Here is a 113438-nt window from a genome sequence, read left to right as displayed (position 1 = left end):
AATCATCGCTCCTTCGAAGTGATTGAGTAGCTGCTCGCGACCGATATGAAAGTCGCTTGTGTTATTTGATAGCCTCGGGTTGCTACTGTTCGCGGCGGTAACGCTCCGCATCCCAAACCACGTAAACGTGTCCCAGCGCCCAACAAGATCATCCACCCTATAGTGCATCTGCAGTCGTGCGAACAGGCTGCCGTTTGCTTGACCAACATAGACCGGGCGGTAGTCTGCGAACAGGATGTAGATGCCAGTCTGGTGCGCGAAGTTTGCCGGCGTTGAAGATACCCGCTTCGCGTTCACTCCGAGCAGGCGCGCGTTCGCCGGGGCGCCTTTCCAGTAGATGTCTGAGGCTTTCCATTGAGGACCCATGCAGAGGATTGGGGCTGCGGGCATTCGCTCTCCTTGTGATTCCTAACGTTTGAGCCAAAAGCCTTGTCGATACACCTTCGCTCGACCGAAGCGGCTGATCTCTGCCACAGGCAGATTCTATGGTCCAAACTTGATAGCGGACTTTTCCACTTTTACATGAGTGCAGCCCATCATCATGATCTTTCGCCGCAGCCTACCAATCATTCCAGAGCTTGACAGCCGCTTCCACGAAGGCGTCGCAGTTCGCCTGCGGCCAGCACGTATGAAAGCCGTCCCGCAGCAGGTAGTACTGCTCGTTAGCGCACACAAGATCGACCTTCTTCGCCTCCTGCTGATACCAATTCAGCGTATTAACGACGCAGTCTTGGTAGCTCGATATGAGCTTCTCATTCGGGACGTTATAGAGCAGACCTTCGATGTAGTACGAAGGGGCGACGCCAGCCTTGATCAGGCCATCGGCGACCATCCGGCTTCGCATATTCTTGAATACGCGTGCCATCGGCTTCATCCACTTGGACGAGGCCTGATGTTTGGCTGTCAGATTGGCTGAATGCTGTTTCGGGTAGTTCGCGATCCTTTCTCCATTGCCATTCCAGAAGCAGATGCCTTCGACATAGCTCGAATCGTTTGAGGTTCGGAACTTGAAGTACCGGCGAAACTGAATGGCTACGATCACGTCGGCCTTTCGGCGCGAACCGTTCGCGTCAATGGCGATGGCTTTGTCGCCAGCCTTGACTGCGTCTCCATACTCGTTCGTGAGCACGGAGAGCACATCCTGCTTGAAGTCGACATGCGTGTATGTGGCGTCGCGAAATGCCGACTTGTACGCCGCCCTCTCGTCTTCGGTCAGGCCTGTCAGATCGCTCTGAAAGCAGTCGTCAAGTCGAATGACGAGGTCCACGTCGCTCTCCGCGTAGATGTTCGTATCGTTGCCGTACGAGCCTTGCAGGAATACCTTGAAGTTCTTTCCGGTGTAAGGCGCGGTACTGGCCTCTAGGACATCCTTGATCGAGTTGTATGTGCTGCTCGACTGCATGATCGAACCTTGGTGCGACCACGTTTCGAGCTGCGATTCTGGTATGGGCATCCTCCCTCCCTAGCTACATCAAAAATTCGCGAAGCTGCTTTTCGCGCGAGGCGAACGATTCTCTGCCGCGCTGGAACAAGATGCCCAGCTTCTTAAGGTCGTGCTCCAACAAATCGGTCGCCATCTCGGGCGTGACGTAGGAGTCACTGATCCTGATAGTTGGTACGTCATGAAAAAGGATCTGACGCAACTGGTCCATCGACTGCGTGTTGATCTCCAAGGTCTTCTGCAGGAGCTGGACGCTGACGACGTACTTCTTCGCCAACCACATCAGCAAACCCGGCTTTGGATCTGGATAAATGCCCACGCCGACGCTGACCAGCCGGATGTCTTTGCGATCACGCTTGAGTGCCTGCACGGCGTCTGCAATCGCGTACAGCGTCGGATTGTTCGCGCAGTAGCCACCATCGATGAGTTCAATGTCTTCGCCCATCGAGGTTCGAACGGTCGTGCGCAAAAAAAACGGGTATGCAGAGCACGATGCCTTGACGGCGTCGGCAATGCTTACGCCGAAGCCTGGGGCGAATGTGCCGACTCGACCATGGGCCTGGGTAACGCTGCCTTTGAAGATCATCGGGCGTTCGGTAAGCCATTTTGCGGTAACCACACCGATACCAGTCTTCACATTAGCGAATGTCTCGTCACCGAAGACCTCATTCGCTAACGCCTTCAATGCCGCAGATCTGGCTGGAGCTGTCTTTTGCGACATCACCATTGGCACGTGCTTTCGGTACAGTTCCAAGATGCCGTCTACGCTATGCCCTAGCGCTATTAGCGATGCGATGATGGCGCCAGTGCTCGTGCCGAAGACTAGACCGAACTTCTGATGCAACGGACACCCGATCATGGCCTCAATTTCCTTCAATACTCCCAAGGTGTAGAAGCCTTTCGCGCCACCTCCATCCAGGGTCAACACCCGCAAAGGCGCAGACGCGGTTTGGCCTTCTTGAACATTCGACATCCTGTTTGCCCCTCCTCTTTCATGTTCTGGTCGTACTCTGCGGAAGCAGCATATTTTCCCACTCCGATTCCAATCAGATTGGTCTTCTCATGCGAGATGCGTTGAATTGAAGAAATTGATGCTCGTCCCCCTAACCATAGACTGCATTATCGGCACGCCTCAGCCGGCTTATGTTTGCTAGCCGTCGCTCATGAAGCACTAGATGAGAGACTGCCCACAGTCTGAAGCCGAATCTCGGGGTGAGCAATGACGCCACAGAAGCGCCACCTGATAGCGAGAGACAGCGCAACTTCCAACGCCTGCCAACCGATCTTCAGTGGCAGTGATACGGCTTCGAGCCGGCGTGACAACCGTTCTTGTCGGTGCCGCCTGAATGCGCATGCGCAAACGAGATCGTCGCCAATGCCACCAAGAGCAAAACAATTCCCTTCCTCATGTCCGGTCTCCTCTTCAGGTTGAAATCAATCGAACGCTTCTCGTGCCACGGGTTCAGCTGAAGCAGCGGACCGAGACGCCACGCACACGCAGTGTGCTATTTCCAATCTAAAGAGATCGACACGCCGGCGACATCCTCAACATGTGGAGTGCATAACCGCTAGCGTGAGAAAGTTGCAGTTTCTGGAAATGAATGAATGCGGCCGCCAAGCTGACTCGGGGTTCGGAACGGCTCGAACCACCTGGTTGCCATCGCTACGACGGTCCGCAGCGAATCAAGGGGCACATGTTCGTTGCAGCAGATCGGCCCGCAGCCCCCAGTCTGGAACTGTCCCCACCAAGCCGGCAGGGCCGCCCTCACCCGGCCATCGCGGGCGAAGGACAGAAAAGTGGCTCCAGATGATCCAAATCAAGCCCGGCACCCAGGGTCAGGTCCACACTGATTCTCAATAGCCAATAAGGCCACCCTGCTCCAGGTGGCGCTCAGCCGGAGCGGTCGAATCCATCCACCGGTGATGGCCTTCTGGGCGATGAAAAGAAGATGAACGCGCCATTCGGCCCGCATGCGCGAATGCGTTTCCAGACGGCGGGTATGTCTCGCGCCGACCCGCCTTGAAAGAACCTCCCATGAAACGCCACCCCGCTTTGCGCCATGGCCTGCTGGCGCTGGCGCTGTGCCTGACGGCGCTGCCCGTTCTGGCCGACGATGACTGCGATGCGCCGCTGAATCGCTGGCAGTCACGCGACGCCGTGCGGCAGATGGCGCTCGCTCAGGGCTGGCAGATACAGCGGCTGAAGATCGATGACGGCTGCTACGAAGTGCGGGGGACCGATGCCCAGGGCCGCAACTTCAAGGCGCGGATCGACCCGGAAACCCTGAAGGTCTTGAAGTTCAAGCAGGACAACCACCAACGAGACCGCGACCGCGACCGTGAGCGCGACCGCGATCGCTCCGCCGAATAGCCACCCTCCCCACAGGAACATCACCATGTCCAGACCTCTTTCAAGCCTTCTGGCCACCGCTTGCGCGTTGGCCGTTCCCGCGCTGGCCCACAGCCGCCCGCTCACGCTGACCGCCCAGCTCAAGAACTACGGCGGCGACGGCGCCTACATCGCCGCGTACCTCACCGATGCCAAGGGTGCCTATGTGAAAACGCTGTGGGTCGCCGGCGGCAAGGCCAAGTACCACAAGCACCTGTCCGACTGGAGCCGCCTTTCGGCCGGTGACGCCAAGCGCCTGGACGGCGTCACCGGCGCCAGCGTGGGCGCGGGGCGCACGCTCAAGGTGACCGCCGAGCTGGCCGATGCGCTGATCGACGCGGGCTACGAGATACGCCTGGACGCGGCCGCAGAAGACATGCGCGACAGCCCGTCGGAAGTCCGCCTGCCGCTGTCCACCGCCAACGCCGGCAAGCCGCAGCCCGGCAAGCAGTACATCCAGTCCGTGACCTTCGAGTTCAAGTGAAGGGTCTCGGGTCTCGCTTGACCTGGAAGGCCATCCACCGCTGGCTGGGCCTGACGGTGGGCAGCCTGGCCGTGGTGCTGGGCGTCACCGGCGCCGTGCTGGCGATCGATCCGGTGCAGCAGGCGTGGCAGGCACCCGCCGCACCGGGCGATCTGCCGGTGGCGACGCTGGTGGACCGCGTGTTGCGCACGGTGCCCGACGCGGAGGAAATCCGGCACCTGCCCTCGGGCGCCATCGTGGTGTTCAGCTTTGTTGGCGACCAGCCGCAGGCGTCTTACGTGGACCCGGCCGATGGCCGGGTGCTGGGTGCGTGGCAGGCCTCGGCGCTGCCGCGCTGGGTGAAGAACCTGCACCGCTCGCTGCTGCTGGGCGACGCGGGGCGCTGGGGCGCGGCGGGCATTGCGCTGGCCATGGGCCTGGTGTGCGCCTCTGCCCTGGTGCTGCTGCTGCGCCGCATGGGGGGCTGGCGGCGCCTGACGGCGCGGGTGCGTGGCTCGCTGGCGCAACGCATTCATGTGGTCACGGGCCGGGTGGTGCTCGTTGTCCTGAGCCTCACGTCGCTCACGGCGCTGACCATGAGCGCGTCCACCCTGGGGTGGGTCGCGCTGGACGCGGGGACAGAGCCCGACGCGCTGTCGGTGGTCACCGGCCAACCGGCGCTGCCCGCCGCGCAGTTGGCCGCGCTTCGAGGCATGGCTGTGCGGGATCTGCGCAAGCTGAATGTTCCCGGCACCACCGACCCAGAGGACACCTGGACAGTCGCCACGGCCCAAGGTCAAGGCTGGATCGACCGGTATTCGGGGCAACTGCTGGCCTGGCAGCAAGCCACCGTGGCGCAGCGCGTGTACGACCTGGCCGTGGTGCTGCACACGGGCGAATCGGCCTGGCCCTGGGCCTTGGTGCTCGGCCTCGTGGGCGCCAGCGTGCTGCTGTTCTGGCTGTCGGGCGTTGTCATCTGGTGGCAGGCCCGCCGCCAGGCGCCCAAGATCACGGGCAACAGCCCGCTGGCACAGGCCGACGTGTTGATCTACGTGGCCAGCGAAGGCGGCAGCACCTGGGGCTTTGCACAAACGCTGCAGGACGCGCTGCGCCCGCTGGGCCTGCGCGTGCACACCAGCGCGCTGGAGAACTTTCAAACCACCGCCGCCACGCGGCAGGTGTTCGTGCTGGCGGCCACCTATGGCGAAGGCCAGGCCCCGGCCCACGCCAGCCATGCCCTGGCGCGCATCGCCAAGCTCAAGGCCGGCGCCGTGCCGGTGACGGTGCTGGGCTTTGGCGACCGGCAGTTCCCGGCCTTCTGCGGCTTTGCGAAAGTGCTGGACCAGACGCTGCGCGCGCGGGGCTGGCCCTCGCTGCTGCCGCTGGAATGCATTCACCAGCAATCGAGCCAACAGTTCGCCCGCTGGGGCCTTGCCTTGGCACAGGCACTGGGCAAGCCGCTGGTGCTGGAGCATGTGCCGCGCGTTCCGTCCACCACAACCCTCACGCTGATCGAGCGCCGGGACTACAACGGCGGTGCCGGGCCGGCCACGGCGATCCTGCGCTTCGCGTGGCCGGCACAGCGCCTGGGCGAGCGCCTGCGCGGGCAGGGCCTGGCGCGGTTCGCGGCGGGCGACCTCGTGGGCATTCTGCCGCCGGGTTCGGCCGTGCCGCGCTACTACTCGCTGGCCTCGGGCCAGCAAGACGGCTTTCTGGAGATCTGCGTGCGTCAGATGGCCGGCGGTCTGTGCTCCACGCATTTGCTGGGCCTGAAGCTGGGCGACAGCGTCACCGCTTTCATTCGGGCCAACCCGGGTTTTGCCTTGCCGCGAACGCGTCGGCCCGTGCTGCTGATCGGTGCGGGCACGGGCGTGGCACCGCTGGCCGGGTTCATCCGCCGCAACGACAGGCACCGCCCCATGCACCTGTACTTTGGCGGGCGCGACCCGGCGCGGGACTTCTACTTCGGCCCCGACATCCAGCGCTGGCTCGCGCAGGGGCGCCTGACCACCTTGCACACGGCCTTCTCCCGGGTGCCCGACGGTGGGGGTTATGTGCAGGATGCCCTGCGACGCGACGCCGAACAGCTGCGCGAGCAGGTTGCACGGGGCGCCATCGTGCGTGTCTGCGGCGGCCGCGCCATGGCGCAGGGCGTCACCGAGGCGCTGGACGCGGTGCTGGCGCCCCTGCAACTGAGCGTGGCCCAACTCAAGGCCAGCGAGCGCTATGCCGAAGACATCTTCTGAAGCGGCTGCGATGGGCAGGCACAGCACCCTGCACGGCCCGACCATGGGCACGCGCTGGTCGGCCACGGTCGACACCGACAGCCGCCTGGACCTGGCGGCCTTGCGCGTGGACCTCGCCGCGGCGGTGGCGCAGGTCGACGAACAGATGTCGCCCTGGAAGCCGGACAGCGACCTCATGCGCCTGAACCGCGCGCCCGTGGGCACCTGGGTGGACCTGCCCGCCGAAACGCTGGAGGTGCTGGACAGCGCGCTCGATGTCCAAGGCCTGAGTGCGGGGGCGTTCGACCCCTGCGTGGGGGACCTGGTCGACGCCTGGGGCTTCGGCGCGGTGCGCGACGCACCCGACGCGGCCGCCATCCGCGCCGCGCGCCAGCCCAGGCCGCCCGCGGGGCACGGCGGCCTTGAGCTGGAACGGTCCGCAGGCCGAGCCCGCAAACGCGCGCCCCTGCAGCTCGACCTGTGCGGCATTGCCAAAGGCTACGCGGTGGACCGCATGGTCGCGGTGCTGCAACGGCACGGTGTGCGGCACGCACTGGCCGCGCTGGACGGAGAGCTGCGCGCCGTGGGTCGCCAGGCCAGCGGCGCGCCCTGGGCCGTGGCGCTGGAACGCCCCGAGGCGGGTCTGCGCGCGGTGCACGGTGTCATCGAGCTGGACGACCTGGCCGTGGCCACCTCGGGCGACTACCGGCGCTTCCTGCGGGTGGGCGATGCGCGCCTGGCCCACACCATGGACCCGCGCCGCCGCGCGCCGGTGAACAACGCGGTGGCGTCGGTCACCGTGCTGGCGCGCACCTGCATGCACGCAGACGCCTGGGCCACGGCCTTGCTGGTGGCGGGTCCCGACGAAGGTCTGGCCATGGCACAACGCATGGGACTGGATGCGCTGTTCCTGCTGCGCAGAGCAGAGGGATTGGTGGAACTGGGGCTGGGTCGGTTGGGCGAATCCGCAGAGCCGGCCAACGGATGACCGTCGACCGCGCCCCGCGGGGGTGACGGCAGGGCCCGGTGCCGCCAGAATGCCCCTTCACCCGAACCCACCCAGGAGGCTTCCCGCATGGCAACCCAGCAACTGCACCGTGGCCGGCTCATCGACCACATCCAGCTCGTGGTGCGCGACCTTGCGGCCTCGCGGCGCTTCTACACCGCCGTCCTCGACAGCCTGGGCATTCCCATCGGCGGCAGCGACGACAGCTACTTCTGGGCCGATGAGCTCTTCGTCTCCACCGCCGACAGCATCGCCGCGCAAGGCCATCTCACCGGCCGCCACCACCTGGCCTTCCAGGCCGCCAGCCGCGCGGCGGTGGACGCCTTTCACAAGGCCGCCCTGGCCCATGGCGGGCGCGACAACGGCGGCCCTGGCGAGCGCCCCTACCACCCGGGCTACTACGCGGCTTTCGTGCTCGACCCGGACGGCAACAACATCGAGGCCGTGTACCACGGCGAGGCCGAGCGCAGCGCGCCCTCGGTCAGCATCCGCTTCTGAAGCGGGCCCGCTCGCCGGGTCTCAGCGCGCCGGGCGGGCCTCACCGCGCCAGGCCTTCTCGATCGCCGCCACGTCGATCTTGCGCATGGTCATCATCGCGTCGAAGGCGCGCTTGGCCGCCGCGCGGTCGGGGTCGTTGACGGCCTCGGTGAGCACGCGTGGCGTGATCTGCCAGGACACGCCCCACTTGTCCTTGCACCAGCCGCATTCGCTTTCCTGGCCGCCGTTGTTCACGATGGCGTTCCACAGGCGGTCGGTCTCGGCCTGGTCGTCGGTGGCCACCTGAAAGGAAAAGGCCTCGCTCTGCTGGAAGGCGGGGCCGCCGTTGAGGCCCAGGCAGGGCAGGCCCAGCACGGTGAACTCGACGGTGAGGACATCGCCCTCCTGGCCCGAGGGGTAGTCGCCGGGCGCGCGCATCACGCGGCCCACCGCGCTGTCGGGAAAGGTCTGGGCGTAGAAGCGCGCGGCGTCGAGCGCGTCGCGCTCGTACCAGAGGCAGATGGTGTTTTTGGCCAGCATTCAGCGTCTCCTGATCCAGTGAGCGGGCACGCCCCGCACGGCGTCGTGAGGCCCAGCTTACAGGGCCGGCGACTTGATGCACATCCATCCGCCTCGACGATCCCCATCGGCGCGCGCCAGGCGGTGCGGTTGGTTGACGCGCGTCAGACTGGCGGGCGCGCGCCAACCTAGAGTGGCACACGGCAGGAAAGACATCCCGGCCACCCCCAGGCAGCCTGGGCAACTTCGACGGCACGGTGGTGTGGACCCATGCGCCGGCCACCTGGCAGGGCCAACCGGTGGTGGCCTTCGGCTCGCCGCAGGCGGGGGCGGGCTTGTACGGCCCGCGAAGTGATCGCGACACCCCCATGAAAAAACCGGCCCTCGGGCCGGCTTCTTCTGTGGCAGCGGGCTTACTTGCCGCCGCGCGCCTTGGCCACCGCCGCCTGGGTTTCCTTCCACAGGTCTTCACCCACGTTGCTGGCGATGCCGGCGTTCACCGCGCTGAGCTTGTCGCGCATGCGGTTGGCCTCGGCGGGGCTGAGCTGGTTGATCTGCATGCCCTTGCCCTTGAGTTCGGCCAGCGCCTTGTCGGCCTCGGCGCGCGTGTCCTTGCGCTCGAAGTCGCGGCTCACTTTCGCGGCGTCCGCCAGCACCTTGCGCTCGGCCGCGCTCAGCTGGTCCCACCACTTCTTGCTCACGGTCACGATCCAGGGGCTGTAGACGTGGTTGGTGACGGTGAGGTACTTCTGCACCTCGTAGAACTTGCTGGAGAGGATGGTGTTGTACGGGTTCTCCTGGCCGTCCACGGTCTTGGTTTCGAGCGCGGTGAACAGCTCGGAGAACGGCAGCGGCACGGCGTTGGCGCCCAGGGTCTTGAAGCTGTCGATGAAGACGTTGTTCTGCATCACGCGCAGCTTGATGCCGTCCAGGTCTTCCAGCTTGGCCACGGCGTGCTTGTTGTTGGTGAGGTTGCGAAAGCCGTTCTCCCAGTAGGCCAGGCCCACCAGGCCTTTCTCCTGCAGCTTGTCCATCACCTTCTGGCCCACGGGGCCGTCGAGCACGGCGTCGGCTTCCTGCGCATTGTTGAACAGGAAGGGCGTGTCCCAGATCGCCATCTCCTTGGTGATGCCCACCAGCGTGGCGGTGGAGCCCACCATCATTTCCTGCGCGCCGCCGATGAGGGCCTGCTGCATCTGCACGTCCGAGCCCAGCGCGGCGGCACCGATGGCGCGCACGCGCATCTTGCCGCCCGAGGCTTTCTCCACCTCCTGCGCGAACAGCTTGACCGCGCGGCCCTGGTTGGAGTCTTCGTTGAGGCCGTAGCCGAAACGGATGATGCGCGGCTTGAAGTCCTGCGCATGGGCCAGGCCGCCGGCCACGGTGGCCAGGGCCACCGACAGCGTGATGGCGAGTTGCTTGAATTTCATGGTCATCTCCTGGGTTGTTGGCGGCGTGCGCCGTCGGGTGAAAACGGGAAGGGGTTCAGAACATCCACTTGAGCGGCTGCAACACGATCGCGGGGAAGCCGATCAGCAAGGCCAGCATGGCGACATAGACCAGCAGGAAGGGCATCACCCCGCGGATCACCGGCTCCATGCGCAGGCCGCCCACGCCGGCCACCACGTTGAGCACCGTGCCCACGGGCGGCGTGAGCAGGCCCAGGCAGCCGATGAAGATAAAGACGAAGCCGAAGTACACCGGGTCGATGCCGGCCTTGGCGGCGAGCGGCGCGAGCACCGGCGCCAGGATGAGGATGGTGGGCGTGAGGTCCATCACCATGCCCACGGCGAGCAGGAACACGGCCACCACCACCATGAAGAGGTAGGGGTTCTGCAGCAGGGGGCCCATCACGCCGGCCAGTTCGTTGGGCAGGTCGGCCAGGGTGATCATGTAGCTGGCCGCCGTGGCGGCGCCGCACAGGAACATCACCACGCCGGTGGTGCGGGCGGCGTCCACGAACACGCGGTACAGGCCCGCCACGCTGAGCTCGCGGTACACGAACATGGCCACGATCAGCGCGTACACCGCCGCCACCACCGCCGCCTCGGTGGGTGTGAACAGGCCCAGCCGGAGCCCGCCGATGATGATGACCGGCATGAACAGCGCCCAGATGCTGGAGCTGAGCACCGCGCGGCGCTGCGCCCAGCTGGTCTTGTCGGCCACGGGCAGCTGTTCCTTGCGCGAGATGCGGCGCCACACCAGGACCAGGCTCACCGCCATCAGCAGGCCGGGCACGATGCCCGCGAGGAAGAGCTTGCTGATCGAGGTGTTGGTGGTCACGCCGTAGATCACCATGGGCATGGACGGCGGGATGATGGGCGCGATGATGCCGCCCGAGGCGATGAGGCCGGCGCTGGTGCCCTCGGGGTAGCGCTGCTGGCGCATCATGGGCAGCAGCAGCGTGGCCAGCGCGGCGGTGTCGGCGATGGCCGAGCCGCTCATCGAGGCCAGCATGACCGAGGCCGCGATCGCCACGTAGCCCAGGCCGCCCGGGATGTGGCCCACGAAGGCGCGCGCCAGGTCGATGATGCGCCGGCTCAGGCCACCGGCGTTCATGAGCTCGCCGGCCAGGATGAAGAAGGGCACGGCCAGCAGGGGGAAGCTGTCGAAGCCGGCCTGCACGTTCTGCGCCAGCAGCTGGGCGTCGAAGAAGTCGAGATGCACCATCAGCGCCAGCGCGGTGAGCATGAGCGCGAAGGCGATCGGCACGCCCACCGTCATGGCGGCGAACAGCACCAGCAGGAAGAGCGCGATGGTCATGCGGCACCTCCCTCGCGCCCGCCACGCAGCTCGTTGGCGGCCTGCAGCACCAGCAGCAGGGCCATGCACACGCCCATCACGAAGATGGCGCCCGCCGCCAGCGCCAGCGGGTAGTTCATCACCGGGCTGCGGCTGTTCATGCCCACCACCACCTGGGCCCAGGCGCCGGTGATGAGGTAGTAGAGCGACAGGCCGATGAGCGCGCGCGTGAGCCAGCGCAGGGCCGCGGCGGGCTTGCCGCTCAGGCGCGTGGTCACCAGATCGAAGCCCAGGTGCTTGCCCTCGGCGAAGGTCAGCGTGGCCGCGACGGAGACCAGCCAGACGAACAGCAGGCGGGACAGTTCTTCCGACACCACCCAGCCCGTGCCCCACACGTAGCGCAGCACCACGTTGCCGAACACCGCCACCACCATGCCCAGCAGGCACAGGGCCAGCAGGCCCTCGGCCAGGTGCTTGATCGCGTTCAAGGCCTTCATGCGCGCACCTCCTCGCCCGGCGCGGGCACCGAGCGCACCCAGTCGGCCACGGCGTCCACGAGCTCGGGCAGCGGGCGCATGGCATCCAGCGCCAGCACGCCGGGCTCCAGCGAAGGATCTTCCAGCGCCTCGAACTGGCTGTCGACCAGGCTCACCGGGAACAGGTGGCCGGGGCGCGTGGCCACGCGATCGCGCGCCTGCTCGCGGCTCAGTTGCAGGAACACGAAGCGCAGGCCCGGCGCGGCGGCGCGCAGGCGCTCGCGGTAGCGGCGCTTGAGCGAGGAGCAGGTGAGCACGGCGCCGTCGGCGCGCGCGGCGAGCTGGGCCGCCAGGGTGTCGAGCCAGGCGGCGCGGTCGTCGTCGCTGAGGGCGATGCCGCCGCGCATCTTGGCCAGGTTGGCCGGCGGGTGGAAATCGTCGCCCTCCAGCAGCGGCAGGCCCAGCGCGGCAGCGCTCTGCTGGCCGAGGCTGGATTTGCCGCAACCGGCCACGCCCATGACGACGAGGCGGGTAGGAACAGGGTTCAAAGCCATTTGGTAGCGCTGTCCAATGAATCCGAAAGAAACGGCCCTGGGAACAGGACCGTCTGCGGGTGTCGCGTTCACTCGGGGATCGCTCTGAACTGTGTGATGATCAGGGCGAATCCGGATGCGAAGCCCGCTATGGTAGCGCTATCCTATTGCCGATCCGCACCACCCATCGACAGGGAAAACCCTTGCCCCCCACCCCGCCGCCGACCGAACGCCGCCGCCGCCCCAGCGGGCGCATCACCCTGCAGGACGTGGCCCGCGAGGCCGAGGTCAGCCCCATCACCGCCTCGCGCGCGCTGCGCGGCGAGCGCGGCGTGGCCGCCGAATTGGTGGAGCGCGTGAAGACCGCCGCCGATCGCCTGGGCTACGTGCCCGACCCGGCGGCGCGCGCCCTCGCCTCGGCGCGCGGCACCCAGGTGCCGGTGCTGGTGCCACTGCTGTCCAACGCCCTGTTCGTGGACGTGATCGAGGCCGTGCACCGCGTGCTGCTGCCGCACGGCTACCAGCCATTGATCGGCGTCACGCACTACGACCCGATGGAAGAAGAGCAGCTGCTGCGCAGCTACCTCGCGCAGCGCCCGGCGGGCGTGCTGCTCACCGGCTTCGACCGCACCGAGGCCGCGCGCCAGATGGTGGCGGCCAGCGGCATGCCCTGCGTGTACCTGATGGAGCTGACCGAGGCGCCCGGCGTGCACTGCGTGGGCTTCTCGCAGCAGGACGCGGGCCACGCCATCACCCAGCACCTGCTGGACCGGGGACGCCGGCGCATCGCCTTCGTGGCCGCGCAGCTGGACCCGCGCGTGCTGCAGCGCGCCGAGGGCTACCGCCGCTGCCTGCGCGCGGCCGGCCTGTACGACGCCCGGCTCGAACTGCTGAGCCCGCAGCCCTCGTCCATGCGCCTGGGCGGCGAGCTGCTGGAGGACCTGCTGCGCACCCGGCCCGAGGTGGACGCGGTCTTCTTCTGCAACGACGACCTGGCGCAGGGCGGCCTGCTCGCGGCCTTGCGCCTGGGCGTGAGCGTGCCGCAGCGGCTGGCGGTCGCGGGCTTCAACGACCTGTCGGGCAGCGACCAGATGCTGCCGCCGCTGACCACCGTGCGCACGCCGCGCCGCGCCATCGGCGAGACGGGCGCGCGCATGCTGTTGTCGCTGCTGCGCGGGGAGGCGGTGCCCACCAACAGCGCCGACCTGGGCTTCGAGCTGGTGGTGCGCGGCAGCAGCTGAGCCGCGGTGCCGGCCGGGCGGCCCTGTTACAGATGGCAACCAGCGCCGCCCGCTGCCTTAACCCGGCTTAACTTGGGCGTTGGACAATCCCCGCCCATGTTTTCGAACCTCCCCCGCCGGGCGACGCTTGCCCTGGCGCTCGCCGCCGCCGTTGCCGCCGCGCTGCCAGCCAGCGCCCCCGCCTTCGAACTCCCCTCGCTCGACCCCATCGTCCACTACCAGCCCAAGCTGCCCCTGCAGGTGCTGACGGCCGATGGCGAAGAGATCGCGCAGTTCGGCGCCGAGCGGCGCGAGTACGTGCCGCTGGAGCGCATTCCCCTGCAGCTGCAGCAGGCCGTGCTGTCCGTGGAGGACGCGCGCTTTCGCGAGCATTCCGGCGTGGACCCCAAGGGTATGGCGCGCGCGCTGGTGGCCGCCATCACCGGCGGGCGCAAGCAGGGCGCCTCCACCATCACGCAGCAATTGGTGCGCACCATGCTGCTCACGCGCCAGTTCTCGGCCGAGCGCAAGGCCAAGGAGATCTGGCTGGCGCTCAAGCTGGAGAACGAGATCTCCAAGGACCGCATCCTGGAGATCTACCTCAACGAAATCTTCCTGGGCCAGCGCGCCTACGGCTTCGCCGCCGCCGCGATGACCTACTTCGGCAAACCGCTGGACAAGCTCACGCTGGCCGAGAACGCCATGCTCGCGGGCCTGCCGCAGAACCCGTACTACGCCAACCCGGTGGCCAACCTGGAGCGCGCCACGCAGCGCCAGCGCGTGGTGCTGGAGCGCATGCGCGCCACCGACGCCATCACCGACGAACAGCTGGCCCAGGCCAAGGCCGAGAAGCTGCGCCTGCGCACGCCCGGCCAGCGCAGCGTGCACGCGGCGCACGTGGCCGAGATGGCACGGCAGGCGGTGGTGGAGCGCTTCGGCACCGAGGCCTACTCCAAGGGCCTGCGGGTGACCACCTCGCTGCTGGCGGCCGATCAGCGCGCGGCGCACGCGGCCGTGCAGCGCGGTGTGCTGGCCTTCGACCGCCGCGGCGCCTGGCGCGGACCGGAAGACAAGGAAACCCTGCCCGCCGGCAACGGCGCCGAGCTGGAGCGCGCCGCCGCCGAGGCCCTGAAGGACCACCGCGACGACGAGACCCTGCGCGTGGGCATCGTGCTCGACGCCAGCCCCAAGGCCCTGCGGGTGCAGCTCGCCAGCGGCGAACGCATCAGCGTGCAGGGCGAGGGCCTGCGCTGGGCGCAGCGCGGACTGGACGCCAAGGCCAAGGCGCCCCTGAAGATCGAACGCGGCGCCATCGTGCGCGTGGTGAGCACCGGCAAGACCAAGGACAGGAAGGGCGATGTCTGGGCCATCTCGCAATGGCCCGAGGCCGAGGCCGCGCTCGTTTCCATGGACCCGCGCACCGGCCGCATCCGCGCGCTGGTGGGCGGCTTCGACTTCACGCGTCAGCCCTTCAACCACGTGACACAGGGCTGGCGCCAGCCGGGCTCGGCGCTCAAGCCGCTGCTGTACTCGGCCGCGCTGGAGTCGCGCGTGATGCCGGCCACGGTGGTGGACGACCTGCCCTTCACCGCCGCCAATGGCTGGAGCCCGTCCAACAGCAACGGCCAGCACCAGGGGCCGATCAGCGTGCGCGAGGCGCTGGCGCGCTCCAGCAACCTGGCCAGCGTGCGCGTGCTGCAGCACACCGGCACGCCGGCCGCGCGCGACTGGCTCGCCCGCTTCGGCCTGGACCCCGCGCGCCAGCCCGACGACCTGACCCTGGCCCTGGGCACCGGCAGCGTCACGCCGCTGCAAATGGCCCAGGCCTACGCCACGCTGGCCAATGGCGGCTGGCGCGTCTCGCCGGTGGTGATCGAGAAGATCACCGACGCGCAGGGCAAGCTGCTGTTCGAGGCACCCCCCGCCGCGCCGCTGGCGGAAGAAGACCGCGCCATCCCGGCGCGCAACGCCTACGTGATGGGCAGCCTGCTCAACGAGGTGACCCGCAGCGGCACCGCCGCGCGCGCGCAGGCCGTGCTCAAGCGCACCGACATCTATGGCAAGACCGGCACCACCAACGACGCGGTCGACGCCTGGTTCGCGGGCTACCAGCCCACGCTGGCCGCCACCGTGTGGGTGGGCTACGACCAGCCGCGCAGCCTGGGCCGCAGCGAATCGGGCGGGCGCGCGGCGCTGCCGATCTGGATCGACTATATGGGCGCGGCGCTCAAGGGCCAGCCCGTGGTGCCGGTGGCCGCACCGCCCGAGGGCCTGGTGCGCGAAGGCGATGACTGGCTCTACGCCGAGTGGCGCGACGGCGGCTGGGTGTCGCAGATCTCGGACACCGCCGGCACCCAGTACAAGACGAACTTCGGTGGCGAGATCGGCAAGCTTTTTGATTCCATCGGCAACTGGCTGCGCAGCGGCACGCGGCCGACGCCGCCCGGCGAGTGAGGCCGGGCGCGGCCCCGCCACCGGGGCCTTGGCCGCTCAGCCAAGGGCCGTGGCCTCGTCCAACAGGCGCCAGAGCCCGGGGTCTTGCCGCCCGTCGCGCAGCTGCTGGGACACCGCCCGCACCAGGTCGGGGTCGATCGTTTCCGTCGGCCCCGTGAGCAGTTCGCGCAGGGTGGACGGGTCGAGCAGGCCCAGGCGCATCACGCGCACGATCTCCGGCGCATGGGCTTCGCTGCGGTGCCCGACGGCCGCGCGGCGCGTGTCGATGGTCACCCCGCTCAGCGACAGCAGATCGCTCATGGGCAGCCACCCCTGCTTCAAGAAGCCCTCGGCGAGATCGGGATCGTTGTGCAGGTGGCAGAAGAAGAAGGCCCTGAGCCCGCCCACGCAGTGGGCCAGGAAGTAGTCGCCCCGGCCCAGGCTTCGCCACAAAGGCTTGGCGAACACGTCCCTGACACCCGCCCAAGGCGATGGTCCGCTGGACACCAGATGCGTACTCCCCAGCAGCAGGTTCTTCCAGGCCACCGCACGCAGGGCCTGCAGCGTCGCGCCCCCCGGCAAAGGATGGGGCAGGCTCATGTACACGGCGCGGACCCGGTCGAAGGTCTGGAGGAAGTCGATGAGTGTTTTCACCAGACCCACATCGCGCGGCCCCGTCATGCCACCGCCGCAGACGATCCTCAGCTCGCGCAATGTGTCGTGCCGCTGCGGATTCGCCAGGGCCTGCAGGAGCGCCACGGTGGTGTCCACCCGGAGGGTTCCCAGTGTCAGGTTCTGGGGGTGCAGCCATTCCACGAGCCAGGCCGCCAGCGGGGCGTCGTCCGCGTGGTGCACGCCCAGGCGGACCGTCTCCACGCGGGCCATGGGCCGCAGGGGCAGCCCTTCTGGCGCCGCCCAGCCGTCGACCACCGCCAGGGGCTGGATGTCCACCTCGACCTGGCGCAGTGAAGGCTGCCCCACCACCCGGGTCCACAGCAGCATCCAGGCCGGACCGTCCAGGTGCCCGCACACCCGCAGTTCGATCGAATGCAGCAGGGGACGGGGCGTCGCCAGCCACTCGGCCAGCGGCCCGGCGGTGGCGCTGGTGAGCGAGAGGTTCAGGCACAGGGGCACCCGGGCATTCGCCAGGCGCGTGTAGGCCCCCGCATCGGGCAAGGCCGCGAGACGCCACTGGTGGCCGGGGCTGAGCACCGCCACGGCGCGCAGCAGGGCGTCTTCCCCGGGGGTCTTCATGGCGAGCGCCGACAGCACGCTGGCCACCTGTATTTCCAGGGCACGGTCCAGCGCCTTGCACAGCGCCATGTTCAGGAAGTCGGCGAGCGTTGGGTCGGGCGAGCTCCGAACCCAGGCCGGGTCGCCCACGATCAAGGGGCGCACCGAAGCGCCACTTAATACGAGGCAGGCCTTGGAGCCGGCGAGCGCCCAGCGCAGGGGCGCGGGGATCGGCCGCTGGATGTCGTGGTCCACCGTGACCGTGAGGCCCGCCAGCCGGCCTTGCGCCGCCAGGAGGTCCAGGGTGGCCAGCAAGGGCACCAGGGCCGCGGCTTCGATGTGGACCGACAGGTGCAGGTGCAGGGCCGGCACCTCGGCGTCGGCCCGCTGCAGGGACTGGATCAGCGCATCGACCGCGCTCGGCCCATCGATGTGGATCGGCTGCGCGCCGGGGTTGGAGGGAGCGTCGCGGGCGGGCGTGCGGCTCTGCGGATCGGTGGTGCGCGTGAGCTGGACGGACGAGAGCGATCGTTGAAAGCGTTGCATGGCGGGCGCAGGGGAACGGGCGTTGCGGGAATCGAACCCGCCCTGCGTTGCCGCGGTGGGCGGTTCGTTCCCCCGCCGCGCCCGGCTTGAGCGAACCCAAAGAACCCGCTCCCCTCCGCAGGCGCCGCTCAGCCCGCCAGCCGCCGCGCGTACTCCGCCTCCAGCCGCGTGTGCAGCGCCCAGTAGCGCGGCCGGGCCTCGCCCCGCACCCGCGTCACCAGCAGGTCCAGGTGGGCGTGCCAGCCGGCCGAGACACTGAGCATGTCGTCCATGCCACGCAGGCGCTGGTGCGTGACCACCAGGCGCACGCCGCCGCGCGACTCGTTCAACTCGTAGCGCACCTCGCCCTGGTCGCCCCAGGTGTGGGCCAGCAGGCGCGGCGGCTCGCAGGCCGTCACCACACCGCTCAGTTGCGCACTGTCGGCCATGTCCGCGTACTTGGGCGGCGCGGGGTCGTCGGCGTAGGTCAGCTCCGCGTGGCGGAACTCCAGGCGCACCGCGCCGCCCACGCGCAGCTCCAGCGTGCCGCGCGCCATCCACTGCGCGCGCTTGTCGTTGTCGGTGATCCAGGCCCAGATGTCCTGCACCGTGCCGGGCAGGTGGCGTTCGATGCGCACGGTGTCGTTCGACAGCCGTTCGCCGTAGAGGGAATCCGTCGTCATGGTTTTCTCCGTTGGGGGGATGAAGGCGCGGCGCGCACCAGGCGCTCGAGGGTGTCGAGCCGCTCGGTCCAGAACCGCTCGTAATGGCGCAACCACTCCATGCCCGCGTGCAGCGGCCCGGCCTCGAGGCGGCAGGTGTGCGTGCGCCCTTGCACCGTGCGCCGCACCAGGCCGGCGCGCTCCAGCACCTGGATGTGCTTGGAGGCGGCCGCCAGCGACATGTCCAGCGGCGCGGCGAGCTCGCTCACCGACAGCGCCTCGCTCGCCAGGCGCTGCAGCATGTCGCGGCGCGTGGGGTCGGCCAAGGCCTTGAAGACGGCGTCGAGGTCGCCGGAGGAATGTTGTTCAACCATGTGATTGAATTTAATCGCGCGACCGCAATTATTCAACCTCTTGGTTTACTTTTTCGACGAACGGCAGGGCCATGAAAAAAGCCGGCGCAAGGCCGGCTTCGTCGGGGTGCGAGGCGCTCAGGCCGCGCAGAGCCGCGCCTTTGCCTCGGCGTACTCGCGCCGGAAGCGCGCCACCAGTTCGCCTGCGCCCATCACCTCGCGGATGGCGCCGATGCCCTGGCCGCAGCCCCAGATGTCGCGCCAGGCCTTGGCCGCGTTGCTGCCTTCGCCGGTGGAGAAGTTCATCTTGCTCGGGTCGCTCTGCGGCAGGTTCTCCGGGTCCATGCCGGCGTTGCGGATGGAGCCCTTGAGGTAGTTGCCGTGAATGCCGGTGTAGAAGTTGCTGTAGACGATGTCGTCGGAGTTGCTGTCCACGATCATCTGCTTGTAGCCCTCGACCGCGCGCGCCTCGTGCGTGGCGATGAAGGCCGAGCCGATGTAGGCCAGGTCCGCGCCCATGGCCTGTGCGGCCAGGATGGCGCCGCCTGAGGCAATGGCGCCCGACAGCGCCACCGGGCCGCCGAACCACTCGCGGATCTCCTGGACCATGGCGAAGGGGCTCTTCACGCTGGCATGGCCGCCCGCGCCCGCGGCCACGGGAATCAGGCCGTCGGCGCCCTTTTCGATCGCCTTGTGCGCGAACACGTTGTTGATGACGTCGTGCAGGACGATGCCGCCCCAGGCGTGCACGGCCTGGTTCACGTCCTCGCGCGCGCCCAGGCTGGTGATGACGATGGGCACCTGGTACTTGGCGCACAGCTGCATGTCGTGCTCGAGCCGGTCGTTGCTCTTGTGCACGATCTGGTTGATGGCGAAGGGTGCGGCCGGGTTGTCGGGGTGGGCCTTGTTGTGCGCGGCCAGGCCTTCGGTGATCTCGGCCAGCCACTCGTCCAGCTGCGAGGCCGGGCGCGCGTTGAGCGCCGGCATCGATCCCACCACGCCCGCCTTGCACTGCGCCAGCACGAGCTTGGGGTTGCTGATGATGAACAGCGGCGAGCCGATCACCGGGAACTTGAGGTTCTTGAGGACCGGGGGCAGGTAACGCTCGGGTGCGGGCATGTTGTCTCCGTGAAGGGGATCGGTCGGGGTCGTTCAGAAGGCTTCGATGGCCATCGCCGTCACGCCCTCAGCGCCGTCGACGATGGAGGCGGCCACGCCCGGCGCGCGGCTGAGGATGTGGTCGGCATAGAAACGCGCGGTGGTGATCTTCGCGTCCATGAAGGCCTTGTCCTGTCCCTTGGCCGACAGCGCCTCGGCCACCAGGAGCGCGCGCGCCATCTGCCAGCCCGCCACCAGATTGCCGGCGAGCATGAGGTAGGGCACGCTGCCCGCGAAGGCGGCGTTGGGGTTGCCCTTGGTGTTGGCGACGATGAAGTCCACCGCCTGCTCGAAGGCCTCGCGCGCGGCCGCCAGGCGCTTGCCCACGGCCTGGGCATTGCTGCTGCCTTTGGCGAGCTCGGCCTCGGTCTGGCGGATCTGCGCGGCGATGGCCTTGGCCACGGTGCCGCCGTCGCGCGCGGTTTTGCGGCCCACCAGGTCGTTGGCCTGGATCGCCGTGGTGCCCTCGTAGATGGTGAGGATCTTGGCGTCGCGGTAGTGCTGGGCCGCACCGGTCTCCTCGATGAAGCCCATGCCGCCGTGCACCTGCACACCCAGGCTGGTGACCTCCAGGCTCATCTCGGTGCTGTAGCCTTTCACCAGCGGCACCAGGAATTCGTAGAAGGCCTGGTTCTGCTTTCTCACCTCGGCATCGGCGTGGTGGTGGGCGGCGTCGTAGGCGGCCGCGGCCACGCTGGCCATGGCACGGCACCCCTCGGTGGCGGCGCGCATGGTCATGAGCATGCGCTTGACGTCGGGGTGGTGGATGATGGGCGCGGCGGTGTTCATGCTGCCGTCCACCGGGCGGCTCTGCACGCGCTCGCGCGCGTAGCCCACGGCCTGCTGGTAGGCGCGCTCGCTGATGGCGATGCCCTGCACGCCGACCGCGTAACGCGCCGCGTTCATCATGATGAACATGTACTCGAGGCCGCGGTTCTCCTGACCGACCAGGGTACCGATCGCACCGCCCTTGTCACCGTATTGAAGAACGGCCGTCGGGCTGGCCTTGATGCCCAGCTTGTGCTCGATGCTGACGCAGTGCACGTCGTTGCGAGCGCCCAGGCTGCCGTCCTGGTTGACCAGGAACTTGGGCACCGTGAACAGGCTGATGCCCTTGACGCCCTCGGGCGCACCGGTCACGCGCGCCAGCACCAGGTGCACGATGTTGTCGGCCATGTCGTGCTCGCCGTAGGTGATGAAGATCTTGGTGCCGAAGATCTTGTAGGTGCCGTCGGGCTGCGGCTCGGCGCGCGTGCGCACGGCGGCCAGGTCCGAACCGGCCTGCGGCTCGGTGAGGTTCATGGTGCCGGTCCACTCGCCGCTCACCAGCTTGTGCAGGTAGGTGGCCTTCTGCTCGTCGCTGCCGGCGGTCAGCAGGGCCTCGATGGCGCCGTCGGTGAGCAGGGGGCACAGCGCGAAGCTCAGGTTCGCGCTGTTGAGCATTTCGCCGCAGGCCGAGCCGATGGTCTTGGGCAGGCCCTGGCCGCCGAAATCCACCGGGTGCTGCAGGCCCTGCCAGCCGCCCTCGGCGTACTGGCGGTAGGCGTCCTTGAAGCCGGGCGTGGTGGTGACCACGCCGTCCTTCGCCCAGGACGGCTTGAGGTCGCCCTCGCGGTTGAGCGGTGCCACCACGCCTTCGTTGAGCTTGGCGCACTCCTCCAGCACGGCCTGGGCGGTCTCCAGGCCCGAGTCCTCGAAACCGGGCAGTTGAGCCACCTGGTCGATGCGCGCCAGGTGCTCGATGTTGAACAGCATGTCCTTGACGGGGGCGGTATAGCTCATGGCTCAGTGTCTCCAGGGGGCGCCCACACGGAAAGCGGTCGGCGCGGTGCAAAAAAAGGGCATCGCACGCGATGCCCTTGAGGGACTCTTTCGTTCAGAGCGCCTTGACCAGCTCGGGCACGGCCTCGAAGAGGTCGGCCTCCAGGCCGTAGTCGGCCACGCTGAAGATGGGGGCCTCGGGGTCCTTGTTGATGGCCACGATCACCTTGGAGTCCTTCATGCCCGCCAGGTGCTGGATGGCGCCCGAGATGCCGGCGGCGATGTAGAGCTGCGGCGCCACGATCTTGCCCGTCTGGCCCACTTGCAGGTCGTTGGGCGCGTAGCCCGCGTCCACCGCCGCGCGGCTGGCCCCGATGGCCGCGCCCAGCTTGTCGGCCAGCGGCGTGATCACCTCGTTGAACTTCTCGCTGCTGCCCAGCGCGCGACCGCCGCTGACGATGATCTTGGCCGCCGTCAGCTCGGGCCGGTCGCTCTTGGCGATCTCGGCGCCCAGGAACTGGCTCTTGCCCGAATCGGCCACCGCGTTGGCGGTCTCCACCGCCGCGCTGCCACCCGTGGCCGCCGCCGCATCGAAGCCCGTCGTGCGCACCGTGATCACCTTCTTCTCGTCCGTGGCCTGCACGGTGGCGATCGCGTTGCCCGCGTAGATCGGGCGCTCGAAGGTGTCGGGGCTCACCACCTTGGTGATGTCGGAGAGTTGCGCCGCGTCCAGCAGCGCGGCCACGCGCGGGGCCACGTTCTTGCCCGCAGCGGTGGCCGGGAACAGGATGTGGCTGTAGCTGCCTGCCAGCGCCACCACCTGCGCGGCCACGTTCTCGGCCAGCCCGTGTTCGAAGCCGGCGGCGTCGGCGTGGATGACCTTGGCCACGCCCGCGATCTGGGCCGCGGCCTTGGCGGCCTCGCCCGCGTTGTGCCCGGCCACGAGCACGTGCACGTCGCCGCCGCATTGGGCCGCGGCGGTCACGGTGTTGAGGGTGGCGCCCTTGATGGACGCGTTGTCGTGTTCGGCAATAACCAGTGCAGTCATGTCAGTTCTTCCTCAGATCACCTTGGCTTCGGTCTTGAGCTTGCTCACCAGCGTGGCCACGTCGGGCACCTTCACGCCCGCGCCGCGCTTGGGCGGCTCGCTCACCTTCAGCGTCTTGATGCGCGGCTTCACGTCCACGCCCAGGTCCTCGGGCTTCACCGTCTCCAGCGGCTTCTTCTTGGCCTTCATGATGTTGGGCAGCGTCACGTAGCGCGGCTCGTTCAGCCGCAGGTCCGTGGTGATGACGGCCGGGGTGCTGATGGAGAGCGTCTCCAGGCCGCCGTCGACCTCGCGCGTGACCTTGGCCTTGTCACCCTCGATCTCGACCTTCGAAGCAAAGGTCGCCTGCGGCAGGCCGGCCAGTGCGGCCAGCATCTGGCCGGTCTGGTTGCAGTCGTCGTCGATGGCCTGCTTGCCCAGGATCACCAGGCCCGGCTGTTCCTTGTCCACCAGGGCCTTGAGCAGCTTGGCCACCGCCAGCGGCTGCAGCTCTTCAGCGGTTTCCACCAGGATGGCGCGGTCGGCGCCAATGGCCATGGCCGTGCGCAGCGTCTCCTGGCACTGGCTCACGCCGCAGGAGACGGCGATCACTTCGCTGACCACGCCCTTTTCCTTCAGGCGCACCGCCTCTTCCACCGCGATCTCGTCGAACGGGTTCATCGACATCTTCACGTTCGCAATGTCGACGCCGCTGCCATCGCTTTTCACGCGGACCTTGACGTTGTAGTCGACCACGCGCTTGACGGGGACGAGAACCTTCATGCTGAGCTGCTCCTGTGGTTTGGGGTTCGGGGTGCAATTGACGTGCACGTCAATTGGGCATTGTAGGTGGGCGCTGGAAGCGACCGAAGCGATGACCGAAAAATCGAACGACCGTGCTTTTTTGCGAATTATATCGATCGCCACACCGGTGCCGCGATGCCCGCGACGCGCGGTGGATGTCGTTGGGGCGTCATTTCGCCGACCGCTTGGTCGGTGAACTCGGGTAAGTCTGGAGGGCGCCGTGCAATGCGTTCACCTATAGTGAAATTGCGCCCTTTGCTTATGTTGAGTAACGATGGCGCGCCCCCTCACCCCGTCGTTGGAGCACCCCGCATGAAGCTGATTCCCCTCCTGGCCACCGCCGCCCTGCTGAGCGCCGGTGCGGCCTCGGCGCAGACCGTGTTCACCGCCTCATCGTGGGTCCCCCCCACGCACACGCTGAGCATGGCGCAGAAATCGTGGTGCGACCTGCTGGAGAAGGAAAGCGCGGGTCGCATGAAGTGCAACATCCTGCCCAAGTCCGTGGCGGCGGCGCCCGGCACCTTCGACGCCGTGCGCGACGGCCTGGCCGACATCTCCTACACGGTGGACGGCTACACGCCGGGCCGCTTCGTTTTCACGCAGCTGGCCGAGTTCCCCTTCCTGGGCGACAGCGCGCTGGCCACCTCGGTGGCCTACCAGCACCTCTACGCCAAGCACTTCGCGCCGCTGGGCGAGCACCGCGGGGTGAAGGTGCTGGCCGTGTTCACGCACGGCCCCGGCATCATCTTCAACAGCAAGCAGCCGGTGAAGACGCTGGACGACGCCACCAAGCTCAAGTTCCGCATCGGCGGTGGCAACATCAACGAGCTGTCCAAGCTCATGGGCTTCAACACCACGCTCAAGCCCGCGCCCGACTCCTTCGAGCTGCTGTCCACCGGCGTGATGGACGGCACCTTCTTCCCCGATGAATCGATCGCCTCGTTCAAGCTGAACATGATCAAGCACGCCACCACCTTCCCTGGTGGCCTCTACAACACCAGCTTCGTGTTCATGATGAACCCGGCCAAATACAACGCCCTGTCCGCGCAGGACAAGGCCGTGGTCGACAAGATCTCGGGCGAGGTCGCCACGCGCATCTTCGGCGAAGGCTGGGACAAGGTCGACGCCGCCAGCCGCGAGCTGCAGAAGACCCAGGGCGTGGCGCGCATCCAGGCCGACGACTCCTTCATCAAGGCCGTCGCGGCCAAGCAGGCCGAGCTGGAGGACAAATGGGCCGCCGCCGCCGCGGCCAAGGGCCTGAAGGACCCCAAGGCCGTGCTGGCCGAGTTCCGCGCCGAGATCAAGAAGGTCAAGTAAGGCATCGAGCCGCCACCCACCCCCGCACGGCGGGCAGTCGCCACCCCGGCTGCCCGCCGTTGCTTTTGAACGCTCCCCCGACATGCTCACCGTCCTGGATCGCGCGCTGCGCTGGTCGACCGGCCTGATGGCCGCGATGGCCTTGTTTTCCATCATGCTGCTCACGCTCGTCGACGTGACGGGCCGCAAGTTCTTCAGCCACTCGGTGCCCGGCGGGCTCGAGGTCACCGAGATCCTGATGGTGATCGTGATCTTCGGCGCGCTGCCCTTGGTCTCCTGGCGTGGCGAGCACGTGGTCTTCGACTCGCTGGACGCCTTCATTCCCAGTGGCCTGCGGCGCATCCAGCAGCGCGTGGTGCACCTGTTCTGCGCCATCGCTTTCGCCTGGATGGCGCGCCTGATGCTGCTGCGCGCCGACCGCTTTCTCGACTATGGCGACATCACTGTCCACCTGCAGCTGCCCCTGGCGCCGGTGGCCTGGATGATGGCGCTCTTTCTGTTCGTCACCGCGCTGGTGCACCTGGTCTTCGTCTTCTTCCGCCCCCCCGAGCCCGCTTTCCACGGCGCGGCCCAGCCGGGAGACGCCGCATGACCGCCGCGCTGCTGGGCTTTCTGGGCGTCTTCGCCATGGCTTTCCTGCGCGTGCCGCTGGCCGTGTCCATGGCCACCGCGGGCTTCGTGGGCATGGGTGTGCTGCGGGGCTGGCAGCCGGCCCTGGCCAGCACCAGCCAGGTCATCTTCGAAACCGGCTTCGCCTATGTGCTGTCGGTCATCCCGCTGTTCGTCCTGATGGGCAATTTCGTCGCGCGCGCCGGCATGGCGCGCGAGCTGTTCAACGCGGCCAATGCCTTCGTGGGCCACCGCCCGGGCGGCCTGGCCATGGCCAGCATCATCGCCTCGGGCGGCTTCGGCTCCATCTGCGGCTCGTCGATCGCCACCGCGGCCACCATGACCCGCGTGGCCTTTCCGGAGATGAAGGCGCACGGCTACAAGGAGACGCTGGCCACCGGCGCCATCGCCTCGGGTGGCACGCTGGGCATCCTGATCCCGCCGTCCACCATCCTGGTGATCTACGGGATCATCACCGAGACCGACATCGGCAAGCTGTTCATCGCCGGCATCCTGCCCGGCATCGTCGCCATCGCCTGCCTGTGCCTGGCCGTGGTGTTCTTCACCTGGCGCGACCCCCAGGCCGGCCCCCCCGCCGAGCGCTTCACCTGGCGCCAGCGCCTGGCCGCCATCCGCGGCATCTGGGGGGTGGCGCTGCTGTTCGCGCTGGTGATCGGCGGCATCTACGGCGGCGTGTTCACCGCCACCGAAGGCGCGGGCATGGGCGCGGCGGGCGCATTCTTCTTCGCGCTGGCGCGCCGCACGCTCACGCCGCGGCTGCTGCTGGAGGTGCTGATCGAAAGCTCCCGCACCACGGCCATGCTGTTCACCATCCTGATCGCCGCGATGATCTTCACCAACTTCATCAACTTCACGTCCATGCCGGCCGATCTGCGCGACTTCGTGCTGCAGTTCAGCCCCGAGCCGATCATGGTGGTGGTGGTGATGATGGTGATCTACCTGGCATTGGGCATGGTGATGGAGGAACTGGCGATCGTGCTGCTCACGATTCCGGTGTTTTTCCCCGTGGTCACCGGCCTGGGCTTCGATCCCATCTGGTTTGGCATCCTCATCGTGACCATCGTGGAGATCGGCATGATCTCGCCGCCCGTGGGCCTGAACCTGTTCGTCATCAACTCGCTGCTGCCGAAGGTCAAGCTGACCACCATCTACCGCGGCGTGTGGCCGTTCGTGACGGCCGACGTGGTTCGGCTGGGTATTCTCATCGGCTTCCCGATGATTTCCCTGTGGCTGCCCGGTTTCATGAACCGCTAGCGGCCACCGCGCCATCACCCTCGCGCAGCACGTGCACCACGCGCTGCGGGAAGGGAATCTCGATGCCGTTGGCGCGCAGCGACGAGAGGATGGCCATGTTGATGGCCGAGCGCAGCGCGAGCTGCCCGTTCTCGGGATCGCCGATCCAGTAGCCGAGCGTGAACTCCAGGCCGTCGGCGCCGAAGTTGGACAGGGCCACCGAGGGTCCGGGGCTCTTGAGCACGCGGGGCTGCGCGGTGGCCGCGTCCAGCAGCAGGCGCGACACCAGGTCGACGTCGCTGTCGTAACCCACCGACACCACGGTCGACTGCCAGACATTGGGATCGGCCAGCGACAGGTTCTCCACGCGGCTGGTGATGAGCATCTCGTTGGGCACGATGGACTCGCGCCCGCTGAGGTTGCGGATCAGCGTGTAGCGCGCGTTGATGTCGGTGATGCGGCCCTCGAAGTTGTCCACGCGCACGTTGTCGCCGATGCGCATGCTGCGCTCGGCCAGGATGACGAAGCCGCTGACGTAGTTGGACGCGAGCTTTTGCAGGCCCAGGCCGATGCCCACGCCCACGGCGCCGCCCAGCACCGAGAGGGCGGTCAGGTCGATGCCCACCGCCGAGAGCGCGACGATGAGGCCCACGAACAGGAGCAGGGCCCGCGTGGCGTTGCTCACCGCCTGGCGCAGCGAGCGGTCCCGGCCCACCACGTTGCGCAGCAGCCGGGCCTCGATGGCCGACGAGATCCACAGCGTGATGATCAGCACCGCCGACGCGGTGACGATGCCTTCGATGAGGGTGCGCAGGCTCAGCGTGGTGGCGCCCACCTTCCAGCGGATGTCCTCGGCCTCGGCCAGCATCACCGGCAGCAGCCCGCTGACCCACAGCACCATGCCCAGCCAGGCGGCCCAGGAGATCGTGCGCTCCAGCACCTTCACCCAGGGGCTGTCGTCGAAGGCCGCCTGCAGCACCTTCACCCCCAGACGGATCACCGCCAGCGACACCAGCACGGGGATGGCGACGTGAAAGACCGCCAGCGGCACGAAGTTCATCAGCAGCCCGCGCGCCACGAAGCCCAGCACCAGCAGCACGATGGGGAACAGCGCGCCATCGACGATGCGCCGCCCGAACAGCACCGACTGGGGCGCGTTCTGCATGGACAGGGCGCGGCGCAGGCCGGCCACCAGCGACCACGCCAGCAGGGCCACGGCCGCCAGGGCGGCCAGTTCGGCCAGCGCCGCCGGCTGCAGGAAGCTGCTGAGCCAGGCGGACAGGTCGTCCACCGGCCGCAGCGAAGCGGAGGAAGGGTTCATCGTCGGAACAGGTGACAGGAAAAAGACGGCATCAGGTCAGACGCCCGCGAGCACGCGCAGGTGCGCTTCCACGCTGCGCGCCAACGCGTCCAGCGCATAGCCGCCCTCCAGGCAACTCACGACGCGGCCCTGGGCGTGGCGATCGGCCACCGCCTGGATACGGTCGGTCAGCCAGGCGTAGTCCTGCTCGACCAGGCCCAGCTGGCCCATGTCGTCCTCGCGGTGCGCGTCGAAACCCGCGCTCACGAACAGCATCTGCGGCCGGTGTTCGTCCAGGCGCGGGATCCAGCAGGTCTCGACCAGCTCGCGGATGTCCATGCCGCGCGTATAGGCCGGCACCGGCAGGTTGACCATGTTCTTCGCCGTGGAGTGCGTCCACGCCGGGTAGAACGGGTGCTGGTAGAAGCTGCACATGAGGATGCGCTCATCGCCCTCGATGATGTCCTCGGTGCCGTTGCCGTGGTGCACGTCGAAGTCGATGATGGCCACGCGCTTGAGGCCATGGCGCTCCAGCGCGTACTTGGCGGCCACCGCCACGTTGTTGACGAAGCAAAAGCCCATGGCCTGGCGGCGCGTGGCGTGGTGGCCCGGTGGCCGCACCGCGCAGAAGGCGTTGCGCAGCTCGCCGGCCAGCACGGCGTCGGTGGCGTCGATGGCCGCGCCCGCGGCCATGAGGATGGCCTCCCAGCTGTGCACGTTCATCGAGGTATCGGGGTCGACCTGCGCGCGCTGCGGCCCGCCGGCGGCGATGTCTTCCTTGAGGGTGTCGGCCAGGCCACGCAGCGCGGCCAGGTGCAGGCGGTCGTGCGCGAGCTCCAGGTCGGCCAGGGCGGCCGGCGTGGCCTCGCGGCGCTCGAGCGCGGCGTCCAGGCCGGTCAACAGCAACCGGTCCTCGATCGCATCGAGCCGTTGGGGGCATTCGGGGTGGCCGGCGCCCATGTCGTGCTGCCAGCATGCCCTGTGCGTGAAATAACCAGTGGCGTGGGCCATCTCTGAACTGCGGTGAGAATCGCGGCCAATATGCAAGCCCAGATGCAACAAGACTCCAAGATCCAGCGCCTGCTGAGCCAGCTTAACACGGTGATCGTGGGCAAACCGCAGCAGGTCAGCGACTGCGTGGCCTGCCTGCTCGCGGGCGGCCACCTGCTGATCGAGGACGTGCCCGGCGTGGGCAAGACCACGCTGGCCCATGCCCTGGCGCGTGGCTTTGGCCTGCAGTTCGCGCGCGTGCAATTCACCGCCGACCTCATGCCCACCGACCTGATCGGCGTCTCCATCTACGAGCGCGGGCGCGAGGCCTTTGTCTTCCACCCGGGCCCGGTGTTCGCCCAGGTGCTGCTGGCCGACGAGATCAACCGCGCCAGCCCCAAGACCCAGAGCGCGCTGCTGGAGGCCATGGAAGAGAAGCAGGTCACGGTGGAGGGCGAGACGCGCGCCCTGCCCCAGCCCTTCTTCGTCATCGCCACGCAGAACCCGCACGACCAGCTGGGCACCTACGCGCTGCCCGAGTCGCAGCTGGACCGCTTCCACATGCGCCTGTCGCTGGGCTACCCCGACCGCGCCGCCGAGCGCGAGCTGCTGCGCGGCCAGGACCGGCGCGAGCTGATCGAATCGATGCCACCGGCCCTGGACGGCGACGAGCTCGCCCGCCTGCAGCGCGCCGTGGCCGAGGTGCACACCGCCGAACCGGTGCTCGACTACCTGCAGGACCTGGTCAACGCCACGCGCAGCGGCCGCTGGTTCCTGCAGGGCCTGTCGCCGCGCGCCGCGCTGGCCGTGGTGCGCGCGGCCAAGGCCCAGGCCTTCCTGCAGGGCCGCGACTACGTGGCGCCCGACGACATCGCCGCCATCCTGCCGCAGACCACGGCGCACCGGCTGATCCCCGTGCGCGACGCCGGGCGCGGTCCGCTGGAGCAGGTGCGCGCGATGCTGGACGCTGTCCCCCTGCCGTAATGAGCCCCCCCCGAAGCGCCTTCGGCGCCTCCCCCCAGGGGGCAGCGCCTGCGGCCCGGCAAAGCCGGTTCCGCGGCGCTCTGGATGCTTCACCCTCGCGGTTCAACTTCAAGGCGCGCGCGCGCGCCTGGTTCCACAACCGGCTCAAGCGCAGCGACACGCTCACGCTCACCCAGCGCAACGTCTACATCCTGCCCACGCGCGCTGGCTGGATGCTGGCCCTCACCCTGCTCCTGCTGCTGGTGGCCAGCATCAACTACCAGCTCAACCTGGGCTACCTGCTGACCTTCCTGCTGGCCGGCAGCGCCCTGGTGGGCATGCACGTGAGCCACAACAACCTGCGCGGGCTCACGCTGCACCTGCACCCGCCCGAGCCGGTTCACGCGCACCAGGCGGTGGTGCTGGAGGTGCGTCTGTCCAGCGGGCGGCGGCGCGCGCGCCATGGCATCGGCCTCGGCGTGGTTCCCGATGACGGCGGCGCGCCGGCCCTGGCCTGGGCCGACGTGCCCGCGCAAGGCAGCGCCGAGCTGCAGCTGGCCTGGCAAGCGCCCGCGCGCGGCCTGCACGCCCTGCCGGCACTCAGCGCCATGACCCTGTTCCCGCTCGGCACCTTCCGCGTGTGGACGGTGTGGCGCCCGGCCGCCCAGGCCCTGGTCTATCCCACGCCGGAAGAGCACCCGCCGCCACTGCCACCCGGCGAACCGCTGTCGGGCGGCGCCGGCAGCGCGCGCGTGCAGGCCACGGGCGAATACGACGGCGTGCGCGCCTACCGGCGCGGCGACCCGATGAAGGCCGTCGTCTGGAAGAAAGCCGCCCAGGCCTTCGCGGGCGGGCGCGACGAACTGGTCAGCCGCGACGCCCTGTCCAGCCAGCGCCAGCAGCTCTGGCTGGACCTGAACCAATGCGGCGGCACGGGGCCAGAGGGGCGCGTGTCGCGCCTGACCGCCTGGGTGCTGATGGCCGACCGGCTCGAGCTCGACTATGGCCTGCGCCTGCCGGGCCGCGAGATCGCCCCCGACCAGGGCCCGGTGCACCGCAGCCAGTGCCTGGAGGCGCTCGCGCTGTGCTGAACACGCTTCGCCCGTCCCGCGCCGCCGGCGCGCCACGCTCGCTGCCCCGCGAGACGCGCGACACCCTGTTCGTGCTCGCGGTCATTGCCTGGGTGGTGGCCCTGCAGGCCGCGCACATCCCCTGGTGGACCACGGCGCTCACCGCCGGCGTGCTGGCCTGGCGCGCCCGGCTGGCGCTGCGCGCCGCCCCGCTGCCCGGCTGGCCCTGGCGCCTGGGGCTGTTGCTGCTCACGCTGGGCGCCACCTTCGCCAGCCACGGCACGCTGCTCGGCCAGGAGGCCGGCGTCACGCTGGTGGTGGTGCTGCTGGCACTCAAGACGCTGGAACTGCGCGCGCGTCGCGACGCCTTCGTGGTGTTCTTCCTCGCCTTCTTCACCCTGCTCACGCACTTCTTCTACTCGCAGTCGCTGCTCACGGCGGCCGGCATCCTGGTCGCGCTGCTGGGCCTGCTCACGGCCCTGGTGAACGCGCACATGCCCGTGGGCCAGCCGCCGCTGTCGCAGGCCGCGCGCCACGCCGCCGGCATGGCGCTGATGGGCGCGCCCATCATGCTGGTGCTGTTCCTGCTGTTCCCGCGCATGGCGCCCTTGTGGGGCACGCCGAACACCGACCCGAGCGGGCGCAGCGGCCTGTCGGACGAGATGCGCGTGGGCGAGATCGCCCAGCTCGCGCTGGACGACAGCATCGCGCTGCGCGTGCGCTTCGACGACCCGCGCCCACCGCCGGCCGGCCTGCTGTACTTCCGCGGTCCGGTGTTCGGCAGCTTCGACGGCCGGCAGTGGCGCCCGCTCGAATCGGGTTTCCCGCGCGAGCAGCGCCTCACGGCCCAGCTGCGCCCGCGCGGCGAGCCCGTGGGCTACGAGGTCACGCTGGAGCCCAACCGGCGTCCCTGGGTCTTCGTGCTGGAAGCCGCCACCGCCGCGCCCGAACTGCCCGGCGGCAACCGCGTGCGCATGAGCGAAGCGCTGCAATGGACCGCGCAGCGCCCCATCAACAGCCTGGTGCGTTACCGGGCGCAAAGCCACCTGGACTTCGGCCACGGCCCGCTGCAGGCACAGATCGGTCTGCAGGACTACCTGCAACTGCCGCCCGGCTTCAACCCGCGCACCCTGCAGCTGGCGCAGGAGATGCGCCGACAGCACGGCCCCGGCCCCGCCGCCGCGCCGGCGCTGGTGAACGCCGCGCTCGAACGCCTGCGCACGGGCGGCTACCGCTACACGCTGGAGCCCGGCGTCTACGGCCGGCACACCGCCGACGAGTTCTGGTTCGACCGCAAGGCGGGCTTCTGCGAGCACATCGCCAGCGGCTTCGCCGTGCTCATGCGCGCCATGGACATCCCGGCGCGCGTGGTCACGGGCTACCAGGGCGGGGAAACCAACACCGTCGACGGCTACTGGACCGTGCGCCAGCGCGACGCCCACGCCTGGACGGAGGTCTGGCTGCAGGGCCAGGGCTGGGTGCGCGTGGACCCCACGGGCGCGGTCTTCCCCGGCCGCATCGGTTCGGTGCAACGCCTGCAGGCGCCCGCCGCCGGTTTCGCGGGGGCCTTCGCCGGCGCGCTCGGCAACCTCAACCCGACGCTTGTCGCGCGGCTGCGCGCCACCTGGGAGGCCGTCAACAACGCCTGGAACCAGTGGGTGCTGGACTACACGCAGGGCAGCCAGCTCGAGCTGCTGCGCGCGCTGGGTTTCGCCTCGCCGAGCTGGCAGGACCTGGCCACCGTGCTGCTGGGCGTGGTGATCGGCGCGAGCCTGCTGGGTGCGCTCTGGGCCCTGTGGGAACGCCAGCAGCACGATCCCTGGCTGCGCCTGCTGCGGCGCGCGCGCCAGCGGCTGGCGCGCCTGGGGGTGGCCTCGGACGAGCGCACGCCGCCGCGCGAACTGGCCCAACGCCTGAAGGCGCAACTGGGCGACGGGCCGGCCGTGCAAGGCCTGGCCGATTGGCTGCTGCGCCTCGAAGCCCAACGCTACGCGCGCGACAGCGGCAGCACCCTCGCCCAGCTGAGGCAGGAATTCCGCCGGCTGGCCTGGCCGGTCCGCCGCCGCGCGTGATCCAATCGCGGGCAATGCAACGCCGATCGATCGCCCTGGCCGCCCTGGCCACCCTCTCGCTGTCCACCCTGCCGCTGCCGGCCGCCCAGGCCAATTCCCCCGCCAAGCAGCGCCCCACGAACCGCCCGCCCGCGCGAGCGCCCTTCTTCTACCGCGACCACCCGGCCGCCATGGCCTTCGCCGAAGACCTGGCCGCGCGCCGCCAGCTCGATGCGGCCTGGGTGCTGGCGCAGATCGGCCAGGCGCAGCGGCTGGAGGCCGCCATCCGCGGCGTCACGCCGCCGCCGCGCGGCGTGCCCAAGAACTGGGCCGCCTACCGCGCGCGCTTCATCGAGCCCACGCGCATCGCCGCCGGACAAGCCTTCTGGCAGGACAACCGCGAGGCCCTGGCGCGCGCCGAGGCCGAGTTCGGCGTGCCGGCCTCGCTCATCGTCGGCGTCATCGGCGTGGAGACGCTCTACGGCCGCCACACCGGCACACACAAGGTCATCGACGCGATCACCACGCTCGCCTTCGACTTCCCCGCCAGCCACCCGCGCGCCGCCGCGCGCAGCGCCTTCTTCCGCGACGAGCTGGAGCAATTGCTGAGCCTGTGCCAGCGCAACGGCACCGACCCGCAGGGCCTGCTGGGCAGCTTCGCCGGCGCCATGGGCCTGCCGCAGTTCATGCCCAGCAGCTGGGCGCGCTACGCCATCGACTTCGACGGCAACGGCAAGGTCGACCTGTTCGACAGCCCGGCCGACGTGATCGGCTCGGTGGCGAACTATTTCAAGGCCTTCGGCTGGACGCCCGGCATGCCCACGCACTACCCGGTGCGTTTCGACCCGGCCGCGCTGGACCTGGAAACCCTGCTGGCGCCCGACATCCTGCCCAGCTTCACGGTCGAGGCCTTCCAGGCCAAGGGCGCCGTGCTCGAGGGCGCGGCGCTGCAGCACCCCGGCCCGCTCGCGCTGGTCGAACTGCAGAACGCGGGCGCGCCCTCCAGCTACGTGGCCGGCACCCAGAACTTCTACGTGGTGACGCGCTACAACTGGAGCAGCTACTACGCGCTGGCGGTGATCGAGCTGGGCGAGGCGGTGAAGGCGGCGCTGCCCGAGCGCTGAGCGGCCGGCGCGGCGATCGGCCATTCGACCGCGCCGGACCCCGCTGGTCGGGGCCACCACCGCCATGCGGCCGAGGCGGGCGCGGACCACGGAACCCTGAAGACGCAGCGGGGCACGGATCGGGCAAGACCGTCTTCAAGGCCCCCTATGCGTCGCAGCACCGCCGTCCCGCGCCCCCCTCGCGCAGTCGCCCTCCCCGCTCCCAAGCGCCCGCCGGGCGGCAAGCCCACCCAGCCCGGCCTTCGGCTGCTTCCCCCTCAGCCGCCCCGCTTGAAGCCCGTGGTGTCCTGGCCGCGGAGACTGTTCGACCGATGCGCCCGCCTGGTGGCCCCCGCAGCCGCGCGCACCCAGCGCACGCAAGAGAAGGCCAGCCAGAAAACCCACCGGGCCATGGAGCTGTTCCTGGCCGATCTGGTCGCCAGCGCTCTGGCGCCAGAGGCCATCGACAGGCACCTGGACCACATCGCCCAGGCCTGCCGCCCCTTGACGAAGACCGATGCCCGCCAGACCACCGAGGTGTTCCGGCAATGCCTGCGCATGCAGCTGCTCGCGCTGCCGACCGAGGACCTGAATCGCCTGCGCGAGCGCGCCCTGCAGGCGCCGGGCGGCCCGACGGGCACCGTGTTGCGCCTGCTGGGCCGCGAGCTCGATGCCGTCCGGCAGGACATGCAGGGCATCCTGACGGCGTTTGACATGGCCCTTCTGGCCAGCGAGAGCAACGACCCAGCCAGCGTGGACGACCAGCTGTCGCAGGCCAAGGGAAAGGCCGCCAAGCTGCTGCAGAACTACCGGCTGGTGGGCCCCGCTGACGACCCCTTCGCGCAGGGAGAGGCGCTGCTCAAGTCCGTCTGCGCCCGGTGGCTGGAGGGACAAGCCGCCAACGGCCCACAACTCGGCCGCTTCTTCCAGGCGATGCCCCTCACCCTGCAGGCCAGTTGGCTGGCGGCGGCGCCGAAACCCACGTCCGTGGATGGCCAGGACGTCGACCGACTGCTGAAAACCGCCGTCCAGCACACCGAGGCAAGGCGCGTCGCTGCGCTGCGCGCCGCCTGCAAGGCGGCAGACAAGCAACCCTCGATCGCGACACTGGTCGAACTGGCCGATGCCTGGGCAGGCTTGAAGAAGCATTGCGACACTTTGAACCGCCCGCACGCTGCCGCTGGATTCCAAGACCGCCTGGCCATGACCACGCGACAGGCCAGCGAGTCCCTGGATCTGCCGAACCTGCGTCTGGACGCGCTGGCCGACGAGCAACTGCACCCCCTGAGCCAAGCCCTGCAAACACTGGGCATCCCGCACGACAGCCAGGCCTTCGCCCGCGAGATCGCTGAGCGTCAAGCATTCCGCCGGGAGCCGTGCGCGGAGTCCCTGCACGGGGCGTTGAGGCAGTTGGCCATTGGCGACTTGGATGTGGCCCTGGGGTATCTGTCGGAGGTGGACCAGCACTTCGAATCGCTGGTGCCGATCCACGAGGCGTTGACGGGCCACCGCCTGGACATCGAGGGCAGGACCGAACTGGCCTATACGCTCCTCCGGAACGTCCTCGACGACGCCTCGCCGCAAACCCTCGAGAAGGCTTTCGACACGCTCAACGACGAGCAGACACGGCTGCTGGCCCAGGTGCTGATGGACATGGGCCTGCGGGCGCAGGGCGACGGCGCCACGGCCGCGCTCAGCCGGATCGGCACCAACCTGCTGCTGCTGAAGGACGCCCTGGCCCAGCCACTGCACAAGACCCGCGAAGTGCGGAGCCTGTCCGATGAGCAAGCCCGGCAGGCCGCCGATCTGCTGGACCGCGCGACCTTCGCGATCGCGCACCACTTCACCGGGGGGCTCGTCCAGCGGTCCATGGAACAGCCCCCGCCCAGATGACCCGCGCCTGGTACCCCCCATCCTATTGACCGACGGCCGTCAGGACACGGAACACGCCGGCTTCGCCCACCCACCCAACACCGGCGGCCGCAGCCGGCGGGCCACGAAGAACGCCGCTCTGCCGCCCATTGCCCCATGGAGAAGCCCATGAACACCGATGACGTCATCCAGGCCATCGCCACGGCCATGGGTGTGCCCGAACTGCGGCTGGACGAACACGGCTGCGCGCGCCTGCGGGTCGACGACCGCCTCGACGTCAACTTCGAGGCCAGCGGCAGCAGCCACCTGCTGCACGTCTACTGCACGCTGGGCCCGGTGCCCAGCGCTGACCGCGAGCGCACCTTCGAACAACTGCTCATGGCCAACCTGTTCGGCGCCGACACCGGCGGCGCCACGCTGGCCATCGACGCCGAGTTCAACGAGGTCGTGCTGTGCACGGACGTCGGCAACCACGGCTGGACCAACGAACTCATCATGTCGCGCCTGCAGCGTTTCATCGACGCGGCGGAGACATGGCAGGAACGCTTCGCTGCCCCCCAGTCCACCGCGGCCAGCACCGATCCGCGGCCTCCAGCCGCCCCCTCCTTTCTTCACGTCTGAAGCCGGCCGCGCGGCGCCTGCCGCCGGCGTCGACCCAGCCTTCCGAGCATTCACGTTCAGCGAGAGACGACCATGCCCGTCAGAAACACCACCACCGCTCACCTGCCGCTGCCGACCAACCATGTGTTCCACGACAGCCCTGTCGGGAAGTTCCATCGGAAGTCGCGGGCAGCAACCGTGCTGCCCTCCCAAGCGAAACGCACCGGATGGGACAAGGTGGCCCACGGCATAGCACGCGGATGGAACCGGTTCCTCAACGCCATGACCCCTGGCGGCGTGCGGGTCGACCCCAAGTACCGCCATGCGCTGAAAGACACCAGCCGGGCCGTTGGTGATCTGCTGGGCAACCTGATCCATCCTCAGGGCAAGCTCAGTCCGACTGCACTGAAGAAGGCATTCGGCTCCATCGAAAATGCCGCCGCACCCGTGACGCAGCGCGGCGTGCCGTTTGATCAGTTGCTGACCAAGCGCTTCGAGGTTCACCTGGCTCAGCTCACGCCCGCCGAACTCAAGACCTTGCGCACGCAACTGCAGGTCCTGGTCGCGAACGGAACCGATGCCGCGGTGGAGCCGCATCTGAAGCGCTTGAGCCAGGCGCTCAGCGCGGAAGTCGAGCGTCGCGTCTTCGCCGACTGCAGAACCCAACTGCTGCCCAGGCTCCAAGAAGCCATCGCCGAGGCCCAGCAGCAGTCGCCCCGTGCCCCCGACACGTACAACAGTCTGTCGGGTGTGGTCAAGAACATCATGGGCACATACGGCATGAACCATGCCGCGAAATACAAGGACGAAACCCGACTGGCGCTGAGCGTGCTGGGCGCGGCCCTCAACGGCTTCCTCGGCAAGGGTGATGTCTGCGCCAGCGACATCAAGACCTTGCTGCACGCCCTGCCCAGCGATGACCAGGCCGCGCTGCAAGCGGCCGACAGCGCACATTGGGTCGCCAGAAGCACCGACCTGCTCGACACCCTCATCGCGGATGTCGCGATGCAAGGCCAGCGACACACGCAGGAGGGCTTCCTGGCCGCCGCCCATGGTGCGCTGCTGTCGCTCTCACACCCCGGTCAGGTGGACGCACCGGGTCTGCGCCGCATCGTCGACGCTGCCGGACTCTGGAAGGCGCTGCAGAAGCACCACGGCGCGCATGGCCTGAGCACCGACCCACAGGTCACGCAGGCATTCGAGGCGATCGTTCATCAACTCCCTCGGCTGGTGCTGCATCGGGCGGCCCTCGACGATTTGAGCGCGGCCGAGCTGCCCGCGCTGTCCAAGGCCCTGACCACCTTCGGAAACACCCAAGATGTGTCCACCGTTGCCCAGGCCATCGACGAGCGACAGGCCTGGGGCGTCCGCGAATGCCATGAGGCCTTGCAACCCGCCCTGGACCCATTGCACACGGGCGACCTGCGCGCAAGCTTGAATGCCCTGGCGGCGGCACAGAAGGTCCTGACCAAGGTGAAAATCCAGCAGGAGCTGCTCAAGGGCTTGAATCAGACGGGCGCCGACGATGTCCGCGACTTCGAGTACGGGGTCTATGAGCCCTTGTTCGCGAACATGGCCACAGAGCCCTTGCAAACGCACGCACAGGCGCTTGCCAGCCCCGCCACACAGCGGCTCGTCGAGACCCTTCGAGGCATGGGCCAGGACCTGTGGAATGCCTCGGGCGGCGACGAAACCGATCCGCGCTTTGCGACGGCCGAGCAGTTGCTCGGCATCAGCCAAACCCTGATGCAATTGGCCGACTCGGCGAACCGGGCCCAGGCCACCCGCACTGGGGTTGAGGCGCCGGCCGCACCGGAGTACGACGCCAGCCAACAGGACCCGGACGTCCGCCACGCCGTGAACGGGGTGTTCCAGATCCCCCCGAACTGAGCCGTCGGGGCCGCGTCCCGCCAGCGAGTCAGCCCGCCGGCAGCAGAAAGTCCTGGCTGATGCGCCAGCCCAGCTCGTTCACGCGGTCCAGGAATTGCGTGAGGTAGGCGTGCAGGCCGGTGGCCAGGATTTCGTCGATGCGACCGTACTGCAGCTCGGCCTTGAGCTTGCCGGCGCGGCGCAGGGTCTCGCCGCTGTGGTCGTTGGCGACCACGGCCAGGTTGTTGACCACCTCGTTCAGGCTGGCGGCCAGGCTGCGCGGCATGTCGGCGCGCAGGATCAGCAGCTCGGCCACGCGCTCGGGCGTGATCACGTCGCGGTAGACCTTGCGGTAAACCTCGAAGCCGCTGACGCTGCGCAGGATCGCGCTCCAGTGGTAGAAGTCGTACTCCTGGTCGAGCTCGCTGGCGGCGCCGAAGAAGTCGCTGTGCACCGCATGGAACTTCACGTCGAGCAGGCGCGCGGTGTTGTCGGCGCGCTCCAGGAAGGTGCCCATGCGGTAGAAGTGGAAAGCCTCGTCCTGCAGCATGGTGCCGATGGCCACGCCGCGCGAGAGGTGCGAGCGGAACTTCACCCACTCGAAGAACTGCCCCGGGTCGCGCTCGAAGGCCTTGCCCTGCAGCGCGCGGTTGAGCTCCAGCCAGGTCTGGTTCTGCATCTCCCACAGCTCGGTGGTGAGCGCGCCGCGCACCGCGCGTGCGTTCTCGCGCGCCGCGCGCAGGCAGGACACGATGCTCGACGGGTTGTTCTCGTCGCGCACCATGAAGTCGAGCACGTTGCGCGGCGTGATGGCCTGGCCGTACTGGGCGCGGTAGGCGGGCAGCAGCTCGCTGATGGTGAGCAGGCCCTCCCAACCCACCTGGGCCACCGCGGCCGACTGCGGCAGCAGCGAGGTCTGGTAGTTCACGTCGAGCATGCGCGCGGTGTTTTCCGCGCGCTCGGTGTAGCGCGACATCCAGAAGAGGTGGTCGGCGGTGCGCGAGAGCATGGCGGTCTCCTGTTTCGGCGGCGTCAGTCTTCCAGCACCCAGGTGTCCTTGGTGCCGCCGCCCTGCGACGAATTCACCACCAGGGAGCCCTCCTTGAGCGCCACGCGCGTGAGGCCGCCCGGCACCATCTGCACCTCCTTGCCCGAGAGCACGAAGGGCCGCAGGTCGATGTGGCGCGGCGCGACGCCGCTCTTGACATAGGTGGGACAGGTTGACAGGGACAGCGTGGGCTGCGCGATGTAGCCCTCGGGATGGGCGGCCACCGCCTGGCGGAACGCCTCGATCTCGGCCTTGGTGGACGCGGGCCCCACCAACATGCCGTAGCCGCCCGCGCCATGCACCTCCTTCACCACCAGGTCCTGCATGTGGGCGAGCATGTACTTGAGGTCTTCCGGGTTGCGCCCCATGAAGGTGGGCACGTTGCTCAGGATGGGCTTCTGTCCCAGGTAGAACTCGATCATCTTGGGCACGTAGGGGTAGATGGACTTGTCGTCGGCCACGCCGGTGCCCACACCGTTGCAGATGCTCACGTTGCCGCTGCGGTAGACGTCCAGCAGGCCCGCGCAGCCCAGCGTGGACGTGGGCCGGAACACCAGCGGGTCGAGGAAATCGTCGTCGACGCGGCGGTAGATCACGTCCACCCGCCTGGGGCCACGCGTGGTGCGCATGTAGACGAAGTTGTCCTTGACGAACAGGTCCTGGCCCTCGACCAGTTCCACGCCCATCTGCTGCGCCAGGAAGGCGTGTTCGAAGTAGGCGCTGTTGTACATGCCGGGCGTGAGCACCACCACCGTGGGCTCGGCCGTGGTGGCCGGACTGACCGCGCGCAGGGTCTCCAGCAGCAGGTCGGGGTAGTGCGCCACCGGCGCCACGCGGTTCTCCCCGAACAGCTCGGGGAACAGCCGCATCATCATCTTGCGGTCTTCGAGCATGTAGCTCACGCCGCTGGGCACGCGCAGGTTGTCCTCCAGCACGTAGTACTCGCCCTCGCCCTCGGCATTGGGGGCCCGCACGATGTCGATGCCGGCGATGTGCGAGTAGATCTGGTGCGGCACGTCCACGCCCATCATCTCGGGGCGGAACTGCGCGTTCTGGAAGATCTGCTCGGCGGGGATGACCCCGGCCTTGATGATTTCCTGCCCGTGGTAGACGTCGTGGATGAAGCGGTTGAGCGCGGTCACGCGCTGCACCAGGCCTTCTTCCATGGTGCGCCACTCATGCGCGGGGATGATGCGCGGGATCAGATCGAAGGGAATGAGCCGCTCGGTGCCGGCGCCCTCTTCGTCCTTGGCGCCGTAGACCGCGAAGGTGATGCCGACGCGGCGGAAGATCATCTCCGCCTCCTCGCGCCGCGCCGCCATGGACTCGTCGGCTTGTTCGGCCAGCCAGCGGGCGTAGTGCCGGTAGTGCTCCCGCACATCCCCGGCCGAGGCGTGCATCTCGTCGAACATGGGTCGGCTCATGGTGCTGTTCTCCTGCCGAAGGAGCATAGCAAGGAGCGGGCCAGGGGAAACCCCTGGTGCAGCGGCCGACGCGCTGGCGCGGCCGACTCACTCGTCGAGGCTGGCGCGGAACAGATCGAGGTTCAGTTGCCGGCATTTGCGACCGTACGCGAACGCAGCGGCCAGGTCGGTGGGCTTGCGCCGCACCGCCTCGCCCAGTTGCTCCGCGCGCTGGGCCACCGTCTCGTGGCCGCGGCGGCGGAACTGGCGGGCGACCGCGGCCACCAGTGCCCGGTAGCCGCTGGAGGCCTTGCCCGCGTCGCCCCAACGCGGCGGGTTGCGCGAGACGTACAGGCCGCCGCCCCGCACATACAGCGCGTCGACAATCTTGCCTTGCTTGTCGTAGTACCGGCGCAACCTGGCGTCGGCCCCTGGATGGGCCTTGGGGTTCATGGCCTGCCGCTTGAGCTGGAAACCGTCGAGCTGGGTCTGCAAGCGCGCGGCGAAGTGGGAGAGAGGGGCGGTCTTTGACATGGTGCTCGACACGGAATGCGGGTGAGGCCCGCAACGACTGCGGGGCGAACTTGTGTGTCCGCGCGCGCGCCGAAGTTCGCCCGGTGGGAACTGAAATGACCTAAGCCAATGGGATGGGGCGCTCGCCCCGACTCAATCGGCCGCAGGCGGCGCCGACGCGAGTGGGACGGACCGGTGCCAATACCGCCGCCCCTCCACCCGCTCGCACCGCAGTTCATCAGGCCGGTCGCTGCGCCAGGTCGCCGCGCCGCAGCGCGGCGATTCCACCCAAGGGATGCCCCGGGCCTCGTAGCGCTCCACCACCACCCGCGCCGGGTGGCCGAAGCGGTTGCGGTAGCCCGACTGCACCACCACCCAGCGCGGTTGCAAGGTGTTGAGCAGCACCGGGCTGGAGGAGCTGGCGCTGCCGTGGTGCGGCGCCATCAGCAGCGTGGCCCGCTCGCCCGGCCGCTCCAGCGCCAGGCGCACCTCCTGCGCGGCGGGCAGGTCACCCGTGAGCCAGGCGCTGGCGCCCCGGTGGGTCGCCACGCGCAATACGCAGGACATGGCGTTGGTGGACAGGCCACGGCTGGCCCAGGCTTCGGGGCCGGGATGCAGGATCTCGAAGTCGACGCCGTCCCAGGTCCAGCGCTGGCCGGCCAGGCAGTGGTTCGCCGGCGCTTCGTCGTAGGACGACAGCCAGCGCGCCTGCGGAAACGCCGCGCGCACGGCCTTGGCGCCACCCGAGTGGTCGCTGTCGCGGTGGCTCACCACCACGGTGTCGGGCCGCTCGCCCAGCGCCCGCAGCAAGGGCAGCACGATGCGCTCGCCCGCGTCGGCCTCGGGGCTCCAGCCCGGGCCGGTGTCGTACAGCAAGGCGTGGCGCGCGGTGCGCACCAGCACGGCACCGCCCTGCCCCACGTCCAGCGCCAGCAGTTCGAACGCCCCCTCGGGCGGGCGCGGCGGGGCCCACAGCAGCACGGGCAACACCAGCAAGGCCCCGGCCGCGCGCACGACCGCCGGCAAGCGCATGGCCAACAGCGCACCGCCGGCCACGGCGGCCAAGGCCAGCGGCAGCGGCGGCACCGGCCGGTGCCATACCGCAGCGGGCCAGGCCGCCAGCCACTGCAGCAGCGGCACCAGGGCGTCCACCGCCCCCGCCGCCATCGTCCACAGCGGCGAGGCCAGCAGGCCCAGCAGGGCCAGCGGCGTCACCACCAGCGTGACCCAGGGAATGGCGATCAGGTTGGCGGCCAGGCCCACCAGCGACACCTGGCCGAACAGCAGCAGCGTCAGCGGCGCGAGCGCGACCGTCATCAGCGCCTGTTCGCGCAGCAGCCGCTTGAGCGCCTGGGCGCCGCGCCAGGCCAGGCCGCTGGCCGGCGCCTCGCGCGCCGGGTCGCTCGCGAACAGCAGGCCCACCGCCACGAAGCTGAGCCAGAAGCCCGCCGACAACAAAGCCCAAGGGTCCAGCGCCAGCACGGCGGCCATCGCCAGCAGCCACACCGCGGGCCAGGGCCAGCGCCGGCCCGACAAGCGCAGGCCCGCCACCAACGCCAGCATCAGCACCGTGCGCTGCGAGGGCACGCCCCAGCCGGAGAACACGGCGTAGCCGGCGGCGCAGGCCACGCCGCCCCAGCCCGCCACCCAGGGCAAGGGCCAGCGCCGGGCCACGGCGGGCCAGCGCGGCGCGGCGCGCCGCCAGGCCCAGCCGATGAGCGCGGTCGCGAGCCAGGCGAACAAGGTCACGTGCAAACCGCTGATGGCCATGAGGTGGGCCACGCCGGTGTCGCGGAACAGCGCCCAGTCCTCGCGCTCGATGGCCGACTGGTCGCCCACCGCGAGCGCCGCCAGCACGCCCGCCGCGCGCGAGTGGCCCAGTCGCTCGCCCATGGCGTCGGCCACGCGCTGGCGCGCCAGGTCCACCGGGTGCAGCCAGGTCTGACTCAGGCGCTCGGGCACCGGGTCGCGCGGGCCGGCGCGCACGTAGCCGGTGGCCAGGATGCCGCGCTCCCACAGCCAGCGCTCGCGGTCGAAGCCGTGCGGGTTGAGGCTGCCGTGCGCGCGCTTGAGCCGCACCTCGAAAGCCCAGCGCTCGCCGGCCACCAGGCCCGGGTTGGGGTGCGCCACCGCCCACGCCCCCGGGCGGCCAGGACGATCGCCCCCATCGGATGGGCCACCGCTCCAGCCCAGCAGCAGGCGCGGCGGCAGCGGCACGGGCCGGCCGTCCAGGCTCGCGCGCTCGACGATGAATTCGACGCGCTCCCCCTGCGGGTCTTTCACCGGCAGGGACGCCACGCGCCCGACCACCGCGATGTCGCGTCCCTCGAGCGCGCCCGCCAGGTCCTGCTCCGCCAGGGACAGCGCGCGCTGCCCGGCGCAGCCGAAGGCCAGCGCCGCGCCCGCCAACAGCCAGGCCGGGCGCCCCCGCAGGGCCAGCGCCAGCACGCCCGCCACGGCGATGCCGACATAGCCCCCCCACCCCCACAGGTCCGGCTGCTGCAGCTGCACGGCCGTGCCCAGCACCCCGCCGGCCAGGGCCCAGCCCAGGCGCCAGGCGCGCGGTGGCGCCGGCGTGGAAACGTCATCGCGCAATGGCGCAAGACTTGCTAGCATGATTTTTCAACCGCGTGGAGGCGCTCGCGCGATCCCGCGTCATCCCTTTCCCTGAAAGCCTTTTCATGGCCATCCACGTCGCCCTGAGCCACATCACCCACTACCGGTACGACCGCCTGGTGCGCCTGGGGCCTCAGGTGGTGCGCCTGCGGCCGGCCCCGCACAGCCGGACCAAGGTGCTCTCGTATTCGCAGCGCGTCGAGCCCGCCACCCACTTCGTCAACTGGCAGCAGGACCCGTTCGCCAACCACCAGGCCCGCCTGGTGTTTCCCGAACCCACCACCGAGTTCAAGATCACCATCGATCTCGTGGTCGAGATGGCGGTGCACAACCCGTTCGACTTCTTCCTGGAGCCGCAGGCCGAGCAGTTCCCGTTCGAGTATGCCGAGGCGCAGCGGCGCGAACTGGCACCGTATCTGGCGGCCGAGCCCCTCACGCCGCGGCTGGCGGCCTACCTCGCCGGCATCGCCCGCGACAGGCGCCGCACCATCGATTGCCTGGTCGAGATCAACCAGCGCCTGCGGCGCGACATCGACTACACCATCCGCATGGAGCCCGGCGTGCAGACGCCGGAGGAAACGCTGCAGCGCCAGCGCGGCTCCTGCCGCGACAGCGCCTGGCTGCTGGTGCAACTGCTGCGCCACCTGGGGCTGGCGGCGCGTTTCGTCTCGGGCTACCTGATCCAGCTCGCGCCCGACGTGAAATCCATCGACGGCCCCAGCGGCCCCGAGCGCGACTTCACCGACCTGCACGCCTGGTGCGAGGTCTTCCTGCCCGGCGCGGGCTGGATCGGCCTGGACCCGACCTCCGGCCTGCTCGCGGGCGAAGGGCACATCCCCCTGGCCTGCACACCGCAGCCCGGCAGCGCCGCGCCGGTGGAGGGCGCGGTGGACGAGAGCGAAGTCGCCTTCGAACACCACATGGCCGTGCGCCGCGTGCACGAATCGCCGCGCGTGACCCGGCCCTACACCGACGAACAATGGGCCGCCGTGCTCGCGCTGGGCGACCAGGTCGACGCCGACCTGACGCGGCACGACGTGCGCCTCACCCAGGGCGGCGAGCCCACCTACGTGGCCACCGGCGACCGCGACGCCGCCGAGTGGAACACCGAGGCCCTGGGCCCCACCAAGCGCGGCTACGCCACCGAGCTGCTGGGCCGCCTGCGCGAGCGCTACGGCCAGGGTGGCTTCGTGCACATGGGCCAGGGCAAGTGGTACCCCGGCGAGCAGCTGCCGCGCTGGGCGCTCTCGGTGTTCTGGCGCGCCGACGGCGAGCCGTGCTGGAACAACCCCGCGCTGCTGGCCGACGAGCGCGACCCAGACTACTGCACCAGCGACGACGCGCGCCGCTTCGCGCAGGCGCTGGCGCGCCGGCTGGGCCTGAGCACGCAATACATCACCGCGGGCCACGAAGACACCTGGTACTACCTGTGGCGCGAGCGCCGCCTGCCCGTGAACGTGGACCCCTTCGACAGCCGGCTCGACGACGAGCTGGAGCGCCTGCGCCTGCGCCGCGTGTTCGAGCAGGGCCTGTCCAGCGTGGTGGGCTATGTGCTGCCGCTGCAGGCCAACGCCGGCAACCCGGCCCTGGGCGGCACGGTGTGGTCCACCGGCCCCTGGTTCTTGCGCGACGAGCGCCTGTACCTGGTGCCGGGCGACTCGCCCATGGGCTACCGGCTGCCGCTGGACTCGCTGCCCTGGGCGGCGGCCGGCGACCGGCCCCAGACCATCGAACAAGACCCGTTCGCGCCGCGCGCGCCGCTGCCGCGCGGCGCGAACGCGCGCGCGCAATGGCAGGCGCACGCGGCGCCCGGCGCACCGCAGGACGTGGCGGCGGCGCGCGGCTGGCCCGGCAGCAAGCCCTCGGCCCTGGCCCAGGGCCTGTCCTCGCACCACCCGCGGCGCGGCGAATCGGCCGGCTGGCTCACGCGCACCGCGCTGTGCGTGGAGGCGCGCGACCCGCAGCGCGCCAACGGCCCCAAGGCCGAGCAAGAGAATGGCGGCCAAGGACAGCACCTCTATGTCTTCATGCCGCCGCTGGCGCGGCTGGAGGACTACCTCGATCTGCTCGCCGCCGTCGAGGCCACGGCCGATCGGCTGGGCGTGAAGGTGGTGCTCGAGGGCTACCCGCCGCCGCGCGACCCGCGCCTGAAAACGCTGCAGGTGACGCCCGACCCCGGCGTGATCGAGGTCAACATCCACCCGGCGCACAACTGGAGCGAACTGGTGGAGCACACCGAGTTCCTCTACGAGGCCGCGCACCAGACGCGCCTGTGCGCCGAGAAGTTCATGACCGATGGCCGCCACACCGGCACCGGCGGCGGCAACCACATCGTGCTCGGCGGCGCCACGCCGGCCGACTCGCCCTTCCTGCGCCGGCCCGAGCTGCTGGGCAGCCTGGTGGCCTACTGGCACAACCACCCCGCGCTGAGTTACCTGTTCAGCGGCCTGTTCATCGGCCCCACCAGCCAGGCCCCGCGCGTGGACGAGGCGCGCAACGACCAGTTGCACGAGCTGGAGATCGCGCTGGCGCAGATCGAGCGGGCGCGCCAGGTCTACGGCGAACCCACGAGCGCCCCCTCGGGGGGCGCAGCGGCAGAGCATGGGGGCCGCTACATGCCCCCCTGGCTGGTGGACCGCACCCTGCGCAACATCCTCGTCGACGTCACCGGCAACACCCACCGCAGCGAGTTCTGCATCGACAAGCTCTACTCGCCCGACGGCCCCACGGGCCGCCTGGGCCTGCTGGAGCTGCGCGCCTTCGAGATGCCGCCGCACGCGCGCATGAGCGTGGCCCAGCAACTGCTGCTGCGCGCGCTGGTCGCGCGCTTCTGGCAACAGCCCTACCGCGCGCCACTGGCGCGCTGGGGCACCGAGCTGCACGACCGCTGGCTGCTGCCCACCTACCTGCGCCTGGACTTCGAGGACGTTCTGGCCGAGCTGCGCGAGGCCGGCTACGCCTTCGACATGGCCTGGTTCGAGCCGCACTTCGAGTTCCGCTTCCCGCTCATCGGCGAACTCGCGGTGCGCGGCATCGAACTCACGCTGCGCGGCGCGCTGGAGCCCTGGCACGTGATGGGCGAAGAAGGCGCCATCGGCGGCACCGTGCGCTACGTCGACTCCTCGCTCGAACGCCTGGAGGTGCGCGTGCGCGGATGGACCGACCGGCGCTACGCCGTCACCTGCAACGGCCGCGCGCTGCCGCTGCACAACACCGGCACGGCCGGCGACTATGTGGCCGGCGTTCGCTACAAGGCCTGGGCGCCGCCCTCGGCCCTGCACCCCGGCATTGGCGTGCACGCGCCACTCACCTTCGACATCGTCGACACCTGGATGCAGCGCTCCCTGGGCGGCGGCCAGTACCACGTGAGCCATCCCGGCGGGCGCAGCTACGACAGCTTCCCGGTCAACGCCTACGAGGCCGAAAGCCGCCGCCTGTCGCGCTTCTTCCCCATGGGCCACACGCCCGGTCAACTGCGCGTGGCGCCCGCCGCCGTGAACCGTGAATTCCCCTGCACGCTGGACCTGAGAACGTGAGCCTCGCCCGGCCGACCACCAGGGGCGCGCAGGCATACTGCGCGCCGTGAACGCCGATCCTGACGATTCCCTTTTCGGCCCATTGGCCCCCGAGCGGCCGGGCGAATGGGCCCTGTCCCTGGCCGTGCCGGCCGACCCGGGGCACCTCGACGAGCTGCGGGGCGATGGCGCGCACGGCCTGGCCCCCAGCTGGTCCGCCTTCTTCGACCACACCGGCACCGAAGGCCTGGCCGACCTGAACCGCCGCGCCGAGAACCTGCAGCGCCAGATCCGCGACAACGGCGTCACCTACAACGTCTACGCCGACGACAGCGGCCTGCAGCGGCCCTGGGCGCTGGACCTCTTCCCCATGATCCTGGGCCCCAGCGACTGGGCACAGATCGAAGCCGGCGTGCTGCAGCGCGCGCGCCTGCTCAACGCCGTGATGGCCGACCTCTACGGCCCGCGCGAACTGCTGCAGCGCGGCCTGCTGCCCGCCGCCCTGGTGCAGGGCCACCCGGGCTACCTGCGCGCCATGCAAGGCGTGCGCCCGCGCGGCGGCACCTGGCTGCACATCGTCGGCTTCGACCTGGCCCACGGTCCCGACGGGCGCTGGTGGGTGGTGGGCCAGCGCACCCAGGCGCCGTCCGGCCTGGGCTACCTGCTCGAGAACCGCATCGCCATCGGCCGCCAGTTCCCCAAGGCCTTCGCCGGCCTGCGGGTGCAGCGCCTGGCCGCCAGCTACCGCGCGCTCATGGACGGCATCAAGTCCCTGGCGCCCGAAGGCGAGAACGCGCGCATCGCCCTGCTCACACCCGGTCCGTACAACGAAACCTATTTCGAGCACGCCTACCTGGCGCGCTACCTGGGCCTCACGCTGGTGGAAGGCAACGACCTCACCGTGCGCGACGAGCGCCTGTTCCTCAAGACCCTGGCCGGCCTGGAGCCGGTGCACGCTCTCATCAAGCGCGTGGACGACCAGTGGCTGGACCCGCTGGAGCTGCGCCCCGACTCCACCCTGGGCGTGCCCGGCCTGCTGCAGGTGCTGCGCGCCGGCCACCTGGTGCTGGCCAACGCGCCGGGCTCGGCGCCGCTGGAGTCGAGCGCGCTGCTCGGGTTCCTGCCCGCCATCAGCGAGCACCTGCTGGGCGAGCCGCTGGCCCTGCCCTCGCTGGCCACCTGGTGGTGCGGCGAAGACGCCGCGCTGCGCGGCGTGCTGCCGCTGCTCAAGGACGGCGTGATCAAGGCCACCTACCCCGGCGGCGGGCCCGACACCGTGATCGGCCAGGGCCTGACGCCGCGCGAGCTCGACGAATGGACCGGCCGCCTGGTGCGCCAGCCCGAGCAGCACACCGTGCAGTCCTGGCTGCCGCTGTCGCAGACCCCCACCTGGACGGGCGACCGGCTCATGCCGCGCTCGGCCATGCTGCGCGTGTTCGCGCTGGCCGACGGCGCCGGTTCCTGGCGCGTGCTGCCCGGCGGCCTGGTGCGCCTGGCGCCGCGCGGCCAGCTGGTGGCCGCCATGCAGCGCGGCGGCAGCAGCGCCGACTGCTGGGTGCTCACCGACGGCGCGGTGGACCACACCAGCCTGCTGCGCAGCCAGCCCGGCTCCTTCGCCATCGCGCAACAGAAACAGCCCGTCACCAGCCGCGCGGCCGAGAACCTGTTCTGGCTGGGCCGCTACACCGAGCGCGCCGAGAACACCGTGCGCCTGGCCGAAACCGTGCTCGACCAGCTCGACGGCGAGGAACCCGGCACGCAGGCCCTGCTGGCCTGGCTGACCGAGGTCTCGCGCGAGAACGCGCTGGTGCTGGCCGACGTGCCCGACGCCCTGCTCTCCTCGCGTGTGTTCGCGCGCTCCCTGATGGCCAACCTGGCCCCCCACCCGCAGGACCCGGCTGCCGCCAGTTCCTTCAGCGTGGGCTTCAACCTCGGCGCCCTGGCCAACGCCGCCGCGCAGGTGCGCGAGCGGCTGTCGCGCGAGCACTGGAACCTGATCGAGCGCCTGCAGACCGGCTTCGCGGCCGGCGCCGCGCGGCTGCTCGACAACGGCGAACTCAGCACCGGCGGCACGCAGCTGCTGCTGCAGGAGGCGAGCCAGCAGCTGGCCGCCATCACCGGCTCGCAGACCGACCGCATGGTGCGCGACGACGGCTGGCGCCTGCTGTCCATCGGCCGCCACATCGAGCGGCTGGCCACGCTGTCGCGCGCGCTGGCGCTGGGCCTGCAAAGCGGCAGCGTGCATGAACCCGCCGGCTTCGAGGCCATGGTGGCGCTGTTCGACAGCACCATCACCTTCCACGCCCAGTACCAGCAGCGCCGCGACATGGTGGCGCTGATCGACCTGCTGGTGCTCGACCGCGACAACCCGCGCTCGCTGGCCTGGGTGGTGCAGACCCTGCGCGCGCGCCTGGCCCGCCTGGGCCAGAGCGTGGCGCCGCAGGACGCCGAACTCGCGCGCGGCCTGCCCGACCCGGCCGGCTGGCAGCTCGCCGAGCTGAGCAACTGGCAGCGCGACGCCGACGGTCGCCGCGTCTGGGGCGCGCTGCTGCGCCTGTTGGAAGACTGCGAGGCCGCGGCGGTCGAGCTCTCCGACGAGATCACGCGCCTGCACTTCAGCCACGCCGACCGGCGCAGCCAGACGCTGTCCATCTGAACGGCCATGAAACTGCGCGTCCTGCACCGCACCACCTACCGCTACCAGAGCGCGGTGGACATGGCGCAGCACATGCTGCACCTGAGCCCGCGCGCCAGTGCGCTGCAGCGCGTGCTGTCGCACCGCATCGCGATCGAGCCCGAACCGGCCACGATGCACCAGAGCACCGACGCCTTCGGCAACCAGCGCCGCTTCTTCGCCCAGCAGGCGCCGCACGACACCCTGAGCGTGCTGGCCGACAGCACGGTGATGACCGCCGCGCCGCGCCCCCTGCCCGAAGACGCGCCCTGGCATGGCATGACCTGGGAGCGCGTGCGCGAACACTTCCGCTACCGCGTCAACGCGCCCTACGAGGCCGCGGCCGAATTCCTGTTCGCCTCGCCTCTGGTGGAACGCGACGAGGCCTTCGTCCAGTGGGCGCGCCCGGCCTTCGCGGCCGGCGCGCCGGTGCTGCAGGCCGCGCGCGCGCTCATGGAGCGCATCCATGGCGAACTGCGCTACGACAGCGCCAGCACCGAGGTCAGCACGCCGCCGCTGCAGGCGCTGGCGCAAGGCCGGGGCGTGTGCCAGGACTTCGCCCACATCATGATCGGCTGCCTGCGCAGCCTGGGCCTGCCCGCGCGCTACGTCAGCGGCTACCTGCTCACCCAGCCGCCGCCCGGCCAGCCGCGCCTCATTGGCGCCGACGCCTCGCACGCCTGGGCCGCCGTCTACGTACCGCGCGAGGACGGCGGCGACGGCGAGTGGTTCGACTTCGACCCCACCAACAACCGCTGCGGCTGGGGCAGCCCGGGCGAGGACTACGTGACCCTGGCCATCGGCCGCGATTTCAGCGATGTCTCGCCCATGCGCGGCGTCATCCAGGGCGGTGCCCAGCACACGCTGGACGTGGCCGTGACCGTGGCCCCGCCCGATGAGCTGGAAGGCCGCGACCTGGATACGCCCACACCGGCGAGGCCCGGCGCCACAGAACCGCCGCCCTGACCCCGCCCGCCACGCGCGGCCCCAGCGGCGGCGCTGGTGGACACGCGGCCGGGTGATTTGTGAACTTTTGTTGAAGCCCCCGCCGGCAGCCCCGACGCCCTGGGCCGCCGGCTGATGTGATCGCGCGCTCGTGCCGTGGCACGGGTGTTTCGGGTCGCATCAGGGAGGCGGGGCATGGACAGACATCACCAGGGCGCAGTGCCCGAGGCCGCGCGCCGCCGCGCCAGGCGCCGGCTGGGCGTGCTCGCTCTTGTGCTGCTGCTCGGCCAGCTGCCGACGGCCCAAGCCGCCTGCGACCCCAGCATCAGCTGCTGCGCCGGTGCGCCGGCCGCAGGCAGCCCCTGCGGTGGCGCTGGCGTGGCCACCCTGGGCAACACCTCCGGCGTGGACAGCGGCGCGGGCAACCCCCTCAACGTGCTGGGCGGCAACAAGTTCCAGCGCGAGGTGGACATGCCCGCGCTGCCCGGCGTGCTCGGCCTGGAGCTCATCCGCTACTACAACAGCGCCGACAGCGAGCGCCACCTGCTCGGGCGCGGCTGGCGCCTGAGCTACGAGACCACGCTGCGCGTGGGCACCGGTGCGCTGGCGGGCACGCTGGAAGTCGTGCAGGCCGACGGCACGCGCATCGCCTTCGCCCTGCCGCCAGACGAACGCCAAGACCCAGGCCAGGGCCAGGGCGATCTCTACCGTGGCCGAGTCCAGCGTGCTGGGCTTCGCCACCCCCCACGCCCAGGCCCAGCGCCGGCTCGACGACTTCGCTCGGGTCGTGGCCATCCGCCACCCCGGCCAAGGCTGGCGGTTCGCGCGCCACGACGAGGCCGGGCGCCTCCTCGAGACCATCGACCCCAGAGGCGCACGCCAGCGCGCCCGCTGGGACCTGGCGGGGCGGCTGACCCGGCTGGAGCGCTTCGCCCCCGGTGCTGAGGCCGGCACCACCGCAGAACAAGTCATCGACCGCCGCTACGAGCACGAGCGGCTCATCGAAGAACCTACAAGGGACAACGTATTGTGGGTTGGAGAACCCGTTTGACGGCGAACACGCCGATCGACCCCGCCAGCGACAGCCAAGTGCAGCAGTTCGCCAAGGAAACAGGCTTCAGCCATACGACCGGCAGCACGAGCAGCGAGGCGTACGGTATGTACGTCAGGATGGTGAGGTGGGTAAAGATGTTTGATTTGATGGAATCCTTCCGACGCAACGGCCATGGCAATCCAGATTCGGTCTACGACCTGCTTCATAAAAAGGCTCAGTCGCAACTGCAAGAAGGCGTGAGCCCCACAGTCGAGCAGCGGTTCGATGCGCTGCTGGTCGATCTGGGCATGACGCGAGAGGGGTTCGGCCTCTACCTACGAGCACGGCGTTGGAACGAAGGTTGGCAAGGCTTTGCCACAGCGGCGATCTTCACCGACAAGACACTCAGGGCCATATTGGTCGATGGCCCCAATGCCTTGTTTAAGAGCCAGCAGAAATTCGACCTGATCTCCGATCGCGAGATCAGATGGAAATACGCGGAATACAGGATCAAATACCCCAATGAAACGGAAGAGGACATCGTGGCGCGCATCGGCTACTTCCACAACGCAGGATCGGACGCCAAGGCCTTGTCCGTGGCACGAAACTTTGAGTACGCCAAGGGATTGGTGGGCATCTGGAGCAACACCACCAAGACGCCTTGCGAAGTCATGAAGGTGCCACGACTGGCGCTCGATCCCATCAAGATCAAATCGAAACAGTAGGAGAAATGCCATGCGGAAGATGCAATGGATGCCGATCGCCCTGACGGCGTTGGTCATCGCTACCAGCTCCGCAAGAGGGCAAAACCTGTTAGCCGGCGCGGGCCCATCGAATACGGAGGCCACGGGACTGACGATCGATCGGCCTGCGTGCAAGCAGGACATGAAAGCTTGGAAGAGGTTCTCTCCGTGGGCTTATCTGCGCAACGAGGCATGGACGCCGAAAGAGATTGCCAGACTCGACCGGTCTTGGCGCAAGGAGGACGCCGTCGACGTGACCTGGGTAGACATCGACGGCGACGGCTGGTGTGATGCGATCACCTCGGCTGACGAAGAGCCCTACAAGAACGCAAAGGGAAAGCCTGTTTTGCTTCTTCAGCCGCGAGGAATCTATCTGCGAACAGAGCGAGGGTTCGAGCCCTTTGGGGGGGGAAGGCTTTCGGTCGACCACGAAGGCAGCTCTTTCACGGTTTACTGGGACACCGAATCCCACTCCGCCGCCATCTACTCGCGCATATGGCAAGGCAATCTCATTGCGGGGCTGGGGCCCGGCGACGACGCCTTTCATTTTCGCCAGATGATGCGCGCCTCGTTCGCCGCTCACAAAGCCGGCAACGTCGATGAAGAGAGTCAATACGCCACCGAGGTCGAGCCCTTCCTCTATACCTCCAGGTACCTGCCCCGTGCGGTGGTCAAGCGCATCTGGGCCGAAGAGGCCCAACGCGCTGGGGTGGATTTGGCGTTTCCCTACGCCGATTGAGCGTCGAGGTGTTGGGCCCAGCGAAAGAGGCCGTGGCTTGTCCCTCGCACGCAGACCACCAATCGCGCCCATGGGGCGCCACTAGAATGGCCCGCTCTTTTTCGCCATTCCCATCCCTTAGGAGCGACCGATGAGCGCACTCGCCAAGCTCAAGCAACTGGGCATCACCCTGCCCCCCGTGGCCACCCCGGCCGCCGCCTACGTGCCCTTCGTGCAGACCGGCCAGTTGGTGTTCATCAGCGGCAACATCGCCCGCAAGGACGGCAAGGCCTGGGTCGGCCAGCTGGGCCTGACCATGGAAACCGACGAGGGCAAGGAGGCCGCGCGCAGCATCGCCATCGCCCTCATGGGCACGCTGCAGGCCGCCTGCCAGGCTTCGGGCAAGACGCTGGACGACGTCAAGCGCATCGTCAAGGTGCTGAGCCTGGTCAACAGCACGCCCACCTACACCGAGCAGCACCTGGTCACCAACGGCTGCAGCGAGCTGCTGGGCGAGGTGTTCGGCGACGCCGGCCAGCATGCGCGCAGCGCTTTCGGTGTGGCGCAGCTCCCCATGGGGGCCTGCGTGGAGATCGAGCTGATCGCGGAGCTGAACTGAGGCTCAGCGCTTGAGGTTCAGCGTTGGCGGCGCGCGTTCGCGCGCCGCACCTGCCGGCTCTGGCCGGCGGCTTGCTTCGCCTTCTCCCGGTCCGCGCGCCGCTGGGTGAAGTACCTCGTGGCGTAGCGGGACACGGCGAACGCCAGCACCCCGAACGCGACCGCGATCACCACGCCGGTGAGCTCGCCAGATGGCATCGTTTCACTCCTGGGGCCCGCCCACGGCGCGCCCATAACCCGACAGAAATGCCTCGAAGCGCGCCAGTTCCTCGTCGAGCGCGCGCTTGAAGGCGGCATCGCGCGGCGCCCGGCCCGACACGAAACCCAGCTCGCGCACCAGGCGCCCGCGTTCCAGGCGCAGATTGGCCCAGCCCAGCACCTGTTCCCCCCACAGCAGCGGCAGCGCGTAGTGGCCCATGGTGCGCCGGGGCGCCGGCAGGTAGGCCTCGAAGCGGTAGGCCCAGCCCCACAGCATCTCGAAGCGGCGGCGGTCCCACACCACCGGATCGAAGGGAGCGAGCAGCCGCAGGCCTGTCCCGTCCGGCTGGTGGCGGCGCGAGGCGGGGTTTTCGTCGGCCGGCCAGAACCAGGTGGTGCCATCGACCACCGCGTGGCCGTAGCGCGTGCGCGCGGCCTGGGCGACGGCGCGGGCCTCGGCCGCGAGCTGCGGCGCGCCGTAGCGCAGCAGCGTGACCAGGTAGCCGAGGCTGGATGCGGGCAGCGGCGCGTAGAGGTTCACGATGGCGTCGACCAGCGCCTCGGCGCGCGCCCGGCGCGCGGCGGGACTGTCGTCCTGCGCGGCGTGCTCCATGGCCTCGTACAGCCGCGTGCCGCCTTCGCGCCGGCGCACGCGCAGCCAGCCGTGGTAGTGCATGTGGTCCAGCAGGCGCGTGCTGGCGTTCAGGTCGCCACCCCAGTAACCGGCCACGCGACCGTGGTGGGCGAAGGCCTGGCCCACCTCGCGCGGGTGGGCCAGGCCGCGCTCGCGCACGAAATCGAGCACGGCCCGCGCGCGCTGGGTGGTGTCGGCATCCCAGGCCTGGCGCGGCGTGCGCGGGTGCAGCAGGGCCAGCATGCCGCGCGGCACGAAGCCGTAGTTGACGAAGGCGTCTTCCTCCAGGCCCAGGCGCTCGTAGCGGCGCTCCAGGTCGCCCGCGCGGTAGTCGCGCACGCGCTGGAACAGGATGAGGTCCTGCGCGCGCGCCGGCGCGCGCATGGGGTCGGCCTGCACGAAGCCCAGCCGGCGCACCGCGGCCGGCAGCGCCAGCGGCCTGAACAGGCTGCGCGCGATCGCGTGGCGGCGCAGCGCGTCGAGGGTCAGGGGCGTGGCCATCGGCAACGAAGGAAGGCGCCGGGGCCGCGCGGCTTACTCGACCCGCGTGACCCGTGAAGGCTTGAAGCCCAGGTCCGCCGCCTTGCCCTTGCGGCCGCGCGCGGCACGGGCGTTGTTCAGGCTGCGGATCTCCAAGGTTTCGTCGCGCTCCTTGCCGCCTCGGCCGATGCCTTCGATCTTCACGCTGCGGATGTAGGCGGCGGCGCCGGCCAAGGTGTCCTTGGGCTCCAGGTCGAGCAGCATCAGGCCGCGTCCGCCCTTGTCCATCTGCTTGAGTTCGGTGATCTCGAAGGTGAGGATGCGACCGCCCGTGGAGGCGCAGCACACGTGCGTGGCCGGCGCCAGCGGCTGGCCGCCCGAGGAGAAGGCCGCGTGCGAGGGCGCGCAGGGCGTCTCGCCCTCGCCCAGGCTGATGAAGGTCTTGCCGCCGCGCTGGCGCGACACCATGGACTCCACCGTGGCGATGAAGCCGTAGCCGCCACTGCTGGACAGCAGCAGCGCCGCGTTCGCGGGCCCCGCGAAGTAGTGCAGCGGCTGGGTGCCGCTTTCCAGGTCGATCAGCGTGGTGACGGGCTGGCCGTCGCCGCGGGCGCCGGGCAGGCTGGCCACGGGCACCGAATACACGCGGCCGTTGCTGCCGATCACGATGAGCACGTCCACCGTGCGGCATTCGAAGGTGCCGTAGAGACCGTCGCCGGCCTTGAAGGCGAACGCGGAGGCCTCGTGGCCGTGACCGGTGCGCGCGCGCACCCAGCCCTTGCTCGACACCACCACCGTCACGGGTTCGTCGACCACCTTGATCTCGGCCACGGCCTTCTTCTCGGCCTGGATCAGCGTGCGGCGTTCGTCCGCGAAGGCCTTGGTGTCGGCCTCGATCTCCTTGACCATCAGGCGCTTGAGGCTCGCGGGGTTGGCGAGGATGTCCTCCAGCTTCGCCTGTTCCTCGCGCAGGTTCTTGAGCTCCTGCTCGATCTTGATCGCCTCCAGCCGCGCGAGCTGGCGCAGGCGGATCTCGAGGATGTCCTCGGCCTGGCGCTCGCTGAGCCGGAAGGCCTCGATCAGCGCGGCCTTGGGCTCGTCGCTGTGGCGGATGATGCGGATCACCTCGTCGATGTTCAGCAGCACGAGCTGCCGGCCTTCGAGGATGTGGATGCGGTCCAGCACCTTGTCGAGGCGGTGCTGGGAGCGGCGCGTGATGGTGGTTTGGCGGAATTCGATCCACTCCACCAGCATCTGCCGCAGCGATTTCTGCACCGGCCGGCCGTCGAGACCGATCACCGTGAGGTTGATCGAGGCCGAGGTTTCGAGGCTGGTGTGCGCGAGCAGCTGCGTGATGAGCTCCTGCTGCTCGATGCGGCTGCTCTTGGGCTCGAAGACCAGTCGCACCGGCGCGTCCTTGCTCGACTCGTCGCGCACGCCGTCGAGCACCGCGAGGATGCTGGCCTTGAGCTGGTTCTGCTCCTGCGTGAGCGCTTTCTTGCCGGTCTTGAGCTTGGGGTTGGTGAGCTCTTCGATCTCTTCCAGCACCTTCTGCGTGCTGGTGCCCGGCGGCAGCTCGGTCACCACCATCTGCCACTGGCCGCGCGCCAGGTCCTCGATCTTCCAGCGCGCCCGCACCTTGAGGCTGCCGCGGCCGCTGCGGTAGGCGTCGGCGATGTCGCCGGCCGGGCTGATGATCTGGCCGCCGCCCGGGTAGTCGGGGCCGGGGACCAGGGCGAACAGTTCTTCGTCGCTGAGCCTGGGGCTCTTGATCAGCGCCACGCAGGCCTCGGCGACCTCGCGCAGGTTGTGGCTGGGCACCTCGGTGGCCAGGCCCACGGCGATGCCGCTGGCGCCGTTGAGCAGGTTGAAGGGCAGGCGCGCGGGCAGCTGCCGGGGCTCGGTGGTGGAGCCGTCGTAGTTGGGCACGAAGTCCACCGTGCCCTCGTCGATCTCGTCGAGCAGCAGGCCGCTGATCTTGGCCAGGCGGGCCTCGGTGTAGCGCATGGCCGCGGCGCCGTCGCCGTCGCGCGAGCCGAAGTTGCCCTGGCCGTCGATCAGCGGGTAGCGCTGCGCGAAGTCCTGCGCCATGCGCACCAGGGCGTCGTAGGCGGCCTGGTCGCCGTGCGGGTGGAAGCGGCCGAGCACGTCGCCGACCACGCGCGCACTTTTGACCGGGCGCGCGGCGGCGTTGCCGCTGTAGCCCAGGCCCATGCGCTCCATGCTGTAGAGGATGCGCCGCTGCACCGGCTTCTGGCCGTCGCACACGTCGGGCAGCGCGCGGCCCTTGACGACGGACAGCGCGTACTCGAGGTAGGCGCGCTGGGCGTAGGCCGCCAGGCTGTCGTCGGGTTCGGCCGCGGGCGCCAGCGGCAGTTCGGGGGTGTTCACATCAGACATCAGATATCCACCTCCACGGCGTCACCGTGAAGTTCCATGAGTTCGCGCCGCGCGGCGGCTTCGCCCTTGCCCATCAGCTGGGTGATGCGTGCCTCGGTGGTGGCGAAGTCGTGCGCGCCCAGGGTGACAGGCAGCAGGCGGCGGGTGTCGGGGTTGAGCGTGGTGTCCCAGAGCTGCTCGGCGCTCATCTCGCCCAGGCCCTTAAAGCGGCTGACCTGGCATTTTTCGGCCGGCACGCCTTCCTTGGCGGCCTTGTCGAGCGCGGCGTGCAACTCGCCCTCGTCCAGCGCGTACACCTTGGCCGCGGGCTTCTTGCCGCGCGCGGGAATGTCCACGCGGAACAGTGGCGGGCGCGCCACGTAGACGTTGCCCGATTCGATCAGTTTGGGGAAATGGCGGAAGAACAGCGTCAGCAGCAGCACCTGGATGTGCGAGCCGTCGACGTCGGCGTCGGACAGGATGCAGACCTTGCCGTAGCGCAGGCCGCTCAGGTCGGGCGAGTCGTTGGGGCCGTGCGGGTCGACGCCGATGGCGACCGCGATGTCGTGGATCTCGTTGTTGGCGAACAGGCGGTCGCGCTCCACCTCCCAGGTGTTGAGCACCTTGCCGCGCAGCGGCAGGATGGCCTGGCATTCCTTGTCGCGGCCCATCTTGGCGCTGCCGCCGGCCGAGTCGCCCTCGACCAGAAAGATCTCGTTGTGGCTGAGGTCGCGGCTTTCGCAGTCGGTGAGCTTGCCGGGCAGCACGGCCACGCCGCTGCCCTTGCGCTTCTCCACCTTCTGGCCCGCGCGCTGGCGCGTCTGCGCCGCCTTGATGGCCAGTTCGGCCAGCTTCTTGCCGTGTTCCACGTGCTGGTTGAGCCAGAGCTCCAGCGCCGGGCGCACGAAGCTGGAGACCAGGCGCACCGCGTCGCGCGAGTTCAGGCGCTCCTTGATCTGGCCCTGGAACTGCGGGTCGAGCACCTTCGCCGAGAGCACGTAGCTGGCGCGCGCGAACACGTCCTCGGGCAGCAGCTTCACGCCCTTGGGCAGCAGGGCGTGCAGCTCGATGAAGCTTTTGACCGCCTGGAACAGGCCGTCGCGCAGGCCGCTGTCGTGCGTGCCGCCGGCGCTGGTGGGGATGAGGTTGACGTAGCTCTCGCGCACCGGCGCGCCGTCCTCGGTGAAGGCCACGCACCAGGCAGCGCCCTCGCCTTCGGCGAAGCTGTCGTGGCCGGCCTCGGCAAAGCCCTCGCCCTCGAACATGGGGATCACCGGATCGGCGGTGAGCGTCTGCTGCAGGTAGTCGCGCAGGCCGCCCTTGTACTGCCAGGTCTGGGTCTCCTTCGTCTTCTCGACCACCAGCTGCATGGTCACGCCGGGCATGAGCACGGCCTTGCTGCGCAGCAGGTGCACGAGCTCGTTCATGGGCAGCGCGGCCGATTCGAAGTACTTCGCATCGGGCCAGGCGCGCACCGAGGTGCCCTGCTTGCGGTCGCCCTCGCCGCGCGGTGCCACGGCCAGCGGCTCGATCACGTCACCGCCGGAGAAGGCCAGGCGCGCCACCTGGCCGTCGCGAAAGCTGGTGACCTCCAGCCGTTTGGACAGCGCGTTGGTCACACTCACGCCCACGCCGTGCAGGCCGCCCGAAAAGCTGTAGGCGCCGCCCTTGCCCTTGTCGAACTTGCCGCCCGCGTGCAGGCGGGTGAACACCAGCTCGACCACCGGGGCCTGTTCCTCGGGGTGCAGGCCGAAGGGGATGCCCCGGCCCTCGTCTTCCACGCCGACCGAACCGTCGGCGTGCAGCGTGACCTTGATCTTCTTGCCGAACCCCGCCAGCGCCTCGTCGGCCGCGTTGTCCAGCACTTCCTGAATGATGTGCAGCGGGTTGTCGGTGCGGGTGTACATGCCCGGCCGCTGCTTGACCGGCTCCAGCCCCTTGAGGACGCGGATGGAGCCTTCCGAATAGGTGGAGGGGGTGCTTGCCATGGGCGCGGATTGTAGGGGCGGACGGCGAAAACCACTGGATGGATTCCCAGCCCTTCTGTCGGCGCGGGCCGGCGATGCCCTGCGCGCAACAAAAACGCGCAGAAATTTCAATCGCCCCTGCCTCCCCCGCGACGCCCGGGGCGAATGGCCCTTGGGCACAATCCGCCGATGACCTCCGCCACCCCGGGCGCTCCGCGCCTCTCCGCTACCCAGGTCCTGCTCTGCGGGGCCCTGATCGTCACCTTGTCCATGGGCATCCGCCACGGCTTCGGCCTGTGGCTGCAGCCCATCACCCAGGCCCAGGGCTGGACGCGCGAAACCTTCGCCTTCGCGCTGGCGGTGCAGAACCTGGCCTGGGGGGTGTTCGGCATCTTCGCCGGCATGGCGGCCGACCGCTTCGGCGCCTTCCGCGTGCTGCTGGTGTGCGCCGGCCTGTATGCCCTGGGCCTGGCGGGCATGGCGCTGTCCACGTCCACCCTGTCGTTCGCGCTCACCACGGGCGTGCTGATCGGCGCGGCCCAGGCCGGCACCACCTACGCCGTCATCTACGGCGTGATCGGCCGCCAGATCGCGGCCGAGCGCCGCTCCTGGGCCATGGGCGTGGCCGCGGCGGCCGGCTCCTTCGGCCAGTTCCTCATGGTGCCGGTGGAAGGCTGGCTGATCGCGGGGCTGGGCTGGCAGAACGCGCTGCTGGTGCTGGCGGTGGCGGTGCTGCTGATCGCGCCGCTGGCCGTGGGCCTGCGCGAGCCCGGTTTCGCGGGCAGCGCGCCGGCCAGGCGCGAGCAGACCATCGCCCAGGCCCTGCGCGAGGCCTTCCGGTACCGCAGCTTCCAGCTGCTGATGGCGGGCTATTTCGTCTGCGGCTTCCAGGTGGTGTTCATCGGCGTGCACATGCCCAGCTACCTCAAGGACAACGGGCTGTCGCCCCAGGTGGCCAGCTACGCGCTCGCGCTCATCGGCCTGTTCAACGTCATCGGCACCTACGCCGCCGGCGCGCTGGGCCAGCGCATCGCCAAGCGCCACATCCTGGCCTTCATCTACCTGGCGCGCGCGGTCGCCATCGCCTGCTTCCTGTGGGCGCCGCTCACGCCCCTGAGCGTCTACGTGTTCTCCTCGGTGATGGGCCTGCTGTGGCTGTCCACCATCCCGCCCACCAACGCCACCGTGGCGCAGATCTTCGGCGTGGCCCACTTGTCCATGCTGGGCGGCTTCGTCTTCTTCAGCCACCAGATCGGCAGTTTCCTGGGCGTGTGGCTGGGCGGCTACCTGTACGACCGGACCGGCAGCTACGACATCGTCTGGTACATCGCCATCGCCCTGGGCGTGTTCGCGGCCCTCGTGAACCTGCCGGTGCGCGAGGCGCCGATCCTGCGCGGGCCGCGGCGCGTGGGAGCCACCGCATGAGCCTGCTGCAGCGCGGCCTGGTCTGGAGCGCGGCGCTTGCGGGCCTGCTGGCCACGTTCGCGCTGTACCAGCGGCCCGACTTCCTCGTGGACCTCGCCGACCGGCTCTGGAGCTGCTTCTGATGCACGGCACGCTGGCGCCATCGGCCTGGGTGCGGCGCTGGTCCCACCTGGTGCCCAGGGGCGGCGCGGTGTTGGACGTGGCCTGCGGCCACGGCCGCCACCTGCGCTGGTTCGCGCAGCGCGGACACCCGGTGACGGGCGTGGACCGGGACCCCGAGGCCATCGCCGCCATCCAGGGACTGGGCCGCGCCGTGCAGGCCGATATCGAGAACGGCCCCTGGCCCTTCGAGGGCCAGCGATTCGCCGGCGTGGTGGTCACCAACTACCTGTGGCGCTCGCTGATGCCCCACCTGCTGGACAGCGTGGCCGAGGGCGGCGTGCTGATCTACGAGACCTTCGCCATCGACCACGCCAGCGTCGGCAAGCCCTCGCGACCCGACTTCCTGCTGCGCCCCGGGGAACTGCTCACGGCGGCCAGCGGTCTTCGCATCGTGGCCTATGAAGACGGTTTCTGCGCGGCCCCCGACCGCTTCGTGCAGCGCCTGGCGGCGGTGCGCGAGACCCGTTCCCGCGAGGCAGCACCCGCCCGGTACCCCCTGGATGCCGCTGGGTAGAATGCTCCGCTTATCCGCCCCTCGAGGGCGTCCAGCGCGCGCCCGGCCGCGCTGACACACCGATCCGCCATGCAAATGATCACCGGCAGCATCGTGGCCCTGGCCACCCCGTTCAACCCCGACGGCAGCGTCGATTACCCCGGCCTTCGCAAGCTGGTCGACTGGCACATCGCCGAGGGCACCGACTGCATCGGCGTGGTCGGCACCACGGGCGAATCGCCCACGGTCACGGTGGAAGAGCACTGCGAAATCATCCGCGTATCGGTGGAGCAGGCCAACAAGCGCGTGCCCATCATGGCCGGCTGCGGCGCCAACTCCACGGCCGAGGCCATCAACCTCGCCAAGTTCGCGCGCGGCGTGGGGGCCGACTGCCAGCTGCAGGTGGTGCCCTACTACAACAAGCCCACGCAGGAAGGCCAGTTCCAGCATTTCAAGGCCATCGCCGAGGCCACGGGCGACCTGCCCATCGTGCTCTACAACGTGCCCGGCCGCACCGTGGCCGACATGCAGCTCGACACCGTGCTGCGCCTGAGCCAGGTCAAGGGCATCGTCGGCATCAAGGAAGCCACCGGCAACATCGAGCGCGCGCAGTGGCTCATCCGCGAGGCGCCGGCGGATTTCGCCATCTACTCGGGCGACGATCCCACCGCCGTCGCCCTCATGCTCTGTGGCGGCCACGGCAACGTGAGCGTCACCGCCAACATCGCGCCGCGCGCCATGCACGAGCTCTGCGTGGCCGCCGTCGCGGGCGACGCGAAGCAGGCCATGGCCATCCAGAAGCGCCTGCTGCCCCTGCACAAGCAGCTCTTCTGCGAATCCAACCCCATTCCGCTCAAGTGGGCCATGGCCCGCCTGGGCCTGTGCGGCGAGACCATGCGCCTGCCGCTCACGCCCATGTCGCGCCAGTACGTGCCGCAGGTCGAAGCCGCACTGCGCGAGTCCGGCCTGCTGACATGAAACACCCCCGCCGCGCTTCGCGCGTCCCCCTCAAGGGGGCGGCACCTGCGGCCTGGCAAAGCCAGTTCCGCGGTGCCACTCCACAAGGCACGCGCGCGGGACACTGAAGCCACCTTCCCGTTCTTCTGCCCTTACCCCTCATGCCGATGCGCTCATTCGCCCACTCCGCACGTCCGCTCCTTCGCCTCGGCCTGATCGCGTGCGCTGCGCTGCTCGCCACGGGTTGTTCCATCCTCAAAGAGGACAAGATCGACTACAAGACCGCGCAGGAAGGCAAACGGCTGGATGTGCCGCCCGACCTGACGCAGCTCAGCCGCGAGTCGCGCTACGTGGTGCCGGGCTCGGCCGTCACCGCCAGCGGCTTCCAGGCCGGCCAGGCCAATGCCGCCGCCGCACAGGGCAGCGGCACCGCCACCGTGGAGGTGGGCGACGTGCGCATCGAACGCGCCGGCTCGCAGCGCTGGCTGGTGGTCAACCGCCCGGCCGGCCAGCTGTGGGGCCCCATCCGCGACTTCTGGCAGGAGAACGGCTTCCTGCTCGAGACCGACCAGGAAACCCTGGGCATCATGGAAACCGACTGGGCCGAGAACCGCGCCAAGCTGCCGCAGGACATCATCCGGCGCACCATCGGCCGCCTGTTCGACAGCCTCTATTCCACCGGCGAGTACGACAAGTTCCGCACCCGGCTGGAGCGCAACGCCAGCGGCGGCACCGAGATCTACATCACCCACCGCGGCATGGTCGAGGTCTATGCCAACCAGCGCGAGAACCAGACCGCGTGGCAGCCCCGCCCGGCCGACCCGGAGCTCGAAGCCGAATTCCTGCGCCGCCTGATGGTCAAGCTCGGCGTGAGCGAGACCCAGGCCCAAGCGGTGGCCGCCACCGCGCCCACGAAGTCGCAGGCCGCGCGCGTGACCACGGTGAACAACCGGCCGGCGCTGCAGTTCGAGGACAACTTCGACCGCGCCTGGCGCCGCGTGGGCCTGTCGCTGGATCGCAGCGGCTTCACGGTGGAAGACCGCAACCGCAGCGAAGGCACCTACTTCGTGCGCTACGTGGAGCCGGCCAAGCCGGGTGAGAAGCCCGGCTTCTTCGCCCGCATGTTCGGCGCCGACGACAAGCAGCCCACGCCGCAGCGCTACCGCATCGTCGTCAAGAGCGAGGCCGAGCTGACCACGGTGTCGGTGCTCGACGCGCAGGGCCAGCCCGACGGCTCGGCGAATGCGCAGCGCATCGTGCAGCTGCTGGCCGCGGATCTGTAATCCCCCCGCCGCGCTTGGCGCGCGGCCTTACAGGCCCAAGGTGGTTGGCGCGAAGGCCGGCCGCCCCTTCATCCACCACTCGTCCAGGCGCTCGTGCAGCGCCACGCGGCGCTCGGGCGCGCGGCTGGCCACGAGGCTGCAGCGCACCGGGTCCAGACGCTCCAGCGTCCAGTCCGCGGTCCAGATCACGCCGGGCAGCTCGTGCGGCGAGGCCTGTGGCACGGCGTGGGCCTCGATCAGGTGGGCCCAGGTGGTGCGCCAGGCCGTGAAGCGCGGGTGCAGGGTGCGCAAGGCGCTGAAGTCGCGCGCCAGCAGGCGCATGCGGCGCCCCCGCTGGGCCCAGGCGTTCAGCGCCGCGATAACCGAGCGCTCCCCGAGCGGCCAGTCGGCGAAGTCATCGTCCACCAGCCAGAGCATCGGCCAGGCCTGCGAGGCCGCCGCGCCGATGCCCTGGCGCACCGCATCGGCGAAGGCCACGCGCCCGACCAGCCGGCCTTCGGGCAATTCCACCGGGTCGGGCGCGGGGCTGTCGCGGGCTTCGGCGTCGGACATGGGCTTTCCTCGCTCACTCGGTGTCGTGGTGCAGCCAGCCGGCCTCGAACCAGTCGGCCAGCACGGCCTGGGCCTCGGCGCTGGCCCGTCGGGTGTCGTCCGCGCTCAAGCGTCGCTGGTCGGCCAGGCGGCGCATGAGGCGCGCGTCGGCGCCGCCGGCGCGCAGGCCCTCGCCATTGATGAACACGTGGCGGTCGTCGTACATCATGCGCGTGCGCCGATCCAGCCGCAAGGCGCCGGGCGCCCAGGCGCTGGCGGGCTCGTCGAACCAGGTGTGGGGCTTGGGCTCGGTCATCACCTCGCCCAGGGCCAGCGCCAGCGCCTCGCGCTCGCCCAGCAGGCGCTGCAGCGCGTCGGCCGCGAAGGCCTGCAGGCCCTCGGGCAGCCGGGCGGGCTGCGCGGTGGCGGCCTGCGCCGGGTCGCGGTAGAGGGTGTCGTCCTCCAGCGCGTCGGCCATGCGCTGCAGCAGTTCGCCGGCCAGGCCACCGCGCTGCGGCGCGCGAAAGCCGATCGAGCAGGTCATGCAATCGCCGCCCACGGCCTCGCCGTCGTGCGCCCAGCGCGGTGGCAGGTAGAGCATGTCGCCGGGCTCCAGCACGAACTCCTCTTCCGGCTCGAAGTGCTGGAGGATCTTGAGCGGCACGCCGGGCCGCAGGCTCAGGTCCTTCTGGCGGCCGATGCGCCAGCGCCGCCGGCCCGTGGCCTGCAACAGGAAGACGTCGTAGCTGTCGAAGTGCGGACCCACGCCGCCGCCCTCGCTGGCCCAGGACACCATGAGGTCGTCCAGCCGCGCGTCGGGCACGAAGCGGAAGCGCTGCAGCAGCGCGTGCGCGGCGTCGCTGTGCAGGTCCACGCCCTGCACCAGCAGCGTCCAGCGCGGCCGGTTCTGCGGCGGCAGCGCGCGCCGAGCGAACGGGCCGTGGCGCAGACGCCAGCCGGCGCGGGCGTGCTCGACGAGCCGCGACTCGACACCCTCCCGCCCGGCCAGCTCGAACAGGGCGGCGCGCGCCAGCGGCGGTTGGAAGCCCGGGATGGCCTGGCGGATCAGCAAGGGCTTCTTCTGCCAGTGGCGGCGCATGAAGCGCTCGGGGCTGAGGCCGCCGAGCAGGGCCAGCGGTTCGTCGGACAGGGGGGCGGTGCTCGGGCCGGTGTTGGGGCTCATGGGAGAATTGTCCGATGAAATCCGACGCCGCTTCCCCGATGGCCGTGACGCCCCAGTGCGTCGTGGCGCTCTCCTGGACCCTGAAGGACACGCTGGGCGAGGAACTCGACGTGCTGGAGGAGCCGGTCGAGTTCCTCGTCGGCGGCAACGACCTGCTCGGCAAGATCGAAGAGGCCCTGCAGGGCCACGTGGCCGGCGACACGCTGGACCTGCACCTGGAGCCGCTCGACGCCTTCGGCGACTACGACGACCAGCTGCTGTTCCTGGAGCCGCGCGACCGCTTCCCCGAGCAGCTGGAAGAGGGCATGGGCTTCGAGGGCCTGCCCCCCGGCTGCAACCCCGCCGCGCCGCGCGACCGCCTCTTCTTCGTGAGCGACATCTACCCCGACCACGTGGTGCTCGACGGCAACCACCCGCTCGCGGGCATCGCCATCCGCATCCACCTCAAGCTGCACGCGGTGCGCGAGGCCACGGAGGAAGAGATCGGTCAGGGCACGCTGGGGGCGGGCTTCTTTCGCACCCAGCTCGACGTGACGGACCCGGCGCAGTCGCCGCCGGTCCCGCCGACCCTGCACTGACAAGAAACACCCCCGCCGCGCTTCGCGCCCCCCTCAAGGGGGCGGCGCCTGCGGCCCGGCAAAGCCGGTTCCGCGGCGCCTCTTGGTTGCGTGGCTGGTGCGGCGGAAGTTTTTCAGCCTCGTCCCGTCGAGCCGTAGCCGCCCGCGCCGCGGGCGCTCTCGGCCGCGAAGTCGTCGACCACGTTGAAGCGCGCCTGCACCACGGGCACGATGACCATCTGCGCCAGGCGCTCCATGGGCTCGATGGTGAAGGCCACGTCGCTGCGGTTCCAGGCGCTCACCATGAGCTGGCCCTGGTAGTCGCTGTCGATCAGGCCAACGAGGTTGCCCAGCACGATGCCGTGTTTGTGGCCCAGGCCCGAGCGCGGCAGGATCAGCGCCGCGTAGCCCGGGTCGGCCAGGTGGATGGCCAGGCCGGTGGGCACCAGTTGCCAGGCGTTGGGCGCCAGGTGCAGCGGGGCGTCCAGGCAGGCGCGCAGGTCCAGCCCGGCGCTGCCCGGCGTGGCGTAGGCGGGCAACTGGCCCGCCATGCGCGGGTCGAGGATCTTGACGTCGATCTGCATGCGCTCGGTCTCAGTTGCCTTTGGGTTTCAGCGCGTCTTCCAGCGCCTTGTTCGGGTCGACCTCCGCCGGCGCCGCTTCTTCTGGCTCGGGCTTGAGCCCGTCGGCGGACGGCTCTGCCGACGGCGTCTCTTCCTCCGTGCCGTAGCCGCTGTCCTCGGACGGCGGCGCCATCTCGCGCAGCATCTCCTGCACGGTCGCGTTGTCCACCTTGACGGGTTTGCCCAGGCTGCCGACCACGATGCCCGGGTTGAGCATGACCACGGCGACCATGATCAGTTGAAGGACGATGAAGGCGATCGAGCCCTTGTAGATCTGCGCCGTGGTGACCGCCGGGATCAGCTGACCGGTGACCTTGTCCGTGTAGTCCTGGCGCGCGGCGACGCTGCGCAGGTAGAACAGCGCGAAGCCGAAGGGCGGCGTGAGGAAGGAGGTCTGCATGTTCATCGCGAGGATCACGCCGAACCAGATCAGGTTGATGTCCAGGCTCTGGGCCACGGGCACCAGCAACGGCACCACGATGAAGGCGATCTCGAAGAAGTCGATGAACATGCCCAGCACGAATACCAGGAAGTTCACGACGATCAGGAAGCCTATCTGTCCGCCGGGCAGCTTGTCGAACAGGTGCTCGACCCAGATGTGGCCGTCAGCCGCGTTGAAGGTGAAGCTGAAGACCGTGGAGCCGATCAGGATGAACAGCACGAAGATGGACAGCTTGGTGGTGCTCTCCAGCGCTTCGCGCAGCAGCTGGAGGCTCAGCGTGCGCCGGCCCGCGGCCATGATGAGCGCGCCCAGCGCGCCCATGGCGCCGCCTTCGGTGGGCGTGGCCACGCCCAGGAAGATGGTGCCCAGCACGAGGAAGATCAGCACCAGCGGCGGGATGAGCACGAAGGTGACCTGCTCGGCCAGGCGCGAGAGCAGGCCCAGGCGAAACAGGCGGTTGAGCAGCGCCAGCACCAGCGCGAGCACCGATGCGACGCTGATGGACATGATCACCACCTCGTCGCCACCGGGCGCCATCTGGCGACCGATCAGGGGGTTGATGATGGCCTCGTGGTTGCGGGCCCAGATCCAGCCGGCCACCGCGCAGATCACCAGCAGCACCAGCAGCGAGCGGTGGCCCGAGGCGCCGCTGGGCTCCGAGTAGATGCGCGCTTCCTTGGGCAGCGCCGGCACCCACTTGGGCAGCACGATGGCCACCACGGCAATGAACAGCAGGTACAGGCCCACGAGCATCAGACCCGGGACCAGCGCGCCGGCGTACATGTCGCCCACCGAACGGCCCATCTGGTCGGCCAGCACGATCAGCACCAGCGAGGGGGGGATGGCCTGCGCCAAGGTGCCCGAGGCCGTGATGGTGCCCATGGCGATGGTGCGGTTGTACCCGTAGCGCAGCATGATGGGCAGCGAGATCAGGCCCATGGAGATCACGGCGGCGGCGACCACGCCGGTGGTGGCCGCGAGCAGCGCGCCCACGAGAATCACCGCCACGGCCAGGCCGCCGCGCACCGGGCCGAACACCTGGGCCACGGTCGACAGCAGCGCCTCGGCCATGCGGCTGCGCTCCAGGATGATGCCCATGAGTGTGAAGAACGGGATGGCCAGCAGCGTCTCGTTCTGCATGATCCCGAACACGCGCAGCGGCAGGGCCTGGAACAGGCCGGACGGAAAGAGCCCGATCTCCATGCCGACGTAGCCGAAGAACAGGCCTGTGGCCGCGAGGGCGAAGGCGACCGGGAAGCCCGACAGCAGGAAGGCCAGCAGGCCACCGAACAACAAGGGCACAAAATTGTGGGTGAGGAATTCGACCATGGTGCGCTCGCTCAAGCCTTCTTATGGGAGGCGGTGTCGGCCTCGGACATTTCTCGCACCAGGAAATCGGCCTCTTCGGGCTCCTTGTGGGCCAGCACGTCGGGGCCTCGGCCGCTCAGAAACGCCGCGCGCTTGACGATCTCGGAGCAACCCTGCAACAGCAGGATGGCAAAACCCAGCGGAATCAGCAGGTACACCGGCCAGCGGATGAGGCCACCGGCGTTGGACGACATCTCGCCCGACGCCCAGGCGCGCGCGAACACCGGCCACCCTTCATACATCATGAGCAGGCACAGCGGCGCGAGGAAGATGACGATGCCGAGGATGTCCACCCAGTTGCGTTGGCGCGCGCTGAACTTGGAGGACAGGAAGTCGATGCGCACGTGCGCGTTGCGCAGGAAGGCGTAGCCGCCGCCCAGCAGGAACACCGCGGCGAACAGGTACCACTGCACCTCCAGCCAGGCGTTGGAGCTGGTGCCGAACACCTTGCGGACGATGGCGTTGACCGCGCTGATGAGCGTGGCCGCGAGAACGAACCACATCATCAGCCGGCCGATGCGGTCGTTGATGGCGTCGATGAATCGAGAGATCGAAAGTAAGGCTTGCATGTGAACCCCATGGGTATGGGCGTGGGCCGCGCGGCGGTGGCCGCTTGGCCGGGGGCCCCGCGGGCGTGTCACCCGCGGGACAGGGGCCACGAAGGCCCGAGAAAAAAACCCCGCCGTGGCGGGGTGCCGGCCCGGGGGCCGGCGAGGCTCAGAGCTTAGCCGATTGCATGTAGCGGTCGAACTGGGCCTCGGTGAAGCGGAACCACAGGTTCTGGTCCCGGCGGAAGTTCGAATAGTCGGCGTAGATCTTCTTCCAGTGGGGGTTGGAGGCGTTGAGCTCCTCGTACAGGCCCATGGACTCCTTGAAGGCCAGGTCCATGATCGGCTTGGGGAAGGCCAGCACCTTCGCGCCGCCGGCCACCAGGCGCTTGAGGGCCGCGGGGTTGCGCGCGTCGTAGCGGGCCTGCATCACCGTGTGGGCGTGCGAGGCGGCGTTCTCGACCATGGCCTTGTGCTCGGCCGACAGGCCGTTGTAGGCGGCCTTGTTGACGTAGAACTCGAGCTGCGCGCCACCCTCCCACCAGCCCGGGTAGTAGTAGTTCTTGGCGACCTTCTGAAAGCCCAGCTTCTCGTCGTCGTACGGGCCCACCCATTCGGTGGCGTCGATGGTGCCCTTCTCCAGCGCCTGGTAGATCTCGCCGCCGGGGATGTTCTGCGGCACACCGCCCATGCGCGTGAGCACCTGGCCGGCGAAGCCGCCGATGCGCATCTTCAGGCCCTTGATGTCGGCCGCGGTCTTGATTTCCTTGCGGTACCAGCCGCCCATTTGCGCGCCGGTGTTGCCGCCGGGGAAGTTGACGATGTTGTACTGGTCGTAGAACTCGCGGAACAGCTTGAGGCCGTTGCCGTCGTACATCCAGGCCGTGAGCTGGCGGCTGTTCAGGCCGAAAGGAATGGCGGTGGCCATGGCGAAGGTCGGGTCCTTGCCGAAGAAGTAGTAGGGCGCCGTGTGGCCCATCTCCACCGTGCCGGCCTGCACCGCGTCGACGACGCCGAGCGCTGGCACCAGTTCGCCCGGCGCGTGCACGCTGACCTCGAACTTGCCGCCCGACATCGCCTTGATGCTGCTGGCGAAGACGTCGGCGGCGCCGTGGATGGTGTCCAGTGCCTTGGGGAAGCTGGATGTCAGGCGCCAGCGGATGGTGGCCTGGGCGTGTACCGCAGGCGCGATGCCGGCAGCGAGCACGCCGGCGACTCCGGCATGCCGGATGAGAGAGCGACGGTCCATGTGTTTCAACTCCGTGGTGGTTATGTCGGCCCGCCACTGCGTGCGGGCGCCCCAGAGGGCCACGGAATTCTAGAAATCGACCCCGCGCTCACCTCGGGGGTTTTCCCTCGAAGCGAGGGCTTGCCCGGGGGAAGCGTTCAGCCTGGCGTCAGGCTGAGCGCGGCCGGGAATCAGGCTACGACCTTCAGGCCCGACGCACCGTCCAGGAGCGCGCCGAAGCGCTCGCGCACGCTGCGCTCGATGCCGGCGGCGTCCAGGCCCTGCAGGGACAGCAGCTTGGCCGGGTCGCCGTGCTCGATGAAGCTGTCGGGCAGGCCCAGTGCCAGCACGGGCAATTGAAGGCCCTCGGCCTGCAGCGCTTCCATCACCGCGCTGCCGGCGCCGCCCATCACGCAGCCCTCTTCCACCGTGACGATGGCCTCGTGCGTGCGCGCGATCTCGCGCAGCAGGTCGGTGTCGAGCGGCTTGGCCCAGCGCATGTTCGCCACCGTGGCACCCAGCCGCTCGGCCGCGCCAAGCGCGGGGTAGAGCAGCGTGCCGAAGGCCAGGATGGCCACGCGGCGGCCCTTGCGGCGCAGCTCGCCCTTGCCGAAGGGCAGGCCGTCCAGGCCCTCGGGCTGGGCCGCCCCCACGCCCGCGCCGCGCGGGTAGCGCACGGCCACTGGATGGTCCTGCGCGAAAGCGGTGGACAGCAGCTGGCGGCACTCGGCCTCGTCGGCCGGGCAGGCCACCGACACCTGGGGAATGCAGCGCAGGTAGGCGATGTCGTAGGCGCCCGCGTGCGTGGCGCCGTCGGCGCCCACCAGGCCCGCGCGGTCCAGCGCGAAGACGACCGGCAGGTTCTGCAGCGCCACGTCGTGGATGAGCTGGTCGTAGGCGCGCTGCAGGAAGGTGGAGTAGATGGCCACCACCGGCTTGAGGCCCTCGCAGGCCAGGCCGGCCGCGAAGGTCACGGCGTGCTGCTCGGCGATGCCGACGTCGAAGTAGCGGTCGGGGAAGCGGCGCTGGAACTCGACCATGCCCGAGCCCTCGCGCATGGCCGGCGTGATGCCGACCAGGCGCGAATCGGCCGCGGCCATGTCGCACAGCCACTGGCCGAAGACCTGCGTGAAGGTGGCCTTGGGCGGCGTGGCGGGCTTGGTCAGGCCCACGGCCGGATCGAACTTGCCGGGGCCGTGGTAAGCCACCGGGTCGGCCTCGGCGAGCTTGTAGCCCTGGCCCTTCTTGGTGACCACGTGCAGGAATTGCGGGCCCTCGTGGGCGTCCATGAGCTGGCGGATGTTCTCCAGCGTGGGGATCAGCGAGTCGAGGTCGTGGCCGTCGATGGGGCCGATGTAGTTGAAGCCGAACTTCTCGAACAGCGTGGCCGGCACCACCATGCCCTTGGCCTGCTGCTCGAAGCGCTTGGCCAGCTCGAACAGCGGCGGCGCGCCCTTGAGCACCTGCTTGCCCACGTGCTTGGCGGCGGCGTAGAACTGCCCGCTCATGAGCTGCGCGAGGTAGCGGTTGAGCGCGCCCACGGGTGGCGAGATCGACATGTCGTTGTCGTTGAGCACGACCAGCAGCTTGCCGTCGGCCACGCCGGCGTTGTTCAGGGCCTCGAAGGCCATGCCGGCGGTCATGGCGCCGTCGCCGATGATGGCCACGGCGCGGCGGTCCTCGCCCTTGGCCTTGGCCGCGAGGGCCATGCCCAGCGCGGCCGAGATGCTGGTGGACGAGTGGGCGGTGCCGAAGGTGTCGTACTCGCTCTCGTCGCGGCGCGGGAAGCCGCTGATGCCGCCGAGCTGGCGCAGCGTGTCCATGCGGTCGCGCCGGCCGGTGAGGATCTTGTGCGGGTAGGTCTGGTGGCCGACGTCCCACACCAGCCGGTCCTCGGGTGTGTTGAAGACGTAGTGCAGCGCGATGGTGAGTTCGACCGTGCCGAGGTTGGAGCTCAGGTGCCCGCCGGTGCGCGCCACGCTGTTCAGCAGGAACTGCCGCAGCTCGTCCGCCAGCGGCTTGAGCTGCAGGCGCGTGAGCTGGCGCAGCTGCGCCGGCGATGAGATGGTGTCGAGCAAGGCGGTGATCGGTGCGTTCATGGAGCGTCGTCGTTCACGGACGGTTCTCGGGCCTCAGCTGGCGCGGTGGGCCACCCAGTCGGCCAGGGCATGCAGCGTGCCAGGCCGCTCGAGGCCGCTGCGGTCCAGCGCGGCGTGGGCGCGCGCCAGCACATTGTCGGCATAGGTCTGGGCCGGTCCCAGCCCCATGAGCGACACGAAGGTGGGCTTGTCGGCCGCGGCGTCCTTGCCCGCGGTCTTGCCCAGTGTGGCCGAATCGGCGGTGACGTCGAGGATGTCGTCGACCACCTGGAAGGCCAGGCCGACGCAGGCGCCGTAGTCGGCGAGCGCGGCCAGGGTGTCTCGCGCCACGGCGCCGGTGGCCGCGCCCATGGTGACGCTGGCCTGCAGCAAGGCGCCGGTCTTGCGCCGGTGCATGGCCTCCAGCTGGCGCTGGTCCAGCGCGATGCCCACGCTGGCCAGGTCCACCGCCTGGCCGCCGGCCATGCCGTCGGCCCCGGCGGCCAGGGCCAGCAGGCGGCACAGGCGCGCGCTCATGGCGTCGCCCAGGCTGCCATCGCCGGGCACCAGCAGCTCGAAGGCCAGGGCCTGCAGGGCGTCGCCCGCGAGCAGGGCCTGGGCCTCGCCGAACTGGACGTGCACCGTGGGCTTGCCCCGGCGCAGCACGTCGTTGTCCATGCAGGGCATGTCGTCGTGCACCAGGGAGTAGGCGTGAATGAGTTCCACCGCGCAGGCGGCGCGCATCGCGGCGTCGGCCTGGCCGCCCACGGCCTCGCAGGTGGCCAGCACCAGCAGCGGGCGCAGGCGCTTGCCGCCGTCGAGCACGGCATAGCGCATGGCCTCGCCCAGGCCAGCGGGGGCGTCCAGGGGCACCCAGCCCGACAGCGCCTGCTCCACCGCGGCCTGCTGCGCGCCGCGCCACTGCACGAAGGTCTGGTCCAGCACCGCGCTCGTCATTCGGCCTCCCAGGGCTTGCTCTGCCCGGCCTCGAACACCTGGATCTGCTGCTCCACCGCCTGCAGGCGGTCGCGACAGAAGGCCAGCAGCTCGGCGCCGCGCTGGTAGCGCGAGAGCAGTTGGTCAAGGGGCAGCTGGCCGGCGTCGAGCTGGGCAACGAGCTGTTCCAGCTCCTGCAGCGCGGCCTCATAGCTGGGCGCCACGGGCGGTGTCTCGGCGGGGGCCTTGCGGGCGGGCGGTGGCGTCATGGGCCTCGTGGGAAAGAAACCCCTGGGGGGCATTCGAGACAAAGCGGTCATTTTAGCGAGGGGGCATTTCCGCCGCCCCACGCCCGATGTACCCCAGGGGTACAATCGCGCTCTTTTTTTCCGAAACGACGGGCCCTGCGGGCCCGGAGGGACGCACCCACACCCATCCCGCGCGAATTCGTCTGACGAGCACAGCGCTTCCCTGCCCCTTCATAGGGGGAGTCTTTAGGTCAGGACAAGCATGTCTGATTTGAGTCTTCAACTGCAGCAGGCCAAAAGCCAATTCCCGGTGTCGAGCTACTTCGACCAGGCGCTGTTCCAGCGCGAGCTGGAGACGATCTTTCAGCGCGGGCCCCGCTACGTGGGGCACGCTCTTTCCGTTCCGAACATCGGCGACTACCACGCCCTGCCGCAAGAAGGCGGGGGCCGCGCGCTGGTGCGCACGCCCTCGGGCGTCGAACTGATCTCCAACGTCTGCCGCCACCGCCAGGCCATCATGCTCAAGGGCCGCGGCAACCTGCAGGGGCACCAGCCCGGCCACGCGGGCGGCAACATCGTCTGCCCCCTGCACCGCTGGACCTACAGCGGCACCCACACGCCCGCCGGCGCCGGCCCCGCCGGCCAACTGCTGGGCGCGCCCCACTTCGCGCACGACCCCTGCCTGAACCTCAACAACTACCGGCTGCGCGAGTGGAACGGCCTGCTGTTCGAGGACAACGGCCGCGACATCGAGGCCGACCTGGCCGGCATGGGCCCGCGCGAGACGCTGAGCTTCGAAGGCATGGTGCTCGACCACGTCGAACTGCACGAATGCAACTACAACTGGAAGACCTTCATCGAGGTCTACCTCGAGGACTACCACGTGGGGCCCTTCCACCCGGGCCTGGGCAACTTCGTCACCTGCGAAGACCTGCGCTGGGAGTTCCGGCCCGAGTACTCGGTGCAGACGGTGGGCGCGCAGAACCTGCTGGGCCAGGCCGGCAGCCCCACCTACCAGCGCTGGCACGACGTGCTGATGAACTACCGCCAGGGCCAGCTGCCCGAGCACGGCGCGATCTGGCTCACCTACTACCCGCACATCATGGTGGAGTGGTACCCGCATGTGCTGACCGTCTCCACGCTGCACCCGATCAGCGTGGACAAGACGCTCAACATGGTGGAGTTCTACTACCCCGAGGAAATCGCCGCCTTCGAGCGCGAGTTCGTCGAGGCGCAGCGCGCGGCCTACATGGAGACCTGCATCGAGGACGACGAGATCGCCGAGCGCATGGACGCGGGCCGCAAGGCCCTGCTGGCGCGCGGCGACAACGAGGTCGGCCCCTACCAGAGCCCCATGGAAGACGGCATGCAGCACTTCCACGAGTGGTACCGCGAGAAGATGGGAGCGGCCTTCCAGGGCTGATGGCGCACCACACATGACAGCCAATGCGAGTGGGTTTCGCCGTCGGGTCGCCCCCAGGCGAAACGCGCCTCCCCGGGGGTTAGCGACCCGCGCAGCGACGGAGCGTGGGGGTTAGGTCATGCAGGCACTCTGGATGCTGCTCGCGTCCCTCTTCTTCGCGAGCATGGGCGTGTGCATCAAGTTCGCCGCCGCGCACTTCAACAGCTTCGAGACCGTGTTCTACCGCGGCCTCGTGGGCATGGCCTTCCTGTGGGGCCTGTCGCGCTGGCAGGGAGTGTCGCTGGCCACCCGGGTACCCATGATGCACGCCTGGCGCAGCCTGGTCGGCACGATCTCGCTCACCGCCTGGTTCTACGCCATCGCCCTGCTGCCGCTGGCCACGGCCATGACGCTCAACTACATGAGCAGCGTGTGGATCGCCACCTTCCTGCTGGGCGGCGCGGTGCTCACGCAGGCGCGCGGCTCGCCGGTTCGCGAGCAGGCGCCGCTGTTCTTCACGGTGATCGCGGGCTTCGTGGGCGTGGGCCTCATGCTGCGGCCCAGCTTCCACCAAGACCAGGCCTTCGCCGGCCTGGTGGGCCTGCTGTCGGGCGTGTTCGCTGCCCTGGCCTACCTGCAGGTGGCCGCGCTGTCCAAGGTGGGCGAGCCGGAGAGCCGCACGGTCTTCTACTTCTCGCTCGGCTCGGCGCTGGCGGGGCTCCTCGGCATGCTGTTCGTCGGCGCCAGCCCCTGGCGCTGGCCCGGTGCGCTGTGGCTGCTGCCCATCGGCCTGCTCGCGGTGTTCGGCCAGCTGTGCCTGACGCGCGCCTACGCGCAAGGCGCCACCATGGTGGTCGCCAACCTGCAGTACTCGGGCATCGTGTTCGCGGCGCTGTTCGGCATCACCGTGTTCGGCGACCGCCTGCCGCTGATCGGCTGGGTCGGCATGGCGCTGATCGTCGTCAGCGGCATCGCGGCCACCGTGCTGCGCTCGCGCACCGTACCGCCCGTGCCTGCGGAAGAACCCTAGCCCCGGGCCACGGGAAACGCATGCGATCTGCATCACAATGTGCGCATGCTTAACTTGTTGATTCAGGTCCGCGAGCTGCGGGCCCTGCTCGACGCGGGCGCCCCCGTGCTGGTGATGGACTGCAGCTTCGACCTGATGAACCCGGCCGCGGGCCGCGCGCAGTTCGAAGCCGAGCACCTGCCCGGCGCGATCTACGTGGACCTGGACCACGATCTCAGCGACAAGGGCCGCCCCGCCAGCGAAGGCCGCCACCCCCTGCCCAGCCGCGAGCGCTTCGCGGCCCGGCTGGCCGAGCTGGGCCTGAACCCCGGCGTGCAAGTGGTGGCCATGGACCGCCAGGGCCTCAACTACTGCGGCCGGCTGTGGTGGATGCTGCGCTGGTGCGGCCACGAGGCCGTGGCCGTGCTCGACGGCGGCCTGGCCGCCTGGAAAGCCGCCGGCGGCGCGCTGGACAGCGGCCCGGCGCAGGCCCGCCCGGCGGGCGGCTTCCGCCTGGGGCCTTCGCTGGCGCCCACGGTGGACACGGCGGGCCTGCAAGCCCGCCTGGGCCGGGCCGACACCACCGTCATCGACGCGCGCGCGGGTGCGCGCTTTCGCGGCGAGGTCGAGCCGCTGGACCCGGTGGCGGGCCACGTCCCGGGTGCGCTCAACCGCCCCTTCGGCGAAAACCTGCAGGCCGACGGCCGCCTCAAGCCCGCCGACCAGCTGCGCCGCGAATTCGACGCACTGCTGGGCGGCCGCGACCCCGCCGGCGTGGTGCACCAATGCGGCAGCGGCGTGAGCGCCGTGCCCAACCTGCTGGCCATGGCCGTCGCCGGCCTGGGCACCACCACCCTGTACCCGGGCAGCTGGAGCGCCTGGTGCAACACCGAGGGAACGCCACGTGCGAGAGGCTGATGCAAGGGCCTGACTCGGTCGGCGTATCGGCGCGGGCCGAGACGCCCGACGCGGCGGACCTGCGCAAGACCCTGCTGTGGGTCTGCATGGTGGTCGGCATCGCGGCCCTGGGCATCGCCGCCGTGGACCTGCTGCTGTCGCCACCCGAGCAGAGCGAGGCCACCATCGCCGGCGCCCTGTCGGCCATCGCCTGGGCCTGCTGGCTGGCGCTGCGCACGCGCCGGCTCTCGCCGGAACCGGTGGCCGCGCTGGTCATCCTGGGCGTACTGGCCACCGCCACCTTCTCGGTGATCGCCTATGGCTCGGTGCGCACGGCGGTCAACTTCCTGTTCGTGGCCGCGGTGGTCGGGGCGGGCATCTTTCTCGGACGGCGCGCGCTGCTGGCCTCGGTGGTGGTCACCGCCGCGCTGCTGGGCCTGCTGGGTTGGATCGAAGCCCAGGGCGGCTTCGCGCACACACCCAACTTCTCGATGAACCTGCGCGTGTGGCTCACGCAGGCCACCACCCTGGTTGTCGTGGGACTGGTCGTCATGCACGGCCGCGCCGTCAGCCTCCGTGCACTGCAGCGCCTGCGACACGAGCTCGAGCGGCGCCACCAGACCGAGCAGGAGCGCGACCGCAGCCTGGAACGCTTCACGCGCATCTTCCGCTCCAGCCCGAGCCCCATGATCGCGCAGTCCGCGCGCACGGGCGCCATCCTCGACGTCAACCCCGCCTTCGAGCGCTGCTACGGCCACCGGCGCGGCCAGGTGCTGGGCCGACAGGACACCTTCCTCTGGGCCGACCCCATGGAGCGCGAGCGCTACATGGAGCGCCTGATCGCCGAGCGCCACATCGCCCAGCACCGCGCCCGCGGCCGCCGCGCCGACGGCAGCGAGTTCGACGCCATGGTCTCCAGCGAGATGGGCAACGACGAAGAGGACCGGCTCATCATCACCACGGTGAGCGACATGACCGGCCGCGAAGAACTCATCCGCCGCCTGCAGCGCTCCGAGGCGCTGTTCTCCAAGGCCTTCCACTTCGCGCCGCTCAATCTCACCATCACGCGCCTGTCCGACGGCCGCTTCCTGGAAGTGAACCGCGCCAAGGACAAGGCGCAGGGCCTCGAACCCGAGGAGCTGCTGGGGCGCACCTCGGTGGAGGTCGGCGCCTGGCTCACGCCAGAGGACCGCGAGCGCTTCATCGAGCGCCTGCGCCGCGACGGCCACGTGGACGGCTACGACACGCAGATGCGGCACAAGGACGGCACGCTGGTCGACTCGCGTGTCTGGGCCGAGATCGTCGACATCGACGGCGAGCCCTGCATCCTGTCCTCCAGCGTCAACGTCAGCGAGGAAAAGCGCCGCGAGGCCCTGCTGCTCGAGGTGGCCAAGGGCGTGGCAGCCGAAACCGGCGAGGCCTTCTTCGCCGCGCTGGCGGAGACCCTGAGCAACGCCATCGGCGCCAACCTCGTGGCCCTGGCCGAGACCACCGACGACGGTGAACTGCAGACCCTGGGCGTGTGGCGCGACGGCCGCGCCGCGCGCAACTTCCGCTTCAACGTGGTCGGCACGCCCTGCGCCGACACCCTGCGCCAGACCGGCCTGATGACCTGCACCGCCCAGCTGGCCGAGAACTACCCCAACGCGCCGCAGCTGCGCGCCCAGGGCTTCCAGGCCTACCTGGGCCAGGCGCTGCGCGACGCCGACGGCCAGGCCACGGGCATGCTCATCGCCATGTGGCGCGCGCCGGTGACGGTGAAGGCCGACGTCCAGGCCCTCATCTCCATCTTCGCCAGCCGCGCCAACGCCGAGCTGCTGCGCCTGCGCCGCGAGCGCGAGATCGTGAGCCTGAACGAAACGCTGGAGCAGCGCGTGCGCGAGCGCACGGCCGAGCTGCAGAAGCTCAACGCCGAACTCGACGCCTTCGCCTACTCCGTCTCGCACGACCTCAAGTCGCCGCTGCGCGCCATCGACGGCTTCACGCGCCTCATGCAGGAGCAGCTCGATGGCAAACTCGACGAGGACACGCAGCAGCTGTTCGACCGCGTGCTGCAGTCCTCTCAGCGCATGGGCGCCATCATCAACGACCTGTTGGCGCTGGCGCGCGTGAGCCAGGGTGTGCTGCAGCGCAGCCCCATCGACCTCAGCGAGCTCGCGCGCAGCGTGCTCGACCACGAACTGGCACGCGCGCCGCAGCGCCGCGTGCGCGCCGAGCTGGCGCAAGGCCTGGAGGCCGACTGCGACCCGCGCCTGGCCCGCATCGTGCTGGAAAACCTCATCGGCAACGCGCTGAAATACACGCGCGACCGCGAGGAGGCCCACATCGAGTTCGGCCTGGACGGCATTGCCGAGGACGGCACGCCCAGCTTCTTCGTGCGCGACAACGGCGTGGGCTTCGACATGAAGTACGTCGACCAGCTCTTCAAACCCTTCCAGCGCCTGCACCGGCCCAGCGAGTTCGAGGGCACCGGCATCGGCCTGGCCACGGTGCGCCGCATCATCGAGCGGCACGACGGCCGGCTCTCGGCCGAAGGCGCCGTCGGCCAGGGCGCCACCTTCCGCTTCGGTTTTGGCAACCCGCCGCGCTGGAGCGAGAGCGAGTCGCAGAAGCTGTGATCGGGCGCCCGGCCCGGCGCGATCAGTGCCCGCCGTGCGCCAGGCCGCTCACCAGCGTGACCATGCCGATGCCCACCGCCAGCCAGGCGATCTGCGCCGCCGTCTCGCGCAGGCTCAGCCGCTTCTGCAGCTGCGGGATCAGGTCGGCCAGGGCCACGTAGACGAAGCTGCTGGAGGCCGCCACCAGGAAGTACGGCAGCCAGTCGTCCAGCGAGGCCAGCAGCGCGTAGCCCACCAGGCCGCCCAGGGCCGTGACCGTGCCCGCCATCGACACCTTGAGCAGGGCCGCGCGCGGCGAGCGCGAGGTCTGGCGCAACACCACCAGGTCGCCCATGTGGTGCGGCACCTCATGCGCGAGCACCGCCAGTGCCGCCACCACGCCCAGCCGCAGGTCGGCCACGAAGGCCGAGGCGATCAGGATGCCGTCGCCGAAGGCGTGCACGCTGTCGCCCAGCAGCACGGCCCAGCCGCCGGCGCGCCGCTCCTCGTGGTGGTGGTGCCCGTGGTGGTGGTGGTGGTGGGCGTGCCCGTCCCCGGCCTCCTGGCCGTGTTCATGGCCATGCTCGTGGCCGTGGTGCCAGAGCTCGGCCTTGTCGAGCAGGAAGAAGAACACCAGGCCGCCCAGCAGCAGCGCGAACAGCTCGTGCGCGCCGGCCGCGCTCTCGAAGGCCTCGGGCAGCAGGTGCATGAAGGCCGTGGCCAGCAGGGCGCCGGCCGCCAGGCTGAGCATGTGCTGCGTGAAGCGCGCCAGCATGGCGTAGCCCAACAGCGCCGCGATCCACACGCTGCCGACACCGGCCGCGACGGTGCCGACAAGAATGGCCAACAAGGTCATATCAGTATTCAGTTACTCGGTAGAACAAGACCTGCGGAGCACGGGCGGTCGAACCGAGTGACACCGCGGAACCGGCTGTGCCGGGCCGCCGGTGTCGCCCCCTTGAGGGGGTCGCGCAAAGCGCGGCGGGGGGTCTCGTTTCAGGCCACGCCGTGCTGCTTGAACCAGGCCAGGGCACGCTTCCAGCCGTCCTCGGCCGGCTCCTTGCGGAAGCTCGGCCGGTAGTCGGCGTGGAAGGCGTGCGGTGCGTCCGGGTACACCACGAAGGTCGACGCCTTGGCCGCCGCGCTGCCGCCCGCCAAGGCCGATTTCATCTTATCAACCGTGTCAAGCGGGATACCGGTGTCGGCCGCGCCGTAGAGCCCCAGCACCGGGCCGTGCAGCTGGCCGGCCACGTCCACCGGGTTCTTCGGGGTGAGCGCATTCTGCTGCCCCACCAGGCGCCCGTACCAGGCCACGCCCGCCTTCACCGCCGGGTTGTGCGCGCTGTACAGCCAGACCTGGCGCCCACCCCAGCAAAAGCCGGTGATGCCCAGCTTGCTGGCGTCGCCGCCGTTGGCGGCCGCCCACTTCACGGTGGCGTCCAGGTCGCCCATCACCTGGGCGTCGGGCACCTGGCTGATGACCTCTGCGATGAGCTTGGCCATCTCGCCGTAGCCCTGGGCATCGCCCTGGCGCACGAACAGCTCGGGCGCGATGGCCAGGTAGCCCGCCCTGGCGAAGCGGCGCGCGGTGTCGGCGATGTACTCGTGCACGCCAAAGATCTCGGACAACACCAGCACCACGGGCAAGCCGGTCTTGCCGGCCGGCGCGGCGCGGTAGGCCGGCATCTTGAAGCCGGCCACGTCGATCATCACCTCGCCCACGGTCAGGCCGTCGGACGGGGTGCGAATCGCCGTCTGGGCCATCAGCGGCGCGGCGGCGGCGGCATAGCCCGCGCCCAGGGCGGCCTTGAGGGCGGTGCGGCGGGTGGCCCCGGCTTGATCGGCACTGCCGCCCAACAGGGCTTCGGCGTCGCGGGTCATGTCTTGTTCGAGCATGGGTTGTCTCCTGACGGGTGGTGGAAAGTCAAGCTGACTCGGCCCAGGGACCGAAGTTCAGGCGCGCCGGCGCTCAATGGGCCTTGTCCCAGTTGGGCCCGACGCCGATCTCGGCCAGCAGCGGCACCCTGAGTTCGGCCACGCCGGCCATCAGGCGCGGCACTTCGCTGCGCACCCAATCGACCTCGTCCGCGGGCACCTCGAACACCAGTTCGTCGTGCACCTGCATGATCATCTTGGTGCGGCGCTCCTGGTCGTCCAGCGCGGCCTGCACGGCCACCATGCTCATCTTGATGAGGTCGGCCGCCGTGCCCTGCATGGGCGCGTTGATGGCCTGCCGCTCGGCCGCCTTCTTGCGCGGGCCGTTGCCACCGTTGATTTCCGGCAGGTACAGGCGGCGTCCGAAGGCGGTTTCCACGTAGCCCTTCTTCTGCGCGGAGGCCACCGTCTGCTCCATGTAGCGCTTCACGCCCTCGAAGCGCTCGAAGTAGCGCTGGATGTAGTTCTTCGCCGCCGTGTTGTCGATGCCCAGGGCCTTGGCCAGGCCGAAGGCGCTCATGCCGTAGATGAGGCCGAAGTTGATCACCTTGGCGTAGCGGCGCTGCTCGCTGCTCACCTGCTGCAGTTCCACGCCGAACACCTCGGCCGCGGTGGCGCGGTGCACGTCCTGGCCTTCCTGGAAGGCGCGCAGCAGGGCCGCGTCCTCGCTGATGTGGGCCATGATGCGCAGCTCGATCTGCGAGTAGTCGGCGCTGGCGATCACGCTGCCCGGCGGGGCCACGAAGGCCTCGCGCACGCGCCGGCCCTCGGGCGTGCGGATGGGGATGTTCTGCAGGTTCGGGTCGTTGCTGGACAGGCGCCCCGTCACGGCCACGGCCTGCGCGTAGTGCGTGTGCACGCGGCCGGTGCGCGGGTTGGCCATCTGCGCCAGCTTGTCGGTGTAGGTCCCCTTGAGCTTGGACAGGCCGCGGTGCTCCAGGATCTTGGCCGGCAGCGGGTAGTCCTCGGCGAGCTTTTCCAGCACCTCCTCGTCGGTGCTGCGCGCGCCGGTGGCGGTCTTCTTGATGACGGGCAGGCCCAGCTTGTCGAAGAAGATCTCGCCGAGCTGCTTGGGGCTGCCCAGGTTGAAGGGCTGGCCGGCGATGGCATAGGCCTCCTGCTCCAGCGCCACGATGCGCTGGCCCAGTTCGTGGCTCTGCGCGGCCAGCGTGGGCGCGTCGATCAGCACGCCGTTGCGCTCCACCCGGTACAGCGTTTCGCTGCTGGCCATCTCCAGTTCGTAGATGAACCTCAGCTTCTCATCGGCCTGCAGGCGCGGCCACAGCACGCGGTGCACGTCCAGGGTCTGGTCGCTGTCCTCGCAGGAGTACTCGGCGGCCTTGGCCACGTCCACCTGGGCGAAGGGGATCTGGTGCGCGCCCTTGCCGCAGATGGCCTCGTAGCTGATGCCCTTGCGGCCGGTATGGCGCTCGGCCAGGCTTTCCAGCCCGTGCGGCTTGTGCACCTCCAGCACGTAGCTCTGCAGCATGGTGTCGTGCTCGTAGCCGCGCACCTCGATGCCGTGGTTGGCGAAGACGTGGCGGTCGTACTTGACGTGCTGGCCCAGCTTGGGCCGCATGGGGTCTTCCAGCCAGGGCTTGAGCCGGGCAAGCACCTCGTCGAAGGGCAATTGCTCCGGCGCGTCCGGGCCCACGTGGCGCAGCGGGATGTAGGCCGCCTCGCCGGGCGTCACGCTGAAGGAGATGCCGACGATCTCGGCCACCATTTCGTCCAGCGAGGTGGTTTCGGTGTCCAGCGCGGTCAGCTCGGCCGCCTGCAGGCGCGCCAGCCAGGTGTCGAACAGGTCCCAGCTCAGGATGGTGTCGTACTTCAGCGCGGGACGCGCTTGGCCGGACGCGGGCGCGGGCGGGTCGTCGAACAGGCCTTCGGTGGCGCCGGGCGCCACGGCGGTCGAACCCGGCGCCACCGGTGCCTCCTGGCCCGCCGCGGCCTTGGCGGCGAGCGACTTGAAGCCGTACCTGTCGTAGAAGGCCTGCAGCGCCTGGTGGTCGGGCTCGCCCAGGCGCACCGCGTCCAGCGCGGGCAGGCCGGGCACGAAGCCGTTCAGGTCGCAGTCGGTCTTGATGGTCAGCAACTGGCGCCCCGTGGGCAGCCAGTCCAGCGCCTTGCGCAGGTTCTCGCCGGCCACGCCCTTGATCTCGCCGGCGCGCGCCACCAGCGCGTCCAGCGAGCCGTATTCCATCAGCCACTTGGCGGCGGTCTTGGGGCCCACCTTGTCCACGCCCGGCACGTTGTCCACCGCGTCGCCCACCAGGGTCTGGTAGTCGACCATCAGGTGCGCCGGCACGCCGAACTCGGCCTGCACGCCCGCGAGGTCGCGGCGCTTGCCGCTCATGGTGTCGATGATGGCGATGCGTTCGTTGACGAGCTGGGCCAGATCCTTGTCCCCGCTGCTGACGACGACGTCGAACCCCTGCGCCGCCGCCGCGTGGGCGAGGGTGCCGATCACGTCGTCGGCCTCCACGCCGGGCACGTCCAGCACGGGAAAGCCCAGCAGGCGCACCACCTCGTGGATGGGCGGGATCTGCGCGCGCAGGTCCTCGGGCATGGGGCTGCGGTGGGCCTTGTACTCGGCGTAGATCGCGTCGCGGAAGGTCGGCCCCGAGGCGTCGAAGACGCAGGCGGCGAACAGCGCGGGCACCTCCTTGCGAAGGCTCTGCACCATGTTGATCATGCCCCGGATGGCCCCGGTGGCGGGGCTCGTCGGGTCGCCCGGCACGGCCCGCAGGTCGGGCATGGCGTGGTAGGCGCGGTAGAGGTAGCTCGATCCGTCGATCAGCAGCAGGGTTCGGGTGGCGTCCTGGGTCATCCCGACATTGTGGGGGAAGGCCGTGCCGGCGGCGGGCCCATGCCACGCGGGGCCACCCCGGTGCCTACAATGCGCGGATGGCCTCCACCCCTTCCCTTCTGCGCGCGGTCCTGCTCGCCGCGCTGGCCGCGCCGGCCCTGGCGCAGCAGCCCGCGCCGGCCGAGTCCGTGCCACTGCAGCGCGCCCCGGGCGACCGCATCGAGCGCATCACCCACGAGGACGCGCTCACCCGCATCGACGAGCTGCGCGTGGACGGCCAGACCCAATCCATCCAGGTGCAGCCCAAGAACGGCGCGCCAGCCTATGAAATCCAGCCGCGCGGCGCCGCCAACACCCCCGGCGAAACCGCGGGCCGCCCCTCGGGCAACAGCGGCCGCAGCAGCTGGCGCCTCCTCAACTTCTGACATGGCCGTCTACACCGAGGTCCCGTTCGCCGAAGCCGCCGCCCTCATCGAACGACTGAACCTGGGCACCCTCACCGAGCTGCGCGGCATCCAGGGCGGCATCGAGAACACCAACTACTTCGTCACCAGCGAACGCGACGGCCAGACCGTCGAGCACGTGCTCACGGTGTTCGAGCGCCTGAGCGCCGAGCAGCTGCCGTTCTACCTGCACCTGATGAAGCACCTGGCCACGCACGGCATCCCGGTGCCCGAGCCCGCGGCCGACGCCCAGGGCGAGATCCTGCACCGCGTGCAAGGCAAGCCCGCCGCCGTGGTCGACAAGCTGCGCGGCGCCAGCGAGCTGGCACCCACGGCCGCGCACTGCGCCGCGGTGGGCGCGCTGCTGGCCCGCCTGCACCTGGTCGGCCGCGACTTCGAGCGCCGCCAGCCCAACCTGCGCGGCCTGCCCTGGTGGAACGAGACCGTGCCCGTGGTGCTGCCCTTCATCGACGACGCCCAGGCCGCCCTGCTGCGGTCCGAGCTGGCCTACCAGAACCACGTGGCGCAGAGCAGCGCCTACCTGGCCCTGCCACGCGGCCCCATCCACGCCGACCTGTTCCGCGACAACGCGATGTTCGAAGACGGCGCGGTCAGCGGCGTCTTCGACTTCTACTTCGCCGGCGTGGACACCTGGCTGTTCGACATCGCCGTGTGCCTGAACGACTGGTGCGTGCGCCACGGCGGCGACACCGACGGCCAGCCCGAGCCCGCGCTGGAGCAGGCCTTCCTCTCGGCCTACGAAGGCGTGCGTCCGCTGACGCCGGCCGAGCGCCGCCTGCTGCCCGCCATGCAGCGCGCGGGCGCGCTGCGCTTCTGGCTGTCGCGTCTGTGGGACCTGCACCTGCCGCGCGAGGCCGCCATGCTGCAGGCGCACGACCCGGGCCACTTCCAGCGCGTGCTGCGCGCCCGCCTGCCGAACGCGCCCGCGCCGAGCGCGGCGCCGGAGGCCATGGCCGCATGAAGCTCCAGGTCAACAAGGCCAGCCTGGGCTGGATGTGGGTCAAGCTCGGCATGCGCACCTTCCTGCGCCAGCCGCTCGCGATGTCGGGCCTGTTCTTCATGTTCATGGCCCTGGTCTCGGTGCTGTCCATCGTGCCCATCCTGGGCACGGCGGTCGCGGCGGCGCTGGTGCCCGCGGCCACGCTGGGTCTGATGGCCGCCACGCGCGAGGCCGAGCAAGGCCGCTTTCCCATGCCCTCGCTGCTGCTCACGGCCTTCCGGGGCGGGGCCGAGCGCCGGCGCGGCATGCTGCTGCTGGGCGCCATGTACGCCGTGGCGCTGTTCCTGGTCATGGGCGTCGGCGCACTGTTCGCCGACGGCTCGCCCACCCCCTTGCCCGAGGGCACCGCCGAGGTCACGCCCGACATGGTGGGCGCCGCCATCGGCCGCCCCGGCCTGTGGGCGGCCCTGCTGGCTTACCTGCCCGTGCTGATGGCCTTCTGGCACGCGCCGGCGCTGGTGTTCTGGCACGGCGTGCCGCCCGCCAAGAGCCTGTTCTTCAGCCTGGTGGCCTGCTGGAGCAACAAGGGCGCGATGCTGCTCTTCGTCGCCGGCTGGACGGTGGTCTTCATGCTGACCGGCCTGCTCCTGGGCATGCTGGGCTCCATCGTCGGCGGCCCCGAGGTGATGCAGGTGGTGGTCTACCCCATCGTGCTGTTCATGGCCTCGATGTTCCACACCTCGCTGTGGTTCACCGTGCGCGACAGCTTCGCTTTCGACGCGCCCGAACCGAACACCCCCCCCTCGGCCTGAGCCCCGCGGGCGCCCAAAAGAAAAGCCCGCACCGGCCAAGGGTGCGGGCTTTGTTCTGCCGCGAGCGCCGGGTCAGGTACCGATCACGCCGCCATCGTCCTTGGTGATGACGACGGTGGCCGAGCGCGGCAGCGCCGCCCCACCCTCGGGCCAGTGGCTGTTGCCGCCCTCGCCCGGGTGCTGGATGTTGATGAACAGCGTCTTGCTGTCCGGCGTGAAGCTCAGGCCCGTGACCTCGCACTCCACGGGGCCGACGAAGAAGCGGCGGATCTCCTTGGTGCGGGGATCGGCGCACAGCATCTGGTTGTTGCCCTGGTTGGCGTAGTTGCCGGTGTTGCTGTAGTTGCCGTCGGTCTGGATCCACAGGCGGCCATCGCGGTCGAAGCCCAGACCGTCGGGGCTGTTGAAGGTGTTGTCGCTGGTCACGTTGGCCGAGCCCATGTTCAAGGGGTTGGCCTGGGCGATGGTGGGGTTGCCGGCCAGCACGAACAGGTCCCACTCGAACGTCAGGGCGGTCGGGTCGCCGCCGGTCTCGCGCCAGCGGATGATCTGACCGTAGACGTTGGCCGCGCGCGGGTTGGCGTCGTCGGTCGTCGAACGGCCGGAGTTGTTCGTCAGCGTGACGTAGACCTCCTGGGTCTGCGGATGCACCGCCACCCACTCGGGGCGGTCCATGGGCGTGGCCCCCATGGCGTCGGCCGCCAGGCGCGTATTGACCAGGATCTCGGCCTGCGTGGCGTAGGCGGCGAGGGCCGGGTTGGCCGTGGTCATGGGCATCCACTCGCCGGTGCCCATCATGTCATTCGCCACGGCGCCGGCGTTGAACTTGGCCACATACAGCGTGCCGGTGTCGAGCAGGTCGCGGTTGTTGGCGGTGTCGCCTTCGATGTAGTGGCCGGCGGTCACGAACTTGTAGATGTAGTCGTTGGCCTGGTCATCGCCCATGTAGACCACCACGCGGCCGTCGGCGGCAATGGCGTAGGCGGCGTTCTCGTGCTTGATGCGGCCCAGCGAGGTGCGCTTCTTGGGCATGGAGGCCGGGTCGAAGGGATCGATCTCGACGATCCAGCCGAAGCGGTTGGCTTCGTTGGGTTCCTTCTGCCAGTCGAAGCGGTCGTGGTACTGCTCGTACTTGCGCGAGGTGCCGGCGCTGGAGAGGCCGTAGCGCAGCTGGTTCGCGTTGCGCGTCATGCCGGGAACGGCGGTGTTGGTGGTGCCGAAGTACTGGTTGAAGTTCTCTTCGCAGGTCAGGTAGGTGCCCCAGGGGGTGAAGCCGTTGCCGCAGTTGTTCAGCGTGCCGAGCGCGACGGTGCCGGTGGCGTCGGCCGTGGTCTGCAGCAGCGCGTGGCCGGCGGCGGCACCGGTCAGCTGCATCGGCGTATCGCCCGTGATGCGGCGGTTGTAGGTGGAGTCCAGCACGATGTTCCACACGCCGGCGGTGCGGCGGATGTGCACCACGCTCACGCCGTGCGCGTTGAGGTCCTTGTTCGCGTCGTCCAGGCTGTTGACCACGCCGTCGGTGAACAGGTACTGCGGGTTGGTGTACTCGTGGTTCATCACCAGCAGGCCTTCATCGCTGCGGCCGGCCAGGGCGAAGTAGTGGATGCCGTCGTGGTTGTCACCCATCTGGCGCGCCTGCGCGGCGGCGTCTTCGCTGGCGTCGCCGGCCCAGGTCGAGCCCGCGCCGGTGGAGAACAGCGGCGTGCCCCAGGGTGCCAGCACCGAGGCGGTGTAGCCCGGGGCGACGTGCACGCTGTCGTCGGTGCCGATGGCGATGCCGGTGAAGCCCAGCAGGTCGGGATCGGCCGCGGGCGGCACGGGCGTCGGGTCGGCGTCGCCGCCGCCACCGCCGCAGCCCGCGAGGCCGGCGGAGAGGAAGGCCACGGCAGCGGCACCCACACCGGTCTTGAACAGGAAGCCGCGGCGGTTGACCGCGCGGTTCACCACGTTCTGGAAGTGCTCGTTCCGGCTGGTGTTGGTGGGCAGGTCTTCGCTATCGAAGTCGAGGGTCATGGAATGTCCTGTGGGGTTGGGAAATACGACAGGCGAGAAGGCTACGCAGGCCTCGTGAAAACCTCGTGAATCCGGTGGCATGGCGCTCGAGCGCACCGCGGGTGGCGGCTCACAACGCCAGCGACGGGCTCCAGCTGTCGGGCAGCGCGTGCGGCCAGCCCACGGTCTGCAGGAAGATCCCTTCCACCTGGCCAGCGATGTGCCGCCAGTCCAGCGCCGCCACCTGCGCGCGCGCCTGCGATGCGGCCGCGCGCACCAGCGCCGGGTCGCGCGCCAGCAGCGCGGCCTGGCGCGCGAAGGCGGCTTCGTCGTCCACCGGCAGCAGCCAGCCGTTGTGCCCGCCGCGCACCCAGTCGCCCGCCGCGGCGGTGTCGAAGGCCAGCACCGGCAGGCCGCTGGCCAGGGCTTCGATGGTGACGTTGCCGAAGGTTTCGGTCAGGCTCGCGAAGGCGAACAGGTCGGCGCTGGCGTAGTGCGCGGCCAGGTCCTCGTCGCGCCGCATGCCGGCGAACACGGCCTCGGGGCAGCGCTGGCGCAGGGCCGCGCGCTGCGGGCCGTCGCCCACGAAGACCAGCTTCACGTCGGGGTTCTGCGCGCGCATGGCCTCATAGGCCTGCAGCACCACGCCCAGGTTCTTCTCGGCCGCCAGGCGGCCGACGGCCACCATCACCAGGCTGCCGTCGCCCGCCCCCCAGCTGGCGCGCAGCTCGGCGCTGCGCCGCGCGGGGTTGAACCGCTGCGTGTCGACGCCGCGCGCCACCACGCTGACGTTGCGAAAGCCGATGGCCTGCAGCTCCGCGCGCAGGCTCTGCGTGGGCACCATGGTGCAGCGCGTGAGGTTGTGGAACTTGCGCAGGTAGGCCACGATGGGCGTCTTGAGCCAGCCCACGCCGTAGTGCTGGCTGTAGGCGTGGAAGTTGGTGCGGAAGTCGGACGTCACCGGCAGGCGCAAGCGGCGCGCTGCCTGCAGGGCCGACCAGCCCAGCGGGCCTTCCGTGGCGATGTGCACCAGATCGGGCCGCCTCAGGGTCCAGGCGCGCACCAGCGCGCCCTTGCCGGGCAGGCCGAGCTTGAGTTCGGGGTAGCGCGGGATGGGCATGCCGCGCATGAGCACCTCGTGAAACCCCGGGTCGCTGCGCGCGGCGTCCTCGCGCGTCTGGCGCGGGCGGACGAGCTGCACCTCGTGGTTGCGCGCGCGCAGGCCCTGCACCAGACGCGACAGCGTGAGCGAAACACCGTTGATCTCGGGCGGCCAGGTCTCCGTCACCACGGCGAGCCGCAGGGACGGGCGGGCGGCCGGGAAGGCCTCCACCAGGATCGTTTCGGCGCTCGTGTCGGGCATGGGGGCATGGTGCGGCGGCTTCGCGGCAGATTGATGACACCGCGACAGCGGCGTGACGCGCGTGTGCCCGCGCGGTGACGCACCGGCGATGTCACCGCGCTGTCACGCGTGGCAACCACCATGCGGCCGCTTTTCCCCTTCTTTCACCTTCTTCCTCATTGCCGACGGAGACCGCCTTGAACGACTTCTTCAAGACCCTGGAGATCCAGCGCTGGGACGACCACCGCTACTACCACCACAGCCGCATCAACCAGTCGCTGCACCTGGTCAGCGCGATCAGCTTCGTGGTCGCGTACGTGATGCTGTGGTTCGATCCCGTGATCTCCGCGCTGATCGCCTGGCTGGTCTCGATGACCTCGCGCCAGGCCGGCCATTTCTTCTTCGAGCCCAAGGGCTACGACCACGTGAACCAGGCCACGCACGAGTACAAGGAAGAGATCAAGGTGGGCTACAACCTGCAGCGCAAGGTGGTGCTCATGAGCCTGTGGGCGCTGGTGCCGGTGCTGGTCTGGATCGACCCGACGGTGATGGGCCTGTTCGAGGCGCACCACGACCACTGGGGCTATACGCGCCACGTGGGCACGCTGTGGCTGGGGCTGGGCATCGGTGGGCTGCTGTTCCGCACCATCCACCTGTTCTTCCTGCAGGACATCCAGACGGGCCTGGTGTGGGCGACCAAGATCCTCACCGACCCGTTCCACGACATCAAGCTGTACCACAAGGCCCCCCTGTACCTCATGAAAGGCCAGCTCATCGACCCGGGCGTCGGGCACCGCTGACGTCCTGGGATGGTGGGTGTTGGGTGCCTGGCGCCCGAACACCCCGCTCGGGCTCGGGGCCGCTGCAGGGCTCAGCCCTTCTGGCGGAACATCGCCGACAGGGTTTCCCTGCGCAACTGCTTGCCGATCGCCTTGGCGTCCACGCCCTCGGGCAGCGTCCACCAGCCGTCGGCCTGCATGGCCCGGCCGGCCGCCACGCAACGCCGCACCACTTCATCGAACGCCGCGTCGTCGAAGTTCAGCGCGAAGATGAACCGACCCGTGCCCACCCAGCTCAAGGCCAGGCCATGCCAGCGCAGGTAGTACTGGAACATCCAGTGGTAGCGGCCCGGCTGCGTGTAGTCCAGCGTCCACACGCTGTGCAGGTTCGCCGCGCGCACCGGCAGGCCGGCGTCGGCCATGGCGGCGTTGAAGCGCTCGCGGCGCGCGTTCCAGCGTTGATCGCCGCCGGCGTACACCGCTCGCAACTCAGGCGTTTCCAGGCGACGAAGGAAGGCGTGCATGCCGCCCATCACGTGCGGGTGCGCATTGAACGTGCCGCGCGCGAAGCACAGGTCGGCGGGGCGCTCGGCGCGGAAACGCTTCATCAGATCGGCGCGTCCGCAGACCACGCCTACCGGGTAGCCGCCCGCGACCGACTTGCCGTAGGTCACCAGGTCGGCCTTCACGCCGAAGTACGCCTGAGCGCCGCCGGGCGCCAGGCGAAAGCCCAGGAACACCTCGTCAAAGATCAGCACGATGCCGCGTTCGGTGCAGACCTCGCGCAGCCGCTGGAGCCAGCGCGTGTAGGCCTCGCGGTCATAGCCCGCCTGGCGCAGGCCGGTCATCAGCGTGGAGTCGCCCGGCGCGTTGCGGTTCGGGTGCAGGGCCTGCAAGGGGTTGATGAGCACGCAGGCGATGTCGCGGCGCGTGCGCAGCACCCGCAGGCTCTTGTCGTCCATGTCCTTGAGCGTGTAGGTCTCGCGCGGCGGCATGGGGTTGCCGGGGCCGGGCTGCACGTCCTCCCACCAGCCGTGGTAAGCGCCGCAGAAGCGCACCAGGTGCGTCTTGCGCGTGTGGTAGCGCGCCAGGCGAACGGCTTGCATCACGGCCTCGGTGCCGCTCATGTGGAAGGACACCTGGTCCTGGCCCGAGATCGCCTTCAGGCGCGCGATGTTGTCGGCCACCACCGGGTGGTAGGCGCCCAGCACGGGGCCCAGTTCGAGGCCGATGGCCGCGCCCTCTTCCATGCAGGCCTTGTAGAAGTCCACGCCGAAGACGTTGACGCCGTAGGAGCCCGTGAGGTCGAGGAAGCGATTGCCGTCGAGGTCCTCCACCTCCAGGCCACCGGCCGAGCGAACGAAGGCGCCGACCTTCAGGCGTTCGCGCAGGTAGGGGCTGAAGGGAAAGGGCGCGCGGTAGGCGCCGGTGAGCTGCAGATCGGCCAGCCCCTCGCGCGCGTCGGCGGTCAGGGCGAGCGAGCGTTCGTAGCGCTGGGCGTAGCCCGCGCACAGGGCGTCGAAGGCCGCGCGGCGCCGCGCGGCCAGCGCGTCGTCGGCGCCGTCGGCCCGGAAGAAGCGGCGCTCGTCGAAGGCGTAGCCCGGCAACCAGCCCGCCAGGCGCTTGGCCCAGCGCGAGTGGCCCGCCAGCGAGCGGTGCTTGGCGCGCGAAAGCTCGAGGCGCTGTTTCAGGTACGGCAAGGCCAGCAGGAGCGAACCGGCTGGCAAGGCATAAGGCAGAAGGGACATGGCGTTCGGGGCGTCGTGGTGTTCCCGCTCTTGTATGGCCCCCGGATGACCCAACGATGAAAGCCTTGCGACAGAATCCCCACGGCCTTGTGCGGCGCCAGCTGCGCCGCCTCGCGCTCAGCGAAGACCTGAACTTCCTGCTCACCAACCGCGTGCCGCGCCTGGCGCTCACGCGCTTCATGGGCTGGTTCAGCCGGATCCGCCAGCCCCTGGTGCGCGATGCGTCCATGGCGGTGTGGAGGGCCTTCACCGACCTCGACCTGAGCGACGCAAAGAAGCCGCGCTTCGACAGCCTGCACGACTGCTTCACGCGCGAGCTGCGCGAGGGTGCGAGGCCCGTCGACACCACGCCGTCGGTGCTGGTCAGCCCCTGCGACGCCATCGTCGGCGCCAGCGGGCGCATCGGCGAAGACCCCTGCGCCCAGGTGTTCCAGGCCAAGGGCTTTCCGTACGCGCTCACCGACCTGCTCGGCGACTCGCCGCGCGCGCGGGCCGCCATCGCCGCCCTGCGCGGCGGCCAGTTCGTGACGCTGCGCCTGACCTCGGCCATGTACCACCGCTTCCACGCGCCCGAGGCGCTCACGCTGGAGCACGTGACGCACTTCAGCGGCGACACCTGGAACGTGAACCCCATCGCCCTCAAGCGCGTGGAGCGCCTGTTCTGCCGCAACGAGCGCGCGGCGCTGTTCGCGCGCCTGGCCGACGGCACGCCGCTGGTGCTGGTGCCCGTGGCCGCCATCCTGGTGGCCAGCCTGCGCCTGCGCGCCCTGCCGCTGCCGCTCAACACCCGCTACCGCGGCCCCGACGAGCTGCCCTGCGAGGCGGCCTACGCGCGCGGCCAGGAGATGGGCCACTTCGAACACGGCTCCACCATCGTCGTGCTGGTGCCGCCGGGCTTCACGCCCGCGCCCGGGGTCGCACCGGGCGCGTCCATTCGCATGGGCCGGCCGCTGCTGGCGCGGCCAGCCTGAGCGCGCGCCCACCCTGTCATGCGCCCGTCACGCCAGCCACGGACGATGGCGCGCAACCCAGCCGGCCAGCCAGCACGACGCGGTTGGCACGACGAAGAACGATGGCGGGGTGATCGGCGCCTGAAGCCGCTCGCCATCGCACCCTGCGGGCCCTCCGGTCATTTGGCCGGAGGGCTTTTTTTATCCGCCCCGGACTCAGCGCAGCAGCGCCTCGGCCATCGCCCGGTAGGTGTCCAGCGGCGGTACCTCGCGCGCCGGTCGCTTGGCCGCGTCGTCCCAGCGGCGCAGGCGCAGCGCGTCCTGCGCGTGGGCCAGGCGGTCGAAGGCCTCGCAGCCCGCCGCGTCCAGCGGACCGCCCTGCAGCGCCAGGCTGCGGCGCGAATCGTCCGACAGGGCCCGCAGGTAGCGCGGATCGGCGCACAGGCGCCGCTTGGCCATCACGTGCAGGCCGACCGGTCCGCTCACGGCGGGGCCGAACAGGCGCTGCAGCGCGTCGGCGGCGATCGCTTCGTGGCGGTCGTCGACGCCGGCGGCGCTGGGCGTGCCCGCCACGCCATGGATCAGGTGGCCGACGTCGTGCAACAGCGCGGCGAGCACTAGGGCCTCGCCCGCGCCGCCGCGGCGCGCCAGGTCAGCGGTCTGCAGGGCGTGCTCCAGGTGGGTCACCGGCTCGCCGGTGTAACGCTCGTGGCCGCGCGCGGCCAGCAGAGCCCAGAGTGAGTCGAAGGAAGGGGTCATGCGCGTGGAACTGTCAACGGGCTTTCATTGTGTGCAATCAACATGACGGCCCGACGTCCATTCGAAGTACCCCCTTCGCCTTTCCCGTGAACGACAAGCGTTTCGACCTGATCGTGGTGGGCAGCGGCATCGCCGGCCTCGCCCATGCCTGGATGGGGCTGCGCCGTGGCCTGCGCGTGGCGCTGATCGAACGCGACCACCGCTGCGTGGGCGCCTCCATCCGCAATTTCGGCTTCGTCACCGTGACCGGCCAGCGCGCCGGCGACACCTGGCGGCGCGCCCGGCGCTCGCGCGACCTCTGGGCCGAGCTGGCGCCGCAGGCAGGCATCCCCATCGTGCACCAGGGCCTGTGGGTGGTGGCCCAGCGCGCGCGGGCGCTGGACGTGCTGGCCGAGTTCGTCGGCACCGAGATGGGCGAGCGCTGCCAACTGCACCGCGGCCAGGCCTGGGGCGCACGCATGCCTTCGCTCAAGTCCGACGGCGTGGCGGGCGCGCTCTACAGCCCGCACGAGCTGCGCGTCGAGTCGCGCGAGGCCATTCCCGCCCTCGCGCGCTGGCTGCAGGCGCAGGGCGTGCGCTTCATCTGGGGGCAGGAGGTGCTGGGCATCGAGGGGTCCACGGTGCACGGCGCGCAAGGCCAGTGGACGGCCGAGCGCATCGTGGTCTGCCCCGGCACCGAGCTCAATGGCGTGGCGCGGCGCCTGCTGCCCGACCACGCGCTGCGGCTGACGCGCCTGCAGATGCTGCGCGTGCGCCCGTCGGCCGGCTTGCGGCTGGGCGCGGCGGTGATGAGCGACCTCAGCCTGGTGCGCTACCACGGCTACGCCGACCTCGCCAGTTCGGCACCGCTGCTGGAGCAACTGCGCGCCGAGTGCGGCCCCAGCCTGGACGACGGCATCCACCTGATCGCCGTGCAGAGCGCCGACGGCACGCTGGTGGTAGGCGACTCGCACCACCCGCACGCCACGCCCGAGCCCTTCGCCAGCGAGGCGGTGGACGAGCGCATCCTGGGCCACCTGCACGAGGTGGTCGGTCTGGACCGCTGCGAGGTGGTGGAGCGCTGGACCGGTGTCTATCCGACCGGCCACGGCGCCGACGCGCTCGTCCACGCGCCGGCCGACCACCTGCGCCTGGTGCTGGTGACCAGCGGCACCGGCGCCAGCACCGCGTTCGGCATCGCCGAGGACGTGTTCGCGGGCTGGTGACGGGGCCGGGTCGGCGCCGGGCCAGCCATCGGCCTGCCCAGGGCCAGCGCCCGCCTCGACGGTGCGGGCGCTGGACTACTCGATGGGCGTGAGCTTGGCCACGCTCAGCGCCAGCCACTTGGTGCCGTGGCGCGGGAAGTTCACCTGCGCACGCGCGTCGTCGCCCGCGCCTTCCACCGCGAGCACCTTGCCCTCGCCGAACTTGTTGTGGAACACCGCCATGCCGCTCTTGATCGGCGTGCCGCGGTCGGGTTCGGGCGCGGGCGCGCTGGCGGCCTTCCAGGCCGGCGACCACGCCGGCTGCGGCACCGGCGTGCCCAGCGCGCGGTGGCCGCCCCAGCCCGCGCTGCCCGTGCCGCCCCAGCCCGAAGGCTGCGGCGGCGTCAGCCACTTCAGGCAGTGCTCGGGCAATTCATCGAAGAAACGGCTCTTGAGGTTGTAGCGCGTCTGGCCGTGCAGCAGCCGCGTCTGCGAATGGCTCAGGTACAGGCGCTGGCGCGCGCGCGTGATCGCCACGTACATCAGCCGGCGCTCCTCTTCCAGTCCGTCGCGGTCGCTCATGGCGTTCTCGTGCGGGAACAGGCCTTCCTCCAGGCCGACGATGAAGACGCAGTCGAACTCCAGGCCCTTGGCCGCGTGCACGGTCATGAGCTGCACCGCGTCCTGCCCGGCCTGGGCCTGGTTGTCGCCCGATTCGAGCGCGGCGTGCGACAGAAAGGCAGCGAGCGGGCTCAGGGTCTCGCCGGTGTCGGCGTCGGGGGCCAGGGGCTCGTCGAGCACGGGGGCGTTCAGGTCCAGGCCCTGGCTGGCGGGGCTTTGCGTCAGCGCCACGGCCTCGCGGCCGAAGCCTTCCTGCATCACGAAGCTCTCGGCCGCGTTGACCAGTTCTTCCAGGTTCTCCACGCGCTCCTGGCCTTCGCGCTCCTGGCGGTAGTGCTCCACCAGGCCGCTGTGCTCCAACACCAGTTCGACGATGCCCTTGAGGTGGCTGCCCTCGCTGCGTTCGCGCATCACGTCGATCTTGGCGACGAAGCCCGCGATGGCCGTGCCCGCGCGCCCGGTGACCGCGCTCACCGCGTCGTGCAGCGAGCAGCCGGCCGCGCGCGCCACGTCCTGCAGCTGCTCCACGCTGCGCGCGCCGATGCCGCGCGGCGGGAAGTTGAGCACGCGCAGGAAGCTGGTGTCGTCGCGCGGGTTCTCGATCAGGCGCAGGTAGGCCAGGGCGTGCTTGATCTCGGCGCGCTCGAAGAAGCGCAGGCCGCCGTACACGCGGTAGGGCAGGCCGGCGTTGAACAGCGCGGTCTCGATCACACGGCTCTGCGCGTTGCTGCGGTAGAGGATGGCGATCTCGCTGCGCGGCGTTTCCTCGCGCACCAGGGACTTGATCTCGTCGACCACCCACTGCGCCTCGATGAAATCGCTGGGCGACTCGTTGATGCGCACCGGCTCGCCCGCGCCCGCGTCGGTGCGCAGGTTCTTGCCGAGGCGGCGCTGGTTGTGGCCGATGAGGTGGTTCGCGGCGTCCAGGATGTTGCTGACGCTGCGGTAGTTCTGTTCCAGCTTGATCTGGTGCTGCACGCGGTACTCGCGCACGAAGTCGGCCATGTTGCCCACGCGCGCGCCGCGAAAGGCGTAGATGCTCTGGTCGTCGTCGCCCACCGCGAACACCGCGTTGCCCGCGGCCACGTCCAGGCCCTCCATGGGGGGCGGCGAGAACAGCTTGATCCAGGCGTACTGCAGCCTGTTGGTGTCCTGGAACTCATCGATCAGGATGTGGCGGAAGCGCCGCTGGTAGTGCGCGCGGATGGCGTCCTGGTCGCGCAGCAGCTCGTAGCTTCGCAGCATCAGCTCGCCGAAATCGACCACGCCTTCGCGCTGGCATTGCTCCTCGTACAGCGCGTAGAGCTCGACTTTCTTGCGCGTCTCTTCATCGCGCGCGGGCACGTCGCGCGGGCGCTGGCCGTCTTCCTTGCAACCGGCGATGAAGTACTGCAGCTGCTTGGGCGGGAAGCGCTCGTCGTCGACATTGAACTGCTTGCACAGGCGCTTGATGGCCGAGAGCTGATCCTGGGTATCCAGGATCTGGAAGGTGGCCGGCAGGCCCGCGAGCTGGTGGTGCGCGCGCAGCAGGCGGTTGCACAGGCCGTGGAAGGTGCCGATCCACATGCCGCGCACGTTCACCGGCAGCAGGGCCGACAGGCGGGTGACCATTTCCTTCGCCGCCTTGTTGGTGAAGGTCACGGCCAGCACACCGCCCGGTCCCACCTGGCCCGTTTGCAGCAGCCAGGCGATGCGCGTGGTGAGCACGCGCGTCTTGCCCGAGCCTGCGCCCGCGAGGATGAGCGCGTGTTCGGCGGGCAGGGTGACGGCGGCGGCCTGCTCGGCATTGAGGCCGGCGACCAGCGGCGAGGGATTCGGGGCGGTGTCCAGGGGCATCGACGGATTGTAGAAAGCGCCCGCGCGCAGGCCGCTCCATACGTGGAGGCATATGAACCCCATACCGGGCGAGGGACGGGCCATCGGTCTAGAATCGCGCACCGGGCCCAAGATTCTTGCGCCCGGTTTCTTTTTGCCCGCCGCGGCAGGAGAACCGGCCAGGCCAAGCGCTCATCTGTTCGACAACAGCTTTCTGGAGCTTGGTTTCAATGGAAATTTTCGACTACGACAACATCCTGCTGCTGCCGCGCAAGTGCCGCGTGGAAAGCCGCTCGGAATGCGATGCCGGCGTGGAGCTGGGCGGGCGGCGCTTCCGCCTGCCCGTGGTGCCCGCCAACATGAAGACGGTGGTCAACGAGTCCATCTGCACCTGGCTGGCGCAGAACGGCTACTTCTACGTCATGCACCGCTTCGACCTGGACAACGTGGCCTTCGTGCGCGAGATGCAGGCCAAGGGCAGCTTCGCCTCCATCTCGCTGGGCGTGAAGGCGCCCGACTACGCCACCGTGGACACGCTGGTGGCCCAGGGCCTGTGCCCCGAGTACATCACCATCGACATCGCGCACGGCCACGCCGACAGCGTCAAGAAGATGATCGGCTACCTGAAGGAAAAGCTGCCCAAGGCCTTCGTGATCGCGGGCAACGTGGGCACGCCGGAGGCGGTGATCGACCTGGAGAACTGGGGCGCCGACGCGACCAAGGTGGGCATCGGCCCCGGCAAGGTCTGCATCACCAAGCTCAAGACCGGCTTCGGCACCGGCGGCTGGCAGCTCAGCGCGCTCAAGTGGTGCGCGCGCGTGGCCACCAAGCCCATCATCGCGGACGGCGGCATCCGCTGCCACGGCGACATTGCCAAGAGCGTGCGCTTTGGCGCCAGCATGGTGATGATCGGCTCGCTGTTCGCCGGACACGAGGAATCACCCGGCCAGACGGTGGAAGTCGACGGTGCGCTCTACAAGGAGTACTACGGCTCGGCCAGCGACTTCAACAAGGGCGAATACAAGCACGTGGAAGGCAAGCGCATCCTGGAGCCGATCAAGGGCCCGCTCGCGCACACGCTGATCGAGATGGAGCAGGACGTGCAAAGCTCCATCAGCTACGCCGGCGGCACCAAGCTGCTGGACATCCGCAAGGTGAACTACGTCATCCTGGGCGGGGACAACGCAGGCGAGCACCTCTTGATGTGAGGCGCCGCCCGGCGCTTCACACGCCCAGCAGGCCGCGCGCGAGCTGGTGCAGGCGGTGACCCGGCTCCACCAGCGCGTCCAGCGCGCTGAAGTGGTCCCGCCCCGGCAGTTCTTCGCAGACCCGAACCACGTCGCGGCCCCAGGCCTCGCGGATGAGGTGGTTCTGGCGGTGGTACTCGCCGCTTTCCTGGCCACCGACCACGGCCACCAGTTCGCCGCGCCCCTGCCGCAGCCCGGGCGAGGGCAGGCGCGCCGGGCTGGCCTTGCGCACCTGGTCCGGCGTGAGCTTCAGCGAGGACTGCAGGGACGGCGCCAGGCGCAGCGGCTCCAGGTCGAACAGGCCGGACACCGACAGCGCGTTGCGGACCAACGCGGCGGGCAGGTCGGCGCCCACCTGGGGCCAGCGGCAGGCCAGCATCATGGCCGCCAGCTGGCCGCCCGCCGAATGCCCCGCCACCGTGATGCGGCTCGGGTCGCCCCCGTGCACCGCGATGTGGCGGTGCGTCCAGGCCAGGGCCTGCGCCATCTGCAGCGTGATGCCCGGGACGGTGGTGGCCGGGCACAGCGCGTAGTTCGGCATCACCACGCACACGCCCAGGCGCTGGAACAGCGGTGCCAGGAAGGAGTGGTCGGACTTGTCCAGGGCGCGCCAGTAGCCGCCGTGGATGAAGAACAGCACCGGCGCGGCACCGCCGGCGCCCCCCTGGGCCGGGAAGACGTCCAGCTGTTCGGCGGGCCCGTGCCCATAGCGCAGATCGATCAGCGCCCCACCCCGCTCGCGCACCTGTTTCGAGTCCCGGGCCCAGCGCTCGAAGTACGCCGGGTGCTCGGGCACCCGGGCGCGGTTGTTGTATTCACGGTCCAGCCAGGCCGGGTCTCGGGGGAAGGGCGATTGCATGGCGGGCGATTGCATGGCGGGCGATTGTGTCATGGGGGCTTGGGGTATTCCCTCTGAGGACGCCGGCGCCGGCACCGCCTGGGGTATGCTGCGCGAATTCCGTATACAGAATTCGCACCACCCGCCTCGGCCCCATGACCGCGCAGTTGTTCAGGATCGAATCGACGCCCGATCTGGCCGACCAGGTCTACCGGGCCTTGCTCGACGCGATCAGCTCGGGCGCGCTGCGGCCGGGCCAGCGCATCCGCCAGGAAGAGCTGGCCGAGCGCTTCGCGGTGTCGCGCCAGCCGGTGATGCAGGCCCTGCGCCTGCTGCGCAAGGACGGCTTCGTGCAGGACGCGCCCCAGACCAGCGGCGACCCCGGCCGCGTGCGCGGCCTGCAGGTGACGCCGCTGGACGGGCGCTGGATCGCCCAGGTCTACCAGGTGCGCGTGGCGCTGGACCGCCTGGCCGTGCGACTGGCCGCCCAGCAGCGCACCGTCATCGACCCCGCCGTGCTCGAGGCCGGCCGCGCCGCCGAGCGCCGCGACGACGTGAAGGCCCTGATCGACACCGACCTGGCCTTCCACACCGCCATCTACCGCGCCGCCGGCAATCCGCTGATCGAGCAGAGCGCGCTGCTGCACTGGCAGCACATCCGCCGCGCCATGGGCCTGGCGCTGCAGCTGGAACACCTGCGCGAGCCCGTGTGGGACGAGCACGAGGCCATTGCCCGCGCCATCGCCCAGGGCGACGCGGACGGGGCCGAATCGCTCATCGCCGAACACGCCGAAAATGCCTGCGGCACCCTGGCCGAGCAGATCGCCCACGCCTCGGCCGAATCCGCCGAGGACGACACCGTTCAACTCCGTGGTCCCCAGCTATCTCGATAGCCGGTCCACTTGCGCGGTCCTCGGCGCGAGCCGGGGACCGCGATTTTTTTTGCCCGAATGCCGCCTCCGCGCCCTGCCCTGAAGGGACACGCACCGTGACCGACTCCCCCGCCGCCTCGGCAACCACCCCCGCCCACGCCGTCGCCGTGCTCGGCATCGGCCTGATGGGCTTCCCCATGGGCCGGCGCCTGTGCGAAGCCGGCTGCGCCGTGGGCGCCTGGAACCGCTCGCGCACCAAGGCCGAACGGCTCGCGCCCTTTGGGGCGCGCGTGGCCGGCACGGCCGCCGACGCCGTGCAAGGCGCCGACATCGTCATCACCATGCTCGAAAACGGCGAGGTGGTGGAGGACGTGCTGTTCCGCCAGGGCGTGGCCGAGGCCCTGCCCCGTGGCAGCCTGGTGATCGACATGTCCTCGATCCAGCCGCGCCAGGCGCGCGACCACGCGGCCCGCCTGGCCGCGCGGGGCGTGCACCACCTGGACGCGCCGGTCTCGGGCGGCACCGTGGGCGCCGAGGCCGGCACCCTGGCCATCATGGCCGGCGGCAAACCGGCCGACGTGGAGCGCGCGCGCGCCGTGCTGGAGGTGCTGGGCCGCGTCACGCACGTGGGCCCGCACGGCTCGGGCCAGCTCGCCAAGCTGGCCAACCAGATGATCGTGGGCATCACCATCGGCGCCGTGGCCGAGGCGCTGCTGCTGTGCGAAAAGGGCGGCGCCGACATGGCCAAGGTGCGCCAGGCCATCACCGGCGGCTTCGCCGACAGCCGCATCCTGCAGGTGCATGGCCAGCGCATGGTGGAGCGCGACTTCGGCAAGCGCGCCGCAATGGCGGTGCAGCTGAAGGACATGCGCAACGCGCTCGGCACGGCGAAGGAGATCGGCTTCGAGGCGCCCATCACCGCGCTGTTCGAGCGCCTGTTCGCCGAGGCGGCGGAACATGGCCTGTCCGACCTCGACCACTCCGCGCTGTTCGTGGAACTCGCCAGCCGCAACGGAATGGCCTGACAAAAGATTCGCTAGAATGCGCGCTTCGTGGGGACGTAGCTCAGCTGGGAGAGCGTCGCGTTCGCAATGCGAAGGTCGGGAGTTCGATCCTCCTCGTCTCCACCACCGAACTGAAAAAGGCCTTGCTCCGCAAGGCCTTTTTTCTTGTCAGCACGGCAGCCCGCGCTGCGCGGTGTTCTCCGCCTCGATCGCGCGCTGGAAATGGGCCAGGCCCAGTTCGTTGAGCACCTTCTTGAAACGCCCGGCCACCTCGGGCGCCAGTTGCGCGAGGCGCGCGCACACCTGCCGCGCCGAGGCGTCGAGCGCGTCGTCGGCCACCACCTGCCACACCATGCCCCAGGCCTGGGCCTGCGCGGCGCCGATCGGCTCGCCGAGCAGCACCAACCCCTTGGCGCGCGCCAGGCCCACGGCAGCGGGCAGCGTGGCCGTGAGGCCGCCGGTGACGAACACGCCCAGCGAGGCCTCGGGCAGCTTGAACCGCGCGCCCTCGGCAGCGATCACCACGTCGGCGTCGAGCGCCCACTCCAGGCCCGCGCCAACGGCCCAGCCCTGCACGGCGGCCACCACCGGCTTGGGCAGGGACACCAGGGCCTGCGCCACGGCCTGCACCAGCCGCAGGTCGTCCTGCGTCGGCGGCGCCCCCAGGTCGCGCCCCGCGCAGAACACCGGGCCGGCGCCCCGCAGCAACAGCACGCGCACCGCGTCGTCGCGCTCGGCCAGCGCGATCGCCGCCAGCAGCGCGCGCGCGAGGTCGTTGTCGATGGCGTTGCGTTTCTCAGGCCGGTTGAGCGTGAGCGCCATGACGCCGTCGCGGACCTCGACCAGAAGCTTGGCTGGGTTCATGCGGGCTCGACTCCAAAGTGGTGAAGCACATTGCGCAGCAAGGCACCGAACGCCTCGTCGGCCCCGAGCACCCAGCTGGCCCCCACGGCCCCGGCGTTGAATACGCGGCCGCCCTGGGGGCGCTCCCAGTAGACCATCTCGGCGGACAGCCCGTCGAGGGACTGCGTGGCGCCTTCGAAGAAGTCAAGGTAGGCGTCCAGCCGGCCCGGCACGCGGCGCACGCCCTCGGCGAGCACCTGCAGGCCGGGATGATCGCGCGGCAGCTCGGCGCCGCGCGGAATGTGGTGGGTCATGCGGCGCAGCGTGGCGATGCTCAGGTCCCACTCGTGGCCGATGGCGCGTGGCAGGGCGCCGCCGGGCCCGTGGCCGAAGCTGTCGCCGGCGCGCAGGCCGGTCTCGTGCGGCCGGTGGAACAGGAAATGGCCGGCGTCGCGCACGCGGTAGACGCCGAAATCCGAGGCATCGGCGAAGGCCCAGCCCGCGGTTTCCAGGCCGATCAGCTCGCTGCACGAGCGGTCGTTGAAGCGCCAGAGGCCACCGCGCTCGCCGTCCTGGCTGTGGTACTGCTCGCCGTGCACGCCGCCGGGCGCCGCGTGCTTGTCCAGCGCCGCCTCGTGCTCGTCGGCGGGTGTCAGCGTTTTGCGCTGCTCCATCACCGTGGCGCCTTCGTCGAAGCTCACGCGCCAGTACAGGGAGTTGCCCGACAGCACCACCGCGCTGCCGCCCCCGCGCAGGTAGGCGTCCAGGCCCTCGAAGGCCGGTGCCGACCAGTACTCGCTGTGGCCGTTGATGACCACGCTGCGGTAGCGGCGCAGCAGACCGGGGTCGCGGTGAAGGTCGAGGTCGCTCACCACGTCGTACGCGTAGCCCTGCGCGTCGAGCCAGCGGTGCAGGCAGCGCTCCAGGCGCGGACCCTGGCTGAAGCCGCTGCCCTCGGGCGCGTAGAAGGCGTCGGGCGCGGCGTTGGGCCAGGGCAGGCGCAGGCCGGCGTAGTAGGTGGGCTGGCCCTTGCGGTGGGGCGTGTAGTGGTTGTACTCGGGGGCGTCGGGGTGGCTGTTGGGCAGCGGCGCGGCGCGGCGCGGCCAGTGCGCCGGGCCCGACACGTTGCGCGCGAACGGCGACGCGGCGTAGGCGCGCCAGCTGTTGGTCGCGCACAGCACCAGCAGCGGCGCGGGCGCGGCGTCGGCGGCCGGCCGCACGACGACGCTCACGTCGTAGCGCACGGGCCGGCCGTCCACTTCGCATTCGAAGCGGCCCACGTGGATGCCGGGCTTCGCCCCGCGCGGCACCGTCACGCGGTGCGATTCGGCCCAGCGGCAATCCACGAGGTCGTCGCTTGCCAGGCGAAGGCCGTGGCCGCGCAGGCGGTCGCTGGCGGCGGCGTACTCGCCTTCGCGGCGCGAAAAGCGCGGCACCCGCGCGGGGTCGAAGGCCGGACCGACGACCATCCAGGTGCCGTGGTTGATGAGGCGGCCGTCGCGGCCCTGCCCGCTGGCGTCGGCGATGCGTTCGCCGCGCTGCTCGCTCAAGGGCCAGCAGGCCAGCACGCCGGGGCCCTGCGCGGCCTGCAGGCCGCGCTGCGCGCCACGCTGGGCGATCTCGGCGGCGCCGAGCGCGCGGCCGTAGAGCGCCGGCATCACGAGGTCCGCGTCCAGAAAGTGCGTGGCCACGCCCCCCGCCGACGCGGCGCCCAGGCGCAGCGCGGCGCGGCCCGCCCGACCAGGGCCCGCCGCGCCCTGCGCCACCCGGCGGCCGTCGATCCACAGCGACAGGTGGCCCTGGTGCAGCACGGCCACCAGGTGCGCCCATTGGCGCGGCGCCAGGGCCGGCCCGGTGAGCCGCGAACGCCCCAGCCGCAGCATGAGCGTGCCGTCGGCTTCGATGAACAGGCCGACGCCTTCGTCGGCCACCTCGTCGTCGCATTGCGCGATCACGGCCTGGCGCTCGCCGAAGCCCCAGGGCATGAGCCAGCACTCCAGGGTGAGCGCCTCGAGCGCGTCCTCGGGCAGGCCGCGCTCGATGTGCACGTAGGAGCCGGGGTGGATGGCCTGCACCCGCGCCGGGTGCTCACCGCCGGCGTGCAGCACCGGGTCGCGCGAGGCGTCGTCGGCGTCGGGACCCAGCGCGCAGAAGGAAAAGCGGTAAGGCACCGAACTGCTCACGTGAAAGCCGATGGCCTCGCCGGCCGCCACGCTGACGGCGCTCGCATAGGCGTGCAGGCCGGGCAATGCGATGGCCCGGTGCGGCGGGATGACCGCGCTCAAGCGAGGCCCCGACCGCGCACCTCGTCGTGCAGGTCGGCCAGCGCGCGCTCCAGCAACTCCACCAGCAGGTCGAGTTCGGCGTCGCTGGCGGTCAGCGGCGGGGTGACCATCTGGAAGTCGCCGAACTCGCCGCGGTTGGCTCGCCGGTTGTAGAGCGCGATGCCGTGGCGCAGGCCATGCTCCGTGAGGCGCGCGGGGGCGTTGAAGTCCACCGGCAGCGCCCGTCGGCTGGCCTTGTCCGCCACCAGCTCGATCGCGCCCAGCAACCCCAGGCCGCGCACGTCGCCCACCAGGGGGGAGCGCGCCGCGAGCGCATGCAGCCGGTCCTTCAGGTAGGCGCCCGCGGCCTGCGCGCGTGCCACCAGGTCTTGGCGCACCACCTCGTCGAGCACCGCATTGGCCACGGCGCAGGACAGCGGGTTGGTGAAATAGGTGTGGCCGTGCACGAAGCCGCCGCTCGCGGCGACCGCGTCGACGATGCGCTCGGGCGCCAGCACCGCGCCCAGCGGCGTGTAGCCCGCGGCCAAGCCTTTGGCCAGCGTGACCAGGTCGGGCCGCGCCTCGGGCCAGTGGTGCGCGGCCAGGAAGCGGCCGGTGCGGCCGGCGCCCGACATGATCTCGTCGAACACCAGCAGCACCCCGTGGCGGTCGCAGATCTCGCGCACGGCACGGAAGTAGGCCGGCGACGAGACAACCGCGCCGGTGGACAGTCCGCCGATGGGCTCGAGGATGAAGGCGAGCACGCTGTCGGCGCCTTCGCGCACGATGGTGTCTTCCAGCGCCTGCGCGCAGGCCGCCTCGAAGGACTCGACGCTGTGGCCGTCCGGCACGCGGTAGGACAGCGGCGCCGCCACCTTGGGCTGGGCGCGCAGCATCGGGCCGTAGAGCGCGTGCGCGCTGGCGTCGCCGGTGACGGTGAGCGCGCCCAATGTGGCGCCGTGGTAGCTGGGGTTGCGCGAGATCACTTTCCAGCGCCCAGGCTGGCCGCTGACCACCGCGTACTGGCGCGCGAGCTTGAGCGCCGACTCGTTGGCCTCCGAGCCCCCCGAGACGAAAAAGGCGCGGTCCAGGCCCGGGCCCGCGAGCGCACACACGCGGTCGGCCAGCGCGATGCTGTCTTCGCTCTCAAAGAAGCGCGGGTAGGCGAAGGTGACCTTGCGCGCCTGCGCCTGCATGGCCTGCAGCACCGCGGGGTTGCCATGGCCGATGTTGGTGACCACGGCGCCCGAGGTGGCGTCGAGGTAGCGGCGGCCATCCTCGTCCCACAGGAACACCCCTTCGGCGCGCGCCACGCGCGGTGGGCGCGGCGTGCCCTTGGGCGCGTAGAAACCGAGAACCGATCCGCCCGCCGGCGTATCGCCCACCGTGCGGCGGGCCGTCGCTGTCTGCATGTCCACCTCGTCGTCAGTCCGCGGTGAAACCGGAGGCCTTGACCACCGGCGCCCATTGCGCGAGGTCGCTGGCCAGCAGCTGGCCGAGTTCGGCGGGGCTGCTGGGGTTGGCTTCCATGCCCAGCTTGAGCAGGCGTTCCTGGATGTCGGGCGTGGCGAGCACCTTGCGCGTCGCGGCGTTGAGCCGCTCCACCAGCGCCGCCGGCGTGCCGGCCGGCGCCAGCAGCGCGGTCCACTCCAGCGTGTCGAAGCCGGCGATGCCGAGTTCCTTCAGCGTGGGCACGGTGGGCAGCAGCTGCGCGCGCTTGGCGCCGTTCACCGCCAGCACACGCAGCTTGCCGGCCTGGTGGTGCGGCGCGACGTCGAGGATGGGCAGGATGCCGGCCTGGATCTGGCCACCCAGCAGGTCCTGCACCAGCGGCGCGGCGCCCTTGTAGGGAATGGCCTGCAGATCGACCTTGTTGTCCTGGCCGAGCCGGTAGCCGAGGAAGTGCGACACGCTGCCGGCCGCGGGCACGCCGAAGTTGCCGGCCTGCGGGTTCTTGCGCGCCAGGTCCAGCCACTGGGCGATCGAGGTCGCGGGCACGCCGCTGGGCACCGACAGCGCCTCGAAGAAGCTGGTGAGCCGCACCACGGGCGCGAAGTCCTCGGCGGGCTTGTACTTCGCCCCCTTGGTGGTGAGCGGCAGCATCACCATCATGTGGCTGTTGGCGACCAGGATGGTGTTGCCATCGGGCGCCGACGCGCGCACGTACTCGGCCGCGATCTGCCCGCCCGCGCCGGGGCGGTTGTCCACGATGATGGCCGTGCCGAGCTCGTCCTTGAGCTTCTCCGCGACCATGCGCGCGAGCGCATCGGACGAGCCACCGGCCGTGTAGCCGACGACCAGGCGCAGGGGCGCCTTGGCGGTCTGCGCGTGGCCGATCGCGGGCAGCGCGGCCAGCGCCGTCAGGGCGGAGCAAAGAAGGAACCGGGACAGTTTCATGGGCGGACCTGTGGGATGGAAAAGGGTCCGCGCAGTATTTGGCAAAGGCCCGCGGCCGAGTAGTATGCCGACCCCGATAAGCTTGATACGCCACACGTATGACGGCCAAACTCGATCGCCTGCAGCTCATCACCACCTTCCTGGCCGTGGCCGAGCGGCGCAGCCTGTCGGCCGCCGCGCGCGCGCTGGGCACCACGCAGCCCACCGTGAGCCGGCGCCTGCGCGACCTGGAGCAGTTGCTCAACGCGCGCCTGGCCACGCGCTCCACGCACCGTTTCGACCTCACGGCCGAGGGCGAGGAGCTGCAGCGCCGCGCCGTGGCCTGGGCCGACGCCTGGAACGAGTGGGAAGACGCGCTGAAGGTCAGCGCCGGTCTGCCCAAGGGCAAGCTGTCGCTGATCGGACCACACGCCTACGGGCACGCCTTCCTGATGGACGCCGTCCGCCTGTTCCGCGAACGCTACCCGCAGGTGGAGGTGGAGCTGCGGCTCACCGACCGGCCGGTGGACATCGTGGGCCAGGCCTGCGACTGCTGGATCCGCGTCGGCAGCAGCGCCGACCAGTCGCTGCACGTGCGGCCCATCGGCCGCATGCGGCGCGTGCTCGTGGCCTCGACGGCATTCGCGGCGCGGCACCGCGTCCGCGCGCCGGAAGACCTGTCGTCCCTGCCCTTCGTTGGACTGATCCCCTACGTGATGGACCGCCTGCCCATGCACACGCAGGACCAGACCGAGCGCCGCACCGTGCCGATCCGCACCCCCTTCACCACCGACGGCCTGCTGGCCAGCTACCGCGCCATGCTCGAAGGGCTGGGCATCGCGGCGAGCGCGCGCTGGCTGTGCGGCCCGGACATCGCCAGCGGCCGGGTCAAGCGCATCCTGCCCAAGTGGGAGCTCGAGCCCATCGCCATCGAGGCCGTGTCCGTCGCCGGCCGCTTCCGGCCGGCCCGCATCAACGCCTTCATCGACGTGCTGTGCGAGGTGATGGCGGGCGTGGAAGGCTTCGATCCGGCCTGAGCCCGGGCCGGGCGCCGGCCACTCAGCTGCCCATGTCGAGCAGCGCGTCCACGTTCAGCAGGGTGATGCCACCGTAGCCGGTGCGGATCCAGCCCTGCGCGCGCATCCGGCTCAGCGCCTGGTTGCAGCGCGGCCGCGACAGCGAGGCCATGCTGGCCAACTCTTCCTGCGACAGGCGCAGCTGCGGCGATTCGCTGGGGTTGTGCAGCGGGTGCAGCAGGCCGCACAGGGCGCGCGCCACCTGGGCGTCGGCGTCGAGCAGGCTGTGGTCGGCGTGCTTGCCCATGAACCAGTGCAGGCGTTCGTTGATCTGGCGCAGCAGGAACTCGTTGAACGCGGGCTGCGTGTCGCGCAGCGCCAGGAAGGTGTCCAGCGGCATCAGCGCGACGCGGCTGTCGCGCAGGGCCACCACGTCCGCGTTGCGGGGCTTCTGTCGGATCAGCGTGCCTTCGCCGAACCAGCTGCCGCCGAGCTGCCCGCCCAGCGAGACGCTGCGGCCATCGGCGCTCGACACCGACCATTTGAACAGCCCGTCGATCACGCCATACCAGTGGCCGGGCAGGTCGCCGCGGCGACCGAGCGACTCGCCCAGGGGCACCACCACCTCGATCAGGTCCCCACGCACCCTGGCCTGCACGGCCTGCGGCAGCGCGCGAAACCACGGCGACTGGGCCAGCAGGCCGTCGAGCGTGGGTGGGGGGGCTTTGGGTCGGCGCAAGTTCAAGGGAAAACCCTTGGCTGAACTGTCATCGGGTGAACTGTGAGGATACCCGCGGCTGCCCAGAATGGCCCCATGCAAGCAGACCCCCACCCCGACGGCTACGGCCAACTCCTGTGGACCCCTTCGGCCGAGCAGGTCGCCTCCAGCCGGCTGGCGCACTACCAGGCCTGGCTGGCCGAGCACGAGGGCGTGCGCACCACCGATTACCACGGGCTCTGGCGCTGGTCGGTCGATCACATCGAGGACTTCTGGGCCTCCATCTGGCGCTACTTCGACGTGGTGGGCGAAGGCCCGCTCGCGCCGGTGCTCGGCCAGCGCGAGATGCCCGGCGCGACCTGGTTCCCGAACACCCGCCTGAACTACGCCGAGAACATCTTCCGCCAGGCCAGCGCCGAGCGCCCCGCCCTGCTCGCGCGCAGCGAGGACGCGCCCTGGAGCGAGGTGTCCTGGGCCGAACTGGAGCGCGACACCGCGGCGCTGGCCGCGCGCCTGCGCGAACTGGGCATCGGCCCCGGCGACCGCGTGGCCAGCTACATGCCCAACCGCGCCGAGACCGTGGTGGCTTTCCTGGCCTGCGCGAGCATCGGCGCCATCTGGTCCAGCTGCGCCCCGGACATGGGCCCCACCGTGGTGCTGGACCGCCTGCGCCAAATCGAACCGACACTGCTCTTCGCCACCGACAGCTACAGCTACAACGGCAAACGGCACGACCGCGCGCCGCAGGTGGACGAACTGCTCGCCGCCCTGCCCAGCGTGCGCCACGTCGTGCAAGTGTCCGGCCCGCTGCAGGCGCAGCGCGGCGCGCCGGCCTGGCGCGACCGCCTGGCCTGGGCCGACTGCATCGCCACGCCGGCGCCGCCGCGCTACGAGCGACTGCCCTTCGACCACCCGCTGTGGATCGTCTACTCCTCGGGCACCACGGGCCTGCCCAAGGCCATGGTGCACAGCCACGGTGGCATCGTGCTCACCCACCTGAAGACCTGCGCGCTGCAGCACGACCTGCGGCCTGGCGACCGCCTGCTGTTCCTGGGCAGCACCGGCTGGATCGTCTGGAACCTCCAGCTCGGCGCCCTGTTCACCGGCGCGAGCATCGTGCTCTACGACGGCAACCCCAATTGGCCGGACCCGGGCGCGCTGTGGCGCTTCATCGACGAGCGCCAGGTGTCCCTGCTCGGCTGCGGCGCGGCCTACCTGATCGCCGCCAAGAAGGACGGCCTGCGCCCGCGCGACATCGGCCCGCTCAAGCAACTGCGCGCCATCAACGTCACCGGTTCGCCGCTGCCGGTGGACGCGTACCACTGGGCCTACGAGGCGATCAAGCCCGACCTGTGGCTGGCCTCGATCAGCGGCGGCACCGACATCGCCTCGGGCTTCGTGGCCTGCGCGCCCACGCTGCCGGTGCACGCGGGCGAGATCCAGTGCGCCGAACTGGGCGTGGCGGCCTACGCCTTCAACGAGGCCGGCCAGCCCGTGGTGGACGAGGTGGGCGAGCTGGTGATCACCCAGCCCATGCCCTCGATGCCGGTGCGCTTCTGGAACGACGAGGGCGACCGCCGCTACCGCGAAAGCTACTTCGAGACCTTCCCCGGCGTCTGGCGGCACGGCGACTGGATTCGCTTCACGCCGCGCCACACCTCGGTCATCTACGGGCGCTCGGACAGCACCATCAACCGCTTCGGCATCCGCATGGGCACGGCCGAGATCTACCGCGTGGTGGAGGAACTGCCCGAGGTGCGCGACAGCCTGGTGGTCGACCTGGAGTACCTGGGCCGTCCGTCCTTCATGCCCCTGTTCGTGGTGCTGCAGCCCGGCCTCACGCTGGACGAAGCGCTGCGCCAGCGCATCACCGACCAGATCCGCCGCAAGGCCTCGTCGCGCCACGTGCCGAACGAGGTGGTCCAGGTGGCCGACATTCCGCGCACCCTGAGCGGCAAGAAGATGGAGGTGCCGGTGCGCAAGCTGCTGCTGGGCGCCGCGGCCGACAAGGTGGCCAGCCCCGACGCGATGCAGAACCCGGCCAGCCTCGACTTCTTCGTGGCCTACGCCGACCGACTGGAGCACGCCCGATGAACCTGGACACCGAACTGCACCGGCTGCGCGAGGCCTACGCGGCGCGCCACCCCGAGAGCCTGGCCCGCCACCAGGCCGCCACCGAGGTCATGCCCGGCGGCAATACCCGTTCGGTGCTGTTCTACGACCCCTTCCCCCTGGCCATCGCGCGCGGCGAGGGGGCGCGCCTGTGGGACGCCGACGGCCACGAATACACCGACTTCCTCGGCGAGTTCACCGCCGGCCTGTACGGCCACAGCCATCCCGTGATCCGCGCCGCCATCGACGCCGCGCTGGACGGCGGCATCAACCTCACCGGCCACAACCTGCTCGAAGCCGAACTCGCGCGCCTGGTCACGCAGCGCTTCCCTTCGCTGGAGCGCCTGCGTTTCACCAACTCGGGCACCGAGGCCAACCTGCTGGCCATCACCGCCGCCCGGCACTTCACCGGCCGGCGCCAGGTGATGGTGTTCAAGGGCGCATACCACGGCGGCGTGCTCACCTTCGCGGGTGGGCCTTCGCCGGTGAACGTGCCCTTCCCCTTCGTGATCGGCACCTACAACGACAGCGCCGGCGCCGCCGCCCTGGTGAAGGAGCACGCGGCCGATCTCGCCGCCATCGTGGTCGAGCCCCTGCAGGGTGCGGGCGGCTGCATCGTCGGCGAGCCCGGCTTCCTGCGCGAACTGCGCCGCCTGGCCAGCGAAGCCGGCGCATTGCTCGTCTTCGACGAGGTCATGACCTCGCGCCTGGCGCCCGGGGGCCGCCAGGCCCAGCTGGGCATCCGGCCCGACCTGACCACCCTGGGCAAGTACATCGGCGGCGGCATGTCCTTCGGTGCCTTCGGCGGCCGCGCGGACGTGATGGCGATGTTCGACCCGCGCGCGCCGGGCCACCTGGGCCACGCGGGCACCTTCAACAACAACGTGCTGAGCATGTCGGCCGGCATCGCGGGCCTGAGCCGCGTCTACACGCCCGAGGCGGCCCTGACCCTCAACGCGCGCGGCGACGCGCTGCGCGAGCGCCTCAACGCCAGCTGCCGGGCGCACGGCCTGGCGCTGCAGTTCACGGGCCTGGGCTCGCTCATGAACCTGCACGGCACGGGCGCCGCGATCCGCAGCGTGGACGACGTCCCCGCCAGCGAGCGCTTCGTCAAGGACCTGTTCTTCTTCCACATGCTCGAACAGGGCTTCTACCTGGCGCGGCGCGGCTTCACCGTGCTGTCGCTGCCGCTCACCGACGCGGACCTGGAGCGCTTTCACGCGGCGGTCGAGGCCTTCCTTCAGCGCTACGGGCCGGTGCTGCCGCGCTGAACGCGCGCCGCGACGGGGCCCGGACCCCGTCGCGCGTGATGCATAGCTTTCTTCAATACCTGGCTGGAGAAATTTGAATGGCGTGGATGGCCCCCTGAGGCCCTGCGCGTCACGGAACGGTCACGCGGGCTCGAAAAACTCGCGCCATGACCCATCCCGTCCTTCGGGCGCAAGACCTGCGCCGCACCTACGGCACCCGCGTGGCCCTGCGCGGCGTGTCCTTCGACGTCCGACGCGGTGAGCGCGTGGCCCTGCTCGGCGCCTCGGGCTCCGGCAAGTCCACGCTGATCCGCTGCCTGAGCGGCCTGGAGACCACCGACCCCGGCACCGGCCGCATCGAGGTCTTCGGCCAGGCGCTGCAGGAGGGCGGCCGCCACAGCCCGCGCATCCGCGCCCTGCGCCGGCGCATCGGCGTCATCTTCCAGCAGTTCAACCTGGTGGGCCGCCTGGGCGTGATGAGCAACGTGCTGACCGGCCTGGCCGCCGACACGCCGCTGTGGCGCGGCCTGCTCGGCCGCTACACGCTGGCGCAGCGGGCACTCGCGCTCGACGCGCTGGACACCATCGGCCTGGCGCCCCAGGCCTTTCAGCGCGCGTCCACGCTGTCCGGCGGCCAGCAGCAGCGCGCCGCCATCGCCCGCGTGCTGGTGCAGGGCGCCGAACTGGTGCTGGCCGACGAACCGGTGGCCTCGCTGGACCCGCAATCCACCCGGCGTGTGATGGACCAGCTCGCCGCCCTCAACCGCGACGCCGGGCTCACGCTGATCGTCAGCCTGCACCAGGTCAGCCTGGCCCGCCGCTACTGCCACCGCGTGCTGGCGCTGCGCGACG

96 protein-coding genes and 1 tRNA gene (2 of these 97 cut by a window edge) are annotated in these 113438 nt (G+C 70.0%); 48 read left to right on the top strand and 49 right to left on the bottom strand.

Annotated features, from left to right (window positions below):
- The 4 genes from SOM08_RS07230 to SOM08_RS22485 form a co-directional block, all read right to left on the bottom strand.
- On the bottom strand, positions 1-390 hold the 5' portion of the coding sequence (locus SOM08_RS07230; protein ID WP_322470401.1) for a hypothetical protein. Its footprint begins 180 nt before the window's first position; the window shows 390 of its 570 coding nt (coding positions 1-390); it begins with the start codon at positions 388-390; its stop codon lies off the left edge, out of view.
- A gap of 169 nt (positions 391-559) precedes the next feature.
- Positions 560-1402 (bottom strand): nucleotidyltransferase, encoded by an 843-nt coding sequence (locus tag SOM08_RS07225; protein ID WP_322470400.1) that lies wholly within the window; start codon positions 1400-1402, stop codon positions 560-562.
- 64 nt (positions 1403-1466) lie between these two features.
- Positions 1467-2414 (bottom strand): patatin-like phospholipase family protein, encoded by a 948-nt coding sequence (locus SOM08_RS07220; protein ID WP_322470399.1) that lies wholly within the window; start codon positions 2412-2414, stop codon positions 1467-1469.
- A gap of 313 nt (positions 2415-2727) precedes the next feature.
- Positions 2728-2850, bottom strand: a complete 123-nt coding sequence (locus SOM08_RS22485; RefSeq protein ID WP_204744535.1) for a YHYH domain-containing protein — start codon at positions 2848-2850, stop codon at positions 2728-2730.
- A 626-nt stretch (positions 2851-3476) separates the two neighbouring features.
- Here SOM08_RS22485 and SOM08_RS07215 point away from each other — a divergent pair.
- The 5 genes from SOM08_RS07215 to SOM08_RS07195 all read left to right on the top strand — a co-directional run bounded on the left by SOM08_RS07215 (position 3477) and on the right by SOM08_RS07195 (position 8022).
- Positions 3477-3812, top strand: coding sequence for a PepSY domain-containing protein (locus tag SOM08_RS07215; RefSeq protein WP_322470398.1), 336 nt, complete (start codon positions 3477-3479; stop codon positions 3810-3812).
- A 25-nt stretch (positions 3813-3837) separates the two neighbouring features.
- Complete coding sequence (locus SOM08_RS07210) at positions 3838-4314, top strand: DUF2271 domain-containing protein (RefSeq protein WP_116960640.1); 477 nt, start codon at positions 3838-3840, stop codon at positions 4312-4314.
- 17 nt (positions 4315-4331) lie between these two features.
- Positions 4332-6539 (top strand): PepSY domain-containing protein, encoded by a 2208-nt coding sequence (locus SOM08_RS07205; protein ID WP_322470397.1) that lies wholly within the window; start codon positions 4332-4334, stop codon positions 6537-6539.
- The gene (locus SOM08_RS07200) at positions 6520-7506 is read left to right on the top strand and encodes an FAD:protein FMN transferase (protein ID WP_322470396.1); all 987 of its coding nucleotides are present in this window, start codon (positions 6520-6522) and stop codon (positions 7504-7506) included. The genes SOM08_RS07205 and SOM08_RS07200 overlap by 20 nt, the downstream gene beginning before the upstream one ends.
- Before the next feature lie 87 nt (positions 7507-7593).
- Positions 7594-8022 (top strand): VOC family protein, encoded by a 429-nt coding sequence (locus SOM08_RS07195; RefSeq protein ID WP_322470395.1) that lies wholly within the window; start codon positions 7594-7596, stop codon positions 8020-8022.
- A gap of 21 nt (positions 8023-8043) precedes the next feature.
- On the opposite strand, the gene SOM08_RS07190 is transcribed toward SOM08_RS07195, so the two are convergent.
- From SOM08_RS07190 to SOM08_RS07170, 5 genes are all read right to left on the bottom strand, one after another.
- Entirely contained in the window at positions 8044-8541 is a 498-nt protein-coding gene (locus SOM08_RS07190) for a VOC family protein (RefSeq protein WP_116960644.1), read from the bottom strand.
- Positions 8542-8933: 392 nt separating this feature from the next.
- Positions 8934-9950 (bottom strand): TRAP transporter substrate-binding protein, encoded by a 1017-nt coding sequence (locus SOM08_RS07185; protein ID WP_116960645.1) that lies wholly within the window; start codon positions 9948-9950, stop codon positions 8934-8936.
- A gap of 55 nt (positions 9951-10005) precedes the next feature.
- On the bottom strand, positions 10006-11283 hold the full coding sequence (locus tag SOM08_RS07180; protein ID WP_116960646.1) for a TRAP transporter large permease: 1278 nt from the start codon (positions 11281-11283) through the stop codon (positions 10006-10008).
- On the bottom strand, positions 11280-11759 hold the full coding sequence (locus tag SOM08_RS07175) for a TRAP transporter small permease (protein WP_116960647.1): 480 nt from the start codon (positions 11757-11759) through the stop codon (positions 11280-11282). Before SOM08_RS07175 ends, SOM08_RS07180 begins: the two co-directional genes overlap by 4 nt.
- Entirely contained in the window at positions 11756-12292 is a 537-nt protein-coding gene (locus tag SOM08_RS07170) for a gluconokinase (RefSeq protein ID WP_322470394.1), read from the bottom strand. Before SOM08_RS07170 ends, SOM08_RS07175 begins: the two co-directional genes overlap by 4 nt.
- Positions 12293-12474: 182 nt before the next feature.
- Between SOM08_RS07170 and SOM08_RS07165 the strand changes: the two genes are divergently transcribed.
- Together SOM08_RS07165 and SOM08_RS07160 are read left to right on the top strand one after the other, a co-directional pair.
- The gene (locus SOM08_RS07165; protein ID WP_070400659.1) at positions 12475-13512 is read left to right on the top strand and encodes a LacI family DNA-binding transcriptional regulator; all 1038 of its coding nucleotides are present in this window, start codon (positions 12475-12477) and stop codon (positions 13510-13512) included.
- A 96-nt stretch (positions 13513-13608) separates the two neighbouring features.
- Positions 13609-15945 (top strand): penicillin-binding protein 1A, encoded by a 2337-nt coding sequence (locus SOM08_RS07160; RefSeq protein WP_116960649.1) that lies wholly within the window; start codon positions 13609-13611, stop codon positions 15943-15945.
- 36 nt (positions 15946-15981) lie between these two features.
- On the opposite strand, the gene SOM08_RS07155 is transcribed toward SOM08_RS07160, so the two are convergent.
- The 7 genes from SOM08_RS07155 to SOM08_RS07125 form a co-directional block, all read right to left on the bottom strand.
- The gene (locus SOM08_RS07155) at positions 15982-17703 is read right to left on the bottom strand and encodes a hypothetical protein (protein WP_322470393.1); all 1722 of its coding nucleotides are present in this window, start codon (positions 17701-17703) and stop codon (positions 15982-15984) included.
- A gap of 128 nt (positions 17704-17831) precedes the next feature.
- Positions 17832-18365 (bottom strand): SRPBCC family protein, encoded by a 534-nt coding sequence (locus tag SOM08_RS07150; protein WP_116960651.1) that lies wholly within the window; start codon positions 18363-18365, stop codon positions 17832-17834.
- Positions 18362-18718 (bottom strand): metalloregulator ArsR/SmtB family transcription factor, encoded by a 357-nt coding sequence (locus SOM08_RS07145; RefSeq protein WP_322470392.1) that lies wholly within the window; start codon positions 18716-18718, stop codon positions 18362-18364. Before SOM08_RS07145 ends, SOM08_RS07150 begins: the two co-directional genes overlap by 4 nt.
- A gap of 117 nt (positions 18719-18835) precedes the next feature.
- On the bottom strand, positions 18836-19816 hold the full coding sequence (locus SOM08_RS07140) for an NAD(P)H-dependent flavin oxidoreductase (RefSeq protein ID WP_116960653.1): 981 nt from the start codon (positions 19814-19816) through the stop codon (positions 18836-18838).
- Between the two features lie 33 nt (positions 19817-19849).
- Positions 19850-21637, bottom strand: a complete 1788-nt coding sequence (locus SOM08_RS07135) for an acyl-CoA dehydrogenase (RefSeq protein WP_322470391.1) — start codon at positions 21635-21637, stop codon at positions 19850-19852.
- Positions 21638-21731: 94 nt separating this feature from the next.
- Entirely contained in the window at positions 21732-22664 is a 933-nt protein-coding gene (locus tag SOM08_RS07130; RefSeq protein ID WP_322469647.1) for an electron transfer flavoprotein subunit alpha/FixB family protein, read from the bottom strand.
- A 12-nt stretch (positions 22665-22676) separates the two neighbouring features.
- Complete coding sequence (locus SOM08_RS07125) at positions 22677-23426, bottom strand: electron transfer flavoprotein subunit beta/FixA family protein (protein WP_322470390.1); 750 nt, start codon at positions 23424-23426, stop codon at positions 22677-22679.
- Between the two features lie 333 nt (positions 23427-23759).
- On the opposite strand from SOM08_RS07125, the gene SOM08_RS07120 reads away from it, so the two are divergent.
- From SOM08_RS07120 to SOM08_RS07110, 3 genes are all read left to right on the top strand, one after another.
- Positions 23760-24764 (top strand): TRAP transporter substrate-binding protein, encoded by a 1005-nt coding sequence (locus SOM08_RS07120; protein ID WP_322470389.1) that lies wholly within the window; start codon positions 23760-23762, stop codon positions 24762-24764.
- Between the two features lie 82 nt (positions 24765-24846).
- Complete coding sequence (locus SOM08_RS07115) at positions 24847-25356, top strand: TRAP transporter small permease (protein WP_116961040.1); 510 nt, start codon at positions 24847-24849, stop codon at positions 25354-25356.
- A complete protein-coding gene (locus tag SOM08_RS07110) occupies positions 25353-26648 on the top strand; it encodes a TRAP transporter large permease (protein ID WP_322470388.1) in 1296 nt (431 codons plus the stop codon). Before SOM08_RS07115 ends, SOM08_RS07110 begins: the two co-directional genes overlap by 4 nt.
- Here SOM08_RS07110 and SOM08_RS07105 read toward each other — a convergent pair.
- Both SOM08_RS07105 and SOM08_RS07100 read right to left on the bottom strand, forming a co-directional pair.
- On the bottom strand, positions 26635-27948 hold the full coding sequence (locus SOM08_RS07105; RefSeq protein ID WP_322470387.1) for a mechanosensitive ion channel family protein: 1314 nt from the start codon (positions 27946-27948) through the stop codon (positions 26635-26637). The genes SOM08_RS07110 and SOM08_RS07105 overlap by 14 nt on opposite strands.
- A gap of 36 nt (positions 27949-27984) precedes the next feature.
- A complete protein-coding gene (locus tag SOM08_RS07100) occupies positions 27985-28938 on the bottom strand; it encodes a histone deacetylase family protein (RefSeq protein ID WP_116961037.1) in 954 nt (317 codons plus the stop codon).
- A gap of 42 nt (positions 28939-28980) precedes the next feature.
- Between SOM08_RS07100 and SOM08_RS07095 the strand changes: the two genes are divergently transcribed.
- From SOM08_RS07095 to SOM08_RS07065, 7 genes are all read left to right on the top strand, one after another.
- A complete protein-coding gene (locus SOM08_RS07095) occupies positions 28981-29901 on the top strand; it encodes an AAA family ATPase (protein WP_116961036.1) in 921 nt (306 codons plus the stop codon).
- Entirely contained in the window at positions 29901-30971 is a 1071-nt protein-coding gene (locus tag SOM08_RS07090) for a DUF58 domain-containing protein (protein ID WP_322470386.1), read from the top strand. The genes SOM08_RS07095 and SOM08_RS07090 overlap by 1 nt, the downstream gene beginning before the upstream one ends.
- Positions 30965-33022 carry a DUF3488 and transglutaminase-like domain-containing protein gene (locus SOM08_RS07085; RefSeq protein WP_322470385.1) on the top strand — a complete coding sequence of 686 codons (2058 nt, stop codon included), beginning with the start codon at positions 30965-30967 and terminating at the stop codon, positions 33020-33022. Before SOM08_RS07090 ends, SOM08_RS07085 begins: the two co-directional genes overlap by 7 nt.
- A gap of 14 nt (positions 33023-33036) precedes the next feature.
- Positions 33037-34125, top strand: coding sequence for a lytic murein transglycosylase B (mltB, locus tag SOM08_RS07080; protein ID WP_116961033.1), 1089 nt, complete (start codon positions 33037-33039; stop codon positions 34123-34125).
- Positions 34126-34515: 390 nt separating this feature from the next.
- Positions 34516-35997, top strand: a complete 1482-nt coding sequence (locus SOM08_RS07075; protein ID WP_322470384.1) for a hypothetical protein — start codon at positions 34516-34518, stop codon at positions 35995-35997.
- Positions 35998-36144: 147 nt separating this feature from the next.
- On the top strand, positions 36145-36597 hold the full coding sequence (locus tag SOM08_RS07070; protein ID WP_181936595.1) for a type III secretion system chaperone: 453 nt from the start codon (positions 36145-36147) through the stop codon (positions 36595-36597).
- A 72-nt stretch (positions 36598-36669) separates the two neighbouring features.
- The gene (locus tag SOM08_RS07065; RefSeq protein ID WP_322470383.1) at positions 36670-38466 is read left to right on the top strand and encodes a hypothetical protein; all 1797 of its coding nucleotides are present in this window, start codon (positions 36670-36672) and stop codon (positions 38464-38466) included.
- Positions 38467-38494: 28 nt separating this feature from the next.
- On the opposite strand, the gene SOM08_RS07060 is transcribed toward SOM08_RS07065, so the two are convergent.
- From SOM08_RS07060 to SOM08_RS07045, 4 genes are all read right to left on the bottom strand, one after another.
- Positions 38495-39454 carry an alpha-E domain-containing protein gene (locus tag SOM08_RS07060; protein ID WP_116961029.1) on the bottom strand — a complete coding sequence of 320 codons (960 nt, stop codon included), beginning with the start codon at positions 39452-39454 and terminating at the stop codon, positions 38495-38497.
- A gap of 23 nt (positions 39455-39477) precedes the next feature.
- On the bottom strand, positions 39478-40917 hold the full coding sequence (locus tag SOM08_RS07055; protein ID WP_116961028.1) for a circularly permuted type 2 ATP-grasp protein: 1440 nt from the start codon (positions 40915-40917) through the stop codon (positions 39478-39480).
- An 87-nt stretch (positions 40918-41004) separates the two neighbouring features.
- A complete protein-coding gene (locus SOM08_RS07050) occupies positions 41005-41430 on the bottom strand; it encodes a hypothetical protein (RefSeq protein ID WP_322470382.1) in 426 nt (141 codons plus the stop codon).
- Between the two features lie 132 nt (positions 41431-41562).
- Positions 41563-44004: a DNA internalization-related competence protein ComEC/Rec2 gene (locus SOM08_RS07045; protein ID WP_322470381.1), complete on the bottom strand. Its 2442-nt coding sequence runs from the start codon at positions 44002-44004 to the stop codon at positions 41563-41565.
- 86 nt (positions 44005-44090) lie between these two features.
- On the opposite strand from SOM08_RS07045, the gene SOM08_RS07040 reads away from it, so the two are divergent.
- The 7 genes from SOM08_RS07040 (at position 44091) to SOM08_RS07010 (ending at position 54272) form a co-directional block, all read left to right on the top strand.
- Positions 44091-47561, top strand: coding sequence for a transglutaminase family protein (locus SOM08_RS07040; RefSeq protein ID WP_322470380.1), 3471 nt, complete (start codon positions 44091-44093; stop codon positions 47559-47561).
- Between the two features lie 46 nt (positions 47562-47607).
- Positions 47608-50196 carry a circularly permuted type 2 ATP-grasp protein gene (locus tag SOM08_RS07035; protein ID WP_322470379.1) on the top strand — a complete coding sequence of 863 codons (2589 nt, stop codon included), beginning with the start codon at positions 47608-47610 and terminating at the stop codon, positions 50194-50196.
- A 6-nt stretch (positions 50197-50202) separates the two neighbouring features.
- Complete coding sequence (locus tag SOM08_RS07030) at positions 50203-51180, top strand: transglutaminase family protein (RefSeq protein ID WP_322470378.1); 978 nt, start codon at positions 50203-50205, stop codon at positions 51178-51180.
- A gap of 174 nt (positions 51181-51354) precedes the next feature.
- Positions 51355-52104 (top strand): DUF6531 domain-containing protein, encoded by a 750-nt coding sequence (locus tag SOM08_RS07025; protein ID WP_322470377.1) that lies wholly within the window; start codon positions 51355-51357, stop codon positions 52102-52104.
- Between the two features lie 102 nt (positions 52105-52206).
- Positions 52207-52917, top strand: coding sequence for a hypothetical protein (locus SOM08_RS07020; RefSeq protein WP_322470376.1), 711 nt, complete (start codon positions 52207-52209; stop codon positions 52915-52917).
- Positions 52918-52927: 10 nt separating this feature from the next.
- Positions 52928-53674 (top strand): hypothetical protein, encoded by a 747-nt coding sequence (locus SOM08_RS07015; RefSeq protein ID WP_322470375.1) that lies wholly within the window; start codon positions 52928-52930, stop codon positions 53672-53674.
- 130 nt (positions 53675-53804) lie between these two features.
- A complete protein-coding gene (locus SOM08_RS07010) occupies positions 53805-54272 on the top strand; it encodes a RidA family protein (RefSeq protein WP_116958028.1) in 468 nt (155 codons plus the stop codon).
- A gap of 17 nt (positions 54273-54289) precedes the next feature.
- Here the strand turns inward: SOM08_RS07010 and SOM08_RS07005 are convergent, their stop codons facing one another.
- Genes SOM08_RS07005 through SOM08_RS06990 form a run of 4 tightly spaced genes read right to left on the bottom strand, consistent with a single transcriptional unit; the run spans position 54290 to position 59950 of the window.
- The gene (locus tag SOM08_RS07005) at positions 54290-54469 is read right to left on the bottom strand and encodes a hypothetical protein (protein WP_147326183.1); all 180 of its coding nucleotides are present in this window, start codon (positions 54467-54469) and stop codon (positions 54290-54292) included.
- A 4-nt stretch (positions 54470-54473) separates the two neighbouring features.
- Positions 54474-55604, bottom strand: coding sequence for a DNA glycosylase AlkZ-like family protein (locus SOM08_RS07000; protein WP_116958030.1), 1131 nt, complete (start codon positions 55602-55604; stop codon positions 54474-54476).
- A gap of 33 nt (positions 55605-55637) precedes the next feature.
- The gene (gene parC / locus SOM08_RS06995) at positions 55638-57983 is read right to left on the bottom strand and encodes a DNA topoisomerase IV subunit A (protein WP_116958031.1); all 2346 of its coding nucleotides are present in this window, start codon (positions 57981-57983) and stop codon (positions 55638-55640) included.
- Positions 57983-59950: a DNA topoisomerase IV subunit B gene (locus SOM08_RS06990; RefSeq protein ID WP_204744480.1), complete on the bottom strand. Its 1968-nt coding sequence runs from the start codon at positions 59948-59950 to the stop codon at positions 57983-57985. The genes parC and SOM08_RS06990 overlap by 1 nt, the downstream gene beginning before the upstream one ends.
- Before the next feature lie 168 nt (positions 59951-60118).
- Here SOM08_RS06990 and SOM08_RS06985 point away from each other — a divergent pair, with 168 nt between their 5' ends.
- The 5 genes from SOM08_RS06985 to bamC all read left to right on the top strand — a co-directional run bounded on the left by SOM08_RS06985 (position 60119) and on the right by bamC (position 64249).
- A complete protein-coding gene (locus SOM08_RS06985; protein WP_116958033.1) occupies positions 60119-61354 on the top strand; it encodes an MFS transporter in 1236 nt (411 codons plus the stop codon).
- Entirely contained in the window at positions 61351-61476 is a 126-nt protein-coding gene (locus tag SOM08_RS06980) for a hypothetical protein (protein WP_281272905.1), read from the top strand. Before SOM08_RS06985 ends, SOM08_RS06980 begins: the two co-directional genes overlap by 4 nt.
- The gene (locus tag SOM08_RS06975) at positions 61476-62030 is read left to right on the top strand and encodes a class I SAM-dependent methyltransferase (protein WP_322470374.1); all 555 of its coding nucleotides are present in this window, start codon (positions 61476-61478) and stop codon (positions 62028-62030) included. Before SOM08_RS06980 ends, SOM08_RS06975 begins: the two co-directional genes overlap by 1 nt.
- Before the next feature lie 69 nt (positions 62031-62099).
- On the top strand, positions 62100-62987 hold the full coding sequence (gene dapA, locus SOM08_RS06970; RefSeq protein ID WP_116958034.1) for a 4-hydroxy-tetrahydrodipicolinate synthase: 888 nt from the start codon (positions 62100-62102) through the stop codon (positions 62985-62987).
- Between the two features lie 146 nt (positions 62988-63133).
- Positions 63134-64249, top strand: a complete 1116-nt coding sequence (gene bamC, locus SOM08_RS06965; protein WP_322470373.1) for an outer membrane protein assembly factor BamC — start codon at positions 63134-63136, stop codon at positions 64247-64249.
- Positions 64250-64276: 27 nt separating this feature from the next.
- On the opposite strand, the gene SOM08_RS06960 is transcribed toward bamC, so the two are convergent.
- A complete protein-coding gene (locus tag SOM08_RS06960; protein ID WP_322470372.1) occupies positions 64277-64801 on the bottom strand; it encodes a hypothetical protein in 525 nt (174 codons plus the stop codon).
- Between the two features lie 13 nt (positions 64802-64814).
- Complete coding sequence (locus tag SOM08_RS06955; RefSeq protein ID WP_116958036.1) at positions 64815-65963, bottom strand: JmjC domain-containing protein; 1149 nt, start codon at positions 65961-65963, stop codon at positions 64815-64817.
- 38 nt (positions 65964-66001) lie between these two features.
- Between SOM08_RS06955 and SOM08_RS06950 the strand changes: the two genes are divergently transcribed.
- Positions 66002-66541 (top strand): FKBP-type peptidyl-prolyl cis-trans isomerase, encoded by a 540-nt coding sequence (locus SOM08_RS06950; RefSeq protein WP_116958037.1) that lies wholly within the window; start codon positions 66002-66004, stop codon positions 66539-66541.
- Between the two features lie 113 nt (positions 66542-66654).
- Here the strand turns inward: SOM08_RS06950 and dut are convergent, their stop codons facing one another.
- From dut to xseB, 7 genes are all read right to left on the bottom strand, one after another.
- A complete protein-coding gene (gene dut / locus SOM08_RS06945; protein ID WP_070398791.1) occupies positions 66655-67104 on the bottom strand; it encodes a dUTP diphosphatase in 450 nt (149 codons plus the stop codon).
- Between the two features lie 10 nt (positions 67105-67114).
- Entirely contained in the window at positions 67115-68914 is a 1800-nt protein-coding gene (locus SOM08_RS06940) for a TRAP transporter large permease (RefSeq protein ID WP_116958507.1), read from the bottom strand.
- Between the two features lie 11 nt (positions 68915-68925).
- A complete protein-coding gene (locus SOM08_RS06935; protein ID WP_116958038.1) occupies positions 68926-69522 on the bottom strand; it encodes a TRAP transporter small permease subunit in 597 nt (198 codons plus the stop codon).
- Positions 69523-69670: 148 nt separating this feature from the next.
- On the bottom strand, positions 69671-70750 hold the full coding sequence (locus SOM08_RS06930) for a TRAP transporter substrate-binding protein (RefSeq protein WP_322470371.1): 1080 nt from the start codon (positions 70748-70750) through the stop codon (positions 69671-69673).
- Positions 70751-70920: 170 nt separating this feature from the next.
- Positions 70921-72828: a 1-deoxy-D-xylulose-5-phosphate synthase gene (dxs, locus tag SOM08_RS06925; protein ID WP_322470370.1), complete on the bottom strand. Its 1908-nt coding sequence runs from the start codon at positions 72826-72828 to the stop codon at positions 70921-70923.
- 33 nt (positions 72829-72861) lie between these two features.
- Entirely contained in the window at positions 72862-73764 is a 903-nt protein-coding gene (locus SOM08_RS06920; RefSeq protein ID WP_116958041.1) for a polyprenyl synthetase family protein, read from the bottom strand.
- Complete coding sequence (xseB, locus tag SOM08_RS06915) at positions 73761-74012, bottom strand: exodeoxyribonuclease VII small subunit (protein WP_070398796.1); 252 nt, start codon at positions 74010-74012, stop codon at positions 73761-73763. Before xseB ends, SOM08_RS06920 begins: the two co-directional genes overlap by 4 nt.
- A gap of 241 nt (positions 74013-74253) precedes the next feature.
- Between xseB and SOM08_RS06910 the strand changes: the two genes are divergently transcribed.
- The 4 genes from SOM08_RS06910 (at position 74254) to SOM08_RS06895 (ending at position 79917) form a co-directional block, all read left to right on the top strand.
- Positions 74254-75414, top strand: coding sequence for an aromatic ring-hydroxylating oxygenase subunit alpha (locus SOM08_RS06910; RefSeq protein WP_116958042.1), 1161 nt, complete (start codon positions 74254-74256; stop codon positions 75412-75414).
- 118 nt (positions 75415-75532) lie between these two features.
- Positions 75533-76423, top strand: coding sequence for a DMT family transporter (locus SOM08_RS06905; protein WP_116958043.1), 891 nt, complete (start codon positions 75533-75535; stop codon positions 76421-76423).
- Positions 76424-76468: 45 nt separating this feature from the next.
- On the top strand, positions 76469-77320 hold the full coding sequence (locus tag SOM08_RS06900) for a sulfurtransferase (RefSeq protein ID WP_116958044.1): 852 nt from the start codon (positions 76469-76471) through the stop codon (positions 77318-77320).
- Positions 77320-79917, top strand: coding sequence for a PAS domain S-box protein (locus SOM08_RS06895; RefSeq protein WP_116958045.1), 2598 nt, complete (start codon positions 77320-77322; stop codon positions 79915-79917). Before SOM08_RS06900 ends, SOM08_RS06895 begins: the two co-directional genes overlap by 1 nt.
- 22 nt (positions 79918-79939) lie before the next feature.
- Here SOM08_RS06895 and SOM08_RS06890 read toward each other — a convergent pair whose 3' ends face one another.
- The 3 genes from SOM08_RS06890 to polA all read right to left on the bottom strand — a co-directional run bounded on the left by SOM08_RS06890 (position 79940) and on the right by polA (position 84661).
- The gene (locus SOM08_RS06890; RefSeq protein ID WP_322470369.1) at positions 79940-80752 is read right to left on the bottom strand and encodes a ZIP family metal transporter; all 813 of its coding nucleotides are present in this window, start codon (positions 80750-80752) and stop codon (positions 79940-79942) included.
- A 140-nt stretch (positions 80753-80892) separates the two neighbouring features.
- A complete protein-coding gene (locus tag SOM08_RS06885) occupies positions 80893-81792 on the bottom strand; it encodes a dienelactone hydrolase family protein (protein ID WP_322470368.1) in 900 nt (299 codons plus the stop codon).
- Positions 81793-81865: 73 nt separating this feature from the next.
- Positions 81866-84661 (bottom strand): DNA polymerase I, encoded by a 2796-nt coding sequence (gene polA, locus SOM08_RS06880; protein ID WP_116958048.1) that lies wholly within the window; start codon positions 84659-84661, stop codon positions 81866-81868.
- Positions 84662-84738: 77 nt separating this feature from the next.
- Here polA and SOM08_RS06875 point away from each other — a divergent pair, with 77 nt between their 5' ends.
- From SOM08_RS06875 to SOM08_RS06865, 3 genes are read left to right on the top strand one after another with little or no spacing between them, the layout of a single operon-like run.
- On the top strand, positions 84739-85065 hold the full coding sequence (locus tag SOM08_RS06875; RefSeq protein ID WP_116958049.1) for a hypothetical protein: 327 nt from the start codon (positions 84739-84741) through the stop codon (positions 85063-85065).
- 1 nt (position 85066) lies between these two features.
- Positions 85067-86065: a homoserine kinase gene (locus SOM08_RS06870; protein WP_322470367.1), complete on the top strand. Its 999-nt coding sequence runs from the start codon at positions 85067-85069 to the stop codon at positions 86063-86065.
- Complete coding sequence (locus SOM08_RS06865) at positions 86062-86856, top strand: BPSS1780 family membrane protein (protein WP_116958051.1); 795 nt, start codon at positions 86062-86064, stop codon at positions 86854-86856. The genes SOM08_RS06870 and SOM08_RS06865 overlap by 4 nt, the downstream gene beginning before the upstream one ends.
- Positions 86857-86928: 72 nt before the next feature.
- On the opposite strand, the gene SOM08_RS06860 is transcribed toward SOM08_RS06865, so the two are convergent.
- Together SOM08_RS06860 and SOM08_RS06855 are read right to left on the bottom strand one after the other, a co-directional pair.
- The gene (locus SOM08_RS06860; protein WP_322470366.1) at positions 86929-88869 is read right to left on the bottom strand and encodes a PhoX family phosphatase; all 1941 of its coding nucleotides are present in this window, start codon (positions 88867-88869) and stop codon (positions 86929-86931) included.
- A gap of 109 nt (positions 88870-88978) precedes the next feature.
- Positions 88979-90211, bottom strand: a complete 1233-nt coding sequence (locus SOM08_RS06855) for a glycosyltransferase family 4 protein (RefSeq protein WP_116958053.1) — start codon at positions 90209-90211, stop codon at positions 88979-88981.
- Positions 90212-90387: 176 nt separating this feature from the next.
- Here SOM08_RS06855 and SOM08_RS06850 point away from each other — a divergent pair, with 176 nt between their 5' ends.
- A complete protein-coding gene (locus tag SOM08_RS06850; protein ID WP_116958054.1) occupies positions 90388-90990 on the top strand; it encodes a hypothetical protein in 603 nt (200 codons plus the stop codon).
- Positions 90991-91061: 71 nt separating this feature from the next.
- On the opposite strand, the gene SOM08_RS06845 is transcribed toward SOM08_RS06850, so the two are convergent.
- On the bottom strand, positions 91062-92717 hold the full coding sequence (locus tag SOM08_RS06845; protein WP_322470365.1) for an aminotransferase class III-fold pyridoxal phosphate-dependent enzyme: 1656 nt from the start codon (positions 92715-92717) through the stop codon (positions 91062-91064).
- 56 nt (positions 92718-92773) lie between these two features.
- On the opposite strand from SOM08_RS06845, the gene asd reads away from it, so the two are divergent.
- Positions 92774-93688 carry an archaetidylserine decarboxylase gene (gene asd / locus SOM08_RS06840; protein ID WP_116958056.1) on the top strand — a complete coding sequence of 305 codons (915 nt, stop codon included), beginning with the start codon at positions 92774-92776 and terminating at the stop codon, positions 93686-93688.
- A 195-nt stretch (positions 93689-93883) separates the two neighbouring features.
- Here asd and SOM08_RS06835 read toward each other — a convergent pair whose 3' ends face one another.
- Positions 93884-94426, bottom strand: coding sequence for an HD domain-containing protein (locus SOM08_RS06835; RefSeq protein WP_322470364.1), 543 nt, complete (start codon positions 94424-94426; stop codon positions 93884-93886).
- Positions 94427-94578: 152 nt separating this feature from the next.
- Here SOM08_RS06835 and SOM08_RS06830 point away from each other — a divergent pair, with 152 nt between their 5' ends.
- Positions 94579-95631, top strand: coding sequence for a TIGR03364 family FAD-dependent oxidoreductase (locus SOM08_RS06830; RefSeq protein ID WP_416187011.1), 1053 nt, complete (start codon positions 94579-94581; stop codon positions 95629-95631).
- 75 nt (positions 95632-95706) lie between these two features.
- On the opposite strand, the gene SOM08_RS06825 is transcribed toward SOM08_RS06830, so the two are convergent.
- Positions 95707-98067, bottom strand: coding sequence for a UvrD-helicase domain-containing protein (locus tag SOM08_RS06825; protein WP_322470362.1), 2361 nt, complete (start codon positions 98065-98067; stop codon positions 95707-95709).
- 209 nt (positions 98068-98276) lie between these two features.
- Between SOM08_RS06825 and SOM08_RS06820 the strand changes: the two genes are divergently transcribed.
- Positions 98277-99254, top strand: a complete 978-nt coding sequence (locus tag SOM08_RS06820; RefSeq protein WP_116958060.1) for a GMP reductase — start codon at positions 98277-98279, stop codon at positions 99252-99254.
- Positions 99255-99270: 16 nt separating this feature from the next.
- Here the strand turns inward: SOM08_RS06820 and SOM08_RS06815 are convergent, their stop codons facing one another.
- A complete protein-coding gene (locus SOM08_RS06815) occupies positions 99271-100167 on the bottom strand; it encodes an alpha/beta hydrolase (protein WP_322470361.1) in 897 nt (298 codons plus the stop codon).
- 119 nt (positions 100168-100286) lie between these two features.
- Between SOM08_RS06815 and SOM08_RS06810 the strand changes: the two genes are divergently transcribed.
- The 3 genes from SOM08_RS06810 to SOM08_RS06800 all read left to right on the top strand — a co-directional run bounded on the left by SOM08_RS06810 (position 100287) and on the right by SOM08_RS06800 (position 102133).
- Positions 100287-101024 (top strand): GntR family transcriptional regulator, encoded by a 738-nt coding sequence (locus SOM08_RS06810; RefSeq protein WP_322470360.1) that lies wholly within the window; start codon positions 100287-100289, stop codon positions 101022-101024.
- Between the two features lie 164 nt (positions 101025-101188).
- Positions 101189-102028, top strand: a complete 840-nt coding sequence (locus tag SOM08_RS06805; RefSeq protein ID WP_181936451.1) for an NAD(P)-dependent oxidoreductase — start codon at positions 101189-101191, stop codon at positions 102026-102028.
- Between the two features lie 29 nt (positions 102029-102057).
- Positions 102058-102133: transfer RNA gene (locus SOM08_RS06800), tRNA-Ala, on the top strand.
- A gap of 42 nt (positions 102134-102175) precedes the next feature.
- Here the strand turns inward: SOM08_RS06800 and SOM08_RS06795 are convergent.
- From SOM08_RS06795 to SOM08_RS06780, 4 genes are read right to left on the bottom strand one after another with little or no spacing between them, the layout of a single operon-like run.
- Complete coding sequence (locus SOM08_RS06795; RefSeq protein WP_116958064.1) at positions 102176-102871, bottom strand: enoyl-CoA hydratase/isomerase family protein; 696 nt, start codon at positions 102869-102871, stop codon at positions 102176-102178.
- A complete protein-coding gene (locus SOM08_RS06790) occupies positions 102868-105135 on the bottom strand; it encodes a LamG domain-containing protein (protein WP_322470359.1) in 2268 nt (755 codons plus the stop codon). Before SOM08_RS06790 ends, SOM08_RS06795 begins: the two co-directional genes overlap by 4 nt.
- Positions 105132-106526, bottom strand: coding sequence for an aspartate aminotransferase family protein (locus SOM08_RS06785; RefSeq protein WP_116958066.1), 1395 nt, complete (start codon positions 106524-106526; stop codon positions 105132-105134). Before SOM08_RS06785 ends, SOM08_RS06790 begins: the two co-directional genes overlap by 4 nt.
- Before the next feature lie 13 nt (positions 106527-106539).
- Complete coding sequence (locus tag SOM08_RS06780; protein WP_116958067.1) at positions 106540-107511, bottom strand: Bug family tripartite tricarboxylate transporter substrate binding protein; 972 nt, start codon at positions 107509-107511, stop codon at positions 106540-106542.
- 98 nt (positions 107512-107609) lie between these two features.
- On the opposite strand from SOM08_RS06780, the gene SOM08_RS06775 reads away from it, so the two are divergent.
- Positions 107610-108527, top strand: coding sequence for a LysR family transcriptional regulator (locus SOM08_RS06775; protein ID WP_116958068.1), 918 nt, complete (start codon positions 107610-107612; stop codon positions 108525-108527).
- A gap of 22 nt (positions 108528-108549) precedes the next feature.
- Here SOM08_RS06775 and SOM08_RS06770 read toward each other — a convergent pair whose 3' ends face one another.
- Positions 108550-109245 (bottom strand): Crp/Fnr family transcriptional regulator, encoded by a 696-nt coding sequence (locus SOM08_RS06770; RefSeq protein WP_116958508.1) that lies wholly within the window; start codon positions 109243-109245, stop codon positions 108550-108552.
- Positions 109246-109320: 75 nt separating this feature from the next.
- Between SOM08_RS06770 and SOM08_RS06765 the strand changes: the two genes are divergently transcribed.
- From SOM08_RS06765 to phnC, 3 genes are all read left to right on the top strand, one after another.
- Positions 109321-111318, top strand: coding sequence for an acetoacetate--CoA ligase (locus SOM08_RS06765; RefSeq protein ID WP_116958069.1), 1998 nt, complete (start codon positions 109321-109323; stop codon positions 111316-111318).
- A complete protein-coding gene (locus SOM08_RS06760) occupies positions 111315-112607 on the top strand; it encodes an aspartate aminotransferase family protein (protein ID WP_116958070.1) in 1293 nt (430 codons plus the stop codon). The genes SOM08_RS06765 and SOM08_RS06760 overlap by 4 nt, the downstream gene beginning before the upstream one ends.
- A gap of 146 nt (positions 112608-112753) precedes the next feature.
- Positions 112754-113438, top strand: partial view of a phosphonate ABC transporter ATP-binding protein gene (gene phnC / locus SOM08_RS06755; protein WP_322470358.1) — the 5' portion only. Its footprint extends 149 nt past the window's final position; 685 of the gene's 834 nt are visible here — the first part of the coding sequence; it begins with the start codon at positions 112754-112756; its stop codon lies off the right edge, out of view.

Origin of the sequence: Hydrogenophaga sp. SNF1 (assembly GCF_034421675.1) — a bacterium.
GTDB lineage: Bacteria > Pseudomonadota > Gammaproteobacteria > Burkholderiales > Burkholderiaceae_C > Hydrogenophaga > Hydrogenophaga borbori.
Note: the sequence above shows the minus strand (reverse complement) of the source record. Positions and strands in the feature narration are given on the sequence as shown.

What these genes read in the sequence shown, in the direction of transcription:
- SOM08_RS07225 (WP_322470400.1), bottom strand. Translation starts at nt 1,402, where the DNA reads ATGCAGTCGAGCAGCACATACAACTCGATCAAGGATGTCCTAGAGGCC.
- SOM08_RS07220 (WP_322470399.1), bottom strand. Translation starts at nt 2,414, where the DNA reads ATGTCGAATGTTCAAGAAGGCCAAACCGCGTCTGCGCCTTTGCGGGTG.
- SOM08_RS22485 (WP_204744535.1), bottom strand. Translation starts at nt 2,850, where the DNA reads ATGAGGAAGGGAATTGTTTTGCTCTTGGTGGCATTGGCGACGATCTCG.
- SOM08_RS07215 (WP_322470398.1), top strand. Translation starts at nt 3,477, where the DNA reads ATGAAACGCCACCCCGCTTTGCGCCATGGCCTGCTGGCGCTGGCGCTG.
- SOM08_RS07210 (WP_116960640.1), top strand. Translation starts at nt 3,838, where the DNA reads ATGTCCAGACCTCTTTCAAGCCTTCTGGCCACCGCTTGCGCGTTGGCC.
- SOM08_RS07200 (WP_322470396.1), top strand. Translation starts at nt 6,520, where the DNA reads ATGCCGAAGACATCTTCTGAAGCGGCTGCGATGGGCAGGCACAGCACC.
- SOM08_RS07195 (WP_322470395.1), top strand. Translation starts at nt 7,594, where the DNA reads ATGGCAACCCAGCAACTGCACCGTGGCCGGCTCATCGACCACATCCAG.
- SOM08_RS07190 (WP_116960644.1), bottom strand. Translation starts at nt 8,541, where the DNA reads ATGCTGGCCAAAAACACCATCTGCCTCTGGTACGAGCGCGACGCGCTC.
- SOM08_RS07185 (WP_116960645.1), bottom strand. Translation starts at nt 9,950, where the DNA reads ATGAAATTCAAGCAACTCGCCATCACGCTGTCGGTGGCCCTGGCCACC.
- SOM08_RS07180 (WP_116960646.1), bottom strand. Translation starts at nt 11,283, where the DNA reads ATGACCATCGCGCTCTTCCTGCTGGTGCTGTTCGCCGCCATGACGGTG.
- SOM08_RS07175 (WP_116960647.1), bottom strand. Translation starts at nt 11,759, where the DNA reads ATGAAGGCCTTGAACGCGATCAAGCACCTGGCCGAGGGCCTGCTGGCC.
- SOM08_RS07170 (WP_322470394.1), bottom strand. Translation starts at nt 12,292, where the DNA reads ATGGCTTTGAACCCTGTTCCTACCCGCCTCGTCGTCATGGGCGTGGCC.
- SOM08_RS07160 (WP_116960649.1), top strand. Translation starts at nt 13,609, where the DNA reads ATGTTTTCGAACCTCCCCCGCCGGGCGACGCTTGCCCTGGCGCTCGCC.
- SOM08_RS07155 (WP_322470393.1), bottom strand. Translation starts at nt 17,703, where the DNA reads ATGCAACGCTTTCAACGATCGCTCTCGTCCGTCCAGCTCACGCGCACC.
- SOM08_RS07150 (WP_116960651.1), bottom strand. Translation starts at nt 18,365, where the DNA reads ATGACGACGGATTCCCTCTACGGCGAACGGCTGTCGAACGACACCGTG.
- SOM08_RS07145 (WP_322470392.1), bottom strand. Translation starts at nt 18,718, where the DNA reads ATGGTTGAACAACATTCCTCCGGCGACCTCGACGCCGTCTTCAAGGCC.
- SOM08_RS07140 (WP_116960653.1), bottom strand. Translation starts at nt 19,816, where the DNA reads ATGCCCGCACCCGAGCGTTACCTGCCCCCGGTCCTCAAGAACCTCAAG.
- SOM08_RS07135 (WP_322470391.1), bottom strand. Translation starts at nt 21,637, where the DNA reads ATGAGCTATACCGCCCCCGTCAAGGACATGCTGTTCAACATCGAGCAC.
- SOM08_RS07130 (WP_322469647.1), bottom strand. Translation starts at nt 22,664, where the DNA reads ATGACTGCACTGGTTATTGCCGAACACGACAACGCGTCCATCAAGGGC.
- SOM08_RS07125 (WP_322470390.1), bottom strand. Translation starts at nt 23,426, where the DNA reads ATGAAGGTTCTCGTCCCCGTCAAGCGCGTGGTCGACTACAACGTCAAG.
- SOM08_RS07120 (WP_322470389.1), top strand. Translation starts at nt 23,760, where the DNA reads ATGAAGCTGATTCCCCTCCTGGCCACCGCCGCCCTGCTGAGCGCCGGT.
- SOM08_RS07115 (WP_116961040.1), top strand. Translation starts at nt 24,847, where the DNA reads ATGCTCACCGTCCTGGATCGCGCGCTGCGCTGGTCGACCGGCCTGATG.
- SOM08_RS07110 (WP_322470388.1), top strand. Translation starts at nt 25,353, where the DNA reads ATGACCGCCGCGCTGCTGGGCTTTCTGGGCGTCTTCGCCATGGCTTTC.
- SOM08_RS07105 (WP_322470387.1), bottom strand. Translation starts at nt 27,948, where the DNA reads ATGAACCCTTCCTCCGCTTCGCTGCGGCCGGTGGACGACCTGTCCGCC.
- SOM08_RS07100 (WP_116961037.1), bottom strand. Translation starts at nt 28,938, where the DNA reads ATGGCCCACGCCACTGGTTATTTCACGCACAGGGCATGCTGGCAGCAC.
- SOM08_RS07095 (WP_116961036.1), top strand. Translation starts at nt 28,981, where the DNA reads ATGCAACAAGACTCCAAGATCCAGCGCCTGCTGAGCCAGCTTAACACG.
- SOM08_RS07090 (WP_322470386.1), top strand. Translation starts at nt 29,901, where the DNA reads ATGAGCCCCCCCCGAAGCGCCTTCGGCGCCTCCCCCCAGGGGGCAGCG.
- mltB (WP_116961033.1), top strand. Translation starts at nt 33,037, where the DNA reads ATGCAACGCCGATCGATCGCCCTGGCCGCCCTGGCCACCCTCTCGCTG.
- SOM08_RS07075 (WP_322470384.1), top strand. Translation starts at nt 34,516, where the DNA reads ATGGAGCTGTTCCTGGCCGATCTGGTCGCCAGCGCTCTGGCGCCAGAG.
- SOM08_RS07070 (WP_181936595.1), top strand. Translation starts at nt 36,145, where the DNA reads ATGAACACCGATGACGTCATCCAGGCCATCGCCACGGCCATGGGTGTG.
- SOM08_RS07065 (WP_322470383.1), top strand. Translation starts at nt 36,670, where the DNA reads ATGCCCGTCAGAAACACCACCACCGCTCACCTGCCGCTGCCGACCAAC.
- SOM08_RS07060 (WP_116961029.1), bottom strand. Translation starts at nt 39,454, where the DNA reads ATGCTCTCGCGCACCGCCGACCACCTCTTCTGGATGTCGCGCTACACC.
- SOM08_RS07055 (WP_116961028.1), bottom strand. Translation starts at nt 40,917, where the DNA reads ATGAGCCGACCCATGTTCGACGAGATGCACGCCTCGGCCGGGGATGTG.
- SOM08_RS07050 (WP_322470382.1), bottom strand. Translation starts at nt 41,430, where the DNA reads ATGTCAAAGACCGCCCCTCTCTCCCACTTCGCCGCGCGCTTGCAGACC.
- SOM08_RS07040 (WP_322470380.1), top strand. Translation starts at nt 44,091, where the DNA reads ATGGCCATCCACGTCGCCCTGAGCCACATCACCCACTACCGGTACGAC.
- SOM08_RS07030 (WP_322470378.1), top strand. Translation starts at nt 50,203, where the DNA reads ATGAAACTGCGCGTCCTGCACCGCACCACCTACCGCTACCAGAGCGCG.
- SOM08_RS07025 (WP_322470377.1), top strand. Translation starts at nt 51,355, where the DNA reads ATGGACAGACATCACCAGGGCGCAGTGCCCGAGGCCGCGCGCCGCCGC.
- SOM08_RS07015 (WP_322470375.1), top strand. Translation starts at nt 52,928, where the DNA reads ATGCGGAAGATGCAATGGATGCCGATCGCCCTGACGGCGTTGGTCATC.
- SOM08_RS07010 (WP_116958028.1), top strand. Translation starts at nt 53,805, where the DNA reads ATGAGCGCACTCGCCAAGCTCAAGCAACTGGGCATCACCCTGCCCCCC.
- SOM08_RS07005 (WP_147326183.1), bottom strand. Translation starts at nt 54,469, where the DNA reads ATGCCATCTGGCGAGCTCACCGGCGTGGTGATCGCGGTCGCGTTCGGG.
- SOM08_RS07000 (WP_116958030.1), bottom strand. Translation starts at nt 55,604, where the DNA reads ATGGCCACGCCCCTGACCCTCGACGCGCTGCGCCGCCACGCGATCGCG.
- parC (WP_116958031.1), bottom strand. Translation starts at nt 57,983, where the DNA reads ATGTCTGATGTGAACACCCCCGAACTGCCGCTGGCGCCCGCGGCCGAA.
- SOM08_RS06990 (WP_204744480.1), bottom strand. Translation starts at nt 59,950, where the DNA reads ATGGCAAGCACCCCCTCCACCTATTCGGAAGGCTCCATCCGCGTCCTC.
- SOM08_RS06985 (WP_116958033.1), top strand. Translation starts at nt 60,119, where the DNA reads ATGACCTCCGCCACCCCGGGCGCTCCGCGCCTCTCCGCTACCCAGGTC.
- SOM08_RS06980 (WP_281272905.1), top strand. Translation starts at nt 61,351, where the DNA reads ATGAGCCTGCTGCAGCGCGGCCTGGTCTGGAGCGCGGCGCTTGCGGGC.
- SOM08_RS06975 (WP_322470374.1), top strand. Translation starts at nt 61,476, where the DNA reads ATGCACGGCACGCTGGCGCCATCGGCCTGGGTGCGGCGCTGGTCCCAC.
- dapA (WP_116958034.1), top strand. Translation starts at nt 62,100, where the DNA reads ATGCAAATGATCACCGGCAGCATCGTGGCCCTGGCCACCCCGTTCAAC.
- bamC (WP_322470373.1), top strand. Translation starts at nt 63,134, where the DNA reads ATGCGCTCATTCGCCCACTCCGCACGTCCGCTCCTTCGCCTCGGCCTG.
- SOM08_RS06960 (WP_322470372.1), bottom strand. Translation starts at nt 64,801, where the DNA reads ATGTCCGACGCCGAAGCCCGCGACAGCCCCGCGCCCGACCCGGTGGAA.
- SOM08_RS06955 (WP_116958036.1), bottom strand. Translation starts at nt 65,963, where the DNA reads ATGAGCCCCAACACCGGCCCGAGCACCGCCCCCCTGTCCGACGAACCG.
- SOM08_RS06950 (WP_116958037.1), top strand. Translation starts at nt 66,002, where the DNA reads ATGGCCGTGACGCCCCAGTGCGTCGTGGCGCTCTCCTGGACCCTGAAG.
- dut (WP_070398791.1), bottom strand. Translation starts at nt 67,104, where the DNA reads ATGCAGATCGACGTCAAGATCCTCGACCCGCGCATGGCGGGCCAGTTG.
- SOM08_RS06940 (WP_116958507.1), bottom strand. Translation starts at nt 68,914, where the DNA reads ATGGTCGAATTCCTCACCCACAATTTTGTGCCCTTGTTGTTCGGTGGC.
- SOM08_RS06935 (WP_116958038.1), bottom strand. Translation starts at nt 69,522, where the DNA reads ATGCAAGCCTTACTTTCGATCTCTCGATTCATCGACGCCATCAACGAC.
- SOM08_RS06930 (WP_322470371.1), bottom strand. Translation starts at nt 70,750, where the DNA reads ATGGACCGTCGCTCTCTCATCCGGCATGCCGGAGTCGCCGGCGTGCTC.
- dxs (WP_322470370.1), bottom strand. Translation starts at nt 72,828, where the DNA reads ATGAACGCACCGATCACCGCCTTGCTCGACACCATCTCATCGCCGGCG.
- SOM08_RS06920 (WP_116958041.1), bottom strand. Translation starts at nt 73,764, where the DNA reads ATGACGAGCGCGGTGCTGGACCAGACCTTCGTGCAGTGGCGCGGCGCG.
- xseB (WP_070398796.1), bottom strand. Translation starts at nt 74,012, where the DNA reads ATGACGCCACCGCCCGCCCGCAAGGCCCCCGCCGAGACACCGCCCGTG.
- SOM08_RS06910 (WP_116958042.1), top strand. Translation starts at nt 74,254, where the DNA reads ATGTCTGATTTGAGTCTTCAACTGCAGCAGGCCAAAAGCCAATTCCCG.
- SOM08_RS06905 (WP_116958043.1), top strand. Translation starts at nt 75,533, where the DNA reads ATGCAGGCACTCTGGATGCTGCTCGCGTCCCTCTTCTTCGCGAGCATG.
- SOM08_RS06900 (WP_116958044.1), top strand. Translation starts at nt 76,469, where the DNA reads ATGCTTAACTTGTTGATTCAGGTCCGCGAGCTGCGGGCCCTGCTCGAC.
- SOM08_RS06895 (WP_116958045.1), top strand. Translation starts at nt 77,320, where the DNA reads ATGCAAGGGCCTGACTCGGTCGGCGTATCGGCGCGGGCCGAGACGCCC.
- SOM08_RS06890 (WP_322470369.1), bottom strand. Translation starts at nt 80,752, where the DNA reads ATGACCTTGTTGGCCATTCTTGTCGGCACCGTCGCGGCCGGTGTCGGC.
- SOM08_RS06885 (WP_322470368.1), bottom strand. Translation starts at nt 81,792, where the DNA reads ATGCTCGAACAAGACATGACCCGCGACGCCGAAGCCCTGTTGGGCGGC.
- polA (WP_116958048.1), bottom strand. Translation starts at nt 84,661, where the DNA reads ATGACCCAGGACGCCACCCGAACCCTGCTGCTGATCGACGGATCGAGC.
- SOM08_RS06875 (WP_116958049.1), top strand. Translation starts at nt 84,739, where the DNA reads ATGGCCTCCACCCCTTCCCTTCTGCGCGCGGTCCTGCTCGCCGCGCTG.
- SOM08_RS06870 (WP_322470367.1), top strand. Translation starts at nt 85,067, where the DNA reads ATGGCCGTCTACACCGAGGTCCCGTTCGCCGAAGCCGCCGCCCTCATC.
- SOM08_RS06865 (WP_116958051.1), top strand. Translation starts at nt 86,062, where the DNA reads ATGAAGCTCCAGGTCAACAAGGCCAGCCTGGGCTGGATGTGGGTCAAG.
- SOM08_RS06860 (WP_322470366.1), bottom strand. Translation starts at nt 88,869, where the DNA reads ATGACCCTCGACTTCGATAGCGAAGACCTGCCCACCAACACCAGCCGG.
- SOM08_RS06855 (WP_116958053.1), bottom strand. Translation starts at nt 90,211, where the DNA reads ATGCCCGACACGAGCGCCGAAACGATCCTGGTGGAGGCCTTCCCGGCC.
- SOM08_RS06845 (WP_322470365.1), bottom strand. Translation starts at nt 92,717, where the DNA reads ATGTCCCTTCTGCCTTATGCCTTGCCAGCCGGTTCGCTCCTGCTGGCC.
- asd (WP_116958056.1), top strand. Translation starts at nt 92,774, where the DNA reads ATGAAAGCCTTGCGACAGAATCCCCACGGCCTTGTGCGGCGCCAGCTG.
- SOM08_RS06835 (WP_322470364.1), bottom strand. Translation starts at nt 94,426, where the DNA reads ATGACCCCTTCCTTCGACTCACTCTGGGCTCTGCTGGCCGCGCGCGGC.
- SOM08_RS06830 (WP_416187011.1), top strand. Translation starts at nt 94,579, where the DNA reads ATGGGGCTGCGCCGTGGCCTGCGCGTGGCGCTGATCGAACGCGACCAC.
- SOM08_RS06825 (WP_322470362.1), bottom strand. Translation starts at nt 98,067, where the DNA reads ATGCCCCTGGACACCGCCCCGAATCCCTCGCCGCTGGTCGCCGGCCTC.
- SOM08_RS06820 (WP_116958060.1), top strand. Translation starts at nt 98,277, where the DNA reads ATGGAAATTTTCGACTACGACAACATCCTGCTGCTGCCGCGCAAGTGC.
- SOM08_RS06815 (WP_322470361.1), bottom strand. Translation starts at nt 100,167, where the DNA reads ATGCAATCGCCCGCCATGCAATCGCCCTTCCCCCGAGACCCGGCCTGG.
- SOM08_RS06810 (WP_322470360.1), top strand. Translation starts at nt 100,287, where the DNA reads ATGACCGCGCAGTTGTTCAGGATCGAATCGACGCCCGATCTGGCCGAC.
- SOM08_RS06805 (WP_181936451.1), top strand. Translation starts at nt 101,189, where the DNA reads ATGGGCTTCCCCATGGGCCGGCGCCTGTGCGAAGCCGGCTGCGCCGTG.
- SOM08_RS06795 (WP_116958064.1), bottom strand. Translation starts at nt 102,871, where the DNA reads ATGAACCCAGCCAAGCTTCTGGTCGAGGTCCGCGACGGCGTCATGGCG.
- SOM08_RS06785 (WP_116958066.1), bottom strand. Translation starts at nt 106,526, where the DNA reads ATGCAGACAGCGACGGCCCGCCGCACGGTGGGCGATACGCCGGCGGGC.
- SOM08_RS06780 (WP_116958067.1), bottom strand. Translation starts at nt 107,511, where the DNA reads ATGAAACTGTCCCGGTTCCTTCTTTGCTCCGCCCTGACGGCGCTGGCC.
- SOM08_RS06775 (WP_116958068.1), top strand. Translation starts at nt 107,610, where the DNA reads ATGACGGCCAAACTCGATCGCCTGCAGCTCATCACCACCTTCCTGGCC.
- SOM08_RS06765 (WP_116958069.1), top strand. Translation starts at nt 109,321, where the DNA reads ATGCAAGCAGACCCCCACCCCGACGGCTACGGCCAACTCCTGTGGACC.
- SOM08_RS06760 (WP_116958070.1), top strand. Translation starts at nt 111,315, where the DNA reads ATGAACCTGGACACCGAACTGCACCGGCTGCGCGAGGCCTACGCGGCG.